Raw genomic sequence first — 114,835 nt, 5'->3', positions numbered from 1 at the left:
CGCTTTCTACGATGACAACGGCATCTCCATCGACGGCGAAGTCGAAGGCTGGTTCACCGATGACACCCCGAAGCGTTTCGAAGCCTACAACTGGCAAGTGATCCGCAACGTTGACGGTCACGACCCGGAAGAGATCAAGATCGCGATCGAGACGGCACGCAAAAGCGCGCAACCGACGCTGATCTGCTGCAAAACCACCATCGGCTTCGGTTCGCCGAACAAGCAAGGCAAGGAAGATTGCCACGGTGCCCCACTGGGTGACGCGGAAATCGCCTTGACCCGCACTGCGCTGAAGTGGAACTACGGCCCGTTCGAAATCCCGGCCGACATCTATGCCGAGTGGGACGCCAAGGAAGCCGGTCGCGCTGTCGAAGCCGAGTGGGATCAGCGTTTCGCTGCCTACTCCGCCGAATTCCCGGAGCTGGCCAACGAGCTGGTCCGTCGTCTGAGCGGTGAGCTGCCAGAAGACTTCGCTGAAAAAGCCTCGGCCTACATCGCTGAAGTCGCAGCCAAGGGCGAAACCATCGCCAGCCGTAAAGCCAGCCAGAACGCCCTGAACGCGTTCGGCCCGCTGCTGCCGGAAATGCTTGGCGGTTCGGCTGACCTGGCCGGTTCCAACCTGACCCTGTGGAAAGGTTGCAAAGGTGTCAGCGCTGAAGACGCCAGCGGCAACTACATGTACTACGGCGTTCGCGAGTTCGGCATGACTGCCATCATGAACGGCGTAGCCCTGCACGGCGGCCTGGTACCTTACGGCGCAACTTTCCTGATGTTCATGGAATACGCCCGCAACGCCGTGCGCATGTCCGCACTGATGAAGCAGCGCGTGATCCACGTCTACACCCACGACTCCATCGGTCTGGGCGAAGACGGTCCGACTCACCAGCCAATCGAACAACTGGCCAGCCTGCGCTGCACGCCGAACCTCGACACCTGGCGTCCAGCCGATGCCGTTGAATCGGCAGTGGCCTGGAAGAACGCCCTGGAGCGTAAAGACGGCCCTACAGCGTTGATCTTCTCGCGTCAGAACCTGCAGCACCAAACCCGTGACGCGGTGCAGATCGAACTGATCAACCGTGGTGGTTATGTGCTCAAGGACTGCGCTGGCGAGCCTGAGCTGATCCTGATCTCCACCGGTTCGGAAGTCGGCCTGGCCGTTCAGGCCTACGACAAGCTGACTGAACAGGGTCGCAAGGTGCGCGTGGTTTCCATGCCATGCACCAGCGTGTTCGATGCTCAGGATGCCGGCTACAAGCAAGCGGTTCTGCCGTTGCAGGTCAGCGCCCGTATCGCCATCGAGGCCGCACACGCGGACTACTGGTACAAATACGTGGGCCTGGAAGGTCGCGTCATCGGCATGACCACCTACGGAGAGTCAGCGCCTGCGCCTGCCTTGTTCGAAGAGTTCGGCTTCACCCTGGAAAACATCCTGGGTCAGGCTGAAGAGCTGCTGGAAGACTAAGTCCAGGTGAAGTATTGCCTGTTCTGAAGCCATCGCGGGCAAGCCTTGCTCCTACAGATTGATGTCGTGCCCGAATCCCGTGGCAATCATCTGTCCGTAGGAGCAAGGCTTGCCCCGGGCGGCGTTCCGACGATGACAATGGAACATTCAACGTTGAACTGACGGATTCACCACGGTAATCGAGAACCCCATGCCTCAACCGCGTCCTTACAAAGTTGCACTCAACGGCTACGGCCGGATTGGTCGTTGCGTCTTGCGTGCTTTGTTCGAGCGAGGGGCGGCTGCCGGGTTTGAAATTGTGGCAATCAACGATCTGGCTGACATGGCCAGCGTCGAATACCTGACACGCTTCGACTCCACCCACGGGCGTTTTCCCGGTGAGGTCAGGGTCGAGGGCGACTGTCTGCATATTAATGGCAACTGCGTGAAGGTCCTGCGCAGTGCCACCCCCGAAGGCATCGATTGGGCGTCGCTGGGCGTCGATCTGGTGCTTGAATGCTCCGGTGCTTACCACACGCGCGCAGACGGCCAGCGTTTCCTCGACGCCGGCGCCCCGCGGGTGCTGTTTTCCCAGCCGATGGCCAGCGAAGCGGATGTCGACGCCACCATCGTCTACGGCGTCAATCAGGAATGCCTGACCGGCGATGAACTGCTGGTGTCCAACGCGTCCTGCACCACCAACTGCGGCGTGCCGCTGTTGCGTCTGCTGGATCAGGCTTTTGGCCTGGACTACGTGTCGATCACCACGATTCACTCGGCGATGAACGATCAGCCGGTCATTGACGCCTACCACCACGAAGACTTGCGCCGCACCCGTTCGGCGTTCCAGTCGGTGATCCCGGTGTCCACCGGCCTGGCGCGCGGTATCGAACGCTTGTTGCCGGAACTTGCCGGGCGAATTCAGGCCAAAGCTGTACGCGTGCCGACGGTCAACGTGTCATGCCTCGATATCACGATGCAAACCGTTACCGATACTGACGCGAGTGAAGTCAACCGGATCCTGCGCGAGGCCGCCACCTATGGCCCGCTCAAGGGGCTTTTGGCTTATACCGAGTTGCCTCATGCCAGTTGTGATTTCAACCATGACCCACATTCGGCGATCGTCGATGCCAGTCAGACCCGTGTTTCCGGCCCGAGGCTGGTGAACGTACTGGCCTGGTTCGACAACGAATGGGGTTTTGCCAACCGAATGCTGGATGTTGCAGGACACTATCTGCAAACCGCTATCAAGCTCTCTGTTTCTGAACTCTCTGCTTCTAAAAAACCTGCTCTCTAAAACAGCTATCCAGGAAATGCGACCCATGACCGTGTTGAAGATGACCGACCTCGATCTGCAAGGTAAGCGCGTATTGATCCGCGAAGACCTCAACGTCCCAGTCAAGGACGGTGTTGTCACCAGCGATGCGCGAATCCTGGCCTCGCTGCCGACCATCAAGTTGGCCCTGGAAAAAGGCGCGGCGGTGATGGTTTGCTCGCATCTTGGCCGTCCGACCGAGGGTGAATTCTCGGCCGAGAACAGCCTCAAGCCAGTCGCTGACTACCTGAGCAAGGCCCTGGGCCGTGAAGTGCCGCTGGTCTCCGACTACCTGGGCGGCGTTGACGTCAAGGCCGGCGACATCGTGCTGTTCGAGAACGTGCGCTTCAACAAAGGCGAGAAAAAGAACGCTGACGAACTGGCGAAGCAATACGCGGCCCTGTGCGACGTGTTCGTGATGGACGCTTTTGGCACCGCTCACCGTGCCGAGGGTTCGACCCACGGCGTGGCCAAGTTCGCCAAAGTCGCTGCGGCTGGCCCGTTGCTGGCTGCCGAGCTGGACGCACTGGGCAAAGCCCTTGGCGCCCCGGCCCAGCCAATGGCAGCCATCGTCGCCGGCTCCAAGGTCTCGACCAAACTCGACGTGCTGAACAGCCTGAGCCAGATCTGCGACCAACTGATCGTCGGTGGCGGTATCGCCAACACCTTCCTGGCCGCTGCCGGTCACCCGGTCGGCAAATCGCTGTACGAGCCAGACCTGCTGGACACCGCCCGCGCCATCGCAGCCAAAGTCAGCGTGCCGTTGCCAGTCGATGTGGTGGTTGCCAAGGAATTCGCCGAAAGCGCTACCGCGACCGTCAAGTTGATCGCCGACGTAGCAGCAGACGACATGATCCTCGACATCGGCCCACAGACCGCAGCGCAATTCGCTGAGCTGCTGAAGTCGTCGAAAACCATTCTGTGGAACGGCCCGGTCGGCGTATTCGAATTCGACCAGTTCGGTAACGGCACCAAAGTCCTGGCTCAGGCCATCGCAGACAGCTCGGCGTTCTCCATTGCGGGCGGCGGCGACACCCTGGCAGCCATCGATAAATATGGTGTTGCCGAGCAGATCTCCTACATTTCTACCGGCGGCGGCGCGTTCCTCGAGTTTGTCGAAGGCAAAGTGCTGCCAGCGGTTGAAGTCTTGGAAAGCCGCGCAAAGGCCTAAGGGTCATCCATTGGCCAGGCAAAGGAGTGTTTACATGGTCAAGACGTTAGCGACATTGATCGCAGCGGGTGTACTGGCCGGCTGCGGGAGCACCCCGAAAGCCGCGCAGGAATCGGATACCGGCGCGCCGGACAAAGGCTGTTACCAGGCCGACTGGCAAGCCGAAACCAACCCGGTGCTCAACAAGCGTTCCGGGCCGGATGGCCTGGATAAATACGAGACACGGACCCCGGCCAAGGAACATGGTTGCCCTTGACCGGTCTGACTCACTGATACCCAGCGCAGTTGGCGTGTGCCGACTGCCGAGGAAAATGGATGAAAGGCTTGATAGCCGTGGGGTCGCTGGCAGTACTTGCCGGTTGCGCCACTATGAACCCGTTCGCGTCGTCGCCTGTTGCGTCCGATAATTGGACGAACTGGGTTTGCGATAGCCAGGCCCCCGTGCACTGGCGCTACACCGACGCCACGCACAACACCGTGGATGTGCGGCTCAGCGACGACCAGGTTCATCGCTTGAAGCTTGATCCGGCAGGCTCTGGTTCGCTGTACAGCGACGACCAGTTGGCGTTTCACGTAAAAGATGACGAAGGCCTGGTGTACTGGGTCGCCACCAACGATTTGATCGGCCGCGGCTGTAAAGCCAAGTAACACCGCTGATCACAGAGCTTTTGTGGCGAGGGAGCTTGCTCCCGCTGGAGCGCGAAGCGGTCACAAAGCCAGTCGACTCAGCGATCCAGAAGGACCGAGTCAATTGGTTTACGACTGCTTCGCAGCCGAGCGCGAGCAAGCTCGCTCGCCACAGGGTTCTTCGTAACACACAGGATTTATGTTGTACCGGATTCGCAGGCCGGCCTTACCCCCGATCTGCATTAACTTGAATAGCAGCCGCCGCTACGGCAGGCTTGCACGATTAACGACCCTCAACCGGGAGAGACACACACCATGGCACTTATCAGCATGCGCCAGATGCTGGACCACGCAGCCGAGTTCGGCTACGGCGTTCCAGCCTTCAACGTCAACAACCTTGAGCAGATGCGCGCCATCATGGAAGCCGCTGACAAGACTGACTCCCCGGTGATCGTCCAGGCTTCGGCCGGCGCCCGTAAATACGCTGGCGCGCCATTCCTGCGTCACCTGATTCTGGCGGCGATCGAAGAATTCCCGCACATCCCGGTGTGCATGCACCAGGACCACGGCACCAGCCCTGACGTCTGCCAGCGCTCGATCCAGCTGGGCTTCAGCTCGGTGATGATGGACGGTTCCCTCGGCGAAGACGGCAAGACCCCGACCGACTACGACTACAACGTCCGTGTAACTCAACAAACCGTGGCCATGGCTCACGCCTGCGGCGTATCGGTAGAAGGCGAGCTGGGCTGCCTGGGTTCGCTGGAAACCGGCATGGCCGGTGAAGAAGACGGTATCGGTGCAGAAGGCGTGCTCGATCACAGCCAAATGCTCACCGACCCGGAAGAAGCCGCTGACTTCGTCAAACGCACCCAGGTCGACGCCCTGGCCATCGCCATCGGCACCAGCCACGGCGCTTACAAGTTCACCAAGCCACCCACCGGCGACGTGCTGGCTATCGACCGTATCAAGGAAATCCACAAACGCATCCCGAACACCCACCTGGTGATGCACGGTTCTTCTTCGGTACCGCAAGAGTGGCTGGCGATCATCAACCAGTACGGCGGCGACATCAAAGAAACCTACGGCGTACCGGTTGAAGAAATCGTCGAAGGCATCAAGCACGGCGTGCGCAAGGTCAACATCGACACCGACCTGCGTCTGGCCTCCACTGGCGCGATGCGTCGCCTGATGGCCACCAACCCGAGCGAATTCGATCCGCGTAAATTCTTCGGCGCCACTGTAACGGCCATGCGCGACGTGTGCATCGCACGTTATGAAGCGTTCGGGACTGCCGGTAATGCTTCGAAGATCAAACCGATCTCGTTGGAAGCGATGTTCCAGCGTTATTTGAAAGGTGAGTTGAACGCCAAGGTTAACTAAGGCCTGAGCGTTTAATTGCACTCATAAAAAAACCCGCCGAGAGGCGGGTTTTTTATTGGGTGATCGCGATGGAGTAAGCAGGCTTTTCCTGTTGTTTACGCTTACTGAATAAGTTTCCAGTTTTTGTAAAAGAATCGGCGCAAGGCAAACGCAACTCCTGCAAACGAAGCGACGATGCCGTTCAGGATAAAAGAGACCCAGGACGGGCGCAGTATGTCGAGGAACAGGCAGTAGCGCTTGGCGTCATTCTTGTTGAAGGAGGCGTGCAGCAGGGTGTCATCAAAGATGAACAGCGGATCGTCGTGCCAGTAGTGTTTTTGCTTCCTGACCTGAATGTACACACCGTCATGATGGGCGGCCGGCATGATGTTGTAGAGCACGCGGTACATCATGCGCAATGGCCCGAAGTGAAAGGAGGTCGACTGATTTTCATTGAAAACCGATACGCCGATGGTCTTTATATAAGGCAGTTTCTTCTGAAGTGCGGGGATGTTGAGTTCGGTATCGATCTTGCGGCCATACCATTGGAAGAACAACATGCCACGCTTTTTCTGGGCCATGCGCGCATCGAGGAATGCAATGATCTCTTCCTTGTGAGCCATCGCGGTTTCAATCACGTAGTTGATGTCTTGCTGATGGCTTTCGGGAAGCTCGCGCAACTTGTAAACGTAACGGCTTGGCTTGCTCAGTAGATCGAAAAAAGTATTCAGAGGCGCAAGCAACCACGTATTGCGGCCGCCGCCTATAAAATACTTTTTGATGATGTCTTTGTCGAAAATGCCATTGCGCAGGAAGTCATAGATGCCGCAAACACAGAGCACAATAACAAACCAAAGAGTGGCTACCGGAAAGCAATAAATAATGGCAGCAATAGCGAGAATAGTGATTGCCGAGACTGCTTTTTTGCGGATGACTCGAATGTTCATGGAACTCGGTTCCCCTGAGGCGGTGCGGTATAGATTTGAAAAATACCTATTGGCTCAGTATTATTCGCGATAATAAGAATTTTTCCTGTCGTTAAGTGTAATAAATATTTATTATTTGTAAAGGATTCTCAGATGTGGCGGGGTGAATTTTTTCTTTGACGTGCCCAGCCCTGAAACAGATTTACACCTGCTTCACCCCAGCACCTGCGGCAAACGCTGGCCGAAATGCTTTCTGAAGGCTGCATTCAGATCCTGGTGGCAAATGCCGGGTTGCGATGGTCATTGGGACCATGGTCGTCGAGGCACAAGGCTGGTATTGCGTAGGACGTATGCGTAACCGACGCTTCTGTCGCACTGGCGTGAAAACCTTGCGGCCGGCTGAAAAACTCCACGGCTTGGCGTTGTCTTCATGGAATAACTTTGCGGGGGAACTCTATGAATGAGCCATCTAGTTTTTCTTTTGGCTATGTAATAACAAAAGCGGGTGTGAATTTACGTCACTCCCTGCAAGAACTTACTGTTTTTAACGCTATGGCGCTATCAAGGTGTATGCGCGGTTTTTGAAGTGTTGCTAATCATCGGTTGAGCTAGATTTTGAGTTTTGTCGAAAAGGTTAATCAAGGCTGTTAATATTTAACGGTGCTAACAAGAAATGCCGAACTAGACTGCGTGAAAGTGCACTGATGGTGACTCTAGGTAAATACCTCGACTTGTTCGGGGTGTTTGCGTTCGCGCCGGTTTGTGTTCAGGTTGGGTTGTAAAGTATCTTGTCAGTGTTTACTCCCTTCCGGTAGTTAGCAACAGTGTTCAATGTCGCGTAGACAGAGGGCTGTTTGCGGGGATACAGGCTGAATGGAATGCGGAGGGGCTTAATGACTCTATGATACCGAGACTAAGGCACAGGCCTGTCATTAAAGACGTGAGCGAACGGGGAAAATAATCCTCGTGGCCGGCGATCATCAACTGTACAGCGCTAGCATCAAAGAAACCTATGGTGTACTCGGGTTTGAAGTTTTACATGATGGGGTGATAAGGCACAGTCGTGAATGCGTTAATTATCCATGTGTTGTAGTGAAATTGTTGCGTGATAATGATGCGTAAAGTGCCTTGAGAAAAGCAGAAGGCACTTTAGAGTATGAGAAGTCATACTGAATGACGGTTAGGGCATCCGCCTTACACCAATAGTGCTATTGCCCAACGTATTGTCTGTAAAAGTTACCTGTTGATAACCTTCCAGTAATTCGAAGGCTGGGTCCATAGATTTAAATCCAATGCTGAGCTGTTTGACACGGTTGCCGCTTGTGCGGATCGACTGCATATTAATCTCTGCCCCTTCGGCGGTGCCGGAGCCGTTGAGCACAAACGTGCCGGTGAGATCGATGAAATCACCGTAGTAGTTACAGTTGCCGGAAAAAGTACCTGTATTTAGAGATGTATAAAGTACCGAGTTTATCCCGATGTATATAGAGAGGGTTCCCCAGCCACCGGTGTAGCGTCCTGGTGAAAGTGCTGCTGTCATGATATTTCTCCAATGATGTAAGTTAATGGTTTTAGAGCTGTTGTGTCAGGGTTTTGGGTGGACGTAACAATCATTGTTGTTTGGGGCTGCTGTTCTGCGTAACAGCTAATTGATCCATCTGTAGTAAGAAGCTTTCTGTGTGAAGGGAGTGTAATTGATTTAATTCGACCTGCTGTATCTGATTGAAGGACGAGGTTCGTAAACTTCAGAAGAATCTGTGTGCGGAAATATCAGAGTGAGTTATTCATCGTGATGGTTTCATGCTCATTTTTAACGCTGACTCCAGTGTGTTCCAGTCTTTATAGACTTCGGTATTTTTGGAAGATTTCTGTTGCGCGCTGGACGTAACCTGAGCACTTCTGAAATGTATGTTGCCTGTAGCGCCTGGTTCTAGAAGGTTTACATTGAATGTAGAGTGGTTGGCCTCGTCAATGTATGTGAATGACTCTGTGGATATTAAACCTATGATGCTGGTTGCAAGGACAGGGACGGCTTCGCCGTTAATGTTCATTATGTGAGAGGCTAGGTTTTCATCGTATCCCAGAAAACTACCCGTTATTTCACCCTGTTCGGTGTTGAGCGTTACACTTAAGCTTTCGAAACCTTCGTAAATATTCATGATGAATTTCCTTGTAAGGGGCAGTTGTCACCTGCTGGAACTACATGAACATCAGCGTTCTAACGGTAGTGGGCTGATGTTTTTTCTATGAGCAAAGGGTGTAGAGTGAGAGTTGATTAATTTGTCCTAACTCTGTCTTACCCCCCCTGGAACATACGAGTCGTGGATTGCTTGCGGGCATAATAAATGCGTTTTGAAAACATTTTATCTTTATGCAAAAAGTGCATGGGCGAGCGCAAGCCCCCCCTTTTTTCTTGTCGCTATCCAAACCTGTATCTAGTCGAAAGACAGGTTCTTCATAATGAACGAAAAAAGGGGGGCTGCCGCTTTACCCCCCGATTAGAACATGGTTCTCATAAAGTGCTGGGGCTCGTACTGAGGAGAGGTTTTTAACGTTTGACTTGACAAGGGCAGTTCTGACTCGCGTGACGCTATCACGTGGGACAGTTCTGTTTTGCTTTGTAGACAGATCTTGCACGCTGAATAACAGAGGTGTGCTGTCAATGTATCGTGCAAAAATAATCTCCTTTGACTTCGTTTCCAGCACGATAAGATCATCACGCTCAAGATCTACAGTAAGTTTCGGTGCGTTTTCCATTAGCATATACTCCGTCTCTGTAAAATGATTTTCATGCTTGAAATATTTAAGGTGCAGTTTGATGTTTAGGTTTGTTGCTTTTGCGGGTATTAGGTCGCTGTAATGTTGTTTTTATCCGCGTGTGATAGTGACTGGACCACTGATAGTAACGTTTGTAGGTAAACCGGTATGCCCACTGTAATAGGGGGTGTTTTGGTAGAACAATAACCACCATTGATAGAACTTGTCTTCATCGAGGCATTTGGTAAATGTTGGGGGAGAGGGGGCAACGAAGGCTGCGGCGCGGCCATAGACATTAAAGTTACCTCCCGCATAGACATTCACGTTGTAAGTGGTGTCGTAATGATTTTGATTGAAATTGGAGCCAGGATAGAGGTGAGCGTTAATCGTCCGAGCCGCTACTTGTTGTCCCGTAGGAGTTGGCTCGGGGGCAGAGGCTGAGTCGCCAATGGGGGCCGACTCGAGAGTGAATTCGATATCGCTTTCGTGTAATTGATAAAGCATTCCATCTGGCGATTTTAGTGTGAATGCTCTTGTATAAGCATCGAAATCTTGAACCTCGCCAATGACCGGTTTTTTATTTACCAGCGTGCAGAGGATGTCTCCGATTGTATACACTGAAGACTCTACGGTAGTTGTTAGCTTTTGCATGGTTGTTACTTCCTTGTTGGTGGTGAGGCTTCATAATCCAAAAAAAAATGCGGTATGCCTACTGTCAAAGTTGACAGGTCTGCAGATGGATTTGCGATATAAAATTAATGTTTTTGTCGTTTTGGTTATATTGGAAAAGTTAGGCTGCAAGGACGCGCCCATGTGCCTGCCTGGCAACAAGCGCCAAACATGAACACTAAAATTTCAACGGATAGGTATTTTTTACTAAGGCGCGTCGGTTCATTCGGCGAGTCATTAGTGCTCATTCTATTTGGAATGATGGGTATCGCAATATCGTATTAAAGACTGTTGGTTCTTACAGGTGATCTGGCGAATCGAGTTGCCTATGCTTAATGGCGTAGTATAAAAATAAATGATGAGTGGTTTTATGTGTACTTCTATTTTTTCTTTGGGAGCTTGTGAGTATGATAAAGATGGAGGAGTCGAGTATTGATGAGGCTCAAAAAAATGCTACGTTAAATACAATTAAGCCTGGAGAGTTGATCTATGTGGAAATGAGAAATGGTAGTGTTTATAAAGGAAAGTATTTGAGTTTGAATCTCACCATTGAGAATGGTGGGATTCAGGTGAAAATAAAACATGAAGATATCAAGACGGCGACTTTTCTTATTCCAAGTGAAGTGTCGTACCCGAATGGTGAGGTTAAAATACCACCACCCCATACTTCCTGAATGGATGCAGAAGTAGTGAAGGGGGACAGATTTGTTTAGTCTGCCCCTCCTTTTGCTCATATAAGCCTAATGCTCAGCCATTCGCTGGCGCGTCAAATCCTCGCTGCTCAATCACCCCGAACACATCGGTAATGTCCTGAACCATCAAGCGCGCCACGTTGGTGACGGTGTTGATGTCGCGTTCAGAGTAGTCGGGCAGGCTGGTGCAGGCCATGAGGGTGAGGTAACTGAGGACCGCGTGCAGGCGTTCGCTGACGCAGGCGTGGAGTTCGCGTAGCGGGGCGTGGCTGTCGATGAGCAGGACGGGGTAGTCGGTGGCGATTTGGGTGAAGGGGGTGAAGCGGCGTGGCGGGGTTTGAGTAGTCATTGGGTGCAACCTCTTATTTAAAGAAAGATTGCCACCGTTCGCTGCGAAACAAATTGGGTGGCAGCTGTACGCGGGTTCGCAGACCGAGCAACAAGAGAACCCGGCAGACCCGAAGATCTCCCACATACAGCCGCCATAAATCACCATGCTGACGAGAGGTTGCCAGCATAACTTTTTGGAACGGATGTAGCTCATGTTGTTAGGGGCTGCGAAACCCCGCCGCTGACCGAAGCCAGCTGACGGGATGGACTGTAAGCGGCGACTTTGGTGGCTGCAACCGGACTGTAGGACCGTTGCGCGGTCATTGTGGCGAGGGAGCTTGCTCCCGCTCGGCGGCGTAGCCGTCGTAAACCGGGCGGTGTGGTGTGTCTGAGGAAATGCGGTGGCAGGGTTTGGGGCTGCTTCGCAACCCAGCGGGAGCAAGCTCCCTCGCCACAGTGGGAGCAATCCTACGGGATTTGCGGACGCTCAGATTGTTCCCATGCCCGTAGCAGCTGTCGAGCCTGCGAGGCTGCGTTCGGCCGCAAAGCGGTCGTAATCCGGCAAATGCGGTTTACCTGAAAAAACTCGGTGTCAGGTTTTACGACTGCTCCGCAGCCGAACGCAGCCTCGCAGGCTCGACAGCTGCTACGGGGAGCGAGCCGCATTCAAGGGTTGTCAGCTCGGGTTGTGATCAATATTCAGCTTGCTGAACGTCACTTTCCCACCCTCGCTGGTGTATCCGGTGTTGTCCTGCACGTACACCCCGGCCTTGAAGTACAGCGGTTTATCGCGCCAGGTGGCGCTGATCTGGGTGTCCCACGAGTAGCCCGCGGCGCTGATGCCCAAGGCGCCGCCGGGGGAGAGGTGGATCAGGTAGGAGAAACTCTGGTCCAGCTTCACCCCCGTGGCGATGGTGATCACCCGACCAACATCGTCGTCCGGGTGCATGCGCACCTTGGCCACGATGTTGCCGGTCGAGGTGCTGGTTTTGTACTGGTACTCGACTTTCACCAAGGGTTTCTGGCTGTTGTAGGCATGGATCTGGCCGATGACGATCTTGCCCGAACTCGGCACCTGATTCACCGCGAGGGTCGCATGCAGCAAGTTGTCAGCGTCGGGGTAGAGCCAGTTGCGCAAAGTGCCGTTGCTGTAGGTTTCGCGAAGCTCGGTGCGCGGGTAAATCGCGTTTTCCGTGCGGGAGCCGGTCACCGGTGCCCAGAAGAACAACGTGCCGGTGTCGGAGTGGAAGTATTGATCCTTGAAACCGTCCACCAGTTTGGCGGTATCAACGGTGTACGGTGGGCTGCCGACAGGAACACTGAGGTTCCAGGTTGCGAGATCGATCATGGTCAAAGCTTCCGCGAATGCTAGCTGCACGCGCGTACCAGAAGCTCTAGCCCGCGCGTTAGAGGGCAGTCTTTATAAGCGTAGAACGGGTGCTTGTTAATGCCCGTCTGGCGGATAACTGGCGTCAACGTTCTGTCGAGTTAGCGCTTTTCCCGGTATTGCTGGCTTCGGAACTGACCGTTAGTCGGAGTCTGAGGCTTTGCCATCGGTGATGGCGTGATGATGCCTACTGCTTTGGCAGATCCCGGTCTAGAGTGGAGTTGTCCGGTTTTTTTCGACGGTACCGGCCTGACGTCACCAAAAGAGAAGCAGCATGGAATGCGCGCAACCCAAGCCAGTTGAAGGCAGCTCAGTTCTTCTAATCGTGGATGATTACCCTGAAAATCTGATCAGTATGCGTGCGTTGTTACAGCGCCAGGACTGGCAGGTGATGACCGCGGCTTCCGGCTTTGAAGCCTTGAGCCTGTTACTCGAACATGAAATCGACCTGGTGCTGCTCGATGTGCAGATGCCAGAGATGGACGGTTTTGAAGTGGCACGTTTGATGCGCGGTAGCCAGCGGACCCGTTTGACCCCGATCATTTTCCTGACCGCCAACGAACAGTCCCAGGATGCTGTGATCAAGGGCTATGCCAGTGGCGCAGTGGATTACCTGTTCAAACCGTTTGACCCGCAAATCCTCAAACCGAAAGTCCAGGCCCTGCTTGAACACCAGCGCAATCGCCGCGCCTTGCAGCGCTTGAGCCAGGATCTGGAAGCCGCGCGCGCTTTCAATGCCTCGGTGCTGGATAACGCCGCCGAAGGGATTCTGGTGGTGGGTGATGACGGCCTGATCCGCTTCGCCAACCCGGCCATGTCCCGCCTGCTCAATGCGACGGTCACCGAATTGCAAGGCGCGGAGTTCGTGGACTTCCTGCAAAAACCGCACGTGCCGGTGTGGGCTGAATCTGACATTTATGCCGGTTATCAACGGGGTGAGACCTGGCGCGTGCACGATGCAATCCTGCGCACCGCGCCGGGTCAGCAAGTGCCGGTGGCGCTGTCCTGCGCGCCATTGCCGTCCGAACAGCGGGCGATGGTGGTGACCGTGCTCGACATGTCGGTGGTGCGCCATCTGCATCAACAGCTGGAGTTCCAGGCCGTCACAGACCCGCTGACCGGGCTGCTCAATCGCCGTGGCTTCTACCAGACTGCGGAAAACCTGTTATTGCGCGGTGAGCGTTCCGACAGCGCGTGGGTGTTGTTGTACCTGGACCTGGATGGTTTCAAACGGGTCAACGATTCCCTGGGCCACGATGCCGGTGACCGGGTGCTGCGTTGGGTGTCCGAGCAGTTGAAGGCCTGTCTTCGGCCATTCGATATTCTGGCGCGCATGGGCGGTGATGAGTTCACGGCGTTGCTCGATCTGGAGTTTCCCGAGCAAGCGGCGAAGATTGCCGAGAAGCTCATCGAGCGAATCTCGATCTGTCAGCAAATTGAAGGACTGGATGTGGTGCTCGGCGCGAGCATCGGCATTGCAACCTATCCCGATTGCGGTTCTAACCTTGACGGCTTGCTGCGCGCCTCAGACATCGCGATGTACGAGGCCAAGCGTGCCGGTCGCCAGCAATATCGCTTCTACGACCATGAAATGAACGGTCGCGCGCGCTCGCGGCTGATGCTCGAAGAAAGCGTGCGCACAGCCATCGAAAATCAGGATTTCAACCTGGTGTATCAACCCCAGGTGGCGATTGCCGACGGTCGTGTACGCGGGTTTGAAGCGTTGCTGCGCTGGCAGCATCCAAGTGTCGGCGATGTCCCGCCGGGGTTGTTTTTGCCACTGCTGGAAGAGGCGCGGCTGATCAGCCGTCTCGGCAGCTGGATTTACCATCGCGGCGCCAAGCAGCGTAAAGCCTGGGAAACCCTGTTTGCCAAGGATCTGGTACTTGCTGTGAGTTTGAGCAGCACCCAGTTCGGCATGCCGAACCTGGTCACCGAGTTGCGTCAGGTGCTGGAGCGTCATGAGCTGCAGCCGTGTCAGCTGGAAGTTGAAATCACCGAAGATGCGTTGATACAAAATGTTGATGAGTCACGTAAACAGCTGCGTCTGTTGCGCCACCTCGGGGTGCGCGTGGCACTGGATGACTTTGGTTCGGGGCCGTGCTCGTTGGCGCATTTACGCGATCTGCAGTTGGACACACTCAAGCTCGACCGGCACCTGATTGCCCGGATACCCGATTCGCCTCGGGATGCAGCGCTGGTGCGCAGTGTCACAGAGTTGTGCAGGGAATTCGGAATGTTGGTGATCGCCGAAGGCGTGGAGACCGTTGCACAGTATCGATGGCTTGAGGCCAACGGTTGCCAGTATGTGCAAGGGTTCCTGGTGGCCAGGCCGCTGATAGCCGAGGATGCCGGTGGCTTTGCGCAGCCGTTTGACTGGAGCGCGCTGACCGCCTGAATTCGCTACACTGGCGGTCTTTCGTCCCTCTGTTGTTGACCCATGACCGCGCTGAAGTACCTCCAGGCTTATCCCGCTGCCTTGCAAGACCAAGTGCGCCGGTTGATCGATCAGGATCGACTGGGCGACTACCTGAGCCAGCGTTACCCGGACAAGCACGCGGTGCAGAGTGACAAGGCGCTGTACAGCTACGCGCTGGAGTTGAAACAGGAATACCTGCGCAATGCGCCGGCCATCGACAAAGTGCTGTTCGACAACCGTCTCGACCTGACCCACCGTGCCCTTGGCCTGCACACGGCGATCTCGCGTGTACAGGGCGGCAAGCTCAAGGCCAAGAAAGAAATTCGTATCGCCTCGTTATTCAAGGACGCCGCACCGCAGTTTCTGAAAATGATCGTGGTGCATGAACTCGCGCACTTCAAGGAGTCCGATCACAACAAGGCTTTCTACAAGCTGTGCGAGCATATGCTGCCGGGCTATCACCAGTTGGAGTTCGACTTGCGGGTGTACCTGACGTGGCGGGATATGCAGTAAACATTGGAATCGGGAGTGTGGGAATGGACGTCAGCAAGACCAAAAGCAGCTTCTACCGCCGTTTGTACGTGGCGTACCTGATCGACAGTGGTCTGGCCAGCAACGTCCCGGCACTCACCGAGGTCACCGGCATGCCGCGGCGTACAGCCCAGGACACCATCGCCGCCTTGGCGGATCTGGATATCGTGTGCGAGTTCGAGCAGGAAGAGGGCGCGCGCAATCATGCCGGGCGTTATCGGATTCTGAGCTGGGGGGCGATTGATCCGCGCTGGATCGAACAGCATGTGCAGCAGATCAAAGCGGTGCTGGAGTATCCCTGACGGAGGTGCTTGATCGTTCCCACGCAGAGCATGGGAACGATCACTAGGGACGGCGCATCCCGATATGCGGAATGTCATCCTCCAGGTATTCCTCGCCCACCACGACAAACCCGTACCTCCCGTAATACCCCTGCAAATGTGCCTGGGCCGACAGATAGATCGGCACTTCAGGCCAGTATTTCTCAGCCTGCTTGAGCCCCTGCGCCATCAACTCATGACCCAGGCCCTGGCCCCGCGCCTGAGGGGCAATCACCACACGGCCGATGACCACGTCGCCGCCCTGTGAGATCGGGTCGAGCAAACGCAGGTAGGCCACCAGCTGATCGCCGTCCCAGGCCATCAAGTGGCAGGTGTCACCGTCCAGGTCCAGCCCATCGACTTCCTGATAGGCGCATTTCTGCTCAACGACGAACACTTGCGTGCGCAACTGCAGAATGGCGTACAACTGCTCTTTGCCCAGATCGCTGTGGTGTTTGCAGACCCAATCGATTGTCATCTTCACATTCCTTGAACAACGTTGCTCCGATACTAAGCGTCCCGCTACCGGATGTCTTGCGGCATAAAAAACTGTGACAAAGGCCAAAATGCCATCATTCATTTCTCGCGACGTTGTCTTCTTTGTGTAATCTGATTTTTAGCGATTTGTTGTGGCTTCAATGAACTACTGTTAGTGCCTGGGTTGTGGCCGCTATTGGGCACACAGGCCTTCGAGTTTTGGCTAAAAACACGTTGGGCTGCCCGCCCGCTAAGGATTTTTTAGCATGCCGCGATTGCATCGAGCTGTTGCTTTGATTGGATTGCTGTTGCTGAGCCAGGCCGCCACAGCAGAAAAACTGCGACTGGTGGCCGATGCCTGGCCCCCCTTTACCGATGCCACGCTGGTCAATGGCGGGGTGGCAACCGACATTGTCAGTACTGCGCTGGCGCGGGCGGGTTATGCCAGCGATTTTGAGCAGGTGCCTTGGGCCAGGGCTTTGCTGGGTGTGGGCGAAGGGCGTTACGACGTGCTGGTCAATGCCTGGTTCAACGAGGAGCGCACCCACATCGGGCAGTTTTCCAGTGAGTACCTGCTCAACCGGATACGTTTCCTCAAGCGTAAAGACACGCCGATCGAATACAACAACTTGCAGCAGCTGCACACCTATCCGGTTGCCGTGGTGCGCGGCTACGCCTATTCACCCGCGTTTGACGGTGACGCCGCCTTGCAGAAAGTGCAGGTGCACAACTTCCCCATGGCGGTGCGCATGCTCGCCGCTGACCGGGTGAAGCTGACCCTGGAAGACGAATACGTTGCCCGCTATTACCTGGCGCGCGAATCCTCCAAGGTGCGCAATGCCGTGGAGTTCCTGCCCAATCCTCTGAGTGAAAACAGCCTGCATATTCTGGTCAGCCTGAAGAACCCCGACCATGAACAGATTGTTGCCGGATTCGACCGCGAGATTGCAGCGATGAAGGAGGATGGCAGCTATGAGCGATTGCTCAGGCAGCATGGAATGTGACGTCTGCTGTTGTGGCGAGGGAGCTTGCTCCCACTGGGTTGCGAAGCGACCCAAGACAAGCTGCTCGATGTGTCAGGTAGAAAACCATTTACCGGTTTTACGGCTGCTGCTGCGCACCCGAGCGTGAGCAAGCTCGCTCGCTACAGGCGCGCGCTCACTCCTCGCTCGTATCCTTGATCAAATGTGCCGCCAGCGTGCGCAACGGTCCCAGTTGCCGGCAGATCAACCCCAGTTGGGTTTGCACCAGACGCTGACCTTCGTCGATCTCGTCAGGCATTTGTTCAAGCCCGGCGGCCAGGGCTTCTTCGTCGTCGCTCTGAATCGCAATCGGCGATTTGCTCGCCAGCCCTTGGGCGATTTCGTCGATGCTGGTTGCCAGACTGACGCCGGCACCGTTGATCAACTGTTCCCGAATGTCAGCGGGTAGCTGGATTTCGCGGTGCGCACCGAGGCCCGAGAGGTAGCTGAGCAAGGTGTGGGAAAGCACCAGGAAACGGAAACCGACATCGGCTTCCTTACGGAAATGCCCCGGCTCCATGAGCATGTTGGCCAAGGTGGTCGACAGCGCCGCATCGGCGTTGTGGGCATTGCGTCGAGCCAGCCGATAGGCCAGGTCATCACGTTTTCCGACAGCGTATTGCTGCATGATCTGGCGCAGGTAAATGCTGTTGCAGGTGAGGGTGTTGGCCAGCACTTTGTTCAGCCTGCGGCCCTGCCAGTCCGGCAGGAACAGCAGCACCGCGAGCCCCGCGATCAGACCGCCGAGCAAGGTGTCGAGCAGCCTTGGCAGGAACAGCCCGTAGCCGTCGCCGACCTGATTGAAGCAGAACAGCACCATCAAGGTGATTGCCGCAGTCGCCAGCGTGTAGCGGGTGGTGCGGTTGATAAAGAACACCACGCCGGCGGCAATTGCGAAACTCGACTGCACCAGTGGATTGGGGAACAGATCGAACAACGCCCAGGCCAGGGTCAGGCCGATCGCGGTGCCGAGGATCCGCTGACCGAGTTTGCGCCGGGTGGCGCCGTAGTTCGGTTGGCAGACAAACAGTGTGGTGAGGATGATCCAGTAGCCTTGCGACGGGTGGATCAAGTGCACCATGCCGTAGCCGACGGTCAGGGCCAGAGGCAAACGCAGGGCATGCCGAAACAGCAACGAAGTCGGCGTCAGCTGCGTGCGCAGGCGCGTCCAGACGTCCTTGAGGTTGCGCGGTGAACGGTCGAGCAGGCTGCTGTCGGTGGCGTCGGCCAGGCTGTCGGGATTGCTTGCGTCGCTGAGCAAGCGGTCAAGCGTGCTGAGGTTGGCTGCCAGTGCACGCAATGAGCGCAGCAAACCGCGCCAGGCCGGGTTGCTCTGGATGCGCAAGTGTTCGAGGGAGGCGTGCAGGTCGCTCAGGGCTTCGGCAAAGCTGTCGTCATAGACGAACGGCTGGCGCATCTGGATCGACTCGGCCAATGCCCGGCAGGCTTTGCCTTGCTGGCGGAGCAGGCGTTGGCAGCGGAACAGTACGTCGCTGTGGAAAAAGGCTTCAGCCAGGGCGTTGTATGGGTAGTGCGAAGAGCTTGCGCGTTCGTGGATGTCCTGGGCGAGGAAATACAGCTTCAGGTAACGACTGACTTTCGACCCCGGCCGGCCGTTGCCGACCCGGTGCAGGATGATTTCCTTGGCGGCGTTGAGCGCCGCGACCACTCGGCCATTCTGCTGCGCCAGTTCCAGCCTGCGGGCTTCGACGTCCATCTGGCGGATCGGCTCGAACAGTGACGATTTGAGCTTCAGGTAAAACCCCAGCTCGCGAAACAACCGCGCCAGGCTCTGCTGCACCGGCTGGTTGGAAAACAGCGCCTGCCACAGCACCGAGAGCAAGCCATACCAGGCGGCACCGGCCACCAGCAACACCGGTTCATGCCAGAAGTCGGTGACCGCGCCACCGCGCTGGTCCACGCCGATCATGGTGTACACCGACAGAATCAACGTCGCCGAGGCAATCGCGCCATAGCGTTCGCCCAAGGCGCCGAGCATGGTCAGGCCGAAACTGGCGAGTGCCAGGGCGACCACGAAGATGTATGGATAGGGGAATAACAACTCGACCGAGAACGCGGCAACGCTGAAGCACACCAGCGTCACCGCCAATGCATTCAGACGGCCCTGCCAACTGTCGTCGGTTTCGGCCAGGGCGCTGGCGATAATCCCCAGGAACAGCGGGATCAGCAGGCCCATTTCATTTTGATACCAACACAGCGCCATGGTGCCGGTCAGGGCGATGAACACCCGCACGCTGTAGCTGAATTTATCCAGCGCCCAAAGGCGACGCAGAGTCTGACGAAACGAGGTTGATGACATGAAGTGCGGAGGCCTTCCGGGGCAATGCAGCTAAATTGAGCCAGTAATGACGACGACGCAATGGCGCCGATCACATCTGACAGCAAAAACTGTTCCTTCCTGGGTAAAACTGTCAGGTCTGCATTGAACCCTGTGGCGAGGGAGCTTGCTCCCGCTCGGCGGCGTAGCCGTCGTAAACCCTATGCATGCGGTGTGTCTGGCAGACAGTGGTGACAGGTTTTGGGCCTGCTTCGCAGGCCAGCGGGAGCAAGCTCCCTCGCCACAAAAGCCTGATCACCGCATGCGATGGCGTTAGACGTACTGCGCCGCTGCGTAACCCGAGGCCCAGGCCCATTGGAAGTTGAAACCGCCCAGGTGCCCGGTGACGTCCAGCACTTCACCGATGAAGTACAGGCCGGGGCTTTTCAGCGATTCCATGGTTTTGGACGAGACTTCGTGGGTGTCGACGCCACCGAGTGTGACTTCGGCTGTGCGATAGCCTTCGGTACCAGCCGGGACCAGTGTCCAGCTCGCCAGTTTGGCAGCGATATCGGCCAGCTCGGCGTGGGTGTACTGTTTCATCGGCTTGGAGACGAACCAGTTGTCGGCCAGCAGGTTGGCCATCTTCTTGGTGAAGATTTCGCCGAGCAGGGTTTTCAGTTCGCTGTTCGGGCGCTCGGCTTGCTGCTGTTGCAACCAGCTCGGCACGTCGTGGTCGGGCATCAGGTTGATTTCGACGGCGTCGCCGGATTGCCAGAACGAGGAAATCTGCAAAATCGCCGGGCCGCTGAGGCCACGGTGGGTGAACAGGATGTTCTCGCGAAAGCTCTGATCGTTGCAGCTCACCAGACAATCCACCGACGTACCGGAGAGCTCGGTGCACAGCTCTTTGAGTTGGTCGGTGATGGTGAACGGCACCAGGCCGGCGCGGGTGGGCAGCAACTGGTGGCCGAACTGCTTGGCTACTTGATAGCCGAAACCGGTGGCGCCCAGGGTTGGAATCGACAGGCCGCCGGTGGCGATCACCAGCGATTCGCAGGTCAACTGGCCCAACGTGGTTTCCAGCAGGTAGCCGCTGTCGAGTTTTTCGATCTGCTGGATCGAGGTGTCGAGATGCAGGCTGACGCCGACCTGATCGCACTCGTCGAGGAGCATGCCGAGGATGTCGCTGGATTTGTTATCGCAGAATAGCTGGCCGAGCTTTTTCTCGTGGTACGGCACGCCGTGCTTGGCCACCATCCCGATGAAATCCCACTGGGTATAGCGCGCCAGTGCGGATTTACAGAAGTGAGCGTTTTGCGAGAGGAAATTGCTCGGCTCGGTGTACATGTTGGTGAAATTGCAGCGGCCACCACCGGACATGAGGATTTTCTTGCCGGCCTTGTTTGCGTGGTCGAGCAACATCACCTTGCGCCCGCGCCCGGCGGCGGTCAGTGCACACATCAACCCAGCGGCGCCAGCGCCAATGATCACGACTTCGGTAGAGCGCAAAACGGTGTCCTCAAGTTTTGTTAGCAAGGCTGGCAAGTGCTTTTGTGGAGAGGGAGCTTGCTCCCGCTCGAGTGCGTAGCAGTCGTAATCCGGCAAGTGCGGTCCGTCTGGTGAATCGCGTTTGCTGGTTTCGGGGCCGCTGCGCGACCCAGCGGGAGCAAGCTCCCTCGCCACAGAGGTGGGCAGCGTTTGTTACAAAATCCGTACGCGCAGCGAGCGGCCTTTGATCTTGCCGTCGCTCAAGCGCTGCACGGCTTGCTTGGCGATGCTGCGCTCCACGGCGACATAGGCCTGGTAGTCGAAGATCGCGATTTTGCCGACCTGGGCGCCTGGAACACCGGCATCGCCGGTCAGTGCGCCAAGGATGTCGCCCGGGCGAACCTTGTCTTTACGGCCGGCACCGATGCACAGGGTGCTCATGGCCGGCAGCAGCGGGGCGCCGCCCTGGGAGGTCAGGCTGTCCAGTTGATCCCAGCTCAGCGGCGACTTTTGCAGTTGCTCGATGGCTTGGGCGCGATGCGCTTCGGACGGCGCTACCAGGCTGATGGCGATGCCTTTCTCACCGGCACGACCGGTACGGCCAACGCGGTGGATGTGGATTTCCGAGTCGCGGGCCAGTTCGACATTGACCACCATGTCCAGCGCATCGATGTCCAGACCACGGGCGGCGACGTCAGTGGCGACCAGTACCGAAGTACTGCGGTTGGCGAACATTGCCAGCACCTGGTCGCGATCACGCTGTTCCAGGTCACCGTGCAGGCCAACGGCCGAGATGCCTTTGGCCGTCAGGTGGTCGACGGTTTCCTGCACTTGTTGCTTGGTGAAGCAGAAAGCGACGGTGGACTGCGGGCGGTAATGGGCGAGGACCTTGACCACCGCGTCCATGCGCTCTTCCGGCGAAATCTCGAAGAAACGCTGTTCGATCTGGGTGTCGTCGTGGAACGCCTCGGCCTTCACTTGCTGCGGGTTACGCATGAACTTCGACGCCAGCTGCTTGATGCCTACCGGATACGTGGCGGAGAACAGCAGGGTCTGGCGACGCTCAGGGCACTGGGCGATGATTTCTTCAATGGAATCGTAGAACCCCATGTCGAGCATGCGGTCGGCTTCGTCGAGGATCAGCGTGTTCAGGCCGTGGAGCACCAGCGAACCCTTGCGCAGGTGTTGCTGGATGCGCCCCGGAGTGCCGACGATGATGTGCGCGCCGTGCTCCAGCGAGCCGATCTGCGGACCGAACGACACGCCGCCACACAGGGTCAGGACCTTGATGTTGTCTTCGGCGCGGGCCAGTCGACGGATTTCCTTGGCAACCTGGTCAGCCAGCTCACGAGTCGGGCAGATCACCAGTGCCTGGCAGCCGAAGAAGCGCGGATTGATCGGGTTCAGCAGGCCGATACCGAAGGCGGCGGTTTTGCCGCTGCCGGTCTTGGCCTGGGCGATCAGGTCCATCCCCTTGAGGATCACCGGCAAGCTTTGCGCCTGGATCGGCGTCATCTGGGCATAACCGAGGGAGTCGAGGTTAGCCAGCATGGCGGCGGACAGCGGCAAAGTATTAAAAGCGGTGGCGATGGTGGTCACGGGACTGGCCTGCAAAACAAAATGTCGCGCAGTGTACCAGTCCCGCGCGCTCCACCTGCAAATTCTGGACGAATAGCCGTAGCAAATCGTCGTAGCAACTGCCGAGGCACGAGGCTGCGTTGGCCTGCGAAGTAGCCCCCGAGGGCGGTCCTGCGGACACGCAACGCAGCCTCGTGCCTCGGCAGCTGCTACGAGTTAGTGCTCGACATCGTGCTCGCGGCTGACCATCCGTCGGCCATCCTTTGGGGACAGCTGGGAAAAGATCGTTGCGGCCAGCATTGCCATGATGCCGATGGTGACGAAGGTTAGTTGGAAGGCGCCCAGCACCGTGTTCACGCCATCATTGCCGACCTCCGCCGTGAAACCACCCAGCAGGGCGCCGGCGCAGGCAACGCCGAGACTCAGCGACAACTGCGCGACCACTGACAGCAGGCTGTTGCCGCTGCTGGCGCTGGCGTCGTCGAGGTCGATCAGGGTCACGGTATTCATCGCTGTGAACTGGAAGGAGTTGATCGCCCCGAGTATCGCCAGTTGCACCAGCAGCAGCCAATAAGGCGTCTGCTCACTGACCAGGCCCATGCTTGCCAGCATGATTCCCAGCGCCAGGGTGTTACCGGTCAGCACGATGCGGTAACCCAGGCGCTCGATCAGCGGTCGCGCGATCGACTTGGCGAACATTGCCGCGGCGGCCAGCGGCAACATGCTCATCCCGGCCAGGGACGGCGAGTAGCCCAAGGCGACCTGTAGCAGCAATGGCACCAGAAACGGCAGGGCGCCGCTGCCCAGCCGGGCGAACAGGTTGCCGAGAATGCCCACGGCAAAAGTCCGGGTCTTGAACAGCGCCGGTGCGAACAACGGATTGTCGATATGCCCGGCCCGCAGCCAATACGCCGCCAGGCACGCCATGCCACCAAACAGCAGCAACATCACCCGCAAATGCGGAAGGTGCAGTTCGCCCAGGCCTTCCATGGCAATGGTGATCAGCACCATCGCCGCGCCGAACAGCAGGAAACCCAAGCCATCGAAGCGCGTGCGCTCAGAGCCGCGCAGATCCGGGATGAACTTCCAGACCGCGTAGCAGCCGATCAGCCCGACCGGCAGATTGATCAGGAAGATCCAGTGCCAGGTCAGGTATTGCACCATCCAGCCGCCCATGGTCGGACCGATCAACGGCCCGAGTAGGCCGGGAATGGTGATGAAGCCCATGATCCGCACCAGCTCCGAACGCGGGTAAGCACGCAGCACCACCAGTCGCCCGACCGGCAGCATCAATGCGCCGCCCAGCCCCTGAATCACCCGGGCGCCGACCAGCATGGTCAAGGTGCTGGAGAGCGCACAGAGCAGAGAGCCGAGGCTGAACAAGAGGATGGCGCCGAAGAAGATTTTCTTGGTGCCGAAGCGGTCGGCGACCCAGCCCGATGCCGGAATCAGCAAGGCGACCGTGAGCATGTAGGCGATGATCACGCCCTGCATGCGCAGTGGGTCTTCTGCCAGATCGAGGGCCATGGCGGGCAGGGCAGTGTTGAGGATGGTCCCGTCGAGGGACTGCATGAAAAACGCAATCGCCACCACCCAGGGGACCCAGCGGGCGGTGATTGCATCAAGAGCCGGATGGTTGGGCATGGGACCTCTTGTTTTGGAGATGAAACAATCCGCGAGAGCAATGGCGATCCCGTAGCAGCTGCCGCAGGCTGCGTTCGGCCGCGAAGCGGTCGTGAAACCTGACAACCACATTTCTTCAGAAGAAACGCGGTTGCTGATTTTGCGAGGACTCCGTCCTCGAACGCAGGCTTCGCCAGCTGCTACGGATCGTGTTTACAGGGTCAACGTCAGGCGGCTGACCAGCGCTCCCGGCAACACCGCCGAAGCCGTGTTGCGCTGGCTGTAGGTGCTGGGCGACAGAATCAGCTCACGCTCACTCGTCAGTGCTTCCAGCTGCGAACCGAGCAGGCTGTAGGCGCTGTCATCGAAGCGCATGGTGCTGACCGGTGCCTGAATCTCGCCGTTTTCGACCCAGAAGGTCGCGAAGCGGGTCATGCCGGTCAAGCGTGCGGCCGGTTGGTCCGAGTAATTCAGGTACCACAGGTTGCTGATGTACAGGCCAGTGCCGAGCTGCTTGAGAATCTCGGCTTCCGGCAATACACCGGCGGCCATGTTCAACGCGCTTGGCGACTCCCCGCCACCGGCACCGTTGGCAGTCAGGCCATATTCGGCGGCACTGCGCGAACCCACCAGCCGCTCGCCCGCCTTGCCCGCAACGATCAACCCGAGATCACTGCGCGGGTAGCCTTCGCCGGAAAACGCCGGGCTCAGGGAACCGCTGACTTTTTCATCCAGCGAGAGCAATGGGCTGAACGCGCTATCACCCGCGTAGAGTTTTTGCAGCGGGCTGCTTTTGCTGGCAATCGACTGCGCGGAGAAACCACCCCAGCAGAGCATGCCGACGATCTCCTCCAAAGCGGCTGGCGCCAGATAGGCGCGGTATTGACCCGGCGCCAACGTGCGCAGTGGCCGCCCCAAGAACTCCAGTTGCTCGCGGGCCTGCTGGAAGCGTTTGGCGAAACCTTCGCTGTTCCAGTCGTGCCCGGCGTAGCTGGCTTTCACCGCCTGGCCGTTGGCGTGGAACAGGCTGAAGTCGAAATTGAAGCTGTTGGCCTGATGCCAGCCAAAGGCACCGGATGAACTGGCGAAACCCCGGCTGATCGGCCCGGCGGCGTAGAAGCCAACCAGATCGAGCCCTTCGGCAGCGCGGGCGATTTCGGCAACCACCTGCTCGGTGTCCGGTAATGGGTGATCCTGAATGTTCTTGCTCTGCCAGCCGGTGTGGTTGAGCAGCAGATACGGATCCTGCGGTAACAGAGGCAGGGTCTCGCGCAGCTGTTGCAGACCTTCGGCCAGGCGCTGAAGGTCGACCTCGGAATCACCGGCGAGGGTGATGCTCAGGTCCGCGTGTCGACCGTCATTGATCAATTTGAAACCGACGCTGGCTTGCTGGACCTGGCCAGCCTGACGCACCTTGGCGTGGTTGAAGCGCACAAACGCCGACGATTCGGCGGCGTAGCTCAGGGTGAATTGCTCAGGCTCGCGCACCGCGTTGCGCAACCAGGCCACCAGTCCTTTGAATTGTTCGACCTGACTCAACGTCGTACTCATCAGACGTCTCCTCCAAACACATCAATGTTGCTGAACACGCAGGCCGGTGAGGCATGGCCGACGCGGATCACCTGGTTCGGTTCGCCTTTGCCGCAATTCGGCGTGCCCAGCACCTTGAAGGTGCTGGTGTCGCCAACGGCACTGAGGTTGCGCCAGAACTGCGCGGAAATGCCTCGGTAATTCGGGTTCTTCACCACGCCTTTGAGTTCGCCGTTTTCAATCAACTGGCCCCACTCGCAGCCGAACTGGAATTTATTCCGCGCATCGTCAATTGACCATGAGCGGTTAGTCGACATCAGCACGCCGTGTTCAATGCCGCTGATCAGCTGTTCGAGCGACTGGTCGCCAGGCTCGATGTTGAGGTTGGCCATGCGGTCGATGGGCGGACGGTTCCAGCCGCAGGCGCGGCTGTTGGCGACGCCGTCGAGGCCCGCACGAAATTGCGACAGCGCACCACCCAGCGGACGGATCAGCAAGCCTTCGTGGATCAGGAATTGTTTGCTCGCCGCCGTGCCATCGTCGTCATGACCATAGCTGGCAAGCTGCTCGGGAATGTCCGGGTCGAAGGTCACATTGAGCAGTTTGGAGCCGTATTGCAGGCTGCCGAAATCGCTGGTGTTGACGAAACTGGTGCCGGCGTAATTGCGCTCGTCGCCGAGGATGCGGTCCAGTTCCAGCGGGTGGCCGATGGACTCGTGGATCTGCAGCATCATCTGGTCCGGCATCAGCAGCAGGTCGCGTTTGCCTTGCGGAGTGTTGGGTGCCAGCAGCAATTGCAGCGCCTGGTCGGCGACGTGCGGGCCGGCGCCAATCAGGCCGCAGCGGCTGATCACGTCCGCGCCACCTTGCTGGCCGAAGTTTTCGCGGCCCAGGCTGCGGGTCTGGCTGTCGTTACCGTCGTAGGCGGTGACATCCAGCCCCGGGTAGACGAAGCGTTGTGCCTGACGCAGTTCGGCGCCGGCGCTGTTGAGGTAGATCTGCTCGACATGGGTGATGCCGATGCTGACCTGCCAGTTCACCAGTCGCTCGTCCTTGGGCACGGCGGCGGATTCGGCGCCGAGCAGTTGGTAGCAATCGCTGAGGGACGGGAACGGTTGTTCAAGGTTCGGTGAAAGATAATCGGCGTGCTCGCTGGAAACCGTTTGCTGACGCAGGTCGAGCAGGGCGTGGGCGGCAATCGAGCGGGCCTGTCGTTCGGCACGGTCGAGGGCGGCTTGCAGGCCGGATGGCGACAGGTCGTTGGTCGCGGCATAGGCTTCGACGCCATTGACCCGTGCAGTCAGCATCGCCCCTTCATCGCGACTCAGGCTTGGAGGCTCGGCAACGTTTTTGCGTACCGACAGGTACTGACCCGACTCACGCACATAGCGCAGCGAAAAAAACTCGGCGCCCGTGCGCAAGGCAGCGAAACGCTGCTTGAGCTGGGGGTGGAAATCGAACATGCGAGGAACCTCCTTGTGAGAAGCGGCGACCTTGAGGGACTCATCGCGGGCAAGCCTCGCTCCTACAGGTTCAGGGTTGAATCATCGATGTGAGATTAACCACAAAACCGTAGGAGCAAGGCTTGCCCGCGATGCCTTTGGCAGTTAAACCGGGCAACCCTTGGCGCGCAGGATGGCGTCGAAACGATCCGGGTCCAGCGTTCCGGCTTCGATAGCCGCAAGCGTAGCCTGTTCCCGCGCCAGCAGGTCGTGGCAACGCACCAGCAGCTCTGGCAGTTCGCTGCGCGATGCAGCTACCACGCCGTCACCGTCGCCAATCATCAGGTCACCAGGAGCAACCAGCATGCCAGCGCAGGAGATCGGTACGTTGATTTCGCCGCCACCGTCGGTGCTCGGGCCACGGTGTACGCCGCCGATGGCGTAGGCCGGCAGTTCACCGGTTTGCCACTCGTCGAGGTCACGCAGGGCGCCGTTGATCACCACGCCGACGATCCCGGCCTTGAGGGCCATGGCGCGCATGATGCCGCCGAACACGGCGCGGGTCAGGTCGGCGCTGCCGTCGATCACCAGCACATCGCCCGGGCGGGCCATCTGCATGGCTTTGAGGATCATCAGGTTGTCGCCGGGGCGCACGCGAACCGTCAGCGCACTGCCGAGCATCGGCGCATTGCCGTGGAAGGCTTTCAAACCCAGGCCACCGACGTTGCGACCCAGGCAGTCGCTGACGGCGGCGGCGGGGATCTTGCTGAATTCCTTCAGCCATTTCGGATCGAGGGGTTCTACGTTGGGGTTGATCAGGTAGCCGGTGGGCCATTTGCTCGAAGACACGACATCAAACATGAGTAAGCCTCGTGGCCAGCCAGGTGGCGGCTTGTCGATGGGGGCGGGGGGGTAAAACGTTTGCGCGGTGACTAGAGTAGGCCTGCGCGGGGGGTGGGATCAAGGGTGAAGCGGTGTGGGAAGGATTTACGCGGTGTGAGGTGTCGACCGGCGAATACCCTCGCGGACAAGCTTCGCCGTGGCGTGCCCGCGATGTATCCGGCCCCGGAAAATGCGCCGTGTTTAACGGGCTAGTTCCAGTCATGCAGGTACGCGTTTGCCATCCAGTAGATCAACAAGCACGCGAGAAAACCGGGCAATATTTTTTTCGTTTTCGCAACCATGATGAATGTACCAATCAGCAACGCAATTTTTAATGCATCCAGCCCCTGAAATTGCTGCAGCAAACTGACGGCATCCTGTTTGTTGAACGCCGTTTCGTAAATGATCACGCCCAGCATCGCTTGCGCGCTATAGCTGATAAACCGATAGAGCGAGCCTTGAGTGTTGGTCAGCGCAGGACTGTTTTTAAATGCAAATGGCAAGGCTCTGAAAGCGAAGGCCGTGAGGGCGGAGAATCCAATGAGTAGCCATATTGTCATTGTGCTGATGCTCCAAGTGCAGTGCGACCGTTGTTGATCAATACCACCAGTCCACCAATGACAAATGGCGTGATCAGCAAGTTATAGTTTCCGAATGGATAAATAAGCAGTGGCGCACCCATAAAGCCCAGCCAATAACTGGATACGTCGTAGTAGTGTGGCCACTGCTTGGCGGCCAATGCGGTAAATTGGAGAGGTAGCAGTATGGTCATCAGTGCGTGAATGGCGGGTGAGGTGATATTTGCTCCCGTGGCGAATCCTATGTAAGTGCATGCAATCGATACCGAAAATATGGGTAATCCAATGCCAATTAAGTAAATGAATGAATGGTCGGTGCATCGCTTGAAACGCGTAATGCATGCGGTAAATGTTGACGGTGTTATCAAAATCAATGAAGCCAGAATTTTGGCTGTCGACGTGCTTCTGATATGGGGTGCCAGCGTCGATGAAAGCAGTGCAAAACGAGCATTGAGCACCAAAATGACCGGAATCAATATCCAGCCATCTTGGTAGCTTTGCATCAGCAGAAATTGCAATGGGGTGGAAAAGATCAATAACGTCGTCGCCAGTGTCTGGCTCAACGACAACGATTGAGTGGCCCCCAAAATGCCTATGGACACATACAGGAAGATGAACGCGACCCCGAAGGTGATGGAGTCGCGCAAACCTTCTTTAAGCACGGTCGTCGCCGATAAGTGCAAGCCCGGATTGAGAGCGCTCATCAGTTGGCTGTCCGCGTGCAGGTGTTTTCACTCAGCGAGTAGTACTGTTTTCTGGGGCCTTTGCTGCGAAACAGCAGGCGGGGTGTCGTTGCAAAGGTCGAAGTGTTTGCCTGCTTTCGAACTTCGTCCGTGCTGATGTTCAGCATCGTGCGTGCGTGCATTATTTTGTGGTTGGCGATGATCAGGAATGTGCCTGTCTCGGCCGTTGAAACACCGTGCTTTGCGCTCCTGAGGCCTGCCCGTATTTTGTCCAGTACCTGCTGGCCGCCGTTGACCGCGCGCATTCTTTCACCGTTATTCGCATCAATACGAAAGTCCAGAGAAAACCGATAGCCATAGACGTCTGAATACTCGACGACATTGCGGACACGCTCTTTGAAGCCCTCAACGTTTTTGCCCGAAATAAAGGCCGCTTTCATCGTGAGCAGGGTTTGAATGTCCTCATCCGTCAGGTGACTGAGCACATCACTCGGGAAATAGTACGCGGTGGGTGTTTTTGTCGTGTCGCGACACACCGTCAGTGCCAGATAATCTACGTTCAGGTGTTCATACAAGTCGTCTGAATGCGGTGTGATGTCGCCATGACCGTTGCCCCACTCCCGATGTTTTTCTGCTGCCGGTTTCAGGTACAGGGCTTTGTGTTCTTCGTATTCATATTTAATGTCTGTCAGGTGAAATAGATCCGCCAGTGCCTCATGCACCGTCAGGGCCAACTTCGGTGAGTCCTGGCTGAAAGCATTCTTTATACAAACGGCTGCAACACCGCTGCTCGCCAGGCCAACTTTGTCAAAATAGTAGCTGTCTTCGGTGCGGAGATAGGATTGGAAAAGACCAATGAGTTGATTTTTTAATGTGTGTATGTCGAGTGGGTTGCTCTTTTCCCACCATGACTCGATGGTGCCGGTCAAATAGCTGAAGTCCAGATGGATTGTCTGCTCTTTGGCGATCTGCTGTTTGAAGTAAGTTATGTTGTCGTTGTTCATCTCGATCCTTGAGGTGATGGTTTGATGTGTGGTGTCGCTTAATTTAAAGGAATGAAGCGATGTGGGAACTCAATATATATTGCAAGTGTTGTGAGTTGATTAATTAGTTTTATTCGGGCTTAAATGAAAAAACCCGCCAGATCTTGAAGGAAGTGGCGGGTTTTATGTGTCGCTGAAGCTTGAACTTACTGCGCGGTAGGGCCCACTTCACGCAACGGCTTGCCACGCACCGGGGCGTCGCCCGCGACGTAGTACTTGGCCTTGCTGCGTGGCAGTGGCTGACGACCACGGATCTTGTCGGCGATTTTCTCGGCGATCATGATCGTTGGCGCGTTCAGGTTGCCGGTGGTGATCAGCGGCATGATCGAGGCATCGACCACACGCAGCCCCTGCATCCCGTGGACGCGACCCTGGCCATCGACCACGGCCATTTCGTCGGTGCCCATTTTGCACGAGCAGGACGGGTGGAACGCGGTTTCGGCGTGTTCACGGATGAACTTGTCGAGTTGCTCGTCGGTTTGCACTTCGATGCCCGGGCTCAGCTCGCGACCACGGAACGCGTCGAGTGCCGGCTGCTGCATGATTTCACGGGTCAGGCGGATGCCGTCACGGAATTCCTGCCAGTCTTGCTCGGTGGCCATGTAGTTGAACAGGATACTCGGGTGCTGGCGCGGATCCTTGGATTTGACCTGGATGCGGCCACGGCTTGGCGAACGCATGGAACCCATGTGCGCCTGGAAACCGTGCTCTTTCACGCCGTTGCTGCCGTTGTAGTTAATCGCCACCGGCAGGAAGTGGTACTGAATGTTCGGCCATTCGAAGTCTGGACGCGTACGGATAAAACCGCCAGCCTCGAACTGGTTGCTGGCGCCGATACCGGTGCCATTGAACAACCACTCGGCACCAATGGCCGGCTGGTTGTACCAGAGCAGCGACGGGTATAGCGAAACCGGCTGGGTGCACGCGTATTGCAGGTACAGCTCCAGGTGGTCCTGCAGGTTCTCGCCGACGCCTGGCAGATCGTGAACCACCGGAATGTCGAGGCTCTTGAGCAGCTTGGCCGGGCCGACGCCGGAACGTTGGAGGATTTGCGGCGAAGCAATCGCGCCGCTGCACAGCAACACTTCTTTGCGTGCACGGGCTTCAACAGGCTCTTCGGCGCTGCCCACCAGGTAACGTACGCCGATCGCACGCTTGCCTTCGAACAAAATCTTGTCGGTCAGGGCGTGGGTGACGATGTTCAGGGTCGAACGCTTTTTGGCGATGTCCAGGTAGCCGCGCGCGGTGCTGGAGCGACGGCCTTTAGGCGTCACGGTACGGTCCATCGGACCGAAACCTTCCTGCTGGTAGCCGTTCAGGTCTTCGGTACGCGGGTAACCGGCTTGTACGCCTGCTTCAACCATCGCGTGGAACAGCGGGTTGTTGCCGGCTTTAGGCGTGGTCACGCTGACCGGGCCTTCGCCACCGTGGTAGTCGTTCGGGCCGATGTCGCGGGTTTCCGCTTTGCGGAAATACGGCAGGCAGTCCAGGTAGGTCCAGTCTTCCAGGCCAGGGTTTTTCGCCCAGCCGTCGTAGTCCATGGCGTTACCGCGGATGTAGCACATGCCGTTGATCAGCGAAGAACCGCCCAGGCCCTTGCCGCGACCGCATTCCATTCGGCGGCCGTCCATGTGTGGCTCCGGATCGGTCTCGTAGGCCCAGTTGTAGCGACGGCCTTGCAGCGGGAACGCCAGTGCCGCAGGCATTTGTGTGCGGAAGTCTAAACGGTAGTCCGGGCCGCCGGCTTCGAGCAGCAGGACGGTGACGCCTGCGTCTTCAGTCAGACGGGTCGCCAGGGTGTTACCGGCAGAGCCGGCCCCGATGATGATGTAGTCGTATTCGTGGGACATTGAATGCACCCTCTTGAATTGTGGTCAGGTCGCGAGCCTGGCGCCACCCAATTGTGGCGAGGGAGCTTGCTCCCGCTCGGCTGCGCAGCAGTCGCAAAATCAGCGACTGTGATTTGTCTGAAGAAACACAGCGCCTGGGTTGGGGCCGCTTCGCGGCCCAGCGGGAGCAAGCTCCCTCGCCACAAAAAGCCCCAGCCACAGGTTGTGCGTCAGATCAGAACACCGAGGCGTAATCGCCCAGCTCGACCTGTACCGATTTGATGCGGGTGAAGTTGTTCAGCGAGCTGATGCCGTTCTCACGGCCCACGCCCGACTGCTTGTAGCCGCCGACCGGCATCTTGGCGTCGGACTCGCCCCAGGCGTTGATCCAGCAGATACCGGCTTCCAGTTGATGAATCACGCGGTGAGCGCGGTTCAGGTCGCGGGTCACGACGCCGGCAGCCAGGCCGAACTCGGTGTCGTTGGCGCGGCGGATCACTTCTTCTTCGGTTTCGTAGGTGAGGATGCTCATTACCGGGCCAAAGATTTCTTCACGAACGATGGTCATCTCGTCGGTGCAGTCGGTGAACACGGTCGGTGCCACGAAGGCGCCTTTGGCGAATTCGCCTTCGGTCAGACGCTCGCCGCCGCACAGCAGGCGCGCGCCTTCTTCCTTACCTTTGGCGATGTAGCCGAGCACACTTTCCATGTGGGCGAAGCTGACCAGCGGGCCGAAGTTGGTATTTTCGTCTTCCGGGTTGCCGACGCGGATGCGCGCAACGCGTTCCACGATCTTGGCTTCGAAAGCGGCTTTCAGGTGGCTCGGTACGAACACGCGAGTGCCGTTGGTGCAGACCTGGCCGGAGCTGTAGAAGTTGGCCATCATCGCGGTGTCGGCGGCGCGATCGAGGTCGGCGTCGTCGAAAATGATCAGCGGGGATTTGCCGCCCAGTTCCATGGTCACGTCTTTCAAGGACGAGCCGGAAGCGCTGGCCATGACCTTCTTGCCGGTGTCGGTGCCGCCGGTGAAGGAGATTTTTTCGATGCGTGGGTGCTCGGTCAGCCAGGTGCCGACTTCACGGCCGCTACCGGTCAGAACGTTGAACACGCCTGCTGGCAGGCCCGCTTCGGTGTAGATCTCAGCCAGTTTCAAGGTGGTCAGGGAAGTGACTTCGCTTGGCTTGAAGATCATCGCGTTACCGGCCGCCAGGGCTGGAGCGGATTTCCACAGGGCGATCTGGATCGGGTAGTTCCACGCGCCGATACCGGCCACGATGCCCAGAGGCTCGCGACGGGTGTAGACGAACGAGGTGGTGCGCAGCGGGATTTGTTCGCCTTCGATGGCTGGCACCAGGCCTGCGTAGTATTCCAGTACGTCAGCGCCGGTAACGATGTCGACGTAGCGGGTTTCGGAGTACGCCTTGCCGGTGTCCAGGGTTTCCAGTGCGGCCAGTTCATCGTTGCGCTCGCGCAGGATTTCAACGGCGCGGCGCAGGATGCGCGAACGCTCCATGGCAGTCATCGCGGCCCAGATTTTCTGGCCTTTTTCGGCGCTGACGACAGCGCGCTCGACGTCGGCGAAGGTTGCACGTTGCACTGTGGCGAGAACTTCACCGTTAGCCGGGTTGATGGCTTCGAAGGTGGCGTCGCCGCTGGCGTCGGAGTAACCGCCGTCGATGTAGAGTTTTTGCAGTTCGAAACGGGCCATAGAGTCCTCGCAAGTGCATTTAGTTATTGGCGTCAGCCACCGGACGTGCCGTAAAACCTGGGCACGTTGATCAGTCGCCGTTCAGGGGCCGAGCGGTTATGTGTGCTCTAGCAGCTCCTGTTTAGCCAGTTGGATATCCATATATTCGTAAGCGATTCGTTGCGCCTGCTCGGTGTCGAAAGCGTCTCCCGACAGCGCGCCGCGCAACCACAAACCGTCAATCAGAGCCGCCAGCCCGCGTGCTGCGTTGCGTGCCTGATCAAGCGGCAGCACTCGGCGGAACTCGCAGCACAGGTTGGAATACAGGCGGTGATCGTTGATCCGCTGCAACCTGTGTAAAGACGGTTGGTGCATGCTGGTTGCCCAGAAGGCCAACCAGGTTTTCATTGCCGGGCCATTGACCTGGCTGGCGTCGAAGTTGCCTTCGATAATCACCTGAAGATGAGCCCGCGGGCTGTTATCTCCCAGCGCCAGGCGGCGCGCGGTGACGTTCTCGCTGAGGACGCTCATCAGATACCGCATCGTGGCGGCGATCAGGCCATTCTTGTCCTGAAAATAGTGACTGATGATGCCATTCGAGACACCAGCCAAACGGGCGATCAGCGCAATGCTGGCGTCCCCCATCCCGACTCGATCGACGGCCTGCAATGTGGCTTCGATCAACTGCTGACGGCGGATGGGTTGCATACCGACCTTGGGCATCTTGCACATCTCCTTAGGCCTCCCGGTGGGCGAAAAACGGCTACCGGATTGAGGGCCAGTCTATTTTGTTTTGATTGAACGTTCAATCAACAAAGAATAAGATCTGCGACAAATCGTCGCTGCCTACAGGTTTTTCCTACATGTGGTTGGCGGAAAAACGACATCCGAAAAATGCTCGAAACCCGCACAGGGCATGCTGCGAACCGATTTCAATGGACGCGTTGTATGGGCAAGACGCTCAGGGTCATGCGCTGCGTCATGTACGCGCGCGCGATCTTCGAGGTCGGTTTTCAACACGGCTGCCGCGGTTTCGGGCTTTTTTCGGGGTGTCTTTATATCACCCGCAGGTCGGCTGCCAACTAACCGATTGGTCGGGTACTGCTTTGCCTTGTGTCTTTCTCTCGCACTGCCTGGAGCATCTGTGCAATGAGTTCTGCCTCTCTTATAAAGACCCCACCCGAGAAGGTGACGGTCAACGGTTGGGTGTTCTACACCTCGACCGCATTGATCCTGCTGCTGACCGCCATCCTCATCGCCGCGCCGCAAGAAGCCGGGAGAATGCTGGGGATCGCTCAGGCGTGGTTGTCGCGCAGCTTCGGCTGGTACTACATGGTGGTGATCGCCGCCTATTTGGTATTCGTCGTCGGCCTGGCGTTCTCGTCCTACGGCAAGCTCAAGCTGGGTAGCAAGGACGATACCCCGGACTTCAGCTATGGCGCCTGGGCCGGGATGCTGTTCTCGTCCGGTATCGGTATCTCGCTGCTGTACTTCGGTGCATCCGAACCGCTGGATCACTACTTCAATCCGCCGGAAGGCGCGGCGGGCAGCAACCTGGCAGCGCGTCAGGCAGTACAGCTGACGTTCCTGCATTGGGGGCTGCATGGCTGGGCGATCTACGCCTTGGTCGGTCTGGCCGTGGCGTACTTTGCGTACCGTCATAACCAGCCGCTGGCGTTGCGTTCGGCGCTGTATCCGCTGGTGGGCGAGCGTTGGGTCAAAGGCGCGGCCGGTCATGCGGTGGACGGCTTCGGCATGTTCGTGACCCTGCTGGGTCTGGTGACCAACCTGGGGATTGGTTCGCTGCAAGTGTCGTCGGGTCTTGAGAACCTGTTCGGCATGGCGCACAGCGACACCAACCTGCTGATCGTGATCATCGTGATGAGCACTGTGGCGACCATCGCTGCCGTGTCGGGCGTGGAAAACGGTATCCGCCGTCTGTCCAACCTGAACATCGTGCTGTTCAGCGGCCTGCTGATTTTCGTCCTGCTGTTCGGCCCGACCTTGCACCTGCTTAACGGCTTCGTGCAGAACATCGGCGACTACCTGAACGGTGTGGTGCTGAAAACCTTCGACCTGTACGTGTACGAAGCCGACAACGCCAAATCCGAGCGCTGGTTGGGCCTGTGGACCCTGTTCTACTGGGCCTGGTGGATTTCCTGGGCGCCATTCGTAGGCATGTTCATCGCGCGTATTTCTCGCGGTCGTACCGTGCGTGAACTGGTGGCCGGCGTGCTGCTGATTCCGCTGGGCTTCACCTTGGCCTGGTTGTCGATCTTCGGTAACTCGGCACTGGATCTGGTGATGAATCACGGGGCGGTGGAGCTTGGGAAGACGGCGCTGGAACAGCCGTCCATGGCGATCTATCAGCTGCTTGAGCACTACCCGGCGTCGAAGATCGTGATCGGCGTGTCGATTTTTGTCGGCTTCGTGTTGTTCCTGACCCCGGCCGACTCTGGCGCGGTGATGATGGCGAACCTGTCCTGCAAGGGCGGCAACGTCGACGAAGACGCGCCGCACTGGCTGCGGATCTTCTGGTCGGTGGTGATCACGCTGGTGACCATTGGCCTGCTGCTCGCCGGTAACTTCGAAGCCATGCAAACCATGGTGGTGCTGGCCGGTCTGCCGTTCTCGGTGGTGCTGGTGTTCTTCATGTTCGGCTTGCACAAGGCCATGCGCCAGGACGTGCAGATCGAGCAGGAACAAGCCGAACTGGCGGCGCGTGGTCGTCGTGGTTTCAGCGAGCGTCTGACCCAGCTGGACCTGCAACCGAGCCAGTCGATCGTTCAGCGCTTCATGGACAAACACGTCAGCCCGGCGCTGGAAGATGCGGCGGCGCAATTGCGTACTCAGGGGCTGGACGTGCAAACGTTGCTGGGTAAAGCCAAGCGTTGCATGGGCGTGCGGATCGAGATGGAAGAGGGCAATCCGTTTGTCTACGAAGTGAGCCTGGACGGCTATCTGGCTGCGCCGAGCGAGTCGCCGAACCCGGATGAAGCGCGCACGCGTTACTACCGCGCCGAGGTGTACCTGCACAACGGAAGTCAGGAGTACGACTTGATGGGTTTCACTCAGGATCAGATCACCCGTGATGTGCTCGATCAGTTTGAAAGCCATCGACAGCTCCTGGGCCGTGTCTATAGCTAAGACTTAAGTGACGCGGTGCATCAACTGCACCGCGGCTCCGTTGTGGTGAGGGGGCTTGTCGGAACGCCGCAACGCCCCGCTCGACTGCGCAGCAGTCGTAAATCCGGATAACGCGATCTCTCTGAAGCACCGTGGTGCCAGATTTTGGGGCCGCTGCGCGACCCAACGGGGGCAAGCCCCCTCGCCACAGTAGTCTGTGTTTGCAGTCCAACTGTTGCACTAACAAAAACGCCGCGATCCTCTCGCGGCGTTTTTGTGTCTGCTGTCTTACCCCAGGTTCTTGCCGAGCAGCGCGTGGTACAGCTCGCTGTCGCCGAGAATCCCCACCACTTTATTGTTGTCGTGCAGTACCAGCTTGTTGCCGGTCTGATAACGAATCTGCAGCGCGTCGCGCATGCCGATGTTCGAGTCCACCAGCGTTGGGCGACGGCCCAGGCCTTCCACCGCTTGCCCCGGTACCCAGTTCTGCAGGTCCAGGCTGGAACCGTTCTGGCGTGCGCCTTTGATGGTGTTGCCTTCGGCCAGGTCCAGCCACGAATCGCCACCCGGATCCAGGCATACCGAGCCGTTGATGCGTTTGCAGTTGTCCAGCGTGCGCATCAGGCTGCGACCGCACAGTACGTTCAGCGGGTTGGTGTGCGCGACGAAGGTCCGCACGTAGTCATCGGCCGGGTTGAGGACGATTTCTTCCGGCTTGCTGTACTGGATGATCCGGCCGTCTTTCATGATTGCGATGCGGCTGCCGAGTTTCAGCGCTTCATCGAGATCGTGACTTACAAAGACGATGGTCTTGTGCAGCTTGCGTTGCAGTTCCAGCAGTTCATCTTGCAGACCCTGGCGAATCAGCGGGTCGAGTGCCGAGAAGGGTTCGTCCATCAGCAGGATGTCGGCGTCCATCGCCAGCGCGCGGGCCAGGCCCACACGTTGCTGCATGCCGCCGGAAAGTTCGTCGGGCTTCTTGTTGCGCCATTGGGTCAGGCCCACCAGTTCGAGCTTTTCATCGACCAGCTGGCGACGTTCCTTCTCGGGACGACCCTGCATTTCGAGGCCGAAGCTGATGTTCTCGCGCACCGTCAGCCAAGGCATCAGGGCGAACTTCTGGAACACCATGGCGATGCGTTTGGTGCGCATCATTTTCAGCTCGGCCGGGGTGCAGGAGGCGATGTCGATCTGGCGGCCTTCATGCTCGACGAACAGCTTGCCACGGCTGACCGTGTTCAAGCCGTTGATGCAGCGCAGCAAGCTGGATTTGCCGGAGCCGGAGAGGCCCATCAGCACGCAGATTTCGCCTTTCTCGATGTCCAGGCTGGCTTTTTCAACGCCAACGATTTGCCCGGTTTTCTTCAGGATCTGGTCGCGGGTCATGCCCTGATCCAGCAGCTTGAGGGCCTCGCGTGGATCCTTGGAGAAGATAACGTCGACGTTATCGAAGCGAATTATGCTCATGCGTCACCCCCTACTTTGGCGTCGGGTTGTTTGCAGATACGGTCGAGCATGATCGCCAGCAGTACGATCGCCAACCCGGCTTCGAAGCCCAGGGCGATATCGGCAGTGTTCAGTGCGTTGACCACGGGTTTGCCCAGGCCATCGGCGCCCACCAGTGCCGCGATCACCACCATCGACAACGACAGCATGATGCACTGGGTGATACCGGCGGCGATGCTTGGCATCGCGTGGGGCAGTTCAATACGCGAGAGCAGCTGACGACGCGAGCAGCCAAAGGCCTTGCCGGCGTCCATCAGTTCTTGCGGCACATCGCGGATGCCCAGGTAGGTCAGACGAATAGGCGCGGCAATCGCGAACACTACCGTTGAAATCAGACCCGGGACCACACCCAGACCGAACAGGGTCAGGGTAGGAATGAGGTACACGAACGTCGGTACGGTCTGCATCAGATCGAGCACCGGACGCATCATCGTGTAGAACATCGGTTTGTGCGCGGCGACGATGCCCAACGGCACGCCAATGATCACGCAGACAAAGGTAGCGAACAGCACCTGGGCGAGGGTTTCCATGGTTTCCTGCCAGTAACCCAGATTGAGGATCAGCAGGAAGGAGGCGATCACGAAAGCGGTCAGGCCCCATTTGCGTTGGATGAAGTGAGCCAGCAGTGCGATCAATCCGATCAGTGCCAGCGGGTTGAACCAGGTCAGCGCAAACGTCACGCCGTGGATCATCGTTTCCAGTGTCGTGGCGATCGCATCGAATGTGCTGGCGCCGTGTTGCGTCAACCATTCAACGAAGGCAGCGATGTACTGGCCTAAAGGGATTTTCTGATCAATCAGCATGGTAGTGAACGTCCGCATGCGAGGAAAAAAACAGCCCGGGCGAGCGAACTCGCCCGGCGTCAACGATTACTTTGCAAGCTTGGCTTTCACGGCTTCCAGGCCAGGTTTACCGTCAATGGTGGTCACGCCAGCGAGCCAGGTATCGAGTACCTGTGGGTTCTTTTTCAGCCAGGCCTTGGCAGCTGCTTCAGGTTTCATCTTGTCGTCCAGGATGTTGCCCATCAGCGAGCTTTCCATGTCTACGGTGAACTCCAGATTCTTCAGCAACTGGCCAACGTTGCTGCATTCCTGGGTGTAGCCCTTGCGGGTGTTGGTCAGGACTGTCGCCGCACCGAAATCCGGGCCGAAATAATCATCGCCGCCGGTGAGGTACTGGATCTTGAAGCGCTTGTTCATCGGATGCGGTGCCCAGCCCAGGAACACCACGGCGGTATCGCGCTTCTGAGCGCGGTCGACTTGCGAGAGCATGCCGGCTTCGCTGGACTCGACCACTTTGAAACCAGCGTCTTTGAGGCCGAAGGCGTTCTTGTCGATCATACTCTGGATCAGGCGGTTGCCATCGTTACCCGGCTCGATGCCATAGATTTTGCCGTCGAGTTCTTTCTTGAATTTGGTTATATCGGCGAAGTCATGCAGGCCTTTGTCGTAAAGCGCTTGCGGCACCGCCAGGGTGTACTTGGCGCCCTTGAGGTTAGTACGCACGGTTTCCACGGTGCCGGCATCACGGTAGGCCTTGATGTCGTTTTCCATGGTCGGCATCCAGTTGCCGAGGAACACGTCCATGTTCTTGCCGTCGGCCAGGGACTTGTAGGTCACCGGCACGGAAATCATGGTGGTCTTGGTCTTGTAGCCCAGCGCGTCGAGCACGACGCTGGTGGTCGCCGTTGTGGCGGTGATGTCGGTCCAGCCGACATCGGAGAAGTTTACGGTGCTGCACTGTGCCGGTTCTGCGGCATGAGCCAGAAGCGGCAGACTCAGCATCGCGGCCAACAACAACGACGGGGAACCTATTTTCATGGGTGGACTCCTGAGTGTTTTTTTTGGGCGGTGTTCTGACCGCACTTATGAGTGTTGCGGTTGGTCGGCGTATGGAGACTGCTCTACCACAGCGCCGTGCAATCGAGTCGAGACTGATCATGGACCAGTGAAATTCTGACGCCTACAGGGTGCGTCGTATCCAGTACAGGGATGGTCGCATCCAGTGTCGGTGAGGTCGTTTACAGCTTTATTCAGCGCTTTTTAGTCCTCTGAACTGTAAAAAAACGGCCAAAACATGCCGTCTGCGGCCAGCGGCGTTGGTGAGCATGGGTACGTCGGTGTGAGACGTCGAACGACATCGCAAAAGCCCGATGATGCGGTTATCTCGGCGGATCGCAGCTTGAGCGTAGCAGCTCCGTCACCGGGTGCTTTGACACCTGGAATCTGCTCATCGAGGAGTCTCGCAAGTCATGGCTATCAGTGTTTTCGACCTGTTCAAAATCGGTATTGGCCCCTCAAGTTCGCACACGGTGGGGCCTATGCGCGCTGCGGCGTTGTTCGTCGAATCGTTGCGCGAGAAGGGGCTTCTGGAGCAGGTGCACCGGATCGAAGTCCAGCTGTTCGGTTCGTTGTCGGCTACCGGCATCGGTCATGGCAGCGACAATGCGGTGATCATGGGTTTGATGGGTGAATGGCCGGACGCGATTGACCCGTCGCAAATCGGCATTCGCATCGACACCTTGCGTGAAACCCATACCCTGTTGCTCGATGGTCGCTTGCCGGTGCCCTTCATCTGGGCGCGGGACATGCGCCTGATCGATGAGAACCTGCCATTCCATCCCAATGCGATGACCCTGGTGGCTGAAGGCGAAAACGCTGAGTTGCACCGCGACACCTACTATTCAGTCGGCGGTGGTTTTGTCGTTGATGAGGCGCAGGCTTCAAGCGGCGTGGTCGACCTGGACAGCACCGTATTGCCTTACGATTTTTCCAGCGCAGCGGAGCTGCTTGCCCTGTGCAAGAAACACAACTTGCGCGTCGCCGAGTTGATGATGGCGAACGAAAAGGTCTGGCGTTCGGAAGAGGAAATCCGCAGCGGCCTGATGAAACTCTGGCGTGCCATGCAGGACTGCGTCGAGCAGGGCCTCAAGCACGAAGGCATCTTGCCTGGTGGCCTGAATGTGCGCCGCCGCGCCGCTAAATTGCATCGCAGCCTGCAAGAGCTGAACAAGCCCAACGTGATCGGCTCGACCTTGAGCGCCATGGAGTGGGTCAACCTGTTCGCCCTCGCGGTTAACGAAGAAAATGCGGCAGGCGGGCGGATGGTCACGGCACCGACTAACGGCGCAGCGGGAATCATCCCGGCGGTGTTGCACTACTTCATGAAGTTCAGCGAGGCGGTGACGGACGCTAATGTCGTCGACTATTTCCTTGGTGCAGCAGCGGTCGGGATTCTGTGTAAAAAGAACGCCTCGATTTCCGGCGCTGAAGTCGGCTGCCAGGGCGAAGTCGGATCGGCTTGCGCGATGGCGGCGGCCGGGTTGGCGGAGATTCTTGGGGCGACGCCGGAGCAACTCTGCAACGCGGCGGAAATCGGTCTGGAGCATAACCTTGGCCTGACGTGCGATCCGGTCGGCGGGCTGGTGCAGGTGCCGTGCATCGAGCGCAACGCGATTGCCGCGGTGAAGGCGATCAATGCTGCACAAATGGCCTTGCGCGGCGACGGTCAGCACTTCATCTCGCTGGACCGGGTGATCCGCACCATGCGCGATACCGGCGCCGACATGCACGATAAATATAAAGAGACATCACGCGGTGGGTTGGCGGTCAGCGCGGTTGAGTGCTGAGATCGCCTCGCCACAGTGGACCAGTCAAAACTGCGCGCTAAGTGAACACTGATCCAACTGAGCGCCACCTTTTAGCGCGTCGCAAATAGGCAACAAAAATCTCCTGCGGTCAGACGTCATTCCGGGCGCTGACCGCTCGTCACCTGTGCTTGGGGTGACACTCTTTCCCGGCACTTTTGATGCGCTTCCCAAAAGTGCTACCGATTTGCTCACACCCCGCGGGGTAGGGCATCTGCCAGCCTGATAACCCTTGCGCATCGACTGAGCTCTATAGACACATATAGACACATCGCGACGTCGTTTTCAGGAGTTATTGAATGAGCATTCAATTTTAGGCATGGCAATTGCTCTGTCATAACAAAGCCCCGTCTCACGCAAGAGAACGATGGCCATAACAAGAGCCTCCGCCTGAGGCCATCACCCGCTTTGTGTGAGGAGATACCGCGATGACGTCGTTCAACTCCGGGGCGCAACCCCAGAACCGTGCGCCTCAATCCATCGGCTTTTTGCTGCTGGACAATTTCACGCTGATTTCTCTGGCCTCTGCAGTAGAACCCCTGCGCATGGCCAACCAATTGTCCGGTCGCGAGTTGTATCGCTGGAGTACGCTCACCGTTGACGGCGGCCAGGTCTGGGCCAGTGACGGCCTGCAAATCACCCCTGACGCCTCCATGCACAAAGCCCCGCCCCTGGACACCGTGATTGTCTGTGGCGGCATCGGCATTCAACGCACGGTGACCCGTGAACACGTGTCGTGGCTGCAAAGCCAGGCCCGTCAGTCGCGCCGTCTTGGCGCTGTCTGCACCGGCAGTTGGGCCCTGGCCTGCGCCGGTCTGCTGGACGGTTTCGATTGCAGCGTGCACTGGGAATGTCTGGCGTCGATGCAGGAAGCTTTCCCGCGAGTGGCGATGAGCACTCGCTTGTTCACCCTCGACCGTAACCGGTTCACCAGCTCCGGCGGCACCGCGCCACTGGACATGATGTTGCACCTGATCAGCCGCGACCACGGCCGCGAATTGTCGGCGGCGATCTCGGAAATGTTTGTCTACGAGCGCATTCGTAACGAGCAGGATCATCAGCGCGTGCCGCTCAAGCACATGCTGGGCACCAATCAGCCGAAGTTGCAGGAAATCGTCGCGCTGATGGAAGCCAACCTTGAAGAGCCGATCGACCTCGATGAACTGGCGGTGTACGTCGCGGTATCACGTCGTCAGCTGGAGCGGCTGTTCCAGAAATACCTGCACTGCTCGCCGTCGCGCTACTACCTCAAGCTGCGGCTGATCCGCGCCCGGCAATTGCTCAAGCAAACGCCGATGTCGATCATCGAAGTGGCCTCGGTCTGCGGCTTCGTGTCGACCCCGCACTTCTCCAAGTGCTACCGCGAATACTTCGGCATTCCTCCGCGTGACGAACGCGTCGGTTCCAACACCACCCAACAGGTGGCAATGATGCCGATCCCGCAGGCACTGGTGCTGGCGCCGTTGTCCGGGCCGATGTCGGCGTTGAGTCAGGCGCGTAACGAGTCGACTTTCGCTAGCGTAAGGCTCTAACTGAGCGCGCTTTTGTGGCGAGGGAGCTTGCTCCCGCTGGGCTGCGTAGCAGCCCCAAATCGAAGAACGCGCAATGTCAGTCAAACGCGTTTACCGGATTTGCGACCGCTTTGCGGTCGAGCGGGAGCAAGCTCCCTCGCCACAGAGAGTGATCAGGCGCTACGGCTCTGCTGGTACAGCGCCAATGCCGGCAGCAGTTGCTTGTCGATCGCCTGGCGCACGGCGGGCAGAATAGTCGCGCTGCTGGTGTACATATCCTTGACCATTTTGCGCAGCTCATAGGCTCGCGTGTCATCCAGGCCACGTACCGCGCATTCACAGGCCTGCTCTGCAGTGGCTCCCATCGGGACTTCAAATCCGCGTGCCTTGAGCTGGCCCAACAGGTCTTCCTGGTCAATCAAATCAGCGTGCATCATGACGCAATCCTTCTTCAGGGAACGGTGTCGTGGTTCGATTCTGGTAGCGGTGATGGGGCGGGGCAAGGACGATTTGTCGCAATGGCCGCAATACCTATGAACAGGTCGTTTTCGACTAACTTGCGTGAGTGGGGAGTAGGCACACTGGATTCAGCTGGCTTCACGAAGGTTTGGTCACCCTCGCGCAACAGCTCCTCAACAGTAACTTCTGCCTCGATCCTGTCACGGCTTGATCGGGGTTTTTTTTGTCTGTGAATCAGGTGTGGGTGTGTTGTCTGAGGCGACGCCATCGCGGGCAAGCCTTGCTCCTACAGGCGGGGTAATCAGATACCCTCGTAGGAGCAAGGCTTGCTCCGGGCGGCGTTCCGACGATGAACGATGACACGGTCTAGCGTTGCAACACCAAGATGCGCGAGAGCAATTCATCGCGATCGATGTAGCAGCCCTGAAAATGCCGGGCACCGCTGGTGGGGTCGAAAGCGTTACGGGCATGCAGGGTTCGGCGGTTGTCGAAGCACCACATTTCACCGGGGTTGAGACGGGTGATGAGCCGGAAACGCGCTTCGCGGGTCATGGCGATAAAGCGTCGATAGGCCCGATACAGCTTGGGCATCTGCTCGACCGAAGCATCGAACGGCCCTCGCAGGAAATTCGCCATGCGGATTTCCGACACCTGTCCCAGCGTATCGAGGGCGATGATCGGCGCCAGGCAGCGGTAGTCGCTGTGGCGGTCCTTGTTGCGAAACTCCACGGGGATCTCGCACAGCGCACGGAAGGCCTCGGGGTCTTCCTGACGCAAGGCGTCGGCAATGGCAAAACCGTCGACAAAAATGCTCTCGCCGCCGTCCGCGTCATTGACCAGGCAATGCAGGAATTGCAGCCCCGGTTGCAACTCGCGCGTCGGCAGGTCGCTGTGCAGCGGCAGGTTGAATGCGGTGTAAGCGTTGCTGTCGGCGTCGGCCTTGGATTGCACGTTGAACAGCACACCGAAATTGCTCTCGCGGATAAACGAAATCCGCTTGGCAATGTGCGTCAGTGAGCCGGGTTCGGTGGGGGCGCCGCGTACTTGGGTCAGGCCGATATCGCGCAGTGCCAGAAGCCATTGCAGCAGCGCCTTGGGATCGTCCATTACCGCCTGATAGTCGAACACCGGCAGCTTCAGTTGGTTGTTCCACAACTGGCTTTTAGGTTTGCCGGCGCTGCGCTCGGCGCGGGATTCGTCGTCATAGGCGTGAGCACGTAACCAGCCGGGGTCGAAGCGGCTGGTATGGCCGTCCAGCCAGTCGATAGACAGACAGCCCTGAGCATCCACTTGGGCCACGACGGGGTACAGATCTTCAGCGACATCGACGATTTCCAGCACCTGTTCACGGGTCACGGCATACACGCAAACCGGGCACGGACAGTTGTCGCGCAACCATTGATGATGAAAAGGACTGACCCGGCCATCGGCCCACTTCACCAGCACGTGATCCGCCAGGGTTTGCACGGTGGTCAATGCACTGATCAAAGGGTAACTGCGGAAGTCGGCAACAGCGGCGGCGGTGTTCATGCGAGCTCCTTGTTTTGATTGTTATTTTTCCGGCGGTAAGGCGATCACGCGGCCAATATAGGCAGGGGTGGGCAGGTCCGATTGCAATGCGCTCATGGCCCGCAGTTTGTTCAGTACCGACTCGCTGAACGGTGCCGAGCGCGGCCCCGCTAGGTCGACGTGCAGCAGCATTTGTTCGTTGCCCGCCAGTTCCTGCTCTTCGCCGACCAGATGAAGGCTGTGATAGAGGTGCAGGCGTTTACGGTCGTGACCGATGATCTGGGTGTGAACCTCGACCTCGGCGCCGAGCTTCACTTCATGCAGGTAGTTGAGGTGCAGTTCGAGGGTGAACAGCGAGTTGCCGCTGGCTTCGCGGTTGTTGCTGTCCATGCCCAGTTGATCCATCAGCGCATCGGTGGCGTAGCTGAAGATCAGCAGGTAAAACGCATCGCGCAGATGGCCGTTGTAGTCGACCCAGTCGGGGATGATTTTGGTGGTATAGGTAGTTAGGGCTGGCATGGTGCCGCTCCACAAATGTTCATGGGTTAACACATGTGGCGAGGGAGCTCGCTCCCGCTGGACTGCGTAGCAGTCCCAAAACCTGCAGTTGCGTTCTATCAGATAAAACGCCTTTACCGGTTTTTACGACCGCTTCGCGGCCGAGCGGGAGCAAGCTCCCTCGCCACGGGGTATTGCGCTTATTCGCTGAAGGTCATGCCATGTTTGGCCTTGGTGGTCTTCACCGCCTCCAGCACCGCCAGCAAGCAATCGTCACGATAGCGTTCCAGCGCTGAAATGCTGTGTTTGCCCAGTTGATCGCTGGTGCCGTCGACCACGTCGTCGATCAGCTTGTCGGTCAATTCCGGTGCGGGCAGGTAAGTCCATGGCAGTTGCAACGCCGGACCGAATTGCGCCATGAAGTGCCGCATACCGGCATCGCCACCGGCCAGGGTGTAGGTCAGGAACGTGCCCATGAACGACCAGCGCAGCCCGGCGCCAAACCGAATCGCATCGTCGATTTCACCGGTGGTTGCCACGCCGTCGTTGACCAGGTGCAGTGCCTCGCGCCACAGCGCTTCGAGCAGACGGTCAGCGATGAAGCCCGGTACTTCCTTGCGCACATGTAGCGGGCGCATGCCCAGCGATTCGTAGACTTTCATCGCTGCCTGCACCGCTTCTGGCGCAGTGTTCTTGCCACCGACCACTTCCACCAGTGGCAGCAGGTAAACCGGGTTGAACGGATGGCCGACCACGCAACGTTCCGGGTGGGTCGAGCCCTCGTAGAACTCGCTCGGCAACAGCCCTGAAGTGCTGGAACCGATCAGTGCATTGGGCTTGGCCGCCGCGCTGATTTTGCTGTGCAGTTCGAGCTTCAGTTCAAGGCGTTCCGGGGCGCTTTCCTGGATGAAGTCGGCATCCCGCACGCATTCTTCGATGGTTGCGACAAAGCGCAGGCGATCTTGCGAAGCGCCGGGTGCCAGGCCCTGTTTCTCCAGCGCACCCCAGGCATTGGCGACACGTTTGCGCAGCGCGACTTCGGCGCCGGGCGCCGGGTCCCAGGCCACCACATCAAGGCCATGGGCGAGGGCACGGGATACCCAGCCGCTGCCGATGACACCACTGCCCAGCGCGGCGAATGTTTTGATTTCGGTGATAAAGCTCATGGCAAATTCCTGGAAGTATTCGGTGATCCAATGTAGGAGCGAGCTTGTGTGGCGAGGGGGCTTGCCCCCGTTGGGTCGCGAAGCGGCCCCAAAATCAGCCAATGCGGTCTGTCAGTAAAAGCGCATCGGCCGGTTTACGACTGCTTCGCAGCCGAACGGGGGCAAGCCCCCTCGCCACAAAAGCTCGCACCTACAGGTGATAGGTGTGGTGTGGTTTAACCGCGCTTGGTCAGGCCCATCTTCGCCCGGCCTTCGGCTGGGGTCAGGACGCGGGCACCGAGGCGGCTGAGGATTTCGCTGGCGCGCTCGACCAGTTGGCCGTTGGTCGCCAGTACGCCGCGATCCAGCCAGATGTTGTCTTCCAGCCCGACCCGCACGTTGCCACCCAGCAGCACCGCTTGAGCGGCCATCGGCATTTGCATGCGACCGATGCCGAACCCGGCCCAGACCGCATTGGCCGGCAAGTTGTCGACCATGGCTTTCATGGTGGTGGTGTCAGCCGGTGCGCCCCATGGGATGCCCAGGCACAGCTGGAACAGCGGGTCGTCGAGCAGGCCTTCCTTGATCAGCTGTTTGGCGAACCACAGGTGACCGGTGTCGAAAATTTCCAGCTCGGCCTTCACGCCCAGCTCTTGAATGCGTTTGGCGCCAGCGCGCAGCTGGGCCGGGGTGGAGACGTAAATGGTGTCGCCGTCGCCGAAATTCAGGGTGCCGCAATCGAGCGTGCAGATTTCCGGCAGCAGCTCTTCAACGTGAGCCAGACGGGTCAGCGGACCGACCAGGTCGGTGTTCGGGCCGAACTCCATCGGGTTTTCGCCAGCGCCGATTTCCAGGTCGCCGCCCATGCCAGCCGTCAGGTTGACGATGATGTCGACGTCCGCTTCGCGGATGCGCTCCATCACTTCACGGTACAGCGCCACATCGCGGCTGAACTTGCCGGTTTCAGGGTTGCGCACGTGGCAGTGGACCACGGTGGCGCCGGCTTTGGCGGCTTCCACGGCAGCGGCTGCGATCTGTTTCGGGGTGACCGGCACGTGTGGGCTTTTGGCGGTCGTGTCGCCAGCACCGGTGAGTGCGCAGGTGATGATGACGTCGTGGTTCATGGTGCGGTTTCCTTCAGACATGATTTTTGGGCGTAGCGGGCCCGCTCGCAGCCGAAACCGGCTGCGAAGAGGGGATTCATTCGGGTTTATTGACTGCTCAGTTGCAGGTTCTCGGCAGCCGGTTTGCCGTCGAACGTGGTCACACCTTCAAGCCAGCGTTGCTTGTCTTGCGGGTGATCCTTGAGCCATTGCTTGGCTGATTCGAAAGCGTCCTTGTGATCGAGCAGCGGCTGCATCATCCGGCTCTCGTCTTCGGCGGTGAAGGTCAGGTTGCTCAGCAAGCGGCTGACGTTCGGGCACTGGCTGGCGTAGTTCGGGGCGGTCACGGTCCAGACGGTGGCTGAGCCTTCGTTCGGACCCAGGGCGTCCTGGCTACCGGTGAGGTAGGTCATTTTCACGTTGACGTTCATCGGGTGCGGCGCCCAGCCGAAGAACACCACGGCTTCGTTGCGGCGTACGGCGCGATCGACTGCCGCGAGCATGCCGGCCTCACTGGATTCGACCAGCTGGAATTTGCCCAGGCCGAACTGGTTCTTGGCGATCATTTCCTTGATCTGGGTGTTGGCGCCCGAACCCGGCTCGATGCCGTAGATCTTGCCGCCCAGTTCTTTTTCGAACTTGGCGATATCAGCGAAGGTTTTCAGGCCCTTGTCGGCGAGGTAAGTCGGCACGGCCAGGGTGGCACGGGCATCCTTGAGGCTCGGTTCACTCAGGACGGTCACCTGCTTGCCGGCGACAAACGGGGTGATGGTCTGGGTCATCAGCGGATTCCAGTAGCCGAGGAACATGTCCAGGCGCTGGTCGCGGATGCCGGCGAAGATGATTTGCTGGGAAGCACTGGTTTGTTTGGTCTTGTAGCCGAGGCCATCGAGCAGGACCTGGGTCATGGCGCTGGTGGCGATCACGTCGGTCCAGTTCACCACACCCATGCGCACGTTCTGGCAGGCGGCGGGGTCGGCAGCCATCGCGCCGGAACTCAAGAAAGCGGTACCACTGAGTGCGAGAACGCAGCTGCTGATCAGTCGTTTCATGGTGGGATCCTCGGCAGGTCGTTATTGTGGGTTCCGGCATCTGTCGTGCCGGTGATGTCAAGTTACGCAGCTGAACCCGGCAGAAAACGCACAGCGGCGACCAGCTCTTGCACTGCAGCGACCTGTGCTCTTGTCTGTCGCTTGCAAGTGGCGTATCAACGTCCACACGCTGCCCGCCATCCGAGTGCGCTCCATGTCCCAGGATTTCTACTTTCTGTTGATGCCGGGTTTCTCGGCCATCGGTTTCATCTCGGCGATCGAACCGCTTCGGGTGGCTAACCGCTTTCGTGGCGAGTTGTACCGCTGGCATGTGCTGAGCGCCGACGGCGGTCCGGTATTGGCCAGCAACGGCATGTCGCTCAACGCCGATGCGGCGCTGGAACCACTGAAAAAGGGCGCGACCTTGTTGGTGGTCGCGGGGTTCGAGCCGTTGGAGTTCGTCAACCCGACACTGGAACACTGGCTGCGTCGCCTCGATCACGACGGCGTGACCCTCGGCGGCATCGACACCGGCAGTTTTGTCCTCGCAGAAGCAGGGCTGCTCGACGGCCACCGCGTGACCCTGCACTGGGAAGCCATCGACGCGTTCAAGGAGTCTTATCCACAGCTCAGCGTGACCCAAGAGCTGTTCGAAATCGATCGGCGCCGCATCACCTCGGCCGGTGGCACAGCCTCTATCGACCTGATGCTCGACCTGATCGCCCAGGCTCACGGCCCCGAGTTGGCGATCCAGGTCAGCGAGCAATTCGTGCTCGGGCGCATCCGCCCGCGCAAAGACCACCAACGCATGCAGATCGCCACGCGTTACGGCATCAGCAACAAGAAACTGGTGCACGTAATTGGCGAGATGGAACAACACAGCGAACCGCCGCTCAGCACGCTGGAACTGGCAGATTCGATCAAGGTGACGAGACGACAGCTTGAGCGGCTGTTCCGCTTGCACCTCAACGACACGCCGAGCAATTTCTACCTGGGGCTAAGACTGGAAAAAGCCCGGCAGCTGCTGCGCCAGACCGACATGAGCGTGCTGGAAGTGAGCATCGCCTGCGGGTTTGAATCGCCGTCATATTTCACCCGCAGTTATCGGACGCGGTTTGCCCGATGCCCGCGCGAGGATCGACGGCGAGTGAATACAATCGAATGATTCATTGTGGCGAGGGAGCTTGCTCCCGTTCGGCCGGTCCGCGTCGGGCGCAGCAGTCGTTCTTGGGGCCGCTTCGCAGCCCAGCGGGAGCAAGCTCCCTCGCCACAGGTTTTTGTGTACCTTATTTCTTCATCAACCCCGAACACGCCGCTTTGTACGCCTCATGCTGATACTTGTTCAGCGTCGCCGGCAGTGCAAAGTCGAACTTCTTGTTCTGCGCATTGATGGTCTGCGGTGACAGCAGCGTCACCTCGCAGTTGTCCAGCAACTGGAAAACCCCTTCGATCTTGAACGTGGTCGGGCCGCCGGCGAACTCGCCTTTTTTGCTGCGCTTCTTGATTGCGATGCGCTGAATGCCGTTGTCACGAACAAAGGCGCCGACCTGCGCGGCGAAGGCTTTGACGTTGGCGGCTTCGTCATCGTCGTCGAGAGCGATTTTCTTGGTGTTCAGGGCGACGTGAGTCAGCACTTGATTGTCGAGGGAGGCGACGGCGAAGATCGCCTCGCTGCCTTTGATTTCGATGCCACAGAATTTCATGAACACGCCTTGAGATGATGGTGCTGTTGCAGGGCAGTAGAACTGCGCTTATTGCTGGCCGATCGATTCCAGAAACTCCGACCGTTCGTCGCTCTTGCTCGCCAGGCAATCGTTCAGGTCCATGGTGTAGGTCTTGCTGCCCACCGCTGCGGGGAACGCTGCAATCGCGCAATCGGCATCCCGCGATTTCATCCAGAACTGCTCGGCAGTCTGGAGTTTGCCGGTAATGTCTGCCAACTGCGCCTTGTTGTTCGCGTATTGGGTTTTCATCCGATCTAGCAATCCCTGGAAATTGTCCTTGAGCAGTTGTTCGGCGGTGTTTTTGCTATAGGTCGAGCATTCCAGGGTCTGGACGTCGTTTTCGACCGCATCGCACGGGTTTTTGTCGGCTTCTTCTGCCGCCTGTACGCCGGTCGCTATCAGTGCCAAAGCCAGGAAGATCGATTTCATTGCGTAGCCGCCCCTTGTTCCAGTGATGCATCCAGTGATGCGGCGAATTCTGGCCCAACTATTCGGGAAAGAACAGGAGGGCAAAGGGCATGCGGTGGGACCCTTTGTCGCGTATTGACGCTTTCGGCAATTCCCCTGTCGTTTTTGCACCCGGCTGCCCCGTCCCTCAAGCATATGCTGACCCAAAGCGCCGGCAGACGATTCGGCGCATGAATCGCTAATAGGGGACTGCCTGATGAGCCCAGCCGAATTGCACGCCGACAGCATCGTTATCGACGGGCTGATTATTGCCAAGTGGAACCGCGAGCTGTTTGAAGATATGCGCAAAGGCGGCTTGACCGCGGCCAACTGCACCGTGTCGGTGTGGGAAGGGTTCCAGGCAACCGTCAACAACATCGCCGCCAGCCAGAAGCTGATTCGCGAGAACAGCGACCTGGTGATTCCGGTGCGCACCACCGCTGACATCCGCAAAGCCAAGGAGCAGGGCAAGACCGGCATCCTGTTCGGCTTCCAGAATGCTCACGCCTTCGAAGACCAGATCGGCTATGTCGAGGTCTTCAAGCAGCTGGGCGTCGGTATTGTGCAGATGTGCTACAACACCCAGAACCTGGTCGGTACCGGTTGCTACGAGCGCGATGGCGGCCTGTCGGGTTTCGGTCGTGAGATCGTTGCCGAGATGAACCGCGTCGGTGTCATGTGCGACCTGTCCCACGTCGGCTCGAAGACTTCCGAAGAAGTCATCCTCGAATCCAAGAAACCGGTGTGCTACTCCCATTGCCTGCCGTCGGGTCTGAAAGTGCACCCGCGCAACAAGTCCGATGAAGAACTGAAGTTCATCGCCGATCACGGCGGTTTCGTCGGCGTGACCATGTTCGCGCCGTTCCTGGCCAAGGGTATTGATTCGACCATCGACGATTACGCCGAAGCCATCGAGTACACCATGAACATCGTCGGCGAAGACGCCATCGGCATCGGCACCGACTTCACCCAGGGCCATGGCCAGGACTTCTTCGAATACCTGACCCATGACAAGGGCTATGCCCGTCGTCTGACCAGCTTCGGCAAGATCATCAACCCGCTGGGCATCCGCACCGTGGGCGAGTTCCCGAACCTGACCGAGACGCTGCTCAAGCGCGGCCATTCCGAGCGCGTAGTGCGCAAGATCATGGGCGAAAACTGGGTCAACGTCCTCAAGGACGTCTGGGGCGAATAAGCCGCCGTACCTCTGAATCCTTTCCCGCTGCCACCCGAGCAGCGGGCAACACAAAAAATTTTCTGGAGTTTAAGTTTCCATGGCCAAGATCGCCCCGCAACTGCCAATCGAAGTCGACAGCGAAACCGGTGTCTGGACCTCCGACGCCCTGCCGATGCTGTATGTGCCGCGTCACTTCTTCGTCAACAACCACATGGGCATCGAGGAAGTGCTGGGCGCTGACGCCTATGCCGAGATCCTCTACAAGGCCGGCTACAAGTCCGCCTGGCACTGGTGTGAAAAAGAAGCTGAATGCCACGGCCTGGAAGGCGTTGCGGTGTTCGAGCACTACATGAAGCGCCTGTCGCAACGTGGCTGGGGCTTGTTCAAGATCCAGGACATCGACCTCGACAAAGGCACTGCCAGCGTCAAGCTCGAGCACTCGGCATTCGTCTACGTCTACGGCAAGGTCGGACGCAAGGTCGACTACATGTTCACTGGCTGGTTTGCCGGTGCCATGGACCAGATCCTGCAAGCGCGCGGCAGCAAGATTCGCACCGTCGCCGAACAGGTTTACGGTGGCTCCGAAGAAGGCCACGACGACGGCTTGTTCACCGTCAAGCCGTTGTAAGTCGAGGATCCTGCCATGGCTTTCGAAGCAATGTTCCAGCCGATTCAAATCGGCAAACTGACCATCCGCAACCGCGTGCTCAGCACCGCGCACGCCGAGGTTTACGCCACCGACGGCGGCATGACCACCGATCGGTACGTGAAGTACTACGAAGAGAAAGCCAAGGGCGGGATCGGCCTGGCGATTTGCGGCGGTTCTTCCAGCGTGGCCATCGACAGCCCGCAAGGCTGGTGGAAATCGGTCAACCTGGCCGACGACCGGATTATTCCGCACTTCCAGAACCTGGCTGATGCCATGCACAAGCATGGCGCCAAGATCATGATCCAGATTACCCACATGGGCCGTCGTTCGCGTTGGGACGGCGAGCATTGGCCGACCCTGCTGTCGCCGTCGGGCATCCGTGAACCGGTGCACCGCGCGACCTGCAAAACCATCGAGCCGGAAGAAATCTGGCGGGTGATCGGCAACTACGCCAGTGCTGCTGCGCGTGCCAAGGCCGGTGGCCTGGACGGCGTTGAACTGTCGGCAGTGCACCAGCACATGATCGACCAGTTCTGGAGCCCGCGCGTCAACAAACGTACCGACGAATGGGGCGGCAGCTTCGAGAACCGCATGCGTTTCGGCCTGGAAGTGATCAAGGCTGTGCGTAAGGAAGTCGGTCCGGATTTCTGCGTCGGCATCCGTATCTGCGGTGATGAATTCCACCCTGATGGCCTGAGCCATGAGGACATGAAGCAGATCGCCAAGTACTACGACGACACTGGCATGATCGACTTCATCGGCGTCGTGGGCTCGGGGTGCGATACCCACAACACCCTGGCCAACGTTATCCCCAACATGAGTTATCCACCGGAGCCGTTCCTGCACTTGGCGGCCGGTATCAAGGAAGTGGTCAAGGCCCCGGTGCTGCATGCGCAGAACATCAAGGACCCGAACCAGGCAACACGTATTCTGGAAGGCGGTTACGTCGACATGGTCGGCATGACCCGTGCGCACATCGCCGACCCGCACCTGATCGCCAAGATCAAGATGGGCCAGATCGACCAGATCAAACAATGCGTGGGTGCCAACTACTGCATCGACCGTCAGTACCAGGGTCTGGACGTGCTGTGCATCCAGAACGCCGCGACCTCCCGTGAATACATGGGCGTACCGCACATCATCGAGAAATCGACCGGTGTGAAACGTAAAGTCGTGGTGGTCGGTGCCGGCCCTGCCGGGATGGAAGCGGCGCGTGTAGCCGCCGAACGTGGCCACGACGTGACCCTGTTCGAGAAGAAAGAGTTCATCGGCGGACAGATCACTACCGCCTCGAAAGCCCCGCAACGGGACCAGATCGCCGGTATCACCCGTTGGTTCCAGCTGGAACTGGCGCGTTTGAAAGTCGACCTGCGCCTGGGCGTAGCCGCTGACGCGGCGACCATTCTCGATCTGCGTCCGGACATCGTGGTGCTCGCCGTTGGCGGTCATCCGTTCCTGGAGCAGAACGAGCACTGGGGCGCGGCTGAAGGCCTGGTGGTCAGCAGCTGGGACGTGCTCGACGGCAAGGTGCTGCCTGGCAAAAACGTGCTGGTCTACGACACCATTTGCGAGTTCACCGGGATGTCGGTTGCCGACTACCTCGCGGACAAGGGCAGCCAGGTCGAGATCGTCACCGACGACATCAAGCCGGGCGTGGCCATCGGCGGTACGTCGTTCCCGACGTACTACCGCAGCATGTACCCGAAAGAAGTGATCATGACCGGCGACATGATGCTCGATAAGGTCTACCGCGAAGGCGACAAGCTGGTGGCGGTGCTGGAAAACGAATACACCGGCGCCAAAGAGGAGCGGGTGGTTGACCAGGTCGTGGTCGAGAACGGCGTGCGGCCGGACGAAGAAATCTACTACGCGCTGAAGGAAGGCTCGCGCAACAAAGGCCAGATGGACATCGAAGCCTTGTTCGCGATCAAGCCTCAGCCTTCGCTGAGCCAGGCGGGTGACGGCTACTTGCTGTTCCGCATCGGTGACTGCGTGGCCCAGCGTAACACGCACGCGGCGATCTACGACGCGTTGCGGTTGTGCAAGGATTTCTAACGGATTTACCACCATCACCTGTGGCGAGGGAGCTTGCTCCCGCTGGGCTGCGAAGCAGCCCCAAAACCTGCAGTCGAGGTGTATCAGGTGTACACCTGAGACTGTTTTGGGAGCGCTTCGCACTCCAGCGGGAGCAAGCTCCCTCGCCACAAGTAGGTGCGTCGCTCTCATCGGCACGCACATGACCCCGAGGTCTTTGGGAGCTCCACCATGTTAAACACCCTTCTTCCCATCCTGCTGTTTGCCGCCCTGGGCCTGGCTGTCCTGGGCGCGTTGCGGCGGGTGGCCATGTGGCGCCGGGGCCGTGCGTCCAAGGTCGATCTGATCGGCGGCCTGCTGGCCATGCCCAAACGCTACATGGTCGACTTGCACCACGTAGTGGCGCGGGACAAATACATCGCCAACACCCACGTTGCCACGGCGGGTGGCGCGGTGGCGTCCATCGTGTTGGCGATCCTGGTTCACGGTTTTGGCCTGCATAACCGCTTCCTCGGTTATGCACTGTTGTTGATGACGGCAGTGATGTTCGTCGGTGCGATCTTTGTTTACCTGCGTCGGCGCAACCCGCCGGCGCGTTTATCCAAAGGTCCGTGGATGCGCCTGCCGAAAAGTTTGCTGGCCTTCTCGGCGTCGTTCTTCCTGGTGACCCTGCCGGTGGCGGGCATCCTTCCGGAAAACTTCGGCGGTTGGCTGTTGGCGGCGATCCTCGGTGTCGGCGTGCTGTGGGGCGTGTCTGAGTTGTTCTTCGGCATGACCTGGGGCGGGCCGATGAAGCACGCCTTCGCCGGTGCCTTGCACCTGGCCTGGCACCGTCGCGCCGAACGTTTTGGTGGTGGTCGTTCTACAGGTCTTAAACCGCTTGACCTGAACGATCCGCAAGCCCCCTTGGGCGTGGAAAAGCCCAAGGATTTTACCTGGAACCAACTGCTCGGCTTCGACGCTTGCGTGCAGTGCGGTAAATGCGAAGCCGCGTGCCCGGCGTTTGCCGCTGGCCAGCCGCTGAACCCGAAAAAACTGATTCAGGACATGGTCGTCGGCCTGGCCGGCGGCACCGATGCCAAGTTCGCTGGCAGTCCTTATCCAGGTAAAGCTATCGGTGAACACGCGGGTAATCCGCATCAACCGATCGTCAACGGTCTGGTGGACGCTGAAACCCTGTGGTCTTGCACCACTTGCCGTGCCTGCGTTGAAGAATGCCCGATGATGATCGAGCACGTTGACGCCATCGTCGACATGCGCCGCCATCTGACCCTGGAAAAAGGCGCGACCCCGAACAAGGGCGCCGAAGTCCTGGAAAATCTGATTGCCACCGACAACCCGGGCGGTTTCGCTCCGGGCGGGCGGATGAACTGGGCGGCGGACCTGAACCTGACACTGCTCAGCGAGAAGAAATCCACCGACGTTCTGTTCTGGGTTGGCGACGGTGCGTTCGACATGCGCAACCAGCGCACCTTGCGTGCCTTCGTCAAAGTGCTGAAAGCCGCGAAAGTCGACTTTGCCGTGCTCGGTCTTGAAGAGCGTGACAGCGGTGACGTGGCTCGCCGTCTGGGCGACGAAGCGACCTTCCAGCTGTTGGCCAAACGCAACATCCAGACTTTGGCCAAATACAGCTTCAACCGCATCGTCACCTGCGATCCGCACAGCTTCCACGTGCTGAAGAACGAATACGGTGCCTTCGATGGCAACTACCTGGTGCAGCACCACAGCACCTACATGGCGGAAATCATCGACGCTGGCGCACTCAATCTGGGTCAGCACAAAGGCGACAGCGTGACCTATCACGATCCGTGTTACCTCGGCCGCTACAACGGCGAATACGAGGCACCGCGCCAGGTACTGCGTGCGCTGGGGATCGAGGTCAAGGAAATGCAACGTTCCGGTTTCCGCTCACGCTGCTGCGGCGGTGGCGGCGGTGCGCCGATCACCGATATTCCGGGCAAGCAACGGATCCCCGACATGCGCATGGATGACATTCGCGAAACCGGTGCCGAGCTGGTGGCCGTGGGTTGCCCGCAGTGCACCGCGATGCTCGAAGGCGTGGTCGAACCACGGCCGCTGATCAAGGACATCGCCGAACTGGTGGCCGACGCGCTGCTTGAAGACGCGGCGCCCAGCAAGTCACCGGCACCGACTAAACGTCAACCCGCGGAGGCCCACTGATGAGCGACATTATCCGCCGCGATCCGCGCGCTGAATGGATCGCCCGCAACCGTCTGCATCCGCTGCATGCCGCCATGCAACCGGTGGAACACAGCTGGATGGGCCCCAACGGGATCATTCGCAAGAATCCTCACGGCATTGGTTTCATCGGCCCCAATGGCATCAAGCGAATTGACCGCAGTGGTGCCCAGCAAGGCGGGGCGACCAAGCGTACGGCCGCCGTTGAAGTGCAATTGCCGCTGCATCAGGTGGCGACGCCTGCGTTCTACATCAGCGTGGTGCCGGACATGGTCGGCGGCCGTTTGAGCAGCCACGACCGCGACCTGCTGGGCCTGGCCCATCAATTGGCCGGCAAGGACGGTGCCGTGTTGGCGGTGGTCTTTGGCGAACACAAGGAAAGCGCCTTCGCCACCGCGGGCGTCGACCGCCTGTTGGTGCTCGATGGCGAAGAATTCGAGGGTTATGCACCGGAACAGCGGGTCCAGGGCCTGCGGGCTGTGGATAACCAGTTCAGTCCTCGTCACTGGTTACTGCCGGACAGCCGCACCGGTGGCGGTGAGCTGGGTCGGCGCTTTGCCGCTGCACTCGGTGAACGCCCGGCCACGCGGGTCTGGCAGGTCAAGGATCAGGAGTGCATCGGCCGCGCCGGTGCCGGTCTGCAAGACTTGGCGCGCCCTGTCGCACGGTTGATTCTGGCGGCGGTGGAATGTGCCGAGCCGGTCAGCGAAACCCGTCATGAAGCGTTGCCGGTGGAGTTATCCACAACGGTTGCACGCAGCCTGTCGCGGATCGAGGACCTGGGCGCGGTAGCGGTCGACCCGGCCGCCATCCCCATGGCCGAAGCCGAGTTCATCTTCTCGGGCGGCAACGGGGTCAAGGACTGGAATCTTTTCCACAGGACGGCGGCGGCGTTGGGCGCGACCGAAGGCGCATCGCGGGTGGCCGTGGACGACGGTTTCATGGCCCGCGACCGTCAGGTCGGCGCCAGCGGCACCTGGGTCACGGCGCGGGTCTACGTGGCGGTGGGGATTTCCGGGGCGATCCAGCACCTGCAAGGCATCGGTGCCTGCGACAAGGTGGTGGCGATCAACCTCGATCCTGGCTGCGACATGATCAAACGTGCCGACCTGTCGGTGATAGGTGAAAGCGCAGAAATTCTTCAGGCCTTGATCGCGGCGGTAGAGGCTTACCGCAACGACGCCAAGCGCGATGCGGCTTAAGAGAAGGAAAGGGTTATGAGTACTCATGTAATCAGCCTGGTGTCGATCGGCGCCCACCCGACCTCGGGCCGGCCACGCCGCGCCGAGCAGGATGCGCGGGCGGTTGAACTCGGTCTGCAGTTGGCTGGGGATAACCTGCAAGTGCTGCACGCTGGTGATGTCGAGGAACCTGCGCTGCGGGCTTACCTGGGCATGGGCCTGGAACAGCTGCTTGTGCTCGAACAGCCCCAAGGCGCCGATGCGCTGCCAGCGTTGAGCGCTTATTTGCGCGATGCCGGGGCGCAGGTGGTGCTGACCGGCAGTCAGGCGGAAACCGGTGAAGGCTCGGGCATGTTGCCGTTCCTGCTAGCGGAAAGCCTGGGTTGGCCGCTGGTGGTCGGACTAGCGCAGGTCGAGTCCATCGACGGCAATTCGGCCTTGGTGCTGCAAGCCTTGCCGCGTGGCCAGCGTCGACGTTTGAAAGTGCGCCTGCCGTTTCTCGCCACGGTGGATAACGCCGCGCCCAAGCCTCGGCAAAGTGCCTTTGGCCCGGCTCGACGCGGTGTGTTGCACGCCGAAGACGTTGAAATTATCAACGATGAATTGCTCGCGGTTGCAACGTTGCAACCGGCCAAGCCACGGCCAAAACGCCTGAAAGTGATCAAGGCCAAGAGCGGCGCCGACCGGATGAAAGCTGCAACAGCCAAGGCCAGCGGCGGCGGTGGGCAAGTGCTCAAGGGCTTGAGTGCCGAGGCTGGGGCTGAGGCGATTCTCAAGTTGCTGATTGAAGAAGGCGTGGTTCGCTAACGGTCCTGTGGAGCCCGGTAAATGGCAGTTGAATTTCGTTCGGCCCTGCGCACGGATGCGCGGGAGATTGCTCGCCTGTTTCAGATTTCATCGGAAGGCGCCGCGGATTACATCTGGAGCCAGCTGGCGGAGCCCGGCCAGGACCTGCTGGATGTCGGTGCCAGTCGCTACGCCCGTGAAGATGTGGATTTCTCCTATCAAAACTGCCTGATCGCGCAGGCAGAGGGCAAGGTCATTGGCATGCTGCACAGCTATGTGATGCGTCACGATCCGCTGGCCGCTCCCGTCACCGATCCGGTCCTGGCGCCGTATGCCAAGCTGGAAATTCCCGACACCCTCTACATATCGAGCCTGGCGCTGCATGAGGGCTGGCGCAACCAGGGCCTGGGCCAACAATTCCTCGCCTACGCTTACGACCGTGCCAACCAGTTGGGGCTCAACGGCTTGAGCCTGATCGATTATGCGTCGAACACCGGTGCCCGTCGGTTTTACGAGCGACATGGCTTCCGTGTCGTCGATAGCTGCCAGATCACACCCCATCCGATGATTCGGGTCACGGGTGAAGCCTATTTGATGTATCGGCCTTAAGGCATCAACCAAGTTCCTGTGGGAGCAAACCTACTCCCACAGGGCTGATGTATTTACCCACAATCCCTGTTAGCGCTTCTGTGGATAACATGTTCACCCCTCGCTACACCCCACGCATCTCAAGCCCTGCAAGCCCTTGTACGAAAAACAACCAGCCTAACCCCGCGTTTTTTCGAGCTTTTTTCAATGGATAAGGGCATGTGTAGCTCACGACTTGCCCCCAATCTCTGTTGGCGCTTCTGTGGATAAGATGTTTGCTGTCCGCTGTAAGCCATACAGGTCGTGGCTTTCAAGCTTCTGGTTAATAAATGACCAAATGCTGGGTTTTACCCTCCGCTGACTGTTCAAACCCACGAAATATGCGGCCTGGACGTGGTTTTCCACAGCGTACTGAATAGTTTGCACAGTTGCCCCCAAAGTCTGTTGGCGCTTCTGTGGATAAGGTGTTTGCGATCCTCTGTGAGCCATGAGTAACGTGGCTTGCAGGGTTTTGATCAAAAAGTAGGCAGTGGCTGTCGAAAACCGATCAATTGAATAAGTCACGGATTTTATTCAGTTTCTGTGGAGAAAGTTTTCAGTCTTTCCACACTTGTCCCCATTAGCTGTGGGTGGAGGTGTGGATAACTTGTTCGCTGAAGGCTGTACGCCACGTTCCATATAGGCTGGAACGCGATAGATCATATTTCGTACAGTTCTAAAGACCAGGGGTGTGTATTCAGGGGAGGGATGTAGTGACAGGTAGGACGCTATCGCGAGCAAGCTCGTTCCCACATTGAATGATGGTGTTCGCAGCATTTGTGAACACCACCAATCCCTTGTGGGAGCGAGCCTGCTCGCGATGCTTTTGGATCTTAACCGTGAACCGGCACGCCTTTGAGGTAAGGCGCAGGTTCTGCACCCAGGTTGTTCAACAGGCGCTCGCTGTACCAATCGACAAAGTTCACCACGCCGAACTCGTAAGTCTTGGAGTACGGGCCTGGCTGGTACGCCGTGGAGTTGATCCCGCGCTGGTTCTCTTCGGCCAGGCGACGGTCTTCGTTGTTGGTCGCATCCCAGACTTCACGCATGCGCTCGACGTCGTAATCCACACCTTCGACAGCGTCCTTGTGCACCAGCCATTTGGTGGTGACCATGGTTTCCTGCGCACTGATCGGCCACACGGTGAACACAATGATGTGATCGCCCATGCAGTGGTTCCACGAGTGCGGCAGGTGCAGGATGCGCATCGAGCCCAGGTCCGGGTTCTGGATCCGGCCCATGAGTTTCTTGCAGGCTTGCTTACCGTCGAGGGTCATCGACACGGTGCCCTTGAGCAGCGGCATACGCACGATGCGGTTACGCAGGCCGAAGCTGGCGTGTGCGTAAGGAATCTTCTCGGCTTCCCAGGCAGCGGCAGAAGCGGCTACGTGGTCCTTGAACGCCTGGTCGGCACGCGGGTCGGTGACGTCGTCCCATTCCAGCAGGGTTTTCAGCAGTGCCGGGTGCGACGCGTTGCAGTGGTAGCACTCGCGGTTGTTTTCCAGCACCAGTTTCCAGTTCGCCTGTTCCACCAGGGTGGTTTGCACCGCCACCTTGGTGTTTTCCATGTCGTACGGTTCCATGTAATGGTTCAGTGTCGACAGGAAGTCATCGATGGCTGGCGGGTTTTCCGCGAGGCTGACGAAGATGTAGCCGCCAGCGGTCTTCACGTTGACCGGTTTCAGGCCGTACTGCTTCATGTCGAAGTCGTCGCCCATCTCGGAGCCGGCGAACAACAGGCGGCCGTCAAGTTCGTAGGTCCACTGGTGGTAGTGGCAGACCAGCTTGGCGACTTTGCCTTTTTCACTGGTGCACAGACGCGAACCACGGTGGCGGCAGACGTTATGGAAGGCATGGACCACGCCTTCCGCACCACGAATTACGATGATCGGGTTCTTGCCGATCTGCAGGGTCAGGTAGTTGCCCTTGGTCGGGATTTCGCAGGTCATGCCGGCGATCAGCCACTCTTTCTGGAAGATCTCCTGCATGTCGATATCGAACAACCGCTCATCAGAGTAGAACGGCTGTGGCAGCGAAAATGTACGCTCGCGCTCATGCAGCATCTGCGCGGTGGCCTTGCGTGCGGGTTCCAGTGGATCGCCCAAGCTCAAGGTAGTGGTGACGTCCATCGTTTAAGTCCTCATGGCCATCTGTGTGGCCGGCGAATAGTGGCTACGGTTAGTGCAACGCAAGGCAGAAAACAGCGTTTATCTGTTGAGGCGAGTGTGGGGCCGGCGCAGGCTGGAACCTTATCCATGGGCGACATGGCCCAATCTGTTCCCGACGCTCAACCCCCGGTGGTTGTGGGCTGGTCGCGATAAGTACGTGAATGTCGTAGATAGGTAAGTGGCCACTGCACACCTTGCGCAGAATCGGCAACATGAGGTCGACAGTCGACCGTGGAGATCAGCATGTCCAATAGTTTCCTGAACCCGGTAACCACCCAGACCTGGGCCAATGGCCGGCACATTGTCCGTTGCGTCAAAGTCATCCAGGAAACCTGGGACGTGCGGACCTTCTGCTTCATGGCCGACCAGCCGATCATGTTCTTCTTCAAACCGGGGCAGTTCGTCACCCTGGAGCTGGAAATCGAGGGCGTGCCGATCATGCGCTCGTACACCATTTCCAGTTCGCCGTCGGTGCCTTACAGCTTTTCGGTGACCATCAAGCGCGTACCGGGCGGCAAGGTTTCCAACTGGCTGCATGACACCCTGCACGAAGGCCAGGAGTTGGCGGTGCACGGGCCGGTCGGGCTGTTTAACGCAATGGATTTCACCGCACCGAAAGTGCTCTATCTCAGCGGCGGTGTCGGGATCACCCCGGTAATGTCCATGGCTCGCTGGTTCTACGACACCAACGGCAATGTCGACATGGTGTTTATCCACAGCGCCCGCTCGCCAAAAGACATCATCTATCACCGCGAGCTGGAGCACATGGCGTCGCGGATCGATAACTTCAGTCTGCACCTGATCTGTGAGAAGCACGGACTGGGCGAGCCTTGGGCCGGTTATCGCGGCTACCTGAACCATAAAATGCTGGAGCTGATGGCGCCGGACTTCCTTGAACGCGAGGTCTTCTGCTGCGGCCCGACCCCTTACATGCACGCGGTCAAACGCCTGCTGGAAGCCGCTGGCTTCGACATGAAGCGTTACCACGAAGAATCTTTCGGTGCTACACCGCCCGAGGCTCGTGCCGATGCGGTGGAGCAAGCCGAACAAGCGGCCGACGCCCCGGAAATCGATGTAGCCGATCTGCATCAAGTGGAATTCACCGCGTCCGGCAAAAGCATCCGCGTGGCGCCGGGTGAAACCGTCCACGCCGCCGCCGCCAAGCTTGGCCTGTTGATTCCGAAAGCCTGCGGGATGGGGATCTGCGGAACGTGCAAGGTAATGAAGCTGGGCGGGGAAGTCGAGATGGAGCACAACGGCGGGATCACCGAAGAAGACGAAGCCGAGGGTTACATCCTGTCGTGCTGCAGCGTGCCGAAAGGGGATGTACGGATCGAGTTCTAAGCCGTTACTCCGGGGAAGGGACGCAGAGCGTCACTAGTGTCGCTCTGCGTGGGAACGATCATCTTTCTGTGGCGAGGGAGCTTGCTCCCGCTGGGTTGCGGAGCAGCCCCAAATCCTGAGCATGCGGTCTGTCAGGTGCACCGTGTTTGCTGAATTTACGACGGCTTCGCCGCCGAGCGGGAGCAAGCTCCCTCGCCACAAAGTTTCATTTCATTCTGGTGAGGGTATTACCCCGCCATCACTTCCCGAATATCCGCCGCCAATTCCCGAACGCGCTCTACCTCGGTATCCCACGAGCACATGAAGCGGGCGCCGCCTTTGCCGATGAAGGTATAGAAACGCCAGCTCTTGGCGGTCAGTGCCGCGACGGCCGATTCCGAGAGTTGCAGGAACACGCCGTTGGCTTGTACCGGGAACATCAGCTCAACGCCCGGAATGTCGCTCACCAGCTCGGCCAGCAGCTGTGCGCAGTAGTTGGCGTGGCGGGCGTGTTTGAGCCAGGCGTCGTTTTCCAGCAGACCGACCCATGGCGCCGAAAGAAAACGCATTTTCGACGCCAGTTGCCCGGCCTGTTTGCAGCGGTAGTCGAAGTCTTCGGCCAGCTTGTGGTTGAAGAACAGAATCGCCTCACCCACCGCCATACCGTTTTTCGTCCCGCCGAAGCACAACACATCGACACCGGCCTTCCAGGTCAGGTCCGCTGGCGAGCAGTTGAGGAACGCGCAGGCGTTGGAGAAGCGTGCGCCGTCCATGTGCAGGTTCAGGCCCAGTTCCTTGCAGGTGGCGCTGATGGCGCGGATTTCTTCCGGGGTGTAGATGCTGCCGACTTCGGTCGCCTGGGTCAGGGTCACGACGCGCGGTTTCGGGTAGTGAATGTCCTGGCGCTTGAGGGCGATTTCACGGATCGATTCCGGGGTCAGCTTGCCGTTTTCAGTGCGTGCGATCAGCAGCTTGGAGCCGTTGGAGAAGAATTCCGGCGCGCCGCACTCGTCGGTTTCGACGTGGGCAGTTTCCGAGCAGATCACGCTGTGGTAGCTCTGGCACAGTGACGACAGCGCCAGGGAGTTTGCGGCGGTGCCGTTGAAGGCGAAGAACACTTCGCAGTCGGTTTCGAACAATTTGCGGAAATCGTCCGAGGCGCGCGCCGTCCACTCATCGTCGCCATAAGCGCGTTGGTGGCCTTGATTGGCCTGTTCCATGGCGGCCCAGGCTTCCGGGCAGATACCGGAATAGTTGTCGCTGGCGAATTGTTGGCTCTTGTCGGTCATGGCCGGCTCCGTGGTCGATGATGGTGCGCACTGTACCCAGATTTGCAGGAAGCGCACATCTGCTGATTCTGTAGGAAAAGTCGTGTTGTAAACACCCTGTGGCGAGGGAGCTTGCTCCCGCTGGATCGCGTAGCGGTCCCAAAGCCAATAAATGCGGGCTGTCTGATAAAGCGCATTAGCCGGTATTGCGACTGCTGCGCCCGAACGCGGACCGGCCGAACGGGAGCAAGCGTCCTCGCCACAAGAGCCCGCCAGTCGGCGGCATTTATCCCGGCGTGCCAACCCATGTCGTAAACGCACCTTTGCGTGGCGTCCATAGGCATTTGACCTGTCTGCGCCGGCCATACCATCGCATCCAAAGGGCACTGCCGTAAGGTACGTGCCTCACCGAGACGAAAGGCGCACAAGCCGCCGCTGGGAGAGACGCGATGTTCAGCAAGCAAGACCAGATCAAGGGTTACGACGATGCACTGCTGGCGGCGATGAATGCCGAAGAGCTGCGCCAGGAAGATCACATCGAGCTGATCGCGTCAGAGAACTACACCAGCAAACGCGTCATGGAAGCGCAAGGCAGTGGCCTGACCAACAAATACGCCGAAGGTTATCCCGGCAAGCGCTACTACGGCGGCTGCGAGCACGTCGACAAGGTCGAAGCGCTGGCCATCGAACGCGCCAAGCTGTTGTTCGGTGCCGACTACGCCAACGTCCAGCCGCACTCCGGCTCGTCGGCCAACAGCGCCGTTTACCTGGCCCTGCTGCAAGCCGGCGACACTATTCTCGGCATGAGCCTGGCCCATGGCGGTCACCTGACCCACGGCGCCAAGGTGTCGTCCTCGGGCAAACTGTACAACGCCGTGCAGTACGGCATCGACACCAAAACCGGCCTGATCGACTACGACGAAGTCGAGCGTCTGGCCGTCGAATGCAAGCCGAAGATGATCGTCGCCGGCTTCTCGGCTTACTCCAAGACTCTGGACTTCCCACGTTTCCGTCAGATCGCCGACAAGGTCGGTGCGCTGCTGTTCGTCGACATGGCGCACGTTGCCGGTCTGGTCGCTGCCGGCCTGTACCCGAACCCGCTGCCGTATGCCGACGTGGTGACCACCACCACCCACAAGACCCTGCGTGGTCCGCGTGGCGGCCTGATCCTGGCCAAGGCTAACGAAGAAATCGAGAAAAAGCTCAACGCGGCAGTCTTCCCCGGTGCCCAGGGTGGCCCGCTGATGCACGTGATCGCCGGTAAGGCGGTGTGCTTCAAGGAAGCGTTGGAGCCTGGCTTCAAGGCTTACCAGCAACAAGTGATCGACAACGCACAGGCAATGGCCAGCGTTTTCATCAAACGTGGCTACGATGTAGTGTCCGGCGGTACGGATAACCACCTGTTCCTGGTGAGCCTGATCCGTCAGGGCCTGACCGGTAAGGAAGCCGACGCCGCTTTGGGTCGTGCCCACATCACCGTGAACAAGAACGCCGTACCGAACGATCCACAATCGCCGTTCGTCACCTCGGGCCTGCGTATCGGCACCCCGGCGGTCACCACGCGCGGCTTTAAAGTTACCCAGTGCATTGAACTGGCCGGCTGGATCTGCGACATCCTCGATAACCTCGGCGACGCCGATGTCGAGGCCAATGTTGCCAAGCATGTGGCAGCTGTGTGCGCGGACTTCCCGGTTTATCGCTGAGCGCGGTTTTGGAGTAAATGACTATGCAACGCTACTCAGGCTTCGGCCTCTTCAAACACTCCCTCAGCCACCACGAAAACTGGCAGCGGATGTGGCGCACGCCGACTCCGAAAAAAGTCTACGACGTGGTCATCGTCGGCGGCGGCGGGCATGGTCTGGCGACCGCCTACTACCTGGCCAAGGAACACGGCATCACTAACGTGGCCGTGGTCGAGAAGGGCTGGCTGGGCGGCGGTAACACCGCGCGCAACACCACCATCGTGCGTTCCAACTACCTGTGGGACGAGTCGGCCCACCTGTACGAACACGCGATGAAACTCTGGGAAGGTCTGTCCCAGGACCTGAACTACAACGTGATGTTCTCGCAGCGTGGCGTCTACAACCTGTGCCACACCCTGCAGGACATTCGTGATTCCGAGCGTCGGGTCAGCGCCAACCGCCTCAACGGCGTCGATGGCGAACTGCTCACCGCTCAGCAAGTGGCTGACGAGATTCCGTACCTCGACTGCTCGAAAAACACTCGCTACCCGGTGATGGGCGCTACCGTCCAGCGTCGCGGCGGCGTGGCCCGTCACGATGCCGTGGCCTGGGGCTTTGCCCGTGCGGCCGACGCCTTGGGCGTGGACCTGATCCAGCAGACCGAAGTGATCGGTTTCCGCAAGGAAAACGGCGTATGCATCGGTGTTGAAACCAACAAGGGCTTCATCGGCGCCAAGCGCGTCGGTGTGGTCACGGCGGGTAACTCCGGGCACATGGCCAAACTGGCCGGTTTCCGTCTGCCGATCGAATCGCACCCGCTGCAAGCGCTGGTGTCCGAGCCGATCAAGCCGATTATCGACAGCGTGATCATGTCCAACGCCGTACACGGTTACATCAGCCAGTCCGACAAGGGCGACCTGGTCATCGGTGCCGGTATCGACGGCTACAACGGCTACGGCCAGCGCGGTTCGTACCCGGTGATCGAGCACACCATCCAGGCCATCGTCGAGATGTTCCCGGTGTTGTCCCGCGTACGCATGAACCGCCAGTGGGGCGGCATCGTCGACACCACGCCGGACGCCTGCCCGATCATCTCGAAAACGCCGGTACCGAACATGTTCTTCAACTGCGGTTGGGGCACCGGTGGTTTCAAAGCGACTCCAGGCTCGGGCAACGTGTTTGCCGCCAGCCTTGCCAAGGGTGAAATGCACCCATTGGCTGCACCTTTCTCCATCGACCGCTTCCACAGCGGTGCGTTGATCGATGAACACGGCGCTGCTGCGGTCGCCCACTAACAGGAGAAATCCCTATGTTGCACATCTTCTGTCCTCACTGCGGCGAACTGCGCTCCGAAGAGGAATTCCATGCATCCGGCCAGGCGCACATCCCGCGCCCACTGGACCCGAGCGCTTGCACCGACGAGCAGTGGGGTGACTACATGTTCTTCCGTGATAACCCTCGCGGGTTGCACCACGAGCTGTGGGATCACGTCGCCGGTTGCCGTCAGTATTTCAACGTCACCCGTGACACCGTGACCTACGAGATTCTCGAAACCTACAAGATCGGCACCAAGCCGCAGTTCACCGACAAGACTGAAAGTCCGAAAGCGGCCGCGCAGGCTCTGGGAGCGAAGGTATGAGCCAGATCAATCGCCTGTCCAACGGTGGACGGATCGACCGCAACAAAGTCCTGAGCTTCACCTTCAACGGTCAGGTCTACAAGGGCTTTGAAGGCGACTCCCTGGCCGCTGCATTGCTGGCCAACGGCGTCGACATCATCGGTCGCAGCTTCAAGTATTCGCGTCCTCGCGGGATCTTCGCCGCAGGCGCTGAAGAGCCGAACGCGGTGCTGCAGATCGGTGCTACCGAAGCCACGCAAATTCCTAACGTGCGCGCCACTCAGCAGGCGCTGTACCAGGGCCTCGTCGCTACCAGCACCAACGGCTGGCCGAGCGTAAACAACGACATGATGGGGATTCTCGGCAAGGTCGGCGGCAAGCTGATGCCGCCGGGCTTCTACTACAAAACCTTCATGTACCCGCAATCGTTCTGGATGACCTACGAGAAGTACATTCGTAAGGCTGCAGGTCTCGGTCGTTCGCCGACCGAAAACGATCCGGACACCTACGACTACATGAACCAGCACTGCGACGTGCTGATCGTCGGCGGTGGCCCGGCCGGTCTGGCGGCTGCCTTGGCAGCTGCGCGCAGCGGCGCCCGAGTGATTCTGGCCGATGAACAGGAAGAGTTTGGCGGCAGCCTGCTCGATTCCCGTGAAAGCCTCGACGGCAAACCAGCCACCGAGTGGGTCGCCAGCGTCATTGCCGAGCTCAAGAACACCCCTGACGTGTTGCTGTTGCCTCGTGCGACCGTCAACGGTTACCACGACCACAACTTCCTGACCATTCACGAACGCCTCACCGATCACCTCGGCGACCGCGCACCGATCGGCCAGGTTCGTCAGCGTATCCACCGGGTTCGCGCCAAGCGCGTAGTGCTGGCAACGGGGGCTCACGAGCGTCCACTGGTCTACGGCAACAACGACGTGCCGGGCAACATGCTCGCCGGCGCCGTCTCGACTTACGTGCGCCGTTACGGCGTAGCACCGGGCAAGAAACTGGTGCTGTCGACCAACAACGATCACGCCTACCGCGTGGCGCTGGACTGGCTCGACGCCAGCCTGCAAGTGGTGGCCATCGCCGATGCGCGGAGCAATCCTCGCGGTGCGCTGGTCGAAGAAGCGCGCGCCAAAGGCATCCGTATCCTGACCGGCAGTGCTGTCATCGAAGCACGCGGCAGCAAGCGCGTCACCGCTGCTCGTGTTGCCGCGATCGACGTCAAGGCGCACACCGTCACCAGCCCTGGCGAGTGGCTTGAATGCGATCTGGTTGCCAGTTCCGGCGGCTACAGCCCGGTGGTTCACCTGGCGTCGCACTTGGGTGGCAAACCGATCTGGCGTGAAGACATCCTCGGTTTCATCCCGGGCGAAGCACCGCAAAAACGCGTTTGCGTGGGCGGCATCAATGGCGTCTACAGCCTCGGCGATTCCTTGGCCGACGGTTTTGAAGGCGGTGTGCGCGCGGCCAGCGAAGCCGGCTTCAAAGCGGTCGAAGGTGTCTTGCCTAAAGCCTTGAGTCGTGTGGAAGAGCCGACTCTGGCGCTGTTCCAGGTGCCGCATGAAAAGGCTACCGCACGTGCGCCGAAGCAATTCGTCGACCTGCAGAACGACGTCACCGCGGCTGCGATCGAACTGGCGACCCGCGAGGGCTTCGAGTCGGTCGAGCACGTCAAGCGTTACACCGCACTGGGCTTTGGTACTGACCAGGGCAAGCTCGGCAACGTCAACGGTCTGGCCATCGCCGCCCGTTCGCTGAACGTGACCATCCCGCAGATGGGCACCACCATGTTCCGTCCGAACTACACGCCGGTGACTTTCGGCGCGGTAGCCGGTCGTCACTGTGGGCACATCTTCGAACCAGTGCGTTACACCGCACTGCACGCCTGGCACGTGAAGAACGGCGCCGAGTTTGAAGACGTCGGTCAGTGGAAGCGTCCTTGGTACTTCCCGAAAAACGGTGAAGACCTGCATGCCGCGGTCAAACGCGAATGCCTGGCCGTGCGTGAAAGCGTTGGCCTGCTGGATGCCTCGACACTCGGCAAGATCGACATTCAAGGCCCGGATGCGCGTGAGTTCCTCAACCGCGTCTATACCAACGCCTGGACCAAGCTCGACGTGGGCAAGGCTCGTTATGGCCTGATGTGTAAAGAAGACGGGATGGTCTTCGACGACGGCGTTACTGCTTGCCTCGCCGACAACCACTTCGTGATGACCACCACCACCGGCGGCGCTGCGCGCGTGCTGCAATGGCTGGAAATCTACCACCAGACCGAATGGCCAGACCTGAAGGTGTACTTCACCTCGGTTACCGACCACTGGGCGACCATGACCCTGTCGGGGCCGAACAGCCGCAAGCTGCTCAGCGAAGTCACCGACATCGATCTGGACCGGGACGGTTTCCCGTTCATGACCTGGAAAGAAGGTTTGGTCGGTGGTGTGCCGGCGCGGGTGTTCCGGATTTCGTTTACCGGTGAGCTGTCGTACGAAGTCAACGTACAGGCCGACTACGCCATGGGCGTCCTGGAAAAAATCGTCGAGGCTGGCAAGAAGTACAACCTGACGCCGTACGGCACTGAAACCATGCACGTCCTGCGGGCCGAGAAGGGGTTCATCATCGTCGGCCAGGACACTGACAGCTCGATGACCCCGGACGACCTGAACATGGGCTGGTGCGTCGGTCGCACCAAACCGTTCTCGTGGATCGGCTGGCGTGGCATGAACCGTGAAGACTGTGTGCGTGATCAGCGCAAACAGTTGGTCGGCCTCAAGCCGATCGACCCGACCAAATGGCTGCCGGAAGGTGCGCAACTGGTGTTCAACACCAAGCAAACGATCCCGATGAGCATGGTCGGTCACGTGACCTCCAGCTACGCCCACAACTCCCTTGGCTATTCGTTTGCCATGGGTGTGGTCAAAGGTGGCTTGAAGCGCCTCGGCGAGCGCGTGTTCGCGCCGTTGGCCGACGGCAGCGTGATCGAAGCGGAAATCGTTTCTTCGGTGTTCTTCGATCCGAAAGGCGATCGCCAGAACGTGTGATACCAACGCTCGCCCCTCCGGGGGCGACGTACGAATTCAAGACAGGTGCTTTATGACCACAGCCAACGTTTACCAACAGCGCCCAACCACTGGGGCAAAGGCCGAGTCGTCGCTGCACCACGCGGGCCTGCAAAGCCTGGTGGGCAAGGGCCGTAAAAACGCCGGTGTCACCGTGCGTGAGAAAAAACTCCTGGGTCACCTGACCATTCGTGGCGATGCCCACAACCCGGCATTCGCCGCTGGCGTGCACAAGGCCTTGGGCCTTGAACTGCCGGTCGCGCTGACCGTGGTCGCCAAAGGCGAAACCAGCCTGCAATGGATGGGCCCGGATGAGTGGCTGCTGATTGTGCCTAGCGGCGAAGAGTTCGCCGCCGAGAAAAAACTGCGTGAAGCCCTGGGCGATTTGCATATCGCTATCGTCAACGTCAGCGGTGGCCAACAGATTCTTGAACTGAGCGGCCCGAAAGTCCGTGAAGTGCTGATGAAGTCCACCAGCTACGACGTGCACCCCAACAACTTCCCGGTGGGCAAGGCGGTGGGCACGGTGTTCGCCAAATCGCAACTGGTGATCCGCCACACCGCTGAAGACACCTGGGAACTGCTGATCCGTCGCAGCTTCTCGGATTACTGGTGGCTATGGTTGCAGGATGCAGCGGCTGAGTATGGCCTTAGCGTCCAGGCCTGATCTGTGGCGAGGGAGCTTGCTCCCGCCGGGCTGCGCAGCAGCCCCAATGCCATCTATAGCATTCCGCCAGTGAGACCGAATTCGTAGATTTACGACTGCTACGCAGCCGACGGGAGCAAGCTCCCTCGCCACAAAGGAGTCACCGCATTATGAGCCGCGCACCAGACACATGGATTTTGACTGCCCATTGCCCAAGCGTCCTGGGCACGGTGGATGCGGTGACCCGCTTTTTGTTCGAACAGGGTTGCTACGTCACCGAGCACCACTCCTTCGATGATCGGCTGTCTGCACGTTTCTTCATTCGCGTGGAGTTCCGTCAGCCGTCGAGTTTCGACGAACAGGCATTCCGCACAGGCCTGGCCGAACGGACCGACGCGTTTGGCATGGTGTTCGAACTGACCCCGCCGCACCACCGGCCAAAAGTGGTGATCATGGTCTCCAAGGCTGATCACTGCCTCAACGATTTGCTCTATCGCCAGCGCATTGGCCAACTGGCGATGGATGTAGTCGCGGTGGTGTCCAACCACCCGGACCTCAAGCCGCTGGCCGACTGGCACGGGATTCCCTATTACCACTTCCCGCTCGACCCGAACGACAAGCCAGCACAAGAGCGGCAGGTCTGGCAGGTGATCGAAGAGTCCGGTGCAGAGCTGGTGGTGCTTGCGCGCTACATGCAGGTGCTGTCGCCGGAGCTGTGCCGCAAGCTCGACGGTAAGGCGATCAACATTCACCACTCGTTGCTGCCCGGTTTCAAAGGCGCCAAGCCGTATCACCAGGCTTACAACAAGGGCGTGAAACTGGTGGGCGCCACGGCGCACTACATCAACAACGACCTCGACGAAGGCCCGATCATCGCCCAGGGCGTGGAAGCGGTGGATCACAGTCATTACCCCGAAGACCTGATTGCCAAGGGGCGGGATATCGAAGGGCTGACGTTGGCCCGGGCGGTGGGTTATCACATTGAACGGCGGGTGTTTCTCAACGCCAACAGAACAGTAGTTCTTTAGATTTTTGGGGCCGCTTCGCGACCCATCGCGGGCGAGCCTTGCTCCTGCAGTGATCGCGTCGTCCCGTTATCTAACGGCCGACATCACCGCGTAGGAGCAAAGCTTGCTCGCGATGAGGCCCTTACAGACAACACAAGACACAAGCACTAACCCAAGCAATCTACGCGTTGCCCTCAGTTGGCAACGCGGTTTCATAAAAACAACAGCGAGGTGAAAGCATGTCTGGTAATCGTGGTGTGGTGTATCTCGGCGCAGGCAAGGTCGAAGTACAGAAAATCGACTATCCCAAAATGCAGGACCCGCGCGGCAGGAAGATCGAGCACGGCGTCATCCTGCGCGTGGTATCCACCAATATCTGTGGTTCCGACCAGCACATGGTACGTGGTCGCACCACGGCTCAAACCGGTCTGGTGCTGGGCCACGAGATCACGGGTGAAGTGATCGAGAAGGGCAGCGGTGTCGAGAACCTGCAGATCGGCGACTTGGTGTCGGTACCTTTCAACGTTGCCTGTGGCCGTTGCCGTTCGTGCAAAGAGCAACATACTGGCGTCTGCCTGAGCGTTAACCCGGCGCGTCCGGGCGGTGCCTATGGTTATGTCGACATGGGTGACTGGACCGGTGGCCAAGCCGAATACGCGTTTGTGCCGTATGCCGACTTCAACCTGCTGAAACTTCCAGATCGCGACCGGGCCATGGAAAAAATCCGTGACCTGACCTGTCTCTCCGACATCCTTCCCACCGGTTACCACGGCGCAGTGACTGCCGGCGTTGGCCCTGGCAGCACGGTGTACGTCGCCGGCGCCGGCCCGGTTGGCCTGGCAGCTGCCGCTTCCGCTCGCCTGCTGGGTGCTGCGGTGGTGATCATCGGTGACGTCAACCCGATCCGCCTGGCCCATGCCAAGGCTCAGGGTTTCGAAATCGCCGACCTGTCGACAGACACCCCACTGCACGAACAAATCGCTGCACTGTTGGGCGAACCGGAAGTGGACTGCGCCGTCGATGCCGTAGGCTTCGAAGCTCGCGGTCACGGCCATGCCGGCGTGAAGCACGAGGCTCCGGCCACCGTACTCAACTCGCTGATGGGCGTGGTTCGCGTCGCTGGCAAAATCGGTATTCCTGGCCTGTACGTCACCGAAGATCCGGGTGCCGTCGACGCCGCCGCGAAAATGGGCAGTCTGAGCATCCGCTTCGGTCTGGGCTGGGCCAAATCCCACAGCTTCCACACCGGCCAGACCCCGGTCATGAAGTACAACCGCCAACTGATGCAGGCGATCATGTGGGATCGCATCAAGATTGCCGACATCGTGGGTGTCGAGGTCATCAGCCTCGACGACGCACCACGCGGTTACGGTGAATTTGATGCCGGCGTACCGAAGAAGTTTGTGATTGACCCGCACAAGTTGTTTAGCGCGGCGTAAGGCTTCACGCAAACAAAAACGGCGACCTTCGGTTCGCCGTTTTTTATGCTCGGAATACCAACCCTATGGCCCAACCCTGTGGCGAGGGAGCTTGCTCCCGCTGAGCTGCGAAGCAGCTCCAAAACCATTCACCTTGGTGTGTCAGTCAAAACATGTCAGTCGGTTTACGACTGCTTCGCAGCCGAGCGGGAGCAAGCTCCCTCGCCACAGTGGATGGCTACAACCCCGCCAATGCCCCCTGATACAACACCGGCCCGGTCGGTTGTCCGGTCGGCGAACCGCCTTCAGGCTCCAGGCTGACCGCCAGCGCTATCGGTTTACCCAACAGCGCGTGCTGTTTCTCGCTCAACGCGACCTGGCCTTTGCCGCCGGCCGGGATCACGCCCAGGGAGATCGGTTTGCCATCGGCTGGAACCGCCCACAATTCGAGGCTGTGTCCGGGGGCGACGGCGGCCAGGGCCAGCGGTTCGACTTGCAGATAATTGTCGTGAGCCTTGATTCGCAAGGCAGGCTGTGCGCTGGCGCTGAGCAAGGTGGCGCTGTACTGGCTGCTGTCGCGGTTGTAGAGAATGCCCAGCGTCACGGCCACCAGCAGCGAGCAGACGGCCAGCGTTATGCGCAACCAGTTCCAGAACGGACGCTTGGCCGGCACGTGCAGTTCTTGCGGTTCGATTCGCGCATTGATGGCTGTCCACACCCGATCGGGCACGGGCACTTCCACCAGCGGTTCGTTGAGGCTGGCCAGGCTTTCTTGCCACTTGGCCAGTTCGATGCGCAGTTCGGCGTCGTCCAGCAGTAGCTGTTCGAAGCGGCGGCGCGCGGCGGCGGGCATCAGGCCAATGGCGTAGTCGGCGGCGAGGGCACGGCGCAGGCTTCTGGATTGATAGTTCATGATTCAAGGCACCTGCGCAGGCGCTCCATGCCACGACGGATCCAGGACTTGACCGAGCCCAGGGGCGCCGCCAGATGATCGGCCAGTTCAGCGCAGGACAAGCCGTGAAAGTAGGCCACGGTAATCGATTGACGCTGCATGTCTTCGAGGGTCTCGAGGCAGCGCTTTAGCGCACTGGCTTCACGGTCGCTGCTGAGCAATTCCTGGGCCGAGGGCGCTTCGTCGACCAGCGCCTGTTCTTCCAGTTCGCTGAGGCGGCGGTCGCGGTGTTTGCGTAACTGGTCGATGGCCTGGTTGCGGGTGATGTTGATCATCCAGGTCATCGGCGCCGACAAATGCGCCTGGTAGCGCGAGGCGTTGTTCCAGATGCGCACGAAGCTTTCCTGCAGCACTTCTTCGGCCAGGTCGCTGCGCCCCATGAAGCGCAGCGCTACACCATGCAGGCGCGGTGCAACGCTGCGGTAGAGCGTTTCGAACGCACGGCGGTCACCCAGTGAACACTGGGCGAGCAGCTGTCTGAGCGGTTCGGCGTCGGCGCTGGAAATGACCGTTCTCCAAACAATCCCGGTGGGTATGCGCTGTCGGTTGCAGGCTGAGGTTAGTTCACGGCGCGTTGTTGTTCCATTCACGGCGACTGCCCTCAAGGCAACGCCGGCCCTGATCCACAGGGCCGGCGTCAGCGCTTAGCTTTTCGGCATCAGCACTTTGTCGATGACTTGAATTACGCCGTTGGATTGGTACACGTCATAGGTAGTGATGTCGGCGGTCACGCCTTTTTCGTCCTTGAGGGTGATGTTGTGCGGGCCGTTCATCGTCACCCACAGCTTGCCGCCGCTGACGGTGGTGAGTTCGGCTTTACCGCCGCCGGCCTTGATCTGCTGGGCCAGCGTCGCCATGTCGAGTTTGCCGGCGACCACGTGGTAGGTGAGGATGTGGCTCAGCGTGGCTTTGTTCGCGGGTTTGAGCAGGGTATCGACGGTGCCCGCGGGCAGGGCGGCGAACGCCGAGTTGACCGGTGCGAACACGGTGAACGGGCCTTTACCCTTGAGGGTATCGACCAGACCGGCGGCTTTTACCGCGGCGACCAGAGTGGTGTGATCCGCCGAGTTTACGGCGTTATCGATGATGTCCTTGCTCGGCATCATGGCTTGTCCGCCGACTATTACAGAGTTGTGGCTCATGTCTGCCGCGTGCACGCTGTTGAGGGTCAAACCGCAGGTCACGGCCAGGCTCAGCAGGCTGGCGATCAACGGGGTTTTAATCGTAGTGCGCTTCATGGTGATTGTCCTAGGTGAGGAATCGGCCAGGAATGTCTGTCCGTGCTTGATATACGCAGAGAGTCAGAGATCGGATGCAGCGCAGGAAAAATATTTTTCGGCTAGATTTCACGCAAGCCGGTGCGGCGCACAATGGCCGGGAACAATTAATATCGCGACCAGTTAAACGGCTGGTTTCCGCCACCTGATTGCAGGTGGCTTTCAGGGTTCAGGAGTTGGTTTTGATGAAGATTTCCCGCAGTTTTGCTTTGGCTTCGCTCATGACGCTGGCGACCAGCCCGGTCTTCGCCGCAGGCTTCAGCCTGAACGATGTGGCCGGTGCCGTGTCCGGTATGCAGGGCGGCGACAAGACGGCTGCCGCTGCACCGACACCGCAGGCAGCAGGTCTGTTGAGCGCGCTGAGTTCGCTGAACGTCACCCCGGAGCAGGCGATTGGTGGCACGGGAGCCATGTTGGGGCTGGCGAAGAATCAGCTGGGCGCGGCCGATTACTCCCAGTTGACCAATAAAGTGCCGGGTCTTGATCAGCTGTCGGGCAGCAATGCATTGGGCAGCCTGGGGGGCTTGAGCGGTTTGCTCAGTGGTTCGCCGGGTAAGTCGACAGGCCTGGACAGCGCCTTGGACAACGTCAAGAACACCAATGACCTGAACAATGCCTTCACCGCGTTGGGCATGGACAGCGGCATGATCGGCCAGTTTGCCCCGATCCTGCTGCAATACCTCGGTCAGCAGGGCGTTGGCGGTTCGCTACTCAACAGCCTCGGCGGGATCTGGGGCGCCGGCGGCTGATTCAACCTGCTCGGCGCGCAAGGCGTCGATGCATGAGCCCTTCTCGGTCCAGAGCTGGTTGACCCGGTTCTGGACGCTCTGGCGAAACACCGGATCGTTGCAGTGCTGAAAAAGGCTGGCGTCGCCACGGAACAATGCCTGACCCGTTCCGGTCAAACCAGCAGTTTTCCGCCCGCATTCGGGTGGCTTTCAGGGTTCAGGAGTTGGTTTCGATGAAGATTTTACGCGGTTTTGCTTTGGCTTCGCTCATGACCCTGGCGACCGGCCCGGTCTTCGCTGCCGGCTTCAGCCTGAACGATGTGGCGGGTGTCATGTCCGGCATGCAGGACGGCGACGAGACGGCGGCCACTGCATCGACCCCGCAGGCAACAGGCCTGTTGAGCGCGCTGAGTGTGCTGAACGTGACCCCGGAACAGGCCATCGGTGGCACGAGCGCGATGCTGGGTCTGGCGAAGAACCAGCTGAGCTCGACCGACTATTCACAGTTGACCAAAGACGCGCCGGGGTTGGGCATGCTGTCGGCTGGCGGTGGTCTGGGTATGCTTGGCGGACTGCTCGGTGGCTCGTCCGGCAAGTCGTCGCCTCTGGACAGCGTCCTGGGCAACCTGGATAACGTGAAGAACACCAATGACCTGAGCAGCGCCTTCAGCGCGCTGGGCATGGACGGCGGCATGATCGGCCAGTTCACCCCGATCCTGCTGCAATTCCTCGGTCAGCAGGGTGTCGGTGGTTCGCTACTCAATAGCCTTGGCGGGATCTGGGGCGCCGACGGCTGATTCAGTCCGCTCGGCGCGCAAGGCGTCGATGCGTAAGTCCTTCTCGGTCCAGAGCTGGTTGACCCAGTTCTGGACGCTCTGGCGAAACGCCGGATCGTTTTCGTAATCGCCCTGGCACAACGCCGGATCCAGCTCGCGGGTCTTGATGTCGATGATCACTCTTGGCACCGCACCGCTGATCAAATCCCAGAAACCCGGAATCTTCGCCTGTGGATACACCACAGTCACATCGAGCACCGCATCCAGCTGTTCACCCAACGCCGCCAATACAAACGCCACGCCGCCCGCCTTGGGTTTGAGTAAGTGCTTGAACGGCGATTGCTGTTCGGTGCGTTTGGCTGGTGTGAAGCGAGTGCCTTCCAGGTAATTGACCACGCTCACCGGTTGGCGTTTGAACAACTCGCAGGCGGCTTTGGTGATCTCCAGGTCCTTGCCGTGCAGTTCCGGGTGCCGGGCCAGGAAAGCTTTGCTGTAGCGCTTCATGAACGGGTAATCCAGTGCCCACCAGGCCAAGCCCAGAAACGGTACCCAGATCAGCTCTTTCTTCAGGAAGAACTTGAAGAACGGCGTGCGCCGGTTGAGCGTCTGGATCAGCGCCGGGATGTCGACCCAGGACTGGTGGTTGCTGATCACCAGGTAAGAGGTGTCGGCCCGCAGGCCTTCGCCGCCGCGAATGTCCCATTGTGTGGGGATGCACAGCGCGAAAATCAGCTTGTCGATTTCGGCCCAGGTCTCGGCGATCCACATCACCGCCGCGCTGGCGTCATCACGAAAGCGGCCCGGTAAGATCAGTTTCAGCAGGGCAAACACCATCAACGGACCGAACAGGACCAGGGTGTTGAGTAACAGCAGCAAGGTGACGAAACAGCCGGTGAGCAGGCGGCGCATAAATAACTCTTGTAAGCGTTTGGGCGCGCAATGATAAGCAGCTTCGGCCCAGAGGCCAAATGCGGGTGGCGACGAATGTTTCACTTTTGTCTGGGTATGCTCGAACGATCATTACAACTGCGGTCTAAAATCCCGTCGTCCTACTCCCAGGGAATCCATTACGTGAAATCCATCCTCGCATTGTTAGCCCTTGTGGCCCTGCCGGTCATGGCCGCCGAGCCGACCCTTTATGGTCGTTACGAATACATCAAGCTGCCGGAAATCGGTGGCCAGGTCCTCAAGGCCAAGATGGACACCGGCGCGCTGACAGCATCCCTGTCGGCCAAGGACATCGAAACCTTCACCCGCGATGGCGAAGATTGGGTGCGCTTCCGTCTGGGTACCAAGGATGCGAGCAACAAGGTCTTCGAACACAAAGTCTTGCGCATCAGCAAAATCAAAAGCCGCGCCGACGAGGAAGATGAAAAAGACACGGCGGACGTCGCCAAGCGTCCGGTCGTCGAACTGGAACTGTGCCTGGGCAGCATCAAGCGCACGGTCGAGGTCAACCTGACCGACCGCAGCAGTTTCAATTACCCGCTGCTGATCGGTGCCAAGGCATTACGTGAGTTTGGCGCTGCGGTGAACCCGGCCAGACGCTTTGTCGCGGATAAGCCTGACTGCTGATTGACGCCGAATCAGCCTTGGGGCACCGTTCGCCCACTTAATTGCCGGGCTTGGATGCCATGCCTCATATCCTGATTGTCGAAGACGAAGCGGCAATTGCCGATACGCTGATTTTTGCCTTGCAAGGCGAAGGCTTCACCACCACGTGGTTGAGCCTCGGCGCGGCGGCGCTCGAGCATCAGCGCATGACACCTGCAGACTTGATCATTCTGGATATCGGACTGCCGGATATCAGCGGCTTCGAGACCTGTAAACAGTTGCGGCGCTTCAGCGAAGTGCCGGTGATGTTCCTCAGTGCCCGCGACGGCGAGATCGATCGGGTCGTGGGGCTGGAGATCGGCGCCGACGATTACGTCGTCAAGCCATTCAGCCCTCGGGAAGTCGCGGCGCGAGTCCGGGCGATTCTCAAACGCATGGCGCCGCGCGCGGTGAATGAGTCGTCCAGCGCCGTGTTCCAGGTCGACATTGATCGCGTGCAGATCAGCTATCGCGGTCAACCCCTGGGCCTGACTCGCCACGAGTTTCGTCTGTTGCAGTGTTTGCTGGAGCAACCCGAGCGGGTCTTCAGTCGCGAGCAATTGCTCGATGCGCTGGGAGTCGCCGCCGATGCGGGTTACGAGCGCAGCATCGACAGCCACATCAAAAGCCTGCGCGCCAAGTTGCGTCTGGTGGCTGCCAGTGCGGAGCCGATCCAGACTCACCGTGGCCTCGGTTACAGCTACAGCCCGGGGAATAGCTGATGCCGTTGGGAATCCGGATCTTCCTGGTCTATGTACTGTTCATCGGCCTGACCGGTTACTTCGTGCTCAACACGGTGATGGAGGAAATCCGCCCAGGCGTTCGACAGTCCACCGAAGAAACGCTGGTGGACACCGCCAATCTGATGGCCGAAATCCTGCGCGATGACTTCAAGGCTGGCACCCTCAACCAGAATCGCTGGCCCGAGTTGCTCAAGGCTTACGGCGAGCGGCAGCCGGCGGCGACAATCTGGGGTTTGCCAAAAAATTCGGTCAACCACCGTATCTACGTCACGGATGCCAAGGGCATCGTGGTGCTGGACTCCAGCGGCGTAGCAGTGGGCCAGGACTATTCGCGCTGGAACGATGTGTACCTGACCTTGCGCGGCGAATACGGCGCACGTTCGACCCGCAGCATCGCTGACGATGCCACTTCTTCGGTGATGCACGTTGGCGCGCCGATCCGCGATAACGGGCAGATTATCGGCGTGGTCACCGTGGCCAAGCCCAACAGCTCATTGCAGCCTTACGTCGACCGCACCGAACGTCGATTGCTTTGGTACGGCGCCGGGTTGATCGGCCTCGGCTTGTTGTTCGGTGCGGCGTTGTCCTGGTGGCTGAGTGTCGCATTACGGCAGTTGACCGCTTACGCCCAGGCGGTCAGCGAAGGTCGACGGGCCGAGCTGCCGCACTATCGCGGCGCAGAGCTGGAGCAACTGGCCACGGCGGTGGAGCGCATGCGCACGCAACTGGAAGGCAAGGCTTACGTCGAACGTTATGTGCACACCCTGACCCATGAGTTGAAGAGTCCGTTGGCGGCGATTCGCGGTGCCGCCGAGTTGCTGCAAGGCGAGATGCCGGTGACACAACAACAGCGCTTTGTCCGCAATATCGACAGCGAAAGTGCGCGGATGCAGCAGTTGATCGAGCGCTTGCTGAACCTGGCGCAGGTCGAACAGCGCCAAGGGCTGGAAGAGCGTGTGCCGGTGCCGGTGGCGGCATTGGTCGATGAGTTGCTCAGCGGTCAGCATGCGCGTATCGAGCGCAAGCAGTTGAAGATCGAAAAGCAGATTTCAACCGATCTGGATGTGCTGGGCGAGCCGTTCTTGCTGCGTCAGGCACTGGGCAATCTGTTGGAGAACGCTCTGGATTTCTCCCCGTCCCACGGCGTCTTGCGCTTCACCGCCGAACGGCATGCCGAGCAGGTCGAATTCAAACTGTTCAATCAGGCCGAACCGATTCCGGATTACGCCCTGGGGCGTTTGAGCGAGCGCTTCTATTCACTGCCACGCCCGGACAGTGGACGTAAAAGTACCGGCCTTGGGCTTAACTTCGTTGAAGAAGTAGTCAAGTTGCATGGGGGTGAGTTGCATGTCTGCAATGTGCCGGGTGGCGTCGAGGTGACGCTGCGATTGCCTTCATAAGCTAAAAGATCGCAGCCTGCGATCTTTTGCTTCTCCACACACTCTCCACATTTCCCCCATAAAACCCTCACAGCCATCTTCCAGACTCTCCCTCATTCGAACGGGGAGAGACCCATGAACCGCAGCTTGGCCATAAAACTTAGGGCAATTGCCCTTCTGATTGTGCTGTTGATGATCCCGTTGCTGATGATCGGCGGGGTGATTTTTGACCGCCAGCAACTGCGCAACGGTGTCCTTGAGGACATCGCCCGTAGTTCCAGCTACAGCCAGCAATTGAGCGGGCCGCTGATGGTGGTGCCGTATCGCAAGGTGGTCAGGACCTGGAAAACCAACGAAAAAACCAGCGAGCGTTATCAGGAAACGACTCAGGAACGCGGGCGACTGTATTTCCTTCCTGAACGTTTCGAACTCGATGGTCAGGTTCAAACCGAACTGCGCGCCCGTGGCATTTACGAGGCGCGGCTGTTTCACGCGGATAACCGGATCAGCGGGCACTTTTCTATCCCGGAGTACTTGGGCATCAAGGAGGACTTTTCCGACTACCAGTTTGACCAGCCGTTCCTGGCCGTGGGCATCAGCGATATTCGTGGTATCGAAAACGCCTTGAAGCTTGAACTCGATGACCAACGCCTGGACTTTGTTCCGGGTACGCAAGTGGACTGGCTGGGCGAGGGCGTGCACGCCAGTCTGCCGGTGCTGGATGCGAACAAAGCCACAGAACTGGCCTTCGGTTTTGACCTGCGTCTGCAAGGCACTGGTCAGTTGCAGATCACCCCGGTAGGTAAAACCAGCAAAGTCAGTTTGAAAGCCAACTGGCCGCATCCAAGCTTTATCGGCAACTACCTGCCGGCCCAGCGTGAGATAAGTGCTGAAGGTTTCAGCGCCAATTGGCAGGCCTCGTTCTTTTCCACCAATCTGGAAGAGGCACTCAATAGCTGCTTGTCCCATTCCAGCTGTGAAGAGTTCAAAAGCCGCAGTTTCGGCGTCAGCTTCATCGACCCGGTGGATCAGTACCTCAAAAGCGATCGGGCGATCAAATACGCGCTGCTGTTTATCGTGTTGACCTTTGCCGGGTTCTTTCTCTTCGAAGTGCTGAAAAGCCTCGCGGTGCACCCGGTTCAATACGCTTTGGTGGGCGTGGCGCTGGCGTTCTTCTACCTGCTGTTGTTGTCACTCTCCGAGCACATCGGCTTTGCCCTGGCGTATCTGCTGTCGGCCGCTGCCTGCGTGTTGTTGATCGGTTTTTATGTTTGCCATGTGCTGCGCAGTGCGCGCCACGGGTTGAGTTTTTCGGCGGGATTGGCGGCGCTCTACGGTTTGCTTTACGGCTTGTTGAGTGCCGAGGATTACGCGCTGTTGATGGGCTCGCTGCTGTTGTTCGGCTTGCTGGGCGTGTTTATGGTGCTGACCCGTAAACTCGACTGGTACGGGATTGGTCAGGGCAGGATCGCCAAGCCAGAGGTGGTGTATGAGTAGGTCGCTGGGGTTGCGCGAGGATCAGTTGCAGGGTGAATGGTTGGCGATGCAGATTGCCGGGTTGTTTACGCTGGAGCAGGGTGATGTCCTCATCGGCAAGCCCTGCTCCCTCAGATCAGCCGGTGCTGCTAAACCTTCGGCACGGTTGCCAGCATCGACGGCCGCTGACTTACTTCGGCATACCAGGCGCTGAGTTGTGGATTGCTCTTGCGCCACTCCAGGTCCGGATGACGCAAATCCAGATATCCAAGGGCGCAGGCAACGCTGATGGCCGCGACGTCGAAATGGCTGGTCAGCTCGGCGATGGCGTCGGCTTCCAGCACCGCCAAGGCCCGGCGGATCTTGTCGCGCTGGGCGTCGAGCCACTGGTCCCAGTGTTTCTCCGGGGCGCGCAGGGCGAGTTCATAACGGATCAGCACCGCGGCGTCCATGATCCCGTCGGCCAGTGCGGCCAGGGTCAGGCGCCGCCAGCGCGCCGTGCCTTCACGAGGGATCAGCGGATTACCGACATGTTGCTGATCGAGGTATTCGAGGATCACCCGGCTGTCGTATAACACGTTACCGTCGTCCAGGCGCAGCGCCGGGATCTTGCCCAGCGGGTTGTCCTGGTTCAACGCCGCGTCGGGGCTGACCGGGGTCAGTTGGCTGTGCTGCAGCGCCACGCGGTCCAGTTGACCGGTTTCATGCAGCAGCACCATCACTTTGCGCACGTAAGGCGAAGCAGGGTTGTGGAACAAGGTCATGCTGGGGGCGGACATGGACATTCCTCGGCTGTATTCAGGGAGCATGGGGCAGAGATCTAGCCTAGTAAGTTCCGGCGCGGCTGGCGAGGGTTTAGTGGTGCTGACAAGCTCGCTATCGCGGGCAAGCCTTGCTCCTACAGATTCGCGTGTTGTCTGTAGGAGCAAGGCTTGCCCGCGATGACGTCAGAACAGGCGCTGAACACCTAGAAGGAATGGCTTTGCTGCCGGCGTTTCCACTGGCTTAACCGCTGTTGCAGATTCAGTGGGCTGTGAATCTGCTGCATTCGCGCGCGGTTGAACAGGATCAACACTAACTCAGCCGTGGCCATGGCGTCGGCGCTGGCGTTATGGCGCTCGAAGACTTGCAGCTTGAACCACTTGATCCAGTCGTCCAGCCCGGCTTCGCGGATGTTTGCCTGTGGGCACAGCAGTGGTGCCATGTCGGCCACATCAAGGAAAGGATGCTGCAAGCGATAACCCAGGCTGTCCTTCAAGGCGCGACCGAGCATGTGCTGGTCGAACGGTGCATGAAACGCCAGCAACGGACTGTCACCGACAAACTCCAAGAAATCCAGCAACGCGTCCCGCGGATCGCTGCCAGCGGCAATCGCGCTTGGGCCCAGGCCATGAAGTAACACGCTAGGCCCGAGTTTGTGGCCGTTGCGCTGTAAGGTTCGCTCGAACTGCTGACTGAAATCGATCGCGCCGTCTTCGATCACCACGGCACCGATCGACAGCACCACGTCCTTGTTCAGGTTCAGCCCGGTGGTTTCCAGATCGACCACCACCCAGCGTTGCTCGCGCAGGCTGCATTCGCCCAGCGTCGGGGCGCTTGGCAGTTGGTCCAGGCGCTGTTGCTGCGCAGCGGTCAATGTCGGCCCGGCGGGGCGTAGCCAGGAAAACAGCTTCATAGCTGATACCGCAGGGCCAGGCTGCTTTGCAGGCGTTGGGCCTGGCGCAGGGACTCACGCAGGATTCGCCGGTCCAGATGATTCAAGCTGTCGGGATCGACCCGATTGGAATAGGGCAGGTTCTCACGGGTCTGTCGCTGATGCTGCTGCATGCGGGTTTGCTGGATGAAGTGATAGGCCTCTTCATAGGCCGCACCGTCCAGCGGGTCGATGACTTCTTTGGCCACCAGTTGACGAAAGCGCTCGAGGGTATTGTTGGCCCCGATGCCATGGGCCAGCGCCAATAGCCGAGCACCGTCGACAAACGGAGTCAGCCCTTGGACTTTCAGGTCGAGAGTGGCTTTTTCACCGTTCTTTTTCTCTAGCACAAACTCGCGGAAACGCCCGACAGGCGGCCGTTGGCGCAGGGCGTTCATGGCCAGCATGCGCTGGAACAGCCGATTGTCTGCCACCTGATCGAGAATCGCGCGGCGCAATTGCTCGCAGCCTTGCTCATCGCCCCAGACCACCCGAAGGTCGAAGTAAATGCTCGACCCGAGCAAATTCTCGGGCGTTGCTTCGCGGATAAACGCCGCGAAACGCCGCGCCCATTCGGCACGGGACAAACACAGCTGCGGGTTGCCAGCCATGATATTGCCCTTGCACAGCGTAAAGCCGCAGAGCGCCAGGCTCTGATTGATCTGCTGGGCGATCGGCAACAGCTTGCTGCGAATCTCGGCCGCCTGCACCGCATCGCGCGCTTCGAAGAGAATGCCGTTGTCCTGATCGGTGTGCAGTGTCTGCTCGCGGCGACCTTCGCTGCCGAAGCACAGCCAGCTGAACGGTATGCCGGGGTCGCCTTTATCGGCCAGCGTGAGCTCGATGACCCGGCACACGGTGTGATCGTTGAGCAAGGTGATGATGTGGGTGATTTGGGTCGAGGACGCGCCGTGGGCGAGCATGCGCTCGACCAGTTGGCCGATTTCGCCGCGCATCGCCACCAGGTTTTCCACCCGTGGCGCGCTGCGAATGGTGCGTGCCAAATGCACCAGATCGACGCGTTGCAGGGAAAACAGGTCGCGTTCCGAGACTACACCGCACAACCGTTGGTCCTTGACCAGGCAGACGTGAGCGATGTGCCGCTCGGTCATGGCAATGGCCGCATCGAACGCGCTGTGGTCCGGCGTCAGGAAGAATGGCGCGTGGATCATGTGCCGGTCGATGGGCTGATTGAAGTCACTGGTGCCATCGGCGACCACCTGACGCAAGTCGCGCAGGGTGAAAATTCCCAGCGGGGCTTTCTGCTCATCGACCACCACGATGCTGCCGACCTGCTGCTCGTGCATCAGGGTCACGGCTTCACGCAGTGGGGTCGCAGGGCTACAAGTCACGGGATGGCGCATGGCCAATTCGCCGAGGCGGGTATTGAGCGAGTACTGGGTGCCGAGGGTTTCCACGGCTTTTTGCTGGACCTGCTGATTGACCTGATCCAGCAGGCTGCTGACGCCGCGTAGGGCAAAGTCGCGAAACGTGCTGGAAAGGGCGAACAGCTTGATGAAGGCCTGCTTGTTCAGCTGTAGGCAAAAGGTGTCTTCGGCGGCCAGGTGCTCGGTGCGGGTTGCACGCTCGCCCAGCAGTGCGGCGAGGGGGAAACACTCGCCGGTGGTGATCTCGAAGGTAGTTTCGGTGCCACCCTTGGCCGTGTGCGGACGTTCGCCGACCACCCGGCCCTGTTTGACGATGTAAAAATGCTCAACCGGTCCGTCCGCAGGCTTGATGATGCTCTCGCCCGGGCCGTAGAAGCGCAGTTGGCATTGTTCGACCAGGTAGGCCAGGTGCGCGTGTTCCATCTGGTTGAACGGCGGGAAACGCTGAAGGAACTGCAAGGTGCCCTGGATGTTCTGCAGCACCGCTGTTTTCCCTGCCTGGGTGAAGGCATCCGCTTTACTCATAACCATTACCGCAGTCTTTTTCGATTTGTTGTTGTCGGAGTCACTGCCATGGTCGGCCCCTGCGTGAAGAGTGCCCATTGGACGTAAGTCTAGGTCGTGGTGCAGGAAGCGAAATTTCGGAAATACCCTACGCTAATAATGCGCAAAACCGCTGGTTAGCCCACTTGGAAAACTATTCGGCGAAGCGCACATTTAAGTTCTGCTTAGCGATGTCCGACCATGGTGCTAGGGGATTAATCTGAATATGTAGAGAGATTTATGTCCGACCACGATATTTTGAGCGATGCCGAACGTGAAGCGTTGAGTGCAGTCATGCACGAACCGGACTTGCCAGCACAACGTGTGCTGATTGTCGACGACGATAAGGACACGCGTGAGCTGCTTTCGGAAATTCTTGCGCTTGATGGCATCCGCAGCATGACGGCAGCCAGTGGCGAAAGCGCACTCAAACTGTTGGACTCGAACAAGTCGATCGGGTTGCTCATCACCGATCTGCGAATGCGTCACATCGATGGTCTGGAGCTGGTCCGTGAAGTGCGTGAGTCGGAACGGGCGGCATTGCCGATCATCATCGTTTCCGGTGACGCCAAAGCCCGGGATGTCATTGATGCCATGCACTTGAGCGTGGTGGATTTTCTGCTCAAGCCCATCGATAGCAAAGAGCTGTTGGCATTGGTCAAGCATCAGCTGGGGATGGACATATGAGTCACTGAAAAGATCGCAGCCTGCTTCAAACAAAAAAGCCCTGATCTCTCGATCAGGGCTTTTTCATGTCGCTAACGCTTATTCACAGGCCATTGGCAGCCTTGAACTCGCGGCGACGACGGTGCAGGACCGGCTCGGTGTAGCCGTTCGGCTGCTTGGTGCCTTCGATCACCAGTTCGACCGCTGCCTGGAAGGCGATGTTGCTGTCGAAGTTCGGTGCCAGCGGACGGTACAGCGGGTCGTTGGCGTTCTGGCGGTCAACCACCGGCGCCATGCGCTTGAGGGTTTCCAGCACCTGGGCTTCGCTGACGATGCCATGACGCAGCCAGTTGGCGATGTGCTGGCTGGAGATACGCAGCGTTGCACGGTCTTCCATCAGGCCGACGTCGTTGATGTCCGGCACTTTTGAACAGCCCACGCCCTGGTCGATCCAGCGCACCACATAACCGAGGATGCCCTGGGCGTTGTTGTCCAGTTCATTCTGGATCTGTTCCGCTGTCCAGTTGGGATCGCTTGCCAGCGGGATGGTCAGGATGTCGTCCAGCGATGCGCGAGCGCGCTTGGCCAGTTCGGCCTGACGGGCGAACACGTCAACCTTGTGGTAATGCAGCGCGTGCAGCGCAGCGGCGGTCGGCGAAGGGACCCAGGCGGTGTTGGCACCGGCCAGCGGGTGAGCGATTTTCTGCTCGAGCATGGCAGCCATCAGGTCGGGCATCGCCCACATGCCTTTACCGATTTGCGCGCGACCTTGCAGGCCGGTGCTCAAACCGATGTCGACGTTCCAGTTTTCGTAGGCGCTGATCCACTTTTCAGCCTTCATGTCGGCCTTGCGCACCATCGCGCCGGCTTCCATGGACGTGTGGATTTCATCACCGGTACGGTCGAGGAAGCCGGTGTTGATGAAGACCACGCGCTCGCTGGCAGCCTTGATACAGGCCTTGAGGTTGACCGTGGTACGCCGCTCTTCGTCCATGATGCCGACTTTGAGGGTATTGCGCGGCAGCTCGAGCACGTCTTCGATGCGCCCGAACAGTTCGTTGGTGAACGCCGCTTCTTCCGGACCGTGCATTTTCGGTTTAACGATGTAGACCGAACCGGTACGGCTGTTCTTGCGGGTGGTGTTGCCGTTAAGGCTGTGCAGCGCCGCGAGGTTGGTGACCAGGCCGTCGAGGATACCTTCCGGCACTTCGTTGCCGTTCTTGTCGAGGATCGCGTCGATGGTCATCAAGTGGCCGACATTGCGCACGAACAACAGCGAGCGGCCGTGCAGGCTCAGTTCGCTACCGTCGGGCGCGGTGTAGGTGCGGTCGGCGTTCATGGTGCGGGTAAAGGTCTTGCCACCCTTGGCGACTTCTTCCGACAGATCGCCTTTCATCAGGCCGAGCCAGTTGCGGTAGATCACCACTTTGTCATCGGCATCGACAGCGGCCACGGAGTCTTCGCAGTCCATGATGGTGGTCAGCGCGGCTTCCATCAGGACGTCTTTGACGCCGGCGGCGTCGGTCTGGCCGACCGGTGTGCTGGCGTCGATCTGGATTTCGAAGTGCAGACCGTTGTTTTTCAGCAGGATCGCGGTCGGCGCCGCAGCATCGCCGTGGAAGCCGATCAGCTGTGCGTCGTTGCGCAGGCCGCTGTTGCTGCCACCTTTGAGGCTGACTACCAGTTTGCGATCAACAATCTTGTAGCCGGTGGAATCGACGTGAGAGCCGGCAGCCAATGGCGCGGCTTCGTCGAGGAAGGCGCGGGCGAAGGCGATGACCTTGTCGCCGCGTACCTTGTTGTAGCCTTTGCCTTTTTCCGCACCATCGGCCTCACTGATGGCATCAGTGCCATACAGGGCGTCGTATAACGAACCCCAGCGGGCGTTCGAAGCGTTGAGGGCGAAGCGGGCATTCATCACCGGAACCACCAGTTGTGGACCGGCCATACGGGCGATTTCGTCGTCGACGTTTTGCGTCGTTGCCTGGAAATCGGCCGCTTCTGGCAGCAGATAACCGATGTCTTGCAAGAAGGCCTTATAAGCCACAGCGTCGTGCGCTTGACCTGCACGGGACTGGTGCCAGGCATCAATACGCGCCTGGAGGTCGTCGCGTTTGGCGAGTAGGGCTTTGTTCTTCGGCGCCAGGTCGTGAATGACCTTGTCGGCACCGGCCCAGAACTTGTCGGCGGTGAGGCCGGAACCGGGAATGGCTTCGTTGTTCACGAAGTCGAACAGGACTTTGGCGACCTGCAGGCCACCGACTTGAACGTGTTCAGTCATTGCTTGCCTCACTCTGCTCAGCTATTTCGCTTTTCAGCTCTTCAATTTGACAATGAAGCCTCTGGCCATTTAAACCACAAACCCCTCTACCAGTACATGCCATTGCTGGCGGCTGGGTGGTTCCAATCAACGGCGTAAAGCCTTGCTGACGGGGCTTTGAGGGTTGCGATGGCGCCTGGGCAGACATCGATCCAACGTTATGTAGTGCGCGCTGCGGCATACTACATGATGAATTGCGGTTGTGAAAATTAGACTAATTACGTCGTTTGGCGACCCGGTCAGGCTATCCGGTCACGCCGGGGGACGGGATGTTCTCAAAAAACTATTGGATTGTTCCAGATAAATCTAAAAACTTGTACACATAATATTGAATTCACTGCTATGGAGCTTTGATTTTTTTGCTGCCGCGCTGAATTGGGTCCCTTGCCTATACTTGCCTTTCTATAACAAAAGTCATGACAAGAGGGCTGCGCCATGGACCACCTCGTACTCACCGTATTCGCCCCGGACAAGCCCGGCCAGGTGGAACGCATCGCCCAATGCATTGCCGAGCATGGTGGTAACTGGCTGGAGAGTCGCATGTCACGGATGGCCGGGCAGTTTGCCGGGATCCTTCGGGTTGGCGTGCCAGCCGAGGGCTACGACGAACTGGTCGATGCACTTCAGGCGTTGTCCGCCCAAGGGATTCGGGTGCTGATCGCCGAAAGCAGTATCGAGCAATCCTGCACCTGGAAGCCGATTGCCATGGAGCTGGTCGGTAACGACCGACCAGGAATAGTCCGTGACATCACGCGTTTGTTGAGTGAGCAGGGGGTCAACCTTGAGCGCTTGGTAACCGACGTGCGTCCGGCGCCGATGAGCAGTGAGCCGCTGTTCCACGCCGAAGCGATTCTTGCGGTGCCGCTGACCCTTTCCCTGGACGTGCTGCAGTCGCGGCTGGAGACCCTGGCCGATGATTTGATGGTGGAGTTGGTGCTGCGCAGCGAGCCATGAACGGGTTATCCAAGTAAAGCGTGCACCCGCCTGTGGATAACCTGTAGAGATACGTCGCCAGCCCACGCCGGCCGGGGCTCATCAGTGATTGATCAAAAAACCAGCAGTTTCAAGGGCTTGTGCACAAACGGCGGGGATCACGCTGTGGATAACCTTGGGAAGGATGCTTGCAGGCCACGTCGGTCGTGGCCTGCAAGGGTTTGTACGTTTTTTGATCAGCGGCGGCGACGTAAACTCATCCAGGCGTCGACGCTGTAAACCGCGAGGCCTGCCCAGATAAACATGAAGGCCACCAGCGTGGTGGACGACAGGTGTTCGCCAAACAGCAGTACGGCTTGCAGCAGCACCAGCGTCGGTGCCAGGTATTGCAGGAAGCCGAGGGTGGTGTACGGCAGGTGCCGAGCAGCAGCGTTGAAGCAGACCAGCGGCACCAGCGTTACCGGGCCGGCGGCGACCAGCCACCACGCTTCGGACGTAGTCCAGAACGCTGCTTGCGCGCTGGTAGCGGTTGGGTTGAAGAGCAGCCAGGCAAGGGCAATCGGTACCAGCATCCAGGTTTCCACCACCAGCCCGGGCAATGCTTTGACCGGAGCCTGTTTGCGGATCAATCCGTAGAAGCCGAAGGTCAGCGCCAACACCAGCGACACCCACGGCAGGCTGCCGACTTGCCAGACTTGCTGCGCGACGCCAACGGCGGCCAGCCCGACGGCGACCCACTGCAGGCGTCTCAAGCGTTCGCCAAGGATCAGCATGCCCAGCAGCACGTTCACCAGCGGGTTGATGTAGTAACCGAGGCTGGCCTCAAGCATGCGTCCGTTATTCACCGCCCAGACGTAGGTCAGCCAGTTAGCGGCAATCAATGTGCCGCTCAGCGCAAGGACTGCCAGCCGCCGCGGGTTCTCGCGCAGTTCACGCCACCAGCCCGGATGCTTCCAGACCATCAGCAGCAAGGCGCCGAACAGCGCTGACCAAAGTACCCGGTGGATGATGATTTCTACGGCAGGTACGTCAGCGATGGCTTTGAAGTAGAGCGGGAATAATCCCCAGATGATGTAGGCACTCAGGCCCAATATGTACCCGCGACGCAGGTTGGCGGCTTGCATGCAGAATCCTTGCTTAGGCAGCTAACAAAGGGGGGATTGTAAGGAGATTTGACCGGGTGTGTCCCGTTTGCTTTGGTGTAGGAGCGAGGCTTGCCCGCGATGAACGATGACGCGGTCTGTCAGATTGACCGCGTCGTGCCCATCGCGGGCAAGAGCTAGGCGCCCCCCCGCTCCTACAGGGACCGTGGTGGATCAGAACAACTTCAACGGTTCTTCGTTGAGGGCCGCCAGTTGCTCACGTAATGCGAGCACCTGGTCGCCCCAATAACGTTCGGTGCCAAACCACGGAAAGCTGTGGGGGAACGCCGGGTCATCCCAACGACGGGCCAGCCACGCGCTGTAATGCATCAGGCGCAGGGCACGCAGTGGTTCGATCAGCGCCAGTTCACGGGGGTTGAAGTCGTGGAACTCGCTGTAGCCGTCCATCAGTTCCGACAACTGACCGAGACATTCCTGACGATCGCCGGCGAGCATCATCCACAGGTCCTGCACTGCCGGCCCCATTCGACAGTCGTCGAGGTCGACGATGTGGAACATCTCGTCACGGCACATCATGTTGCCGGGGTGGCAATCGCCGTGCATGCGGATGTTCTGGTGCGGCGTGTCTTTGTAGACCTCTTCCACACGCTTGAGCAGGTCGCGGGCGACTGACTCGTAAGCGGGCAGCAAGCTGCGCGGTATGAAGTTGCCTTCGAGCAAGGTGGTCAGCGAATCATGGCCGAAGTTTTTGACGCCCAACGCTTCGCGGTGTTCGAAGGGGCGGGTAGCGCCCACTGCGTGCAAGCGGCCAAGCAATTGCCCCAAACGGTAGAGCTGATCGAGATTGCCCGGCTCCGGCGCACGACCGCCCCGGCGCGGGAACAGGGTGAAGCGGAAGCCGGCGTGTTCGTGCAGGCTTTCACCGTTGTGAATCAACGGCGCAACGACAGGCACCTCGCACTCGGCGAGTTCGAAGGTGAAGCGGTGCTCTTCGAGAATGGCAGCGTTGGTCCAGCGTTGCGGACGGTAGAACTTGGCAATCAGCGGTTCGCCATCTTCGATGCCAACCTGATAGACACGGTTTTCATAGCTGTTGAGCGCAAGGACACGGGCGTCGCTGAGAAAGCCGATGCTTTCTACGGCGTCGAGCACCAGATCGGGGGTAAGTGTTTCAAACGGGTGAGACATGCTGACTCCTGCGCGCAGCAGGCTGCCGCGTCCGGCCAAACATGGTAGCGCAGAAGGGGCGACTTTAGTGGTTGGGCTTGAGATGAGTGTTGTTTTACTGACGCCATCGCGGGCAAGCCTTGCTCCTACAGGATCGGCGCAATTTTAAAAATGGCGCATGACCTGTAGGAGCAAGGCTTGCCCGCGATGAGGGCCTGTCAGGCGCCGACGATCCCGCCGTCTACTCGGGTAATCGCCATCACCGAGGAGCGCGGCTTGCCGTTCGGCAAATGCTCGGGGAAGGTTGACCCGCCGTTTTCCCCCGGATGCTGAATGCCGACAAACAAGGTCTTCTGGTCCGGCGAAAAGCTGATGCCGGTCACTTCGCAGCCCACCGGGCCGACCATGAATCGGCGGATTTCACCCGTCGCAGGATCGGCACAGAGCATCTGGTTGTTGCCCATACCGGCGAAATCGCCGGCGTTGCTGTAGTCCCCGTCGCTGAGAATCCACAGGCGACCGGCCTTGTCGAATCCCAAGCCATCCGGGCTGTTAAACATGTTGTCTGCTGTGATGTTCGACGAGCCGGCTTTCGCTGTGCCGGCGTGCACGGTCGGGTTGCCTGCCACCACGAACAGATCCCAGCCGAATGTCAGCGATGCGTGGTCATCGCGATCAGTGCGCCAGCGCAGGATTTGCCCATAGACGTTTTTCTCCCGTGGGTTCGGCCCGCCCACCGGTTGCCCGTCTTCGCCGCGCTTGGCGTTGTTGGTCAGGGTGCAATAGACCTGGCCGTCTTGCGGGCTGACCACGATCCACTCTGGACGGTCCATGCGCGTGGCGCCGACGACGCTGGCGGCTAGGCGCGCGTGAATCAGCACCTCGGCCTGATCGGCAAAACCGCTGCCGGCGTCGATACCGTTCTTGCCATGAGTCAGCTCGATCCACTGGCCCTGACCTTTTGGATGGTCGGGGTTGCTGTCGCCGGCATCGAAACGTGCGACGTACAACGTGCCGTGATCCAGCAGGTCATGGTTGGCTTTGGGTGTTGCGTGATTGATCTTGTCGCGGCTGACGAATTTGTAGATGAACTCGCCGCGCTCATCGTCGCCCATGTAGACCACCGCGCGACCGTCGTGGGTCTCGGCCAGGGCCGCGTTTTCGTGTTTGAAACGGCCCAGGGCCGTGCGCTTGACCGGGGTCGATTGCGGGTCGAACGGGTCGATTTCCACCACCCAACCGTGACGGTTGAGTTCGTTGGGGTTTTTCGCCAGGTCAAAACGTGGGTCGTGTTGGTGCCAATTAATCTCTTTGCTGGCGACCGATGCGCCATAGCGCTTTTGTGCGGCGTCGAACTTGTGCTCGGGATTGCTGCTGCCAAAGCAGTCGGTGAAGTTCTCTTCACAGGTCAGATAAGTACCCCAAGGCGTCTTGCCATTGGCGCAGTTCTGGAAGGTTCCGAACACTTTTTTGCCGGTCTTGTCAGCGGCGGTTTTCATCAGCTCATGGCCAGCCGCCGGACCGCTCAACTGCAGCGGCGCGTTGCCGTGGATTCGGCGGTTGTAGCGCGAGCCCTGAACGAATTGCCAGTGGCCATTTTTACGCTGGACTTCGATTACCGATACGCCTTCGCAGGCCAGCGCTTTGCGCACTTCTTCGGCCGACTGCGGCATGCCGCCATGGGCGTAGAGGTAGCGATAGTTGGTGTATTCGTTGTTGATCGCCATCAGCGCGCGATTGTCGTCGCCGGGGAAAGCGAACAGGCTCATGCCATCGTTGTTGTCGCCGAACTGGACTTCCTGGGCCAGGGCGCTGCCATTGCCACTCGGGTCAAAGGCCGGGCCGTCCTTGTGCAGCGGCTGGCCCCAACTGATCAGCACCGAGGACTTGTAACCCGGCGGCAGGGTGATGGTGTCGCTGGTGGCGGCTGCAATGCTGTCGAAACCCAGCAATTTGCTCGAAGCTGCGCTGACACTGGCGGCCAGAACGCTACGGCTCAGCAGGTTGCCACCGAGGAACATCGCCGCACCGCAAAGGGCGCCGGCGCTGATAAAACCACGACGACTGAGGCCGACGATTTTTTCGAGGTCGGTGGCTTGGTTTTCTTCTAATAGGCTCATATCAGGCTCCCTGCTGGTTTTTGCAGCCACCTTAAGGAGCGTCTATGACACAAATGTTGCAGTTTTGATCGGGAAGAGCACAGACCTGTAGCAGCTGCCGAAGGCTGCGTTCGGTGGCGAAGCCGCCGCAAAAAACTGACACCGCGATTCTGAGTCTTTATTTGAGTAGAGAGTATTGCGACTGCTTCGCAGCCGAACGCAGCCTTCGGCAGCTGCTACAGAAAGCGCGGCAGGCCTGATTTAGAGCGGTGTTCCGAGCAAAACGTTGGAGGGCGAGAACTGCACCTGAACGGCTTTTTCGGCGCTCAAACCCAGGGTTTTGAGGTGCTGCGGCTCGGCCAGCGCGCATAGCGTCTGACCATTGGGCAGGGCGATTCGGACTTCGCTGGGGCCATCTTCGGCGTCGAGAATCTCCTCGACAGTGCCCTTCAGACAATTGTGTCCGGGTGTTGCAAGTTGTCCTGTGCTGAGCAAATCGAGCCAGCCAGCCTTGATCAGCGCCACCACCTCAGTGCCCGTTTCCAGTTCCAGGCGCAGGGTGCTGTCGTGGGTTATTTGCGCCTGAATGATCAGCCCCTCAGCCAGTTCCAGGCTGATCAGATCGTTACGACCGTGAGTGTCGATGGCTGCAACGGTGCCATGCAGCTGATTGCGCGCGCTGGTCCTGAGCATCAGGCGCCCGAGCAAGTCGAGGTCACTGGCGTCTTCGGCAGCTTCCAGCACCTGTGCCTGTAAGGCTTGCAGGCGCTGATAAAGTCGCAGCACCCGTTCACCTTCACTGGACAGTTTTGCGCCACCACCGCCCTTGCCGCCGACGCTGCGTTCCACCAGCGGTTTCTGCGCCAGATTGTTCAACTCATCGATCGCATCCCACGCGGCTTTGTAGCTCAGCCCGGCACTTTTCGCGGCGCGGGTGATCGAGCCTTGTTCGGCGATGTGTTGCAGCAAGGCAATGCGCTGCGGACGACGGACGATGTGTTGGGACAACAAAGTAGGCAAGGACATGGCAAGGGGCTGCGAGAGGGTAGTGATGGATTGGGACGTTGGCGGCTTGGCGCGTGAGAGTCAAGTCAGCTCCCCGGGTTTTGGCGTGCGCGCCAGGCAATAAACGTCGACCCGTGCCGCGCCCGCCCCGATCAGCAAGCGTGCCAGGCTTTGCGCGGTGGCGCCGGTGGTCAGCACGTCGTCGACCAGCGCCAGGTGGCGGCCCTTGATGTGCGCACCCGGCATCAGTGCGAAAGCGCTGAGCAGGTTCTGTTTGCGCGCCTTGGCGTCCAGATCCTGTTGCGCAGTGGTGTCCTGGATGCGTAGCAGCAGGTTTGCGTCGCAGTCGATCTTCAGGCTGTCGCTGAGCCAGCCGGCGAGCATCGCTGCCTGGTTATAACCCCGCTCACGCAGCCGTTTGCGGGCCAAGGGCACCGCTACCAATGAGTCGGGGCGTTTGAGGCCTTCATCGAAGCGATGTTGCAGGAATTGAGCAAGAAGTTCGGCAAGCAGGCGACCATACGGCCACTTTGCCGCGTGCTTGAAACGGGTGATCAAACTGTCGAGCGGGAAGCTGTAGGTCCAGGGGGCGATCACCTGCTCGAAGGCCGGCGGGTCCTTCAAGCACTGGCCGCAGGTGAGGCCGGCCACGGGCAACGGCAGGGCGCAGGTCTGGCAATGATCGCCGAGCCAGGGCAACTCGGTTTCACAGGAAGTACAAATCGGTTGAGGCGTGTCAGACAGTTCATCGCAAAGCAAACAGATCTGTTCAATTTTTGACCAGATGTAAACCGACCCTTTGTATCGTGGTTGACAGCGCATGGCTCTTCCTTAAATATGCCGAACATCCGTGTCGCGTCTGTGGATATTCCGTTCCACAGTCGCTTGCCAAGCATAAACAAGGAAACGCCCATGAGCGCCAGCACCACTGCAAACCTGCGTCATGACTGGTCTTTGGCCGAAGTCAAAGCACTCTTCGTTCAGCCATTCAACGACCTGTTGTTCCAGGCGCAGACGGTGCACCGCGCGCACTTCGACGCCAATCGCGTCCAGGTGTCGACCCTGCTGTCGATCAAAACCGGCGCGTGCCCTGAAGATTGCAAATATTGTCCGCAGTCCGGTCACTACAACACCGGTCTGGAAAAAGAAAAGCTGATGGAAGTGCAGAAGGTCCTCGAAGAGGCTGCTCGCGCCAAGGCCATCGGTTCGACCCGTTTCTGCATGGGCGCCGCCTGGAAGCATCCGTCGGCCAAAGACATGCCGTATGTGCTGGAGATGGTCAAGGGCGTGAAGGCCATGGGCCTGGAAACCTGCATGACCCTCGGCCGTCTCGATCAGGACCAGACCGTAGCCCTGGCCGAAGCCGGCCTCGATTACTACAACCACAACCTTGATACCTCGCCGGAGTTCTACGGCAGCATCATCACCACCCGCACCTACAGCGAGCGCCTGCAAACCCTGGCGTATGTTCGTGATTCGGGGATGAAGATCTGCTCGGGCGGTATTCTCGGTATGGGCGAGTCCCTCGACGACCGCGCCAACCTGCTGATCCAGCTGGCCAACCTGCCGGAGCACCCGGAGTCGGTGCCGATCAACATGCTGGTGAAAGTCGCCGGTACGCCGCTGGAAAATGCCGACGATATCGACCCGTTCGACTTCATCCGCATGCTCGCCGTCGCCCGTATCCTGATGCCGAAATCCCACGTACGCCTGTCCGCCGGCCGCGAAGCGATGAACGAGCAGATGCAGGCCCTGGCGTTCTTCGCCGGTGCCAACTCGATTTTCTACGGTGAGAAACTGCTGACTACCGCCAACCCGCAGGCTGACAAGGACATGCAACTGTTCTCGCGCCTCGGCATCCTCCCGGAAGCGCGCGAAGAGCACGCCGACGAAGTGCATCAGGCGGCCATTGAGCAAGCGCTGGTCGAGCAGAAAAGCAGCGAGCAGTTCTACAACGCTGCTGTTTGACCCTATGCCATTCTTGTAGGAGCAACGCTTGCTCGCGATCGAATCGCCGGGTCATTCGGACAGACCGAGGCGTATGAATCGCGAGCAAGCTTAGCTCCTACGGGGGATGCCCCATTTCCACTCGCGAGGCCTGCATGTCTTTCGATCTCGCCACACGTCTCGCTGCCCGTCGTGCCGAAAATCTCTATCGCCAGCGTCCCTTGCTGGAAACCCCACAAGGTCCGCAAGTGGTGGTCGATGGCCAGCCATTGCTGGCGTTCTGTAATAACGACTACCTGGGCCTGGCCAATCATCCCCAAGTGATTGAAGCCTTGCGTGCCGGTGCCGCCCGCTGGGGTGTCGGTGGCGGTGCTTCGCACTTGGTGATCGGCCATAGCAGCCCGCATCACGCGCTCGAAGAAGCCTTGGCCGACCTGACAGGGCGCCCGCGTGCTCTGCTGTTTACCACCGGCTACATGGCTAACCTGGGTGCGGTCACGGCGCTGGTCGGGCAGGGCGACACGGTGCTCGAAGACCGGCTCAATCATGCATCGCTACTGGATGCCGGGCTGTTGTCGGGCGCACGTTTCAATCGCTATTTACACAACGATGCCGTCAGTCTCGCCAAACGTCTGGAGAAGGCTACCGGCAATACGCTGGTGGTGACCGACGGGGTGTTCAGCATGGACGGCGACATCGCCGACCTGCCGGCGCTGGCTCGCGAGGCCAAGGCCAAAGGCGCGTGGCTGATGGTCGATGATGCCCACGGCTTTGGTCCCTTGGGCGCCAATGGCGGTGGAGTCGTCGAGCACTTCGGTTTGAGTCTGGAGGATGTGCCGGTATTGGTCGGTACCTTGGGCAAAGCGTTCGGCACCGCAGGCGCGTTTGTCGCGGGCAGCGATGACCTGATCGAAAGCCTGATCCAGTTCGCCCGGCCATACATCTACACCACCAGCCAGCCACCGGCGCTGGCGTGTGCGACCCTGAAAAGTCTTGAGTTGCTGCGCAGCGAACATTGGCGACGCGAGCACTTGAACGTGCTGATCCGCCAATTCCGAAAAGGCGCCGAGCAGATGGGTCTGGAGTTGATGGATAGCGCTACGCCGATCCAGCCGATCATGATTGGCGACGCCGGGAGCGCAGTGCTTTTTTCGCAGATGCTGCGTCAGCGCGGGCTGATGGTGACCGCGATCCGCCCACCCACCGTGCCAGCCGGCAGTGCACGTTTGCGCGTGACCCTGACAGCGGCGCACAGCGAAGCGCAGGTGCAGCTATTGTTAGAAGGTCTGGCCGATTGTCTTCAGCAACTGGGAGCGGAGTCGAACCATGCGTGATCGTCTGATTCTGTTGCCCGGTTGGGGACTCGGCATTTCGCCGCTGGAGCCTTTGGCTGCAGCCTTGCAAGGGTTGGACGAACACCTGCGCGTCGAGATCGAACCGCTGCCGGAACTGGAGTCGAGCGACCTCGAAGAATGGCTAGACGAACTGGATTCGACCTTGCCCAAAGATTCCTGGCTCGGCGGCTGGTCGCTCGGCGGGATGCTCGCCTCAGAGCTTGCTGCTCGACGTGGCGAACGTTGCTGCGGTTTGCTGACGCTGGCGAGTAACCCCTCTTTTGTGGCGCATGCCGAGTGGTCGAGCGCCATGCCGGGCGAGACCTTCGATGCGTTTCTGGCCGGGTGCAGCGCGGACCCGCGCATGACCCTCAAGCGCTTCAGCCTGCTCTGCGCCCAAGGTGCCGAAGACCCACGCGGGTTGTCGCGCCTGTTGCTGGCGGGTGCGCCGAATACCCCGCAGGCACAGTTGATGAGCGGGCTGGAAGTGCTTGCTCAACTGGATAACCGGCAAGCCTTGCAGGCCTTTCGAGGTCCGCAGCTGCATCTGTTCGCCGGGCTTGACGGGTTGGTTCCGGCCGAAGCTGCCGGTGAGTTGCTGGCGTTACTCCCCGATGTCGAAATTGGTCTGATTGAACAGGCCAGTCACGCGTTTCTTCTGGAAGATCCCCACGGTGTGGCGGGGGCTATCCAGGCCTTTTTGCATGAGTCCGGTGATGACTGATTTAGCCCTTCCCAGCCTGCCCGGAGGCTTGCCCGACAAGCGTCAGGTCGCGGCATCCTTTTCCCGTGCAGCGGCCAGCTATGACAGCGTTGCCGAATTGCAGCGGGCTGTCGGCAGTGAATTGCTGGGGCGTTTGCCGGCAGATCGATCACCCGCTCGCTGGCTGGATCTGGGGTGTGGCACTGGGTATTTCAGTCGTGTGCTGGGTGAGCGCTTCCACGCCAGCGAAGGGCTGGCGCTGGATATCGCGCAAGGCATGCTCAAGCACGCGCGGCCCTTGGGCGGTGCGACACATTTCATTGCCGGCGATGCCGAGCGCTTGCCGTTGCAGGACGCAAGCTGCGACCTGGTGTTTTCCAGCCTGGCGGTACAGTGGTGCGCCGATTTCAGGGCGGTGCTGAGCGAGGCCAATCGGGTTCTGAAACCTGGCGGTGTGTTGGCGTTTGCCAGTCTTTGCGTGGGTACGCTGTATGAGTTGCGCGACAGTTGGCGTCAGGTCGATGGCCTGGTGCACGTCAATCGCTTCCGTGAGTTCAGCACGTATCAACAACTGTGTGTGGCCAGCGGCATGAACGTGATCAGTCTGCAAAGTTGCCCGCACGTACTGCATTACCCGGATGTGCGTAGCCTGACTCACGAACTCAAGGCCTTGGGTGCGCATAATCTCAATCCTGGTCGGCCGGGCGGGCTGACAGGGCGGGCGCGGATCATGGGGTTGATCGACGCCTATGAGCAATTTCGTCAGGCGCAAGGGCTGCCCGCGACTTATCAGGTGGTTTACGCCGTGTTGGAGAAGCCACTATGAGCGCAGCCTATTTCATCACTGGTACCGATACCGACGTCGGCAAGACCACCATCGCCGCCGGCCTGTTACACGCCGCGCGGTTGGCGGGGTTGAGTACGGCGGCCGGGAAACCCGTGGCCTCTGGCTGCGAGGTGACACCCAAAGGATTGCGTAATGCCGACGCGTTGGCGCTGTTGGCGCAATGTTCGTTGCCGCTGACCTATGCCGAGGTCAATCCGGTGGCCTTCGAGCCGGCCATTGCACCGCATCTGGCAGCACGTGAGGCGGGTTTCGCACTGACGGTCCAGTCGTTGCTGGTGCCGATGCGGCACATAGTGGACATGCAGGCCGATTTCACCTTGATCGAAGGTGCGGGTGGCTGGCGGGTGCCGTTGGCTGATCAGGACAATCTCTCTGATCTGGCAATGGCGCTGGGATTGCCGGTGATTCTGGTGGTGGGTGTGCGTCTGGGCTGCATCAATCACGCGTTGCTGACAGCCGAGGCGATTGCCCGGGACGGTTTGCAACTGGCGGGTTGGGTGGCCAATATCATTGACCCCAAGACGTCGCGGCTGGAAGAGAACCTCGCCACGCTGGCAGAACGGCTGCCGGCACCGTGTCTGGGGCGGGTGCCGAAACTCAAACTGGTCACGGCAGAAGCGGTGGCGGAGCATCTTCAGCTGGATTTGCTGGACTAGGTTTTACCTATGACAAGGCACTGTGCCATTAGTGTTTTTGTCGAGCCTTTTGTCGGTGTCTCTGGTTCAATGGGCGCTGTTTATCCTTTGCAGGATGGAGTTGTGCCATGGACATTTCGGGAAGCACCGCGTTTTATGCAGGCCTGAGTTCTATTCAGGCTGGGCAGAACCGTGTCGATCAGGCGGCCAGCCAGATCGCCGGCACCACAGTCGATCGTTCGGCCTCCAGCCAGTCCTCCGACGCTCAGATCGATCGCTTGCGCTCGGTCGATCGCAGCCAGCAATCGAATCTGGCCAGTAATATGGTCGATATGTCCCAAGGCAAGATCCAGGCAGAGCTGGGCGTCAAAGTCGCCAAGGCTTCTGACGAAATGCTCGGTACATTGATCGATACTTTCGCTTGATCCCTCGCTGAACCTGTTTACCTGAACACCGCCCTTGGCGCGGTGTTCTGTCAGGCACGTCCTTCTCGTTCAACTAATCTTTCCTACACGGTTTGTTGCCTTGCGCACCGGCTGCGGGCCTTTGCGTGCGCGCTATTCACTTGGGGCATGACGAACGGCAAAAGATCGACGCTTGACAAGATTTCGGCGTAAACGTATGTTTCAAACAACTGTTTGACCGCCACAACAATTCATTGCGGTCGTTCATTCCCGGTTACATCAGCAGAGGTTTATCGCTATGCCTGACTACAAGGCCCCCTTGCGTGATATTCGCTTCGTTCGTGACGAACTGCTTGGCTACGAAGCGCACTATCAGAGCCTTCCGGCTTGCCAGGACGCTACCCCGGACATGGTTGACGCCATTCTCGAGGAAGGCGCCAAGTTTTGTGAGCAGGTGCTGGCTCCGCTGAACCGCGTGGGTGACACCGAAGGCTGCACCTGGAGCGAGTCTGGCGTTAAGACCCCGACTGGCTTCAAAGAAGCCTACAAACAATTCGTCGAAGGTGGCTGGCCAAGCCTGGCCCATGACGTAGAGCATGGTGGCCAAGGCCTGCCGGAGTCTCTGGGTCTGGCTGTGAGCGAAATGGTCGGCGAAGCCAACTGGTCGTGGGGCATGTACCCAGGCCTGTCTCATGGCGCGATGAACACCATTTCCGAGCACGGTACGCCTGAGCAGCAAGAGGCTTACCTGACCAAACTGGTGTCCGGCGAATGGACCGGCACAATGTGCCTGACCGAACCACATTGCGGCACTGACCTGGGCATGCTGCGCACCAAGGCCGAGCCTCAGGCTGATGGTTCCTACAAGGTTTCCGGCACCAAGATCTTCATCTCGGCCGGTGAACACGACATGGCCGACAACATCGTCCACATCGTTCTGGCTCGCCTGCCGGATGCGCCTGCTGGTACCAAAGGCATTTCGCTGTTCATCGTTCCAAAGTTCCTGCCGAACGCTGACGGCAGCATCGGTGCACGCAACGCCGTGACCTGTGGTTCCCTGGAACACAAAATGGGCATCCACGGTAACGCCACCTGCGTGATGAACTTCGACGCGGCCACCGGTTTCCTGATCGGCCCGGCGAACAAAGGCCTGAACTGCATGTTCACCTTTATGAATACCGCGCGTCTGGGTACGGCTCTGCAAGGTCTGGCACACGCCGAGATCGGCTTCCAGGGCGGTCTGAAATACGCTCGCGATCGTCTGCAAATGCGCTCCCTGACTGGCCCGAAAGCGCCGGACAAAGCCGCTGACCCAATCATCGTTCACCCTGATGTACGTCGTATGCTGTTGACCATGAAGGCATTCGCCGAAGGCAACCGTGCGATGGTTTACTTCACGGCCAAGCAGGTCGACATCGTCAAGTACGGCGTAGATTTCGAGGCGAAGAAGAAAGCCGACGCACTGCTGGCCTTCATGACTCCGATCGCCAAAGCCTTCATGACTGAAGTCGGCTTCGAATCTGCTAACCACGGTGTGCAGATCTACGGCGGCCACGGCTTCATCGCCGAGTGGGGCATGGAGCAGAACGTTCGAGACAGCCGCATTTCGATGCTGTACGAAGGCACCACCGGTATCCAGGCGCTCGACTTGCTGGGCCGTAAAGTGCTGATGACTCAAGGCGAGGCTCTGAAAGGCTTCACCAAGATCGTCCACAAGTTCTGCCAGACCAACGAAGGCAACGAAGCGGTCAAAGAGTTCGTCGAGCCGTTGGCTGCACTGAACAAGGAATGGGGCGAACTGACCATGAAGGTCGGTATGGCCGCGATGAAAGATCGCGAGGAAGTCGGTGCCGCGTCGGTGGACTACCTGATGTACTCCGGTTACGCCTGCCTGGCCTACTTCTGGGCTGACATGGCGCGCCTGGCTGCCGAGAAACTGGCTGCCGGCACCACCGAAGAGGCGTTCTACACCGCCAAGCTGCAGACCGCGCGTTTCTACTTCCAGCGCATCCTGCCGCGTACCCGCACTCACGTTGCGACCATGCTGTCGGGTGCCAACAATCTGATGGACATGAAAGAAGAAGACTTCGCACTCGGCTACTAAGTCCTGCGGAGCGCTTCAAACAGCCGCTGCTTCTTCGGGAGCAGCGGCTTTTTTCTGCCCGCTGAAAACGACTGCAAATATTCCCGACTAAAACGCTAAGTAGAACGCTTTTGCTGCCGTTAAAGAGTGTGCGGTGTGATGTGCGTCACATTGCATGTGCTTAATTGTCAGGAATGCAGGCACAATGCCATCCATTGATTTGCCGGGCCGGAGCTCTACCCTTGCCGCGTTCTTCCGCTGTACGTCTCAGTCACTTTTTGCCCTCACTACTGTTGTTGCTCGCGGGGCTCGCGGCTGCCTACGTCAAGGATCTCAACGTCTTTTTCACCTCACTGTTCAACGTGCTGCCAACCCTGGTGCTGTTGCTCGGTGGTTCGTACTGCGCGGTTTACCGACGTCAACGTGAACTGTTTCTGATGGTCACGGTGTACATCGCCTACTACCTGCTCGACACCCAAACCGATTACTACCGTGATTACGGCAAGGTGCGTGACGACGCGGCGGTGGTTTTCCATCTCTGCTGTTTGCTGCTGCCTTTGCTGTACGGGCTGTTTGCTGCCTGGCAGGAACGCACCCACCTGTTTCAGGACATGGTCGCGCGCTTCGCGGTGTTGGTGGCATTCGGCAGTGTTGCACTGGGGCTTGAGCAAAGTTACCCGCAAGCGTTGTTGATGTGGCTGTCGGAAATACGCTGGCCGGCATTGCATGGTGCCTGGATGAGTTTGATCCAGTTGTCCTATCCGGTGTTCCTCGCGTCCTTTGTGTTGTTGGCGTATCAATACTGGCGCAACCCACGGCCGCTGCATGCGGCGCAATTGGTGGGCTTGCTCGGACTGTTCTGGATGTTACCCAAGACCTTCATCCTGCCGTTCACCCTGAACATCATGTGCAGCCAGGTGATGTTGATGATTGCCGCGGCGGTCGCCCACGAAGCCTATCAAATGGCTTTTCGTGATGAGCTGACGGGCCTGCCGGGTCGTCGCGCCTTGAACGAGCGCATGCAGCGTCTGGGCCGCAACTATGTGTTGGCGATGAGCGACGTCGACCACTTCAAGAAATTCAACGACACCCACGGGCACGATGTCGGCGACCAGGTGTTGCGGCTGGTGGCCAGCAAGTTGTCGAAGATCGGCGGCGGTGGCCGGGCGTATCGTTACGGGGGCGAGGAGTTCGCCTTGGTGTTTGCCGCCAAAACGCTCGAAGAGTGCATGCCGCACCTGGAAGTCATCCGTGAGTCGATTGCCACCTACAACATTCAGTTGCGTAATCAGGACAGCCGTCCGCAAGACGATCAGCAAGGTCGGCAACGCCGCGCGGGCTCTGGCGCCTCAAGCGTTTCGGTCACGGTGAGTATCGGTGTCGCCGAGCGACTGGAGCAGCGGACCCCGGAAGAAGTCCTGAAATCCGCAGACCAGGCGCTCTACAGCGCCAAGGGCGCGGGGCGAAACTGCGTGATGGCATTCGGGCAAAGCCGCCGTGGTGCGGTGCGTATGGAAGGCGCTGCGGGTTAGTGCTGAACGTGCATTCAGCGTATGGGCTGTGATTGTCCGAAGCGATTCACAGCAGCAGGTTTGAATGATCTGCTGACGGAGAAACGACCAGCCCGAGTACAAGCCTCTCCCTGCGCGACAGCGCTGCCTCTGAAAGATCGCAGCCTGCGGCAACTCCTACACTACAGATGGGCCTGTAGGAGTTGCCGCAGGCTGCGATCTTTTTTTCAGTGACCAAAAATTACAAATAGGTCACTAGCTGACCCTATGTATCGTAAAAGTTGTTCGGGTACACTCAAGACCTTGCTGAAATCCGATCCTACGAATCACTTTTCAAGTTCTCACGAGGTTTGCCATGGCTGACTACAAAGCGCCCTTGCGCGATATGCGCTTCGTCCTCAATGAAGTTTTCGAGGTTGCCAAACTGTGGGCTGAACTGCCCGCCCTGGCCGATACCGTCGATGCCGAGACCGTCGAGGCAATCCTTGAGGAAGCCGGTAAAGTCACCAGCAAAAGCATCGCACCGCTGAGCCGTGCTGCCGACGAAGAAGGCTGCCATTGGAGCGACGGCGCCGTCACCACGCCAGCAGGTTTCCCACAGGCATATCAGACTTATGCTGAAGGCGGTTGGGTCGGCGTCGGTGGTGATCCGTCCTACGGTGGCATGGGCATGCCGAAAGCGGTTTCGGCTCAGGTCGAAGAAATGGTCAACTCCGCCAGCCTGTCGTTCGGTCTGTACCCGATGCTGACTGCCGGGGCTTGCCTGTCGATCAACGCTCACGCCAGTGAAGAACTGAAAGCCGCTTACCTGCCAAACATGTACGCCGGTGTCTGGGCAGGCTCCATGTGCCTGACCGAGCCACACGCGGGGACTGACTTGGGGATTATCCGTACCAAGGCCGAACCGCAAGCAGACGGTTCCTACAAGGTCAGCGGAACCAAGATCTTCATCACCGGTGGTGAACACGACCTGACCGAAAACATCATTCACCTGGTGCTGGCCAAACTGCCGGATGCCCCTGCGGGTCCGAAAGGTATTTCGCTGTTCCTGGTTCCGAAGTTCATGGTCAACGCCGACGGCAGTCTCGGCGCGCGTAACCCGGCTAACTGCGGTTCGATCGAACACAAGATGGGTATCCAGGCATCCGCTACCTGCGTGATGAACTTCGACGAAGCCGTGGGTTACCTCGTGGGTGAGCCGAACAAAGGCCTGGCGGCCATGTTCACCATGATGAACTACGAGCGTCTGGGTGTCGGTATCCAGGGCCTGGCCAGCGGCGAGCGCTCTTATCAGAACGCGGTTGAATACGCTCGCGATCGCCTGCAAAGCCGTTCGCCGACAGGGGCGCAGAACAAAGACAAGGTCGCCGACCCGATCATCGTTCACCCGGACGTACGTCGCATGCTGCTGACCATGAAGGCCTCGAACGAAGGCGGTCGTGCATTCTCAACCTACGTGGCCATGCAACTGGACACCGCCAAGTTCAGCGAGGACGCGACCATCCGCAAACGCGCCGAAGACCTGGTGGCCTTGCTGACGCCGGTCGCCAAAGCATTTCTCACGGATCTGGGCCTGGAAACCACCATCCACGGCCAGCAAGTCTTTGGTGGCCACGGCTACATCCGCGAGTGGGGCCAGGAACAACTGGTGCGTGACGTGCGGATCACCCAGATCTACGAAGGCACCAACGGCATTCAGGCGCTTGACCTGGTCGGGCGCAAGATCGTCGGTAGCGGCGGGGCGTACTACAAGTTGTTTGCTGATGAGATCCGTCACTTTACCGCTACCGCGAGCGCTGATCTGGCCGAGTTCACCAAACCGTTGAATGACGCCGTCGACACGCTGGACGAACTGACCGCCTGGTTGTTGGACCGGGTGAAAAATAACCCGAACGAAATCGGCGCGGCCTCGGTCGAGTATCTGCAAGTGTTTGGCTATGTGTCCTACGCCTACATGTGGGCACTGATGGCCAAGGCAGCTTTTGGTAAAGAGGCGCAGGACGACTTCTACGCCAGCAAACTGGGCACCGCACGCTTTTACTTCGCTCGCCTGCTGCCACGATTTCATTCGCTGAGCGCTTCGGTCAAGGCCGGTAGTGAGTCGCTGTTTCTGTTGGATGCGGCGCAATTCTGAGAAGTGTAACGTCATGTAAGCATTTGCTTACGTGACGTGCTGCTGTTTTCCCCTGTTCCAGGATTGGATCCAGAGCTAATCTACTTCACATGGACGTAGCGCAGGAAGCGCAAAGCAATAACACGGACACGTAGGATTCTGCCAGGACGGCGGAGTGAAATGGATGTCAGGGAAACAGTCTGCAAAGCCCCGCTTCGGCGGGGTTTTCTTTTGCCTGTAATTTATGTTTTTGCCGTTCAGCCCTGTACATCCAGTACCGTCGGGCTAGCCATCCGCCCGCTCGGGCCGTTCATCACGTCTTCCAACAGGTTGCGCAGCAACTCCAGCGTCGCTTGCTGACGTTGAACGTCGCGACAGACCAATCCTACTTTCAGGGGAACCCGCGGCTCACTCAAGGGTTTCCACAAGAGCGCTTTGTTTCCGTGTTCCTGCTGCGAGCGGCCGGGTAGGACAGTGGCCAGTCTGGTGTGGGGCAAACTGTCGAGGATCCCCGCCATGTTGTTCAGTTCCGCCTGTACTTGCGGGCGGCGTCCGAGATTGGCCAGTTGTCCCTGCCAGATCTGCCGGACCTGAAACTCTTCCCCCAGCAACAGCATCGGCAACTCCGCGGCCTGACTCATGGAGACTTTCTTGAATTCACGCAACGGATGATCGGCAGGGATGACCAGGGTCAGTTCATCTTCATACAGCAAAACGCCATGTAGCCCGGGTTGGCGCGGCGGCAGATAGCTGATACCGATGTCGAGTGAGCCATTGAGCAATCGACGTTCGATTTCCAGCCCCGTGAGTTCGTAGATCTGTACCACCAGGTGCGGTTGCGCCTTGCGTACACGTTCCAGCATTTTGGGTACCAGGCTGGTGTGAACGGTTTGCAGCACACCGATGGCCAAGGTGCGCAACGCCTGGCCCTTGAAGTTGCCCAAGGCCTCGCGCGCACGCTGCAGACCGTCGAGCAAAGGCAGGGCGTGGTTGTACAAGGTATGCGCGGCCAGGGTGGGCAGCAGGCGTTTACTGCTGCGTTCGAACAGGCCCACGTCGAGGTTTTGCTCCAGTTGGCGGATCTGCTGCGACAGCGCCGGCTGGGAGATCGACAGGCGTTCGGCAGCCCGTCCGACATGGCCTTCTTCATACACCGCGACGAAATAACGCAGTTGCTTAAAATCCATAAGTAATTCTTATCAAAAAAGCTGGAAAATCGAAATGGCTCAGCGCCTGACAGAAGCCTAGTCTAACCGCATTCACAAGGCTTACAGGGCCAGAAAGCGCGATGAATACCGTTTACGTTGATGGTGTTTACATAGGCAAGGCAAAAAATCTCGGACAGGGTTTGATCTGCGATACCGACAAACAGCGGATTGCCAATCGACTCTGGTTATGGCCGCAAGGCCTGGGCAGCGATGAACACGGCGATCCGCGTTTTCATACTGGCCCCGAACGCGCCCTGCATCATTACCCGTCCGAACACTACGCTTACTGGCGCAAACGTTATCCACAGATCGACTGGAACGCTCCGGCCTTCGGTGAAAACCTTTCAACCCGCGGCCTGACCGAAGAGCAGGTGTGCCTGGGCGATATGTTTCGCTGGGGCGGTGCGTTGTTACAGGTCAGCCAACCGCGCTCACCGTGTTATCGGTTGAGCCACCGCTTGGGTGTGCCGATCTTGCCGCAACTGGCGCAGGATACAGGGCGCTGCGGCTGGTTCTACCGCGTTCTCAAGCCTGGTTTTGTCAGCGCCGATCAGCCGTTCGAGCTGATCCAGCGCAGTTACCCCGGCCTGACTGTGGCCTGGGCGTTGCGCTGTTTTTATCGAGAGCCGCTTGAGCATGCCGGTTTGAAAAAGCTCGTCGACTGCCCGGCGCTGTCTTCGCGCTGGCGTGATATTGCACTCAAACGTTTACGCACCGGGCGCGTCGAGGATTGGTCTTCGCGTCTGCTGGGTTCGCCGCTTGAGGGAATGCGCGCATGAACCTGTTCAGCCTGCGTCGCCAACAGCCGAGCCTGGATGATCTGGTGGTGGAGCATTTTCGGCCTTCCAGGCACGACAACCTTTCCAGCGAGTGCCTGATGCCCAGTGTCGAGCGACCCCAGCAAGTTTTCGTTCGCGGCCAGGGTTCCTGGCTCTGGGACAGTGATGACCGCGCGTATCTGGATTTCACCCAAGGTGGCGCGGCCAACAGCCTCGGCCATAGCCCATCGGTGCTGATCAAAGCCATCTCCGCTCAAGCGCAAACGCTGATCAATCCGGGTTCGGGTCTGCTTAACCGTGGCCAACTCAATCTGGCCGAACGGTTGTGCGCCAGTACCGGCAGCGACAAGGTTTATCTGCTCAACAGTGGCAGTGAAGCTTGCGAGGCGGCGATCAAGCTGGCGCGCAAATGGGGGCAACTGCATCGTGGCGGTGCATCGCGAATCATCACCGCCAGCGGTAGCTGCCATGGTCACGGCTTTGCAGCCATGTCCGCGTCGGACTGTCAGAACAATCGCTTTGAGCCACAACTTCCGGGTTTCAGCCACGTTCCGTTCAATGATTTGCCTGCGTTACATGCGGCGGTAGATGCGCAAACCGTAGCTATCCTGCTTGAGCCGATCCAATGCGCCGCCGGGGTGGTTCCGGCGACCGGGCATTACCTCAAAGGTGTCGAGCGCCTATGCCGTGAGTTGGGGATTTTGCTGATTCTCGACGAAGTGCAAACCGGGATTGGCCGTTGCGGCAGTCTGCTCGCCGAACAGTTTTATGGCGTGCGCGCCGACATTGTTGTGCTGGGCAAAGGGCTGGGCGGCGGGGTGCCAGTGGCGGCGCTTCTGGCGCGCGGTAAAGCCTGCTGCCTCGAGCCGGGCGAGCTGGATGGCACCCATCACGGCAACGCGTTGATGGCCTCGGCGGCGCTGGCAGTTCTGGACAGCGTGCTGGATCACGGCTTCCTCGAACAGGTTCGCGATAGCGCTCAACACCTGCGCGAAGGCTTGGGCCGATTGGCCAACCGTTACGGGCACGGTGAACTGCGTGGCCAGGGGCTGCTCTGGGGGCTGACACTGAGCGACGATTCGGCTGACGCGGTGGTGAACGCGGCGTTGTACGAAGGTTTGCTGTTGAGCGCCCCGAAACCCGATTGCCTGCGGTTCACACCGGCGCTGACAGTCAGCAAGACCAATATCGACGAAATGCTCCTGCGCCTGGCCCGAGCCTTTTCCCGGGTGCGCACGGCCCAACTTCAATGTCGCAAAGGCATCGCGGTCTGAACAGACCGGCCCTTCTCTAATTCCCTAACCGTCTTGCGGTATAACGCGTCGCCCCATGTCTGATTTTTTTGGCATGGGGCGTTTTTTTGTCTCAGCGATTTTCCAAACCCTACTCAGTGCTTGAGTGATTGCCAGAACAATGGCTTTTTGGCGGAGTCGGCGAGGACTGCCGATGCCATCACGCATTGATTCTGCGGATGGCTTGGTTTGTAAATATATACCACTGAGTGGTATGGTAATGGGAAGGGATGTCCATGACGATCAGGCTGTTCAAGACAAGGCGTTTTACCGTCCAGGCAGGCAAAGCCTGGATCGGCGATGACGAGCTCAGGTCAGCGTTCCGCGAGTTGCTTAAAGGACAGGCAGACAGTCTGGGAGGTGGCGTCTGGAAAAAGCGCTTGAGCGAAAACCGTCACCGTTCGATTGTTCTGGCCAAGGGGGGACGGTACTGGGTTTACCAGTTTCTGTTTGCCAAGAAAGACCAGAGCAACATCAGCCAAACGGAGTTGGCTGCCTTTCGAGAGTTGGCCAAAGCCTACGAGAGGTTGAGTGACACACAAGTCCAGCAACTGCTGGATATGAGGGAGTTTGTGGAGGTACATCATGAGTAAGAAGTTCAAGAGTGAAGCCCTTGAGTCGGTTCACGATTCGGCCACTGCATTGTTGTCGATCGGCGCTATCAGCAAGACCACCATGCGCCAGTTCGATGAGACATGCCTGGCACAGGTGCCAGAGGCGATTCCCGCCGAACAGATCAAGCAACTGCGCGAGCGTAACAATGTCAGCCAACCGGTGTTCGCCCGCTATTTGAATACCAGCGCTTCTACCGTCAAACAGTGGGAAACGGGTGACAAGCACCCCAGCGGGATGGCATTGAAGCTGCTGAGCATCGTGCAGAAGCATGGACTGGAAATACTGGCCTGAGTTGATCGGCAAGTGCTGCAAGCCCGGATCGCAGCCCGGTAGCTGCGATCTTTTCAAGACACTCTGTCCCCCGCCTGCGGTCAGGCGTTCTTCTGCTCCATCACCTCGCGATAAAACAGCCATTCTTGCTCCAGCACATGGGCCTGATTGCTGGCCTTGCGAAAGCCGTGGCGTTCGTCCGGATAGTAATGGGCCTGGGCGGAAATGCCGTTGTCTTGCAGGGCCTTGAGCATGTCGCGGGTCTGTTGCGGTACCACCACAGCGTCGAGTTCGCCTTGGAAGAAGATCACTGGCACGCGGATTTCACTCGCGTGCAGCAGCGGTGTGCGGGCGACGTAGCGCTCGGCATCCTGCTGCGGATCGCCGATCAGCCAGTCCAGATAGTCACCTTCGAATTTGTGGGTGGTGCGGCCCAGGGCCGCCGGGTCGCTGACGCCGTACAAACTGGCGCCCGCGCTGAAGACGTCCCGAAATGCCAGCGCGCAGAGCGTGGTGTAACCGCCGGCACTGCCACCACGAATGAACGCGTAATCGCCGTCGATCAAACCTTGCCCGGCGAGGTAGGCGACCACGGCGCAGGCGTCTTCGACATCCACGTCGCCCCAGCTCAGGTGCAGCGCCTGCCGATAGGCGCGACCGTATCCACTACTGCCGCGATAGTTAAGGTCGGCGACCGCGAAGCCGCGTTGTGTCCAGTACTGGATTCGCGGATCGAGCATCGGGTAGCACGCCGACGTCGGCCCGCCATGAATAAACACCAGCAACGGTGGTTTGGCGACATCGGTCATGGCCGGATAAAAGAAACCATGGGCCTCGCCGGTACCGCTGGGGTAGCGCAGTGTTTGCGGCTGGCTGATGTGCTTGGCGGGCAGCGGTGCCACTCCGCCCGCCAACACCCGGACTTGATGGCTTTTACGGTTGATGGCGATCACCGCGGAAGGGCTGACCGGCGAAGCCGCGATGCAGTAGACAGATTCCTGGTCCAGCGCCAGATTTCGGAAGCGACTGTAATCGCCGGTGAAATCCTCAACGGAATCACCAGAGCGCAGCCCAAGGCGTCCGAAACCCTCCACGGTCCAGTTCGCCAGGTAGTTCTTTTCGTCAAGCGGCAACCAAGTGCAACCGCCAAGCTGCCAAGGCGCCGGAGCATGATCCGCGTCGCTGCTGGGCAGCGGCTGCAAGCCTGATCCGGTTTCGACCCACGGCTGCCAGAATCCGGCGCGATCGGTCAGGCAATACAGGCGGCCGGCATCATCGAAGCGAGGCTGTTGCAAGGACTCTTCAGACGCGTCACCCGCTACGCAGCGCGGCCGGCCGAAAGCGCCGTTGGCATCGCGCTCGGCGACCATCAAGCGGGTCGCGGTCCAGGGTTGATGCGGCCGGCTCCATTCGATCCAGGCCAACCGCCCGGCATCCGGACTCAAGGTTGGAGCCGAGTAGAAGTCTGCGCCTTCGGCCAACAGCTGACGTTTGCCGTCTGCCGGATCTATGGCCACCAGGCGATGTTGATCGCCTTGTTCTTCGACGGCGAGTACCTGCTCGTCGGCAAATTGCAGATCGCCGTAACGGCATTCCCCCATGGTCAACGCCTGCGGCATTTCACCGGCCAACGATTGCCGATACAGCTGCTGATCCGTTTCGTTGACGAAGACCACGCCATCATCGCTCAAGCAAAACGACCCGCCACCGTATTCATAGACTCGACTGCGCGCGCTGAACCCCGGCGGGGTGAGGCAATGGGCGGTGTTGTCGCGCCAATGCCAGATTCGGCAGGCGCCGTCTTCGGGGCGGTACTCATTCCAGAACAAACCCTGAGCGCCGACGCACAAGTCAGTGAAATCGACGCCGGCCGCTACGGCTTTGAGGGCGCTCAAGGGTTCAGCTTTTAACGATGAGGCGTGAGTTCCGTTCATTGCGAAATTCCAGTTGCTCGATGGTCTGGGTAGCGTGCTCGGCTTCTTCGCGGGCCTTGAGGATCACGCCGTGATGTTCCGACTTGCTGCACACCGGGTCGGCATTGCTCGCGTTACCCGTGAGCATGAAGGCCTGGCAACGGCAGCCGCCGAAGTCCTTTTCTTTCTCGTCGCAGGAGCGGCACGGCTCGGGCATCCAGTCGTAACCGCGAAAGCGGTTGAAGCCGAACGAGTCGTACCAGATGTGCTGCATGCTGTGATCGCGCACGTTCGGGAATTGCACCGGCATCTGCCGTGCGCCGTGGCACGGCAGGGCGGTGCCGTCCGGGGTCACGGTCAGGAAAATGCTGCCCCAGCCATTCATGCAGGCCTTGGGGCGTTCCTCGTAGTAGTCCGGGGTGACAAAGATCAGCTTGCACGGGTGACCTTCGGCTTCGAGTTTGGCCCGGTATTCATTGGTGATGCGCTCGGCGCGCACCAGCTGTTCCCTGGTCGGCAGCAAACCGACGCGGTTGAGTTGGGCCCAGCCGTAGAACTGGCAGGTGGCGAGCTCGACGAAGTCGGCTTCCAGGGCAATACACAGCTCAATGATGCGGTCGATCTTGTCGATGTTGTGCCGATGGGTGACGAAGTTCAGCACCATCGGATAGCCGTGGGCTTTTACCGCGCGGGCCATTTCGAGTTTCTGCGC

General features: G+C 59.1%; 100 protein-coding genes and 1 pseudogene (2 of these 101 running past the window's edge). 51 read left to right on the top strand and 50 right to left on the bottom strand.

Annotation, left to right across the window (positions count from 1 at the left end; translation table 11 throughout):
* From tkt to fba, 6 genes are all read left to right on the top strand, one after another.
* Positions 1-1,462 carry the 3' portion of a transketolase gene (gene tkt / locus AO353_RS07955; RefSeq protein WP_054594422.1) on the top strand. The gene continues 536 nt to the left of window position 1, outside the view, so the window shows 1,462 of its 1,998 coding nt (coding positions 537-1,998); its start codon lies off the left edge, out of view; it ends in the stop codon at positions 1,460-1,462.
* Between the two features lie 190 nt (positions 1,463-1,652).
* Complete coding sequence (gene epd, locus AO353_RS07950; protein WP_054594421.1) at positions 1,653-2,738, top strand: erythrose-4-phosphate dehydrogenase; 1,086 nt, start codon at positions 1,653-1,655, stop codon at positions 2,736-2,738.
* A gap of 25 nt (positions 2,739-2,763) precedes the next feature.
* The gene (locus AO353_RS07945; protein ID WP_054594420.1) at positions 2,764-3,927 is read left to right on the top strand and encodes a phosphoglycerate kinase; all 1,164 of its coding nucleotides are present in this window, start codon (positions 2,764-2,766) and stop codon (positions 3,925-3,927) included.
* A gap of 34 nt (positions 3,928-3,961) precedes the next feature.
* The gene (locus tag AO353_RS07940) at positions 3,962-4,183 is read left to right on the top strand and encodes a hypothetical protein (protein WP_054594419.1); all 222 of its coding nucleotides are present in this window, start codon (positions 3,962-3,964) and stop codon (positions 4,181-4,183) included.
* 59 nt (positions 4,184-4,242) lie between these two features.
* Entirely contained in the window at positions 4,243-4,575 is a 333-nt protein-coding gene (locus AO353_RS07935) for an MliC family protein (protein WP_054594418.1), read from the top strand.
* A 294-nt stretch (positions 4,576-4,869) separates the two neighbouring features.
* The gene (gene fba / locus AO353_RS07930) at positions 4,870-5,934 is read left to right on the top strand and encodes a class II fructose-bisphosphate aldolase (protein WP_019694035.1); all 1,065 of its coding nucleotides are present in this window, start codon (positions 4,870-4,872) and stop codon (positions 5,932-5,934) included.
* Between the two features lie 101 nt (positions 5,935-6,035).
* On the opposite strand, the gene AO353_RS07925 is transcribed toward fba, so the two are convergent.
* The 4 genes from AO353_RS07925 to AO353_RS07905 form a co-directional block, all read right to left on the bottom strand.
* A complete protein-coding gene (locus tag AO353_RS07925; RefSeq protein WP_054594417.1) occupies positions 6,036-6,860 on the bottom strand; it encodes an aspartyl/asparaginyl beta-hydroxylase domain-containing protein in 825 nt (274 codons plus the stop codon).
* Between the two features lie 1,159 nt (positions 6,861-8,019).
* Complete coding sequence (locus AO353_RS07920; RefSeq protein ID WP_054594416.1) at positions 8,020-8,379, bottom strand: hypothetical protein; 360 nt, start codon at positions 8,377-8,379, stop codon at positions 8,020-8,022.
* Positions 8,380-8,623: 244 nt separating this feature from the next.
* Entirely contained in the window at positions 8,624-8,998 is a 375-nt protein-coding gene (locus tag AO353_RS07915; protein WP_054594415.1) for a hypothetical protein, read from the bottom strand.
* A 709-nt stretch (positions 8,999-9,707) separates the two neighbouring features.
* Positions 9,708-10,247: a hypothetical protein gene (locus tag AO353_RS07905; protein WP_054594413.1), complete on the bottom strand. Its 540-nt coding sequence runs from the start codon at positions 10,245-10,247 to the stop codon at positions 9,708-9,710.
* 425 nt (positions 10,248-10,672) lie between these two features.
* Here AO353_RS07905 and AO353_RS07900 point away from each other — a divergent pair, with 425 nt between their 5' ends.
* Positions 10,673-10,939: a hypothetical protein gene (locus AO353_RS07900; protein ID WP_054594412.1), complete on the top strand. Its 267-nt coding sequence runs from the start codon at positions 10,673-10,675 to the stop codon at positions 10,937-10,939.
* Positions 10,940-11,012: 73 nt separating this feature from the next.
* Here AO353_RS07900 and AO353_RS07895 read toward each other — a convergent pair whose 3' ends face one another.
* Together AO353_RS07895 and AO353_RS07890 are read right to left on the bottom strand one after the other, a co-directional pair.
* Positions 11,013-11,306 carry a hypothetical protein gene (locus tag AO353_RS07895; RefSeq protein WP_054594411.1) on the bottom strand — a complete coding sequence of 98 codons (294 nt, stop codon included), beginning with the start codon at positions 11,304-11,306 and terminating at the stop codon, positions 11,013-11,015.
* A 657-nt stretch (positions 11,307-11,963) separates the two neighbouring features.
* Positions 11,964-12,635, bottom strand: a complete 672-nt coding sequence (locus AO353_RS07890) for a polysaccharide lyase family 7 protein (RefSeq protein WP_054594410.1) — start codon at positions 12,633-12,635, stop codon at positions 11,964-11,966.
* Between the two features lie 313 nt (positions 12,636-12,948).
* Between AO353_RS07890 and AO353_RS07885 the strand changes: the two genes are divergently transcribed.
* The 3 genes from AO353_RS07885 to AO353_RS07875 are packed head-to-tail and all read left to right on the top strand — an operon-like array spanning position 12,949 to position 15,926.
* Positions 12,949-15,072, top strand: coding sequence for a putative bifunctional diguanylate cyclase/phosphodiesterase (locus tag AO353_RS07885; protein ID WP_054594409.1), 2,124 nt, complete (start codon positions 12,949-12,951; stop codon positions 15,070-15,072).
* A 42-nt stretch (positions 15,073-15,114) separates the two neighbouring features.
* On the top strand, positions 15,115-15,606 hold the full coding sequence (locus AO353_RS07880) for a M48 family metallopeptidase (RefSeq protein WP_054594408.1): 492 nt from the start codon (positions 15,115-15,117) through the stop codon (positions 15,604-15,606).
* A gap of 23 nt (positions 15,607-15,629) precedes the next feature.
* Positions 15,630-15,926 carry a winged helix-turn-helix domain-containing protein gene (locus tag AO353_RS07875; RefSeq protein WP_054594407.1) on the top strand — a complete coding sequence of 99 codons (297 nt, stop codon included), beginning with the start codon at positions 15,630-15,632 and terminating at the stop codon, positions 15,924-15,926.
* 43 nt (positions 15,927-15,969) lie between these two features.
* Here AO353_RS07875 and AO353_RS07870 read toward each other — a convergent pair whose 3' ends face one another.
* Positions 15,970-16,422 (bottom strand): GNAT family N-acetyltransferase, encoded by a 453-nt coding sequence (locus AO353_RS07870; protein ID WP_054594406.1) that lies wholly within the window; start codon positions 16,420-16,422, stop codon positions 15,970-15,972.
* A 265-nt stretch (positions 16,423-16,687) separates the two neighbouring features.
* Between AO353_RS07870 and AO353_RS07865 the strand changes: the two genes are divergently transcribed.
* The gene (locus AO353_RS07865) at positions 16,688-17,425 is read left to right on the top strand and encodes a substrate-binding periplasmic protein (RefSeq protein ID WP_054594405.1); all 738 of its coding nucleotides are present in this window, start codon (positions 16,688-16,690) and stop codon (positions 17,423-17,425) included.
* 154 nt (positions 17,426-17,579) lie between these two features.
* Here the strand turns inward: AO353_RS07865 and yccS are convergent, their stop codons facing one another.
* From yccS to betI, 13 genes are all read right to left on the bottom strand, one after another.
* Entirely contained in the window at positions 17,580-19,763 is a 2,184-nt protein-coding gene (yccS, locus tag AO353_RS07860) for a YccS family putative transporter (protein WP_054594404.1), read from the bottom strand.
* A 291-nt stretch (positions 19,764-20,054) separates the two neighbouring features.
* Complete coding sequence (locus tag AO353_RS07855; protein ID WP_054594403.1) at positions 20,055-21,233, bottom strand: NAD(P)/FAD-dependent oxidoreductase; 1,179 nt, start codon at positions 21,231-21,233, stop codon at positions 20,055-20,057.
* A 192-nt stretch (positions 21,234-21,425) separates the two neighbouring features.
* Positions 21,426-22,763 carry an ATP-dependent RNA helicase DbpA gene (gene dbpA / locus AO353_RS07850; protein ID WP_237142987.1) on the bottom strand — a complete coding sequence of 446 codons (1,338 nt, stop codon included), beginning with the start codon at positions 22,761-22,763 and terminating at the stop codon, positions 21,426-21,428.
* Positions 22,764-23,006: 243 nt separating this feature from the next.
* Entirely contained in the window at positions 23,007-24,434 is a 1,428-nt protein-coding gene (gene mdtD, locus AO353_RS07845; RefSeq protein ID WP_054594402.1) for a multidrug transporter subunit MdtD, read from the bottom strand.
* Between the two features lie 192 nt (positions 24,435-24,626).
* Entirely contained in the window at positions 24,627-25,964 is a 1,338-nt protein-coding gene (locus AO353_RS07840) for a TldD/PmbA family protein (RefSeq protein ID WP_054594401.1), read from the bottom strand.
* The gene (locus AO353_RS07835) at positions 25,964-27,406 is read right to left on the bottom strand and encodes a TldD/PmbA family protein (RefSeq protein ID WP_054594400.1); all 1,443 of its coding nucleotides are present in this window, start codon (positions 27,404-27,406) and stop codon (positions 25,964-25,966) included. The genes AO353_RS07840 and AO353_RS07835 overlap by 1 nt, the downstream gene beginning before the upstream one ends.
* Before the next feature lie 144 nt (positions 27,407-27,550).
* Positions 27,551-28,246 (bottom strand): RraA family protein, encoded by a 696-nt coding sequence (locus AO353_RS07830; RefSeq protein WP_054594399.1) that lies wholly within the window; start codon positions 28,244-28,246, stop codon positions 27,551-27,553.
* A 230-nt stretch (positions 28,247-28,476) separates the two neighbouring features.
* A complete protein-coding gene (locus AO353_RS07825) occupies positions 28,477-28,827 on the bottom strand; it encodes an AzlD domain-containing protein (protein WP_054594398.1) in 351 nt (116 codons plus the stop codon).
* Positions 28,824-29,549 (bottom strand): AzlC family ABC transporter permease, encoded by a 726-nt coding sequence (locus tag AO353_RS07820; RefSeq protein ID WP_054594397.1) that lies wholly within the window; start codon positions 29,547-29,549, stop codon positions 28,824-28,826. The genes AO353_RS07825 and AO353_RS07820 overlap by 4 nt, the downstream gene beginning before the upstream one ends.
* Positions 29,549-30,532, bottom strand: coding sequence for a hypothetical protein (locus tag AO353_RS07815; RefSeq protein WP_054594396.1), 984 nt, complete (start codon positions 30,530-30,532; stop codon positions 29,549-29,551). Before AO353_RS07815 ends, AO353_RS07820 begins: the two co-directional genes overlap by 1 nt.
* A gap of 185 nt (positions 30,533-30,717) precedes the next feature.
* Positions 30,718-32,421 carry a choline dehydrogenase gene (gene betA, locus AO353_RS07810; RefSeq protein WP_054594395.1) on the bottom strand — a complete coding sequence of 568 codons (1,704 nt, stop codon included), beginning with the start codon at positions 32,419-32,421 and terminating at the stop codon, positions 30,718-30,720.
* Between the two features lie 214 nt (positions 32,422-32,635).
* Positions 32,636-34,108 (bottom strand): betaine-aldehyde dehydrogenase, encoded by a 1,473-nt coding sequence (gene betB / locus AO353_RS07805; RefSeq protein WP_054594394.1) that lies wholly within the window; start codon positions 34,106-34,108, stop codon positions 32,636-32,638.
* A gap of 96 nt (positions 34,109-34,204) precedes the next feature.
* Complete coding sequence (gene betI / locus AO353_RS07800; protein WP_054594393.1) at positions 34,205-34,810, bottom strand: transcriptional regulator BetI; 606 nt, start codon at positions 34,808-34,810, stop codon at positions 34,205-34,207.
* A 483-nt stretch (positions 34,811-35,293) separates the two neighbouring features.
* On the opposite strand from betI, the gene AO353_RS07795 reads away from it, so the two are divergent.
* Entirely contained in the window at positions 35,294-37,234 is a 1,941-nt protein-coding gene (locus AO353_RS07795) for a BCCT family transporter (protein WP_371917630.1), read from the top strand.
* A gap of 267 nt (positions 37,235-37,501) precedes the next feature.
* Here AO353_RS07795 and choV read toward each other — a convergent pair whose 3' ends face one another.
* From choV to AO353_RS07780, 3 genes are all read right to left on the bottom strand, one after another.
* The gene (gene choV / locus AO353_RS07790; protein ID WP_054594391.1) at positions 37,502-38,680 is read right to left on the bottom strand and encodes a choline ABC transporter ATP-binding protein; all 1,179 of its coding nucleotides are present in this window, start codon (positions 38,678-38,680) and stop codon (positions 37,502-37,504) included.
* Positions 38,677-39,522: a choline ABC transporter permease subunit gene (gene choW, locus AO353_RS07785; RefSeq protein ID WP_054594390.1), complete on the bottom strand. Its 846-nt coding sequence runs from the start codon at positions 39,520-39,522 to the stop codon at positions 38,677-38,679. The genes choV and choW overlap by 4 nt, the downstream gene beginning before the upstream one ends.
* A gap of 66 nt (positions 39,523-39,588) precedes the next feature.
* On the bottom strand, positions 39,589-40,539 hold the full coding sequence (locus AO353_RS07780; protein ID WP_019694015.1) for a choline ABC transporter substrate-binding protein: 951 nt from the start codon (positions 40,537-40,539) through the stop codon (positions 39,589-39,591).
* Between the two features lie 431 nt (positions 40,540-40,970).
* On the opposite strand from AO353_RS07780, the gene AO353_RS07775 reads away from it, so the two are divergent.
* Together AO353_RS07775 and AO353_RS07770 are read left to right on the top strand one after the other, a co-directional pair.
* Positions 40,971-42,347, top strand: coding sequence for an L-serine ammonia-lyase (locus AO353_RS07775; RefSeq protein ID WP_054594389.1), 1,377 nt, complete (start codon positions 40,971-40,973; stop codon positions 42,345-42,347).
* A gap of 446 nt (positions 42,348-42,793) precedes the next feature.
* Positions 42,794-43,897, top strand: coding sequence for a GlxA family transcriptional regulator (locus AO353_RS07770; protein WP_054594388.1), 1,104 nt, complete (start codon positions 42,794-42,796; stop codon positions 43,895-43,897).
* A gap of 152 nt (positions 43,898-44,049) precedes the next feature.
* Here AO353_RS07770 and AO353_RS07765 read toward each other — a convergent pair whose 3' ends face one another.
* The 6 genes from AO353_RS07765 to choX all read right to left on the bottom strand — a co-directional run bounded on the left by AO353_RS07765 (position 44,050) and on the right by choX (position 49,642).
* On the bottom strand, positions 44,050-44,313 hold the full coding sequence (locus tag AO353_RS07765) for a hypothetical protein (RefSeq protein WP_019694012.1): 264 nt from the start codon (positions 44,311-44,313) through the stop codon (positions 44,050-44,052).
* A 388-nt stretch (positions 44,314-44,701) separates the two neighbouring features.
* Complete coding sequence (locus AO353_RS07760; protein WP_054594387.1) at positions 44,702-45,865, bottom strand: gamma-butyrobetaine dioxygenase; 1,164 nt, start codon at positions 45,863-45,865, stop codon at positions 44,702-44,704.
* 21 nt (positions 45,866-45,886) lie between these two features.
* Positions 45,887-46,363: a thioesterase family protein gene (locus tag AO353_RS07755; protein WP_054594386.1), complete on the bottom strand. Its 477-nt coding sequence runs from the start codon at positions 46,361-46,363 to the stop codon at positions 45,887-45,889.
* A gap of 179 nt (positions 46,364-46,542) precedes the next feature.
* Entirely contained in the window at positions 46,543-47,508 is a 966-nt protein-coding gene (locus AO353_RS07750) for an L-carnitine dehydrogenase (RefSeq protein WP_054594385.1), read from the bottom strand.
* A gap of 215 nt (positions 47,509-47,723) precedes the next feature.
* The gene (locus AO353_RS07745) at positions 47,724-48,611 is read right to left on the bottom strand and encodes a 3-keto-5-aminohexanoate cleavage protein (RefSeq protein ID WP_019694008.1); all 888 of its coding nucleotides are present in this window, start codon (positions 48,609-48,611) and stop codon (positions 47,724-47,726) included.
* Between the two features lie 86 nt (positions 48,612-48,697).
* Entirely contained in the window at positions 48,698-49,642 is a 945-nt protein-coding gene (choX, locus tag AO353_RS07740) for a choline ABC transporter substrate-binding protein (RefSeq protein WP_054594384.1), read from the bottom strand.
* A 193-nt stretch (positions 49,643-49,835) separates the two neighbouring features.
* Between choX and AO353_RS07735 the strand changes: the two genes are divergently transcribed.
* Positions 49,836-50,786 carry a GlxA family transcriptional regulator gene (locus AO353_RS07735; protein WP_054594383.1) on the top strand — a complete coding sequence of 317 codons (951 nt, stop codon included), beginning with the start codon at positions 49,836-49,838 and terminating at the stop codon, positions 50,784-50,786.
* 121 nt (positions 50,787-50,907) lie between these two features.
* Here the strand turns inward: AO353_RS07735 and AO353_RS07730 are convergent, their stop codons facing one another.
* A complete protein-coding gene (locus AO353_RS07730) occupies positions 50,908-51,324 on the bottom strand; it encodes a DUF3010 family protein (protein WP_054594382.1) in 417 nt (138 codons plus the stop codon).
* Between the two features lie 48 nt (positions 51,325-51,372).
* Positions 51,373-51,774: a lysozyme inhibitor LprI family protein gene (locus AO353_RS07725; RefSeq protein WP_054594381.1), complete on the bottom strand. Its 402-nt coding sequence runs from the start codon at positions 51,772-51,774 to the stop codon at positions 51,373-51,375.
* 235 nt (positions 51,775-52,009) lie between these two features.
* Between AO353_RS07725 and AO353_RS07720 the strand changes: the two genes are divergently transcribed.
* From AO353_RS07720 to AO353_RS07690, 7 genes are all read left to right on the top strand, one after another.
* A complete protein-coding gene (locus tag AO353_RS07720; RefSeq protein ID WP_007907542.1) occupies positions 52,010-52,987 on the top strand; it encodes a dipeptidase in 978 nt (325 codons plus the stop codon).
* A gap of 79 nt (positions 52,988-53,066) precedes the next feature.
* The gene (locus AO353_RS07715) at positions 53,067-53,597 is read left to right on the top strand and encodes a DUF5943 domain-containing protein (protein ID WP_008033249.1); all 531 of its coding nucleotides are present in this window, start codon (positions 53,067-53,069) and stop codon (positions 53,595-53,597) included.
* Positions 53,598-53,612: 15 nt separating this feature from the next.
* A complete protein-coding gene (gene dgcA, locus AO353_RS07710; RefSeq protein WP_054594380.1) occupies positions 53,613-55,673 on the top strand; it encodes a dimethylglycine demethylation protein DgcA in 2,061 nt (686 codons plus the stop codon).
* Between the two features lie 210 nt (positions 55,674-55,883).
* Positions 55,884-57,833 carry a dimethylglycine demethylation protein DgcB gene (gene dgcB, locus AO353_RS07705; RefSeq protein WP_054594379.1) on the top strand — a complete coding sequence of 650 codons (1,950 nt, stop codon included), beginning with the start codon at positions 55,884-55,886 and terminating at the stop codon, positions 57,831-57,833.
* Complete coding sequence (locus tag AO353_RS07700) at positions 57,833-59,053, top strand: electron transfer flavoprotein subunit alpha/FixB family protein (protein WP_054594378.1); 1,221 nt, start codon at positions 57,833-57,835, stop codon at positions 59,051-59,053. The genes dgcB and AO353_RS07700 overlap by 1 nt, the downstream gene beginning before the upstream one ends.
* A gap of 15 nt (positions 59,054-59,068) precedes the next feature.
* Positions 59,069-59,839 (top strand): electron transfer flavoprotein subunit beta, encoded by a 771-nt coding sequence (locus AO353_RS07695; RefSeq protein ID WP_054594377.1) that lies wholly within the window; start codon positions 59,069-59,071, stop codon positions 59,837-59,839.
* A 21-nt stretch (positions 59,840-59,860) separates the two neighbouring features.
* On the top strand, positions 59,861-60,427 hold the full coding sequence (locus AO353_RS07690) for a GNAT family N-acetyltransferase (RefSeq protein WP_054594376.1): 567 nt from the start codon (positions 59,861-59,863) through the stop codon (positions 60,425-60,427).
* Positions 60,428-61,278: 851 nt separating this feature from the next.
* Here AO353_RS07690 and gbcA read toward each other — a convergent pair.
* A complete protein-coding gene (gene gbcA / locus AO353_RS07680) occupies positions 61,279-62,574 on the bottom strand; it encodes a glycine-betaine demethylase subunit GbcA (RefSeq protein ID WP_054594374.1) in 1,296 nt (431 codons plus the stop codon).
* Positions 62,575-62,856: 282 nt separating this feature from the next.
* Here gbcA and gbcB point away from each other — a divergent pair, with 282 nt between their 5' ends.
* Positions 62,857-63,957, top strand: a complete 1,101-nt coding sequence (gene gbcB / locus AO353_RS07675) for a glycine-betaine demethylase subunit GbcB (RefSeq protein ID WP_054594373.1) — start codon at positions 62,857-62,859, stop codon at positions 63,955-63,957.
* A 227-nt stretch (positions 63,958-64,184) separates the two neighbouring features.
* Here gbcB and AO353_RS07670 read toward each other — a convergent pair whose 3' ends face one another.
* The gene (locus AO353_RS07670; protein ID WP_054594372.1) at positions 64,185-65,225 is read right to left on the bottom strand and encodes a low specificity L-threonine aldolase; all 1,041 of its coding nucleotides are present in this window, start codon (positions 65,223-65,225) and stop codon (positions 64,185-64,187) included.
* A gap of 428 nt (positions 65,226-65,653) precedes the next feature.
* On the opposite strand from AO353_RS07670, the gene glyA reads away from it, so the two are divergent.
* From glyA to fdhA, 7 genes are all read left to right on the top strand, one after another.
* The gene (gene glyA / locus AO353_RS07665; RefSeq protein WP_054594371.1) at positions 65,654-66,907 is read left to right on the top strand and encodes a serine hydroxymethyltransferase; all 1,254 of its coding nucleotides are present in this window, start codon (positions 65,654-65,656) and stop codon (positions 66,905-66,907) included.
* A gap of 23 nt (positions 66,908-66,930) precedes the next feature.
* Positions 66,931-68,181, top strand: a complete 1,251-nt coding sequence (locus AO353_RS07660) for a sarcosine oxidase subunit beta (protein ID WP_019693993.1) — start codon at positions 66,931-66,933, stop codon at positions 68,179-68,181.
* Positions 68,182-68,195: 14 nt separating this feature from the next.
* Complete coding sequence (locus tag AO353_RS07655; RefSeq protein WP_054594370.1) at positions 68,196-68,525, top strand: sarcosine oxidase subunit delta; 330 nt, start codon at positions 68,196-68,198, stop codon at positions 68,523-68,525.
* The gene (locus AO353_RS07650; RefSeq protein ID WP_054594369.1) at positions 68,522-71,539 is read left to right on the top strand and encodes a sarcosine oxidase subunit alpha; all 3,018 of its coding nucleotides are present in this window, start codon (positions 68,522-68,524) and stop codon (positions 71,537-71,539) included. Before AO353_RS07655 ends, AO353_RS07650 begins: the two co-directional genes overlap by 4 nt.
* 52 nt (positions 71,540-71,591) lie before the next feature.
* Entirely contained in the window at positions 71,592-72,224 is a 633-nt protein-coding gene (locus tag AO353_RS07645; RefSeq protein WP_054594368.1) for a sarcosine oxidase subunit gamma, read from the top strand.
* Between the two features lie 149 nt (positions 72,225-72,373).
* Positions 72,374-73,231, top strand: coding sequence for a formyltetrahydrofolate deformylase (gene purU, locus AO353_RS07640; RefSeq protein WP_054594367.1), 858 nt, complete (start codon positions 72,374-72,376; stop codon positions 73,229-73,231).
* Between the two features lie 218 nt (positions 73,232-73,449).
* Positions 73,450-74,649, top strand: coding sequence for a formaldehyde dehydrogenase, glutathione-independent (fdhA, locus tag AO353_RS07635; protein ID WP_019580688.1), 1,200 nt, complete (start codon positions 73,450-73,452; stop codon positions 74,647-74,649).
* A 217-nt stretch (positions 74,650-74,866) separates the two neighbouring features.
* Here the strand turns inward: fdhA and AO353_RS07630 are convergent, their stop codons facing one another.
* From AO353_RS07630 to AO353_RS07620, 3 genes are read right to left on the bottom strand one after another with little or no spacing between them, the layout of a single operon-like run.
* Positions 74,867-75,541, bottom strand: a complete 675-nt coding sequence (locus AO353_RS07630) for an anti-sigma factor (protein WP_054594366.1) — start codon at positions 75,539-75,541, stop codon at positions 74,867-74,869.
* A complete protein-coding gene (locus AO353_RS07625) occupies positions 75,538-76,170 on the bottom strand; it encodes an RNA polymerase sigma factor (protein WP_054594365.1) in 633 nt (210 codons plus the stop codon). Before AO353_RS07625 ends, AO353_RS07630 begins: the two co-directional genes overlap by 4 nt.
* 54 nt (positions 76,171-76,224) lie before the next feature.
* Positions 76,225-76,818 (bottom strand): fasciclin domain-containing protein, encoded by a 594-nt coding sequence (locus tag AO353_RS07620; RefSeq protein WP_054594364.1) that lies wholly within the window; start codon positions 76,816-76,818, stop codon positions 76,225-76,227.
* Positions 76,819-77,042: 224 nt separating this feature from the next.
* On the opposite strand from AO353_RS07620, the gene AO353_RS07615 reads away from it, so the two are divergent.
* On the top strand, positions 77,043-77,606 hold the full coding sequence (locus tag AO353_RS07615; protein ID WP_054594363.1) for a DUF2780 domain-containing protein: 564 nt from the start codon (positions 77,043-77,045) through the stop codon (positions 77,604-77,606).
* Here the strand turns inward: AO353_RS07615 and AO353_RS31485 are convergent.
* A pseudogene (locus tag AO353_RS31485) lies at positions 77,565-77,744 on the bottom strand (acyltransferase); the annotation flags it as partial. The gene AO353_RS07615 and the pseudogene AO353_RS31485 sit on opposite strands and share 42 nt — an antisense overlap.
* A 74-nt stretch (positions 77,745-77,818) precedes the next feature.
* Between AO353_RS31485 and AO353_RS07610 the strand changes: the two are divergent.
* On the top strand, positions 77,819-78,382 hold the full coding sequence (locus AO353_RS07610) for a DUF2780 domain-containing protein (protein ID WP_054594362.1): 564 nt from the start codon (positions 77,819-77,821) through the stop codon (positions 78,380-78,382).
* On the opposite strand, the gene AO353_RS07605 is transcribed toward AO353_RS07610, so the two are convergent.
* Positions 78,341-79,270: an acyltransferase gene (locus AO353_RS07605; RefSeq protein ID WP_054594361.1), complete on the bottom strand. Its 930-nt coding sequence runs from the start codon at positions 79,268-79,270 to the stop codon at positions 78,341-78,343. The genes AO353_RS07610 and AO353_RS07605 overlap by 42 nt on opposite strands.
* Positions 79,271-79,432: 162 nt before the next feature.
* On the opposite strand from AO353_RS07605, the gene AO353_RS07600 reads away from it, so the two are divergent.
* From AO353_RS07600 to creD, 4 genes are all read left to right on the top strand, one after another.
* Entirely contained in the window at positions 79,433-79,936 is a 504-nt protein-coding gene (locus AO353_RS07600; RefSeq protein ID WP_054594360.1) for an ATP-dependent zinc protease, read from the top strand.
* Positions 79,937-79,995: 59 nt separating this feature from the next.
* On the top strand, positions 79,996-80,676 hold the full coding sequence (creB, locus tag AO353_RS07595; protein WP_054594359.1) for a two-component system response regulator CreB: 681 nt from the start codon (positions 79,996-79,998) through the stop codon (positions 80,674-80,676).
* Complete coding sequence (gene creC, locus AO353_RS07590) at positions 80,676-82,097, top strand: two-component system sensor histidine kinase CreC (protein ID WP_054594358.1); 1,422 nt, start codon at positions 80,676-80,678, stop codon at positions 82,095-82,097. Before creB ends, creC begins: the two co-directional genes overlap by 1 nt.
* Positions 82,098-82,211: 114 nt before the next feature.
* The gene (gene creD / locus AO353_RS07585; protein ID WP_054594357.1) at positions 82,212-83,573 is read left to right on the top strand and encodes a cell envelope integrity protein CreD; all 1,362 of its coding nucleotides are present in this window, start codon (positions 82,212-82,214) and stop codon (positions 83,571-83,573) included.
* A gap of 128 nt (positions 83,574-83,701) precedes the next feature.
* Here the strand turns inward: creD and AO353_RS07580 are convergent, their stop codons facing one another.
* From AO353_RS07580 to AO353_RS07570, 3 genes are all read right to left on the bottom strand, one after another.
* Positions 83,702-84,331 carry a glutathione S-transferase gene (locus tag AO353_RS07580; protein WP_054594356.1) on the bottom strand — a complete coding sequence of 210 codons (630 nt, stop codon included), beginning with the start codon at positions 84,329-84,331 and terminating at the stop codon, positions 83,702-83,704.
* Positions 84,332-84,519: 188 nt separating this feature from the next.
* Positions 84,520-85,227 carry a PolC-type DNA polymerase III gene (locus tag AO353_RS07575; RefSeq protein WP_054594355.1) on the bottom strand — a complete coding sequence of 236 codons (708 nt, stop codon included), beginning with the start codon at positions 85,225-85,227 and terminating at the stop codon, positions 84,520-84,522.
* Entirely contained in the window at positions 85,224-87,164 is a 1,941-nt protein-coding gene (locus AO353_RS07570; protein WP_054598194.1) for a putative nucleotidyltransferase substrate binding domain-containing protein, read from the bottom strand. Before AO353_RS07570 ends, AO353_RS07575 begins: the two co-directional genes overlap by 4 nt.
* Before the next feature lie 252 nt (positions 87,165-87,416).
* Between AO353_RS07570 and AO353_RS07565 the strand changes: the two genes are divergently transcribed.
* The gene (locus AO353_RS07565; RefSeq protein ID WP_054594354.1) at positions 87,417-87,863 is read left to right on the top strand and encodes a response regulator; all 447 of its coding nucleotides are present in this window, start codon (positions 87,417-87,419) and stop codon (positions 87,861-87,863) included.
* 82 nt (positions 87,864-87,945) lie between these two features.
* Here AO353_RS07565 and AO353_RS07560 read toward each other — a convergent pair whose 3' ends face one another.
* Positions 87,946-90,123 (bottom strand): malate synthase G, encoded by a 2,178-nt coding sequence (locus AO353_RS07560; RefSeq protein ID WP_054594353.1) that lies wholly within the window; start codon positions 90,121-90,123, stop codon positions 87,946-87,948.
* A gap of 474 nt (positions 90,124-90,597) precedes the next feature.
* Between AO353_RS07560 and AO353_RS07555 the strand changes: the two genes are divergently transcribed.
* Entirely contained in the window at positions 90,598-91,116 is a 519-nt protein-coding gene (locus tag AO353_RS07555; RefSeq protein ID WP_019693970.1) for a glycine cleavage system protein R, read from the top strand.
* A 215-nt stretch (positions 91,117-91,331) separates the two neighbouring features.
* Here AO353_RS07555 and rarD read toward each other — a convergent pair whose 3' ends face one another.
* The 5 genes from rarD to AO353_RS07530 form a co-directional block, all read right to left on the bottom strand.
* Positions 91,332-92,219 carry an EamA family transporter RarD gene (gene rarD / locus AO353_RS07550; protein ID WP_054594352.1) on the bottom strand — a complete coding sequence of 296 codons (888 nt, stop codon included), beginning with the start codon at positions 92,217-92,219 and terminating at the stop codon, positions 91,332-91,334.
* Between the two features lie 192 nt (positions 92,220-92,411).
* Positions 92,412-93,386, bottom strand: coding sequence for a serine/threonine protein kinase (locus tag AO353_RS07545; RefSeq protein WP_019693968.1), 975 nt, complete (start codon positions 93,384-93,386; stop codon positions 92,412-92,414).
* 197 nt (positions 93,387-93,583) lie between these two features.
* Positions 93,584-95,485 (bottom strand): PhoX family protein, encoded by a 1,902-nt coding sequence (locus tag AO353_RS07540; RefSeq protein ID WP_054594351.1) that lies wholly within the window; start codon positions 95,483-95,485, stop codon positions 93,584-93,586.
* Positions 95,486-95,725: 240 nt separating this feature from the next.
* Entirely contained in the window at positions 95,726-96,490 is a 765-nt protein-coding gene (locus tag AO353_RS07535; protein WP_054594350.1) for a TOBE domain-containing protein, read from the bottom strand.
* Positions 96,491-96,550: 60 nt separating this feature from the next.
* A complete protein-coding gene (locus tag AO353_RS07530) occupies positions 96,551-97,291 on the bottom strand; it encodes a ComF family protein (protein WP_054594349.1) in 741 nt (246 codons plus the stop codon).
* Positions 97,292-97,381: 90 nt separating this feature from the next.
* On the opposite strand from AO353_RS07530, the gene bioB reads away from it, so the two are divergent.
* The 9 genes from bioB (at position 97,382) to AO353_RS07485 (ending at position 108,067) form a co-directional block, all read left to right on the top strand.
* A complete protein-coding gene (gene bioB, locus AO353_RS07525; RefSeq protein ID WP_054594348.1) occupies positions 97,382-98,437 on the top strand; it encodes a biotin synthase BioB in 1,056 nt (351 codons plus the stop codon).
* A 134-nt stretch (positions 98,438-98,571) separates the two neighbouring features.
* The gene (gene bioF, locus AO353_RS07520; RefSeq protein WP_054594347.1) at positions 98,572-99,750 is read left to right on the top strand and encodes an 8-amino-7-oxononanoate synthase; all 1,179 of its coding nucleotides are present in this window, start codon (positions 98,572-98,574) and stop codon (positions 99,748-99,750) included.
* On the top strand, positions 99,743-100,474 hold the full coding sequence (locus AO353_RS07515) for an alpha/beta fold hydrolase (RefSeq protein ID WP_054594346.1): 732 nt from the start codon (positions 99,743-99,745) through the stop codon (positions 100,472-100,474). The genes bioF and AO353_RS07515 overlap by 8 nt, the downstream gene beginning before the upstream one ends.
* Entirely contained in the window at positions 100,467-101,279 is an 813-nt protein-coding gene (gene bioC, locus AO353_RS07510) for a malonyl-ACP O-methyltransferase BioC (RefSeq protein ID WP_054594345.1), read from the top strand. The genes AO353_RS07515 and bioC overlap by 8 nt, the downstream gene beginning before the upstream one ends.
* The gene (gene bioD / locus AO353_RS07505) at positions 101,276-101,956 is read left to right on the top strand and encodes a dethiobiotin synthase (protein WP_054594344.1); all 681 of its coding nucleotides are present in this window, start codon (positions 101,276-101,278) and stop codon (positions 101,954-101,956) included. Before bioC ends, bioD begins: the two co-directional genes overlap by 4 nt.
* A gap of 107 nt (positions 101,957-102,063) precedes the next feature.
* Entirely contained in the window at positions 102,064-102,360 is a 297-nt protein-coding gene (locus AO353_RS07500; protein WP_054594343.1) for a hypothetical protein, read from the top strand.
* 277 nt (positions 102,361-102,637) lie between these two features.
* On the top strand, positions 102,638-104,443 hold the full coding sequence (locus AO353_RS07495; protein ID WP_054594342.1) for a phenylacyl-CoA dehydrogenase: 1,806 nt from the start codon (positions 102,638-102,640) through the stop codon (positions 104,441-104,443).
* Positions 104,444-104,664: 221 nt separating this feature from the next.
* Positions 104,665-105,954: a GGDEF domain-containing protein gene (locus tag AO353_RS07490; protein ID WP_054594341.1), complete on the top strand. Its 1,290-nt coding sequence runs from the start codon at positions 104,665-104,667 to the stop codon at positions 105,952-105,954.
* Between the two features lie 334 nt (positions 105,955-106,288).
* On the top strand, positions 106,289-108,067 hold the full coding sequence (locus AO353_RS07485; RefSeq protein ID WP_054594340.1) for an acyl-CoA dehydrogenase C-terminal domain-containing protein: 1,779 nt from the start codon (positions 106,289-106,291) through the stop codon (positions 108,065-108,067).
* Between the two features lie 236 nt (positions 108,068-108,303).
* On the opposite strand, the gene AO353_RS07480 is transcribed toward AO353_RS07485, so the two are convergent.
* On the bottom strand, positions 108,304-109,233 hold the full coding sequence (locus AO353_RS07480) for a LysR family transcriptional regulator (protein WP_054594339.1): 930 nt from the start codon (positions 109,231-109,233) through the stop codon (positions 108,304-108,306).
* A gap of 101 nt (positions 109,234-109,334) precedes the next feature.
* Here AO353_RS07480 and AO353_RS07475 point away from each other — a divergent pair, with 101 nt between their 5' ends.
* The 4 genes from AO353_RS07475 to AO353_RS07460 all read left to right on the top strand — a co-directional run bounded on the left by AO353_RS07475 (position 109,335) and on the right by AO353_RS07460 (position 112,231).
* Entirely contained in the window at positions 109,335-110,033 is a 699-nt protein-coding gene (locus AO353_RS07475; RefSeq protein WP_054594338.1) for an MOSC domain-containing protein, read from the top strand.
* Positions 110,030-111,307: an aspartate aminotransferase family protein gene (locus AO353_RS07470; protein WP_054594337.1), complete on the top strand. Its 1,278-nt coding sequence runs from the start codon at positions 110,030-110,032 to the stop codon at positions 111,305-111,307. The genes AO353_RS07475 and AO353_RS07470 overlap by 4 nt, the downstream gene beginning before the upstream one ends.
* A gap of 254 nt (positions 111,308-111,561) precedes the next feature.
* Positions 111,562-111,918 (top strand): type II toxin-antitoxin system RelE/ParE family toxin, encoded by a 357-nt coding sequence (locus tag AO353_RS07465; RefSeq protein ID WP_054594336.1) that lies wholly within the window; start codon positions 111,562-111,564, stop codon positions 111,916-111,918.
* A complete protein-coding gene (locus tag AO353_RS07460; RefSeq protein WP_054594335.1) occupies positions 111,911-112,231 on the top strand; it encodes a helix-turn-helix domain-containing protein in 321 nt (106 codons plus the stop codon). The genes AO353_RS07465 and AO353_RS07460 overlap by 8 nt, the downstream gene beginning before the upstream one ends.
* Before the next feature lie 80 nt (positions 112,232-112,311).
* Here the strand turns inward: AO353_RS07460 and AO353_RS07455 are convergent, their stop codons facing one another.
* Positions 112,312-114,144, bottom strand: a complete 1,833-nt coding sequence (locus AO353_RS07455; protein WP_054594334.1) for an alpha/beta hydrolase family protein — start codon at positions 114,142-114,144, stop codon at positions 112,312-112,314.
* Positions 114,110-114,835, bottom strand: the 3' portion of a protein-coding gene (pqqE, locus tag AO353_RS07450; protein WP_054594333.1) for a pyrroloquinoline quinone biosynthesis protein PqqE. Its footprint extends 450 nt past the window's final position; only the last 726 of its 1,176 coding nucleotides appear in the window; the start codon falls outside the window, past its right edge; the stop codon is at positions 114,110-114,112. Before pqqE ends, AO353_RS07455 begins: the two co-directional genes overlap by 35 nt.

The organism is Pseudomonas fluorescens (assembly GCF_001307155.1).
GTDB classification, from domain to species: Bacteria; Pseudomonadota; Gammaproteobacteria; order Pseudomonadales; family Pseudomonadaceae; genus Aquipseudomonas; species Aquipseudomonas helvetica.
Note: the sequence above shows the minus strand (reverse complement) of the source record. Positions and strands in the feature narration are given on the sequence as shown.

What these genes read in the sequence shown, in the direction of transcription:
- epd (WP_054594421.1), top strand. Translation starts at nt 1,653, where the DNA reads ATGCCTCAACCGCGTCCTTACAAAGTTGCACTCAACGGCTACGGCCGG.
- AO353_RS07945 (WP_054594420.1), top strand. Translation starts at nt 2,764, where the DNA reads ATGACCGTGTTGAAGATGACCGACCTCGATCTGCAAGGTAAGCGCGTA.
- AO353_RS07940 (WP_054594419.1), top strand. Translation starts at nt 3,962, where the DNA reads ATGGTCAAGACGTTAGCGACATTGATCGCAGCGGGTGTACTGGCCGGC.
- AO353_RS07935 (WP_054594418.1), top strand. Translation starts at nt 4,243, where the DNA reads ATGAAAGGCTTGATAGCCGTGGGGTCGCTGGCAGTACTTGCCGGTTGC.
- fba (WP_019694035.1), top strand. Translation starts at nt 4,870, where the DNA reads ATGGCACTTATCAGCATGCGCCAGATGCTGGACCACGCAGCCGAGTTC.
- AO353_RS07925 (WP_054594417.1), bottom strand. Translation starts at nt 6,860, where the DNA reads ATGAACATTCGAGTCATCCGCAAAAAAGCAGTCTCGGCAATCACTATT.
- AO353_RS07920 (WP_054594416.1), bottom strand. Translation starts at nt 8,379, where the DNA reads ATGACAGCAGCACTTTCACCAGGACGCTACACCGGTGGCTGGGGAACC.
- AO353_RS07915 (WP_054594415.1), bottom strand. Translation starts at nt 8,998, where the DNA reads ATGAATATTTACGAAGGTTTCGAAAGCTTAAGTGTAACGCTCAACACC.
- AO353_RS07905 (WP_054594413.1), bottom strand. Translation starts at nt 10,247, where the DNA reads ATGCAAAAGCTAACAACTACCGTAGAGTCTTCAGTGTATACAATCGGA.
- AO353_RS07900 (WP_054594412.1), top strand. Translation starts at nt 10,673, where the DNA reads ATGATAAAGATGGAGGAGTCGAGTATTGATGAGGCTCAAAAAAATGCT.
- AO353_RS07895 (WP_054594411.1), bottom strand. Translation starts at nt 11,306, where the DNA reads ATGACTACTCAAACCCCGCCACGCCGCTTCACCCCCTTCACCCAAATC.
- AO353_RS07890 (WP_054594410.1), bottom strand. Translation starts at nt 12,635, where the DNA reads ATGATCGATCTCGCAACCTGGAACCTCAGTGTTCCTGTCGGCAGCCCA.
- AO353_RS07885 (WP_054594409.1), top strand. Translation starts at nt 12,949, where the DNA reads ATGGAATGCGCGCAACCCAAGCCAGTTGAAGGCAGCTCAGTTCTTCTA.
- AO353_RS07880 (WP_054594408.1), top strand. Translation starts at nt 15,115, where the DNA reads ATGACCGCGCTGAAGTACCTCCAGGCTTATCCCGCTGCCTTGCAAGAC.
- AO353_RS07875 (WP_054594407.1), top strand. Translation starts at nt 15,630, where the DNA reads ATGGACGTCAGCAAGACCAAAAGCAGCTTCTACCGCCGTTTGTACGTG.
- AO353_RS07870 (WP_054594406.1), bottom strand. Translation starts at nt 16,422, where the DNA reads ATGACAATCGATTGGGTCTGCAAACACCACAGCGATCTGGGCAAAGAG.
- AO353_RS07865 (WP_054594405.1), top strand. Translation starts at nt 16,688, where the DNA reads ATGCCGCGATTGCATCGAGCTGTTGCTTTGATTGGATTGCTGTTGCTG.
- yccS (WP_054594404.1), bottom strand. Translation starts at nt 19,763, where the DNA reads ATGTCATCAACCTCGTTTCGTCAGACTCTGCGTCGCCTTTGGGCGCTG.
- dbpA (WP_237142987.1), bottom strand. Translation starts at nt 22,763, where the DNA reads ATGCTGGCTAACCTCGACTCCCTCGGTTATGCCCAGATGACGCCGATC.
- mdtD (WP_054594402.1), bottom strand. Translation starts at nt 24,434, where the DNA reads ATGCCCAACCATCCGGCTCTTGATGCAATCACCGCCCGCTGGGTCCCC.
- AO353_RS07840 (WP_054594401.1), bottom strand. Translation starts at nt 25,964, where the DNA reads ATGAGTACGACGTTGAGTCAGGTCGAACAATTCAAAGGACTGGTGGCC.
- AO353_RS07835 (WP_054594400.1), bottom strand. Translation starts at nt 27,406, where the DNA reads ATGTTCGATTTCCACCCCCAGCTCAAGCAGCGTTTCGCTGCCTTGCGC.
- AO353_RS07830 (WP_054594399.1), bottom strand. Translation starts at nt 28,246, where the DNA reads ATGTTTGATGTCGTGTCTTCGAGCAAATGGCCCACCGGCTACCTGATC.
- AO353_RS07825 (WP_054594398.1), bottom strand. Translation starts at nt 28,827, where the DNA reads ATGACAATATGGCTACTCATTGGATTCTCCGCCCTCACGGCCTTCGCT.
- AO353_RS07820 (WP_054594397.1), bottom strand. Translation starts at nt 29,549, where the DNA reads ATGAGCGCTCTCAATCCGGGCTTGCACTTATCGGCGACGACCGTGCTT.
- AO353_RS07815 (WP_054594396.1), bottom strand. Translation starts at nt 30,532, where the DNA reads ATGAACAACGACAACATAACTTACTTCAAACAGCAGATCGCCAAAGAG.
- betA (WP_054594395.1), bottom strand. Translation starts at nt 32,421, where the DNA reads ATGTCCCACGAATACGACTACATCATCATCGGGGCCGGCTCTGCCGGT.
- betB (WP_054594394.1), bottom strand. Translation starts at nt 34,108, where the DNA reads ATGGCCCGTTTCGAACTGCAAAAACTCTACATCGACGGCGGTTACTCC.
- betI (WP_054594393.1), bottom strand. Translation starts at nt 34,810, where the DNA reads ATGCCCAAGGTCGGTATGCAACCCATCCGCCGTCAGCAGTTGATCGAA.
- choV (WP_054594391.1), bottom strand. Translation starts at nt 38,680, where the DNA reads ATGAGCATAATTCGCTTCGATAACGTCGACGTTATCTTCTCCAAGGAT.
- choW (WP_054594390.1), bottom strand. Translation starts at nt 39,522, where the DNA reads ATGCTGATTGATCAGAAAATCCCTTTAGGCCAGTACATCGCTGCCTTC.
- AO353_RS07780 (WP_019694015.1), bottom strand. Translation starts at nt 40,539, where the DNA reads ATGAAAATAGGTTCCCCGTCGTTGTTGTTGGCCGCGATGCTGAGTCTG.
- AO353_RS07775 (WP_054594389.1), top strand. Translation starts at nt 40,971, where the DNA reads ATGGCTATCAGTGTTTTCGACCTGTTCAAAATCGGTATTGGCCCCTCA.
- AO353_RS07770 (WP_054594388.1), top strand. Translation starts at nt 42,794, where the DNA reads ATGACGTCGTTCAACTCCGGGGCGCAACCCCAGAACCGTGCGCCTCAA.
- AO353_RS07765 (WP_019694012.1), bottom strand. Translation starts at nt 44,313, where the DNA reads ATGATGCACGCTGATTTGATTGACCAGGAAGACCTGTTGGGCCAGCTC.
- AO353_RS07760 (WP_054594387.1), bottom strand. Translation starts at nt 45,865, where the DNA reads ATGAACACCGCCGCCGCTGTTGCCGACTTCCGCAGTTACCCTTTGATC.
- AO353_RS07755 (WP_054594386.1), bottom strand. Translation starts at nt 46,363, where the DNA reads ATGCCAGCCCTAACTACCTATACCACCAAAATCATCCCCGACTGGGTC.
- AO353_RS07750 (WP_054594385.1), bottom strand. Translation starts at nt 47,508, where the DNA reads ATGAGCTTTATCACCGAAATCAAAACATTCGCCGCGCTGGGCAGTGGT.
- AO353_RS07745 (WP_019694008.1), bottom strand. Translation starts at nt 48,611, where the DNA reads ATGAACCACGACGTCATCATCACCTGCGCACTCACCGGTGCTGGCGAC.
- choX (WP_054594384.1), bottom strand. Translation starts at nt 49,642, where the DNA reads ATGAAACGACTGATCAGCAGCTGCGTTCTCGCACTCAGTGGTACCGCT.
- AO353_RS07735 (WP_054594383.1), top strand. Translation starts at nt 49,836, where the DNA reads ATGTCCCAGGATTTCTACTTTCTGTTGATGCCGGGTTTCTCGGCCATC.
- AO353_RS07730 (WP_054594382.1), bottom strand. Translation starts at nt 51,324, where the DNA reads ATGAAATTCTGTGGCATCGAAATCAAAGGCAGCGAGGCGATCTTCGCC.
- AO353_RS07725 (WP_054594381.1), bottom strand. Translation starts at nt 51,774, where the DNA reads ATGAAATCGATCTTCCTGGCTTTGGCACTGATAGCGACCGGCGTACAG.
- AO353_RS07720 (WP_007907542.1), top strand. Translation starts at nt 52,010, where the DNA reads ATGAGCCCAGCCGAATTGCACGCCGACAGCATCGTTATCGACGGGCTG.
- AO353_RS07715 (WP_008033249.1), top strand. Translation starts at nt 53,067, where the DNA reads ATGGCCAAGATCGCCCCGCAACTGCCAATCGAAGTCGACAGCGAAACC.
- dgcA (WP_054594380.1), top strand. Translation starts at nt 53,613, where the DNA reads ATGGCTTTCGAAGCAATGTTCCAGCCGATTCAAATCGGCAAACTGACC.
- dgcB (WP_054594379.1), top strand. Translation starts at nt 55,884, where the DNA reads ATGTTAAACACCCTTCTTCCCATCCTGCTGTTTGCCGCCCTGGGCCTG.
- AO353_RS07700 (WP_054594378.1), top strand. Translation starts at nt 57,833, where the DNA reads ATGAGCGACATTATCCGCCGCGATCCGCGCGCTGAATGGATCGCCCGC.
- AO353_RS07695 (WP_054594377.1), top strand. Translation starts at nt 59,069, where the DNA reads ATGAGTACTCATGTAATCAGCCTGGTGTCGATCGGCGCCCACCCGACC.
- AO353_RS07690 (WP_054594376.1), top strand. Translation starts at nt 59,861, where the DNA reads ATGGCAGTTGAATTTCGTTCGGCCCTGCGCACGGATGCGCGGGAGATT.
- gbcA (WP_054594374.1), bottom strand. Translation starts at nt 62,574, where the DNA reads ATGGACGTCACCACTACCTTGAGCTTGGGCGATCCACTGGAACCCGCA.
- gbcB (WP_054594373.1), top strand. Translation starts at nt 62,857, where the DNA reads ATGTCCAATAGTTTCCTGAACCCGGTAACCACCCAGACCTGGGCCAAT.
- AO353_RS07670 (WP_054594372.1), bottom strand. Translation starts at nt 65,225, where the DNA reads ATGACCGACAAGAGCCAACAATTCGCCAGCGACAACTATTCCGGTATC.
- glyA (WP_054594371.1), top strand. Translation starts at nt 65,654, where the DNA reads ATGTTCAGCAAGCAAGACCAGATCAAGGGTTACGACGATGCACTGCTG.
- AO353_RS07660 (WP_019693993.1), top strand. Translation starts at nt 66,931, where the DNA reads ATGCAACGCTACTCAGGCTTCGGCCTCTTCAAACACTCCCTCAGCCAC.
- AO353_RS07655 (WP_054594370.1), top strand. Translation starts at nt 68,196, where the DNA reads ATGTTGCACATCTTCTGTCCTCACTGCGGCGAACTGCGCTCCGAAGAG.
- AO353_RS07650 (WP_054594369.1), top strand. Translation starts at nt 68,522, where the DNA reads ATGAGCCAGATCAATCGCCTGTCCAACGGTGGACGGATCGACCGCAAC.
- AO353_RS07645 (WP_054594368.1), top strand. Translation starts at nt 71,592, where the DNA reads ATGACCACAGCCAACGTTTACCAACAGCGCCCAACCACTGGGGCAAAG.
- purU (WP_054594367.1), top strand. Translation starts at nt 72,374, where the DNA reads ATGAGCCGCGCACCAGACACATGGATTTTGACTGCCCATTGCCCAAGC.
- fdhA (WP_019580688.1), top strand. Translation starts at nt 73,450, where the DNA reads ATGTCTGGTAATCGTGGTGTGGTGTATCTCGGCGCAGGCAAGGTCGAA.
- AO353_RS07630 (WP_054594366.1), bottom strand. Translation starts at nt 75,541, where the DNA reads ATGAACTATCAATCCAGAAGCCTGCGCCGTGCCCTCGCCGCCGACTAC.
- AO353_RS07620 (WP_054594364.1), bottom strand. Translation starts at nt 76,818, where the DNA reads ATGAAGCGCACTACGATTAAAACCCCGTTGATCGCCAGCCTGCTGAGC.
- AO353_RS07615 (WP_054594363.1), top strand. Translation starts at nt 77,043, where the DNA reads ATGAAGATTTCCCGCAGTTTTGCTTTGGCTTCGCTCATGACGCTGGCG.
- AO353_RS07610 (WP_054594362.1), top strand. Translation starts at nt 77,819, where the DNA reads ATGAAGATTTTACGCGGTTTTGCTTTGGCTTCGCTCATGACCCTGGCG.
- AO353_RS07605 (WP_054594361.1), bottom strand. Translation starts at nt 79,270, where the DNA reads ATGCGCCGCCTGCTCACCGGCTGTTTCGTCACCTTGCTGCTGTTACTC.
- creB (WP_054594359.1), top strand. Translation starts at nt 79,996, where the DNA reads ATGCCTCATATCCTGATTGTCGAAGACGAAGCGGCAATTGCCGATACG.
- creC (WP_054594358.1), top strand. Translation starts at nt 80,676, where the DNA reads ATGCCGTTGGGAATCCGGATCTTCCTGGTCTATGTACTGTTCATCGGC.
- creD (WP_054594357.1), top strand. Translation starts at nt 82,212, where the DNA reads ATGAACCGCAGCTTGGCCATAAAACTTAGGGCAATTGCCCTTCTGATT.
- AO353_RS07580 (WP_054594356.1), bottom strand. Translation starts at nt 84,331, where the DNA reads ATGTCCGCCCCCAGCATGACCTTGTTCCACAACCCTGCTTCGCCTTAC.
- AO353_RS07575 (WP_054594355.1), bottom strand. Translation starts at nt 85,227, where the DNA reads ATGAAGCTGTTTTCCTGGCTACGCCCCGCCGGGCCGACATTGACCGCT.
- AO353_RS07570 (WP_054598194.1), bottom strand. Translation starts at nt 87,164, where the DNA reads ATGGTTATGAGTAAAGCGGATGCCTTCACCCAGGCAGGGAAAACAGCG.
- AO353_RS07565 (WP_054594354.1), top strand. Translation starts at nt 87,417, where the DNA reads ATGTCCGACCACGATATTTTGAGCGATGCCGAACGTGAAGCGTTGAGT.
- AO353_RS07560 (WP_054594353.1), bottom strand. Translation starts at nt 90,123, where the DNA reads ATGACTGAACACGTTCAAGTCGGTGGCCTGCAGGTCGCCAAAGTCCTG.
- AO353_RS07555 (WP_019693970.1), top strand. Translation starts at nt 90,598, where the DNA reads ATGGACCACCTCGTACTCACCGTATTCGCCCCGGACAAGCCCGGCCAG.
- rarD (WP_054594352.1), bottom strand. Translation starts at nt 92,219, where the DNA reads ATGCAAGCCGCCAACCTGCGTCGCGGGTACATATTGGGCCTGAGTGCC.
- AO353_RS07545 (WP_019693968.1), bottom strand. Translation starts at nt 93,386, where the DNA reads ATGTCTCACCCGTTTGAAACACTTACCCCCGATCTGGTGCTCGACGCC.
- AO353_RS07540 (WP_054594351.1), bottom strand. Translation starts at nt 95,485, where the DNA reads ATGAGCCTATTAGAAGAAAACCAAGCCACCGACCTCGAAAAAATCGTC.
- AO353_RS07535 (WP_054594350.1), bottom strand. Translation starts at nt 96,490, where the DNA reads ATGTCCTTGCCTACTTTGTTGTCCCAACACATCGTCCGTCGTCCGCAG.
- AO353_RS07530 (WP_054594349.1), bottom strand. Translation starts at nt 97,291, where the DNA reads ATGCGCTGTCAACCACGATACAAAGGGTCGGTTTACATCTGGTCAAAA.
- bioB (WP_054594348.1), top strand. Translation starts at nt 97,382, where the DNA reads ATGAGCGCCAGCACCACTGCAAACCTGCGTCATGACTGGTCTTTGGCC.
- bioF (WP_054594347.1), top strand. Translation starts at nt 98,572, where the DNA reads ATGTCTTTCGATCTCGCCACACGTCTCGCTGCCCGTCGTGCCGAAAAT.
- AO353_RS07515 (WP_054594346.1), top strand. Translation starts at nt 99,743, where the DNA reads ATGCGTGATCGTCTGATTCTGTTGCCCGGTTGGGGACTCGGCATTTCG.
- bioC (WP_054594345.1), top strand. Translation starts at nt 100,467, where the DNA reads ATGACTGATTTAGCCCTTCCCAGCCTGCCCGGAGGCTTGCCCGACAAG.
- bioD (WP_054594344.1), top strand. Translation starts at nt 101,276, where the DNA reads ATGAGCGCAGCCTATTTCATCACTGGTACCGATACCGACGTCGGCAAG.
- AO353_RS07500 (WP_054594343.1), top strand. Translation starts at nt 102,064, where the DNA reads ATGGACATTTCGGGAAGCACCGCGTTTTATGCAGGCCTGAGTTCTATT.
- AO353_RS07495 (WP_054594342.1), top strand. Translation starts at nt 102,638, where the DNA reads ATGCCTGACTACAAGGCCCCCTTGCGTGATATTCGCTTCGTTCGTGAC.
- AO353_RS07485 (WP_054594340.1), top strand. Translation starts at nt 106,289, where the DNA reads ATGGCTGACTACAAAGCGCCCTTGCGCGATATGCGCTTCGTCCTCAAT.
- AO353_RS07480 (WP_054594339.1), bottom strand. Translation starts at nt 109,233, where the DNA reads ATGGATTTTAAGCAACTGCGTTATTTCGTCGCGGTGTATGAAGAAGGC.
- AO353_RS07475 (WP_054594338.1), top strand. Translation starts at nt 109,335, where the DNA reads ATGAATACCGTTTACGTTGATGGTGTTTACATAGGCAAGGCAAAAAAT.
- AO353_RS07470 (WP_054594337.1), top strand. Translation starts at nt 110,030, where the DNA reads ATGAACCTGTTCAGCCTGCGTCGCCAACAGCCGAGCCTGGATGATCTG.
- AO353_RS07465 (WP_054594336.1), top strand. Translation starts at nt 111,562, where the DNA reads ATGACGATCAGGCTGTTCAAGACAAGGCGTTTTACCGTCCAGGCAGGC.
- AO353_RS07460 (WP_054594335.1), top strand. Translation starts at nt 111,911, where the DNA reads ATGAGTAAGAAGTTCAAGAGTGAAGCCCTTGAGTCGGTTCACGATTCG.
- AO353_RS07455 (WP_054594334.1), bottom strand. Translation starts at nt 114,144, where the DNA reads ATGAACGGAACTCACGCCTCATCGTTAAAAGCTGAACCCTTGAGCGCC.